General features: G+C 70.3%; 93 protein-coding genes, 2 tRNA genes and 1 pseudogene (1 of these 96 running past the window's edge). 69 read left to right on the forward strand and 27 right to left on the reverse strand.

Going from position 1 to position 115343, the window contains the following annotated elements:
• Positions 1–301 precede the first annotated feature (301 nt).
• Entirely contained in the window at positions 302–1465 is a 1164-nt protein-coding gene (locus tag LR393_RS26085; RefSeq protein ID WP_231487359.1) for a sensor histidine kinase, read from the forward strand.
• Positions 1466–1481: 16 nt separating this feature from the next.
• Here LR393_RS26085 and LR393_RS26090 read toward each other — a convergent pair whose 3' ends face one another.
• Positions 1482–2261: a VOC family protein gene (locus LR393_RS26090; RefSeq protein ID WP_231487360.1), complete on the reverse strand. Its 780-nt coding sequence runs from the start codon at positions 2259–2261 to the stop codon at positions 1482–1484.
• A gap of 291 nt (positions 2262–2552) precedes the next feature.
• Here LR393_RS26090 and LR393_RS26095 point away from each other — a divergent pair, with 291 nt between their 5' ends.
• The gene (locus tag LR393_RS26095; RefSeq protein ID WP_345718586.1) at positions 2553–3494 is read left to right on the forward strand and encodes a uroporphyrinogen decarboxylase/cobalamine-independent methonine synthase family protein; all 942 of its coding nucleotides are present in this window, start codon (positions 2553–2555) and stop codon (positions 3492–3494) included.
• Positions 3495–3623: 129 nt separating this feature from the next.
• Positions 3624–5879, forward strand: coding sequence for an NAD-dependent DNA ligase LigA (gene ligA / locus LR393_RS26100; RefSeq protein ID WP_269327921.1), 2256 nt, complete (start codon positions 3624–3626; stop codon positions 5877–5879).
• A 206-nt stretch (positions 5880–6085) separates the two neighbouring features.
• On the opposite strand, the gene LR393_RS26105 is transcribed toward ligA, so the two are convergent.
• Complete coding sequence (locus tag LR393_RS26105; protein WP_231487363.1) at positions 6086–6841, reverse strand: hypothetical protein; 756 nt, start codon at positions 6839–6841, stop codon at positions 6086–6088.
• A gap of 137 nt (positions 6842–6978) precedes the next feature.
• Between LR393_RS26105 and LR393_RS26110 the strand changes: the two genes are divergently transcribed.
• The 7 genes from LR393_RS26110 (at position 6979) to LR393_RS35760 (ending at position 19999) form a co-directional block, all read left to right on the forward strand.
• Positions 6979–8631 carry an FAD-binding dehydrogenase gene (locus tag LR393_RS26110; protein ID WP_231487364.1) on the forward strand — a complete coding sequence of 551 codons (1653 nt, stop codon included), beginning with the start codon at positions 6979–6981 and terminating at the stop codon, positions 8629–8631.
• 93 nt (positions 8632–8724) lie between these two features.
• Positions 8725–9063, forward strand: coding sequence for a Na+/H+ antiporter NhaA (locus LR393_RS26115; protein ID WP_231487365.1), 339 nt, complete (start codon positions 8725–8727; stop codon positions 9061–9063).
• A gap of 542 nt (positions 9064–9605) precedes the next feature.
• The gene (gene gatC, locus LR393_RS26120) at positions 9606–9902 is read left to right on the forward strand and encodes an Asp-tRNA(Asn)/Glu-tRNA(Gln) amidotransferase subunit GatC (protein WP_231487366.1); all 297 of its coding nucleotides are present in this window, start codon (positions 9606–9608) and stop codon (positions 9900–9902) included.
• Positions 9902–11443, forward strand: a complete 1542-nt coding sequence (gene gatA / locus LR393_RS26125) for an Asp-tRNA(Asn)/Glu-tRNA(Gln) amidotransferase subunit GatA (protein WP_231487367.1) — start codon at positions 9902–9904, stop codon at positions 11441–11443. Before gatC ends, gatA begins: the two co-directional genes overlap by 1 nt.
• On the forward strand, positions 11440–12981 hold the full coding sequence (gene gatB, locus LR393_RS26130) for an Asp-tRNA(Asn)/Glu-tRNA(Gln) amidotransferase subunit GatB (protein ID WP_231487368.1): 1542 nt from the start codon (positions 11440–11442) through the stop codon (positions 12979–12981). Before gatA ends, gatB begins: the two co-directional genes overlap by 4 nt.
• A gap of 24 nt (positions 12982–13005) precedes the next feature.
• Positions 13006–15390 (forward strand): putative bifunctional diguanylate cyclase/phosphodiesterase, encoded by a 2385-nt coding sequence (locus tag LR393_RS36680; RefSeq protein WP_231487369.1) that lies wholly within the window; start codon positions 13006–13008, stop codon positions 15388–15390.
• Positions 15391–17395: 2005 nt separating this feature from the next.
• On the forward strand, positions 17396–19999 hold the full coding sequence (locus tag LR393_RS35760) for an acyltransferase family protein (RefSeq protein WP_331282988.1): 2604 nt from the start codon (positions 17396–17398) through the stop codon (positions 19997–19999).
• 3 nt (positions 20000–20002) lie between these two features.
• On the opposite strand, the gene LR393_RS26145 is transcribed toward LR393_RS35760, so the two are convergent.
• A complete protein-coding gene (locus LR393_RS26145; RefSeq protein ID WP_231487370.1) occupies positions 20003–21178 on the reverse strand; it encodes a PQQ-dependent sugar dehydrogenase in 1176 nt (391 codons plus the stop codon).
• Positions 21179–21218: 40 nt separating this feature from the next.
• Positions 21219–21926, reverse strand: coding sequence for a sirohydrochlorin chelatase (locus tag LR393_RS26150; protein ID WP_231487371.1), 708 nt, complete (start codon positions 21924–21926; stop codon positions 21219–21221).
• A gap of 281 nt (positions 21927–22207) precedes the next feature.
• Here LR393_RS26150 and ilvD point away from each other — a divergent pair, with 281 nt between their 5' ends.
• The 6 genes from ilvD to ilvC all read left to right on the forward strand — a co-directional run bounded on the left by ilvD (position 22208) and on the right by ilvC (position 33261).
• Positions 22208–23920, forward strand: coding sequence for a dihydroxy-acid dehydratase (gene ilvD / locus LR393_RS26155; RefSeq protein ID WP_231487372.1), 1713 nt, complete (start codon positions 22208–22210; stop codon positions 23918–23920).
• Positions 23921–24023: 103 nt separating this feature from the next.
• Positions 24024–26600 (forward strand): putative bifunctional diguanylate cyclase/phosphodiesterase, encoded by a 2577-nt coding sequence (locus tag LR393_RS26160; RefSeq protein ID WP_231487373.1) that lies wholly within the window; start codon positions 24024–24026, stop codon positions 26598–26600.
• Positions 26601–26879: 279 nt separating this feature from the next.
• Positions 26880–29603, forward strand: coding sequence for a putative bifunctional diguanylate cyclase/phosphodiesterase (locus tag LR393_RS26165; protein WP_231487374.1), 2724 nt, complete (start codon positions 26880–26882; stop codon positions 29601–29603).
• Between the two features lie 238 nt (positions 29604–29841).
• A complete protein-coding gene (locus tag LR393_RS26170; protein WP_231487375.1) occupies positions 29842–31653 on the forward strand; it encodes an acetolactate synthase large subunit in 1812 nt (603 codons plus the stop codon).
• 11 nt (positions 31654–31664) lie between these two features.
• On the forward strand, positions 31665–32180 hold the full coding sequence (gene ilvN / locus LR393_RS26175; protein WP_231487376.1) for an acetolactate synthase small subunit: 516 nt from the start codon (positions 31665–31667) through the stop codon (positions 32178–32180).
• Between the two features lie 49 nt (positions 32181–32229).
• Complete coding sequence (gene ilvC / locus LR393_RS26180; protein ID WP_231487377.1) at positions 32230–33261, forward strand: ketol-acid reductoisomerase; 1032 nt, start codon at positions 32230–32232, stop codon at positions 33259–33261.
• Between the two features lie 127 nt (positions 33262–33388).
• Here ilvC and LR393_RS26185 read toward each other — a convergent pair whose 3' ends face one another.
• A complete protein-coding gene (locus LR393_RS26185) occupies positions 33389–33772 on the reverse strand; it encodes a VOC family protein (RefSeq protein ID WP_231487378.1) in 384 nt (127 codons plus the stop codon).
• A 147-nt stretch (positions 33773–33919) separates the two neighbouring features.
• Between LR393_RS26185 and LR393_RS26190 the strand changes: the two genes are divergently transcribed.
• The 3 genes from LR393_RS26190 (at position 33920) to cimA (ending at position 38114) form a co-directional block, all read left to right on the forward strand.
• A complete protein-coding gene (locus LR393_RS26190; protein ID WP_231487379.1) occupies positions 33920–34984 on the forward strand; it encodes a 3-isopropylmalate dehydrogenase in 1065 nt (354 codons plus the stop codon).
• A 187-nt stretch (positions 34985–35171) separates the two neighbouring features.
• Positions 35172–36266 (forward strand): branched-chain amino acid aminotransferase, encoded by a 1095-nt coding sequence (locus LR393_RS26195; RefSeq protein WP_231487380.1) that lies wholly within the window; start codon positions 35172–35174, stop codon positions 36264–36266.
• 258 nt (positions 36267–36524) lie between these two features.
• Positions 36525–38114 (forward strand): citramalate synthase, encoded by a 1590-nt coding sequence (cimA, locus tag LR393_RS26200; RefSeq protein WP_231487381.1) that lies wholly within the window; start codon positions 36525–36527, stop codon positions 38112–38114.
• A 63-nt stretch (positions 38115–38177) separates the two neighbouring features.
• Here cimA and LR393_RS26205 read toward each other — a convergent pair whose 3' ends face one another.
• Positions 38178–39218: an NHL repeat-containing protein gene (locus tag LR393_RS26205; protein ID WP_231487382.1), complete on the reverse strand. Its 1041-nt coding sequence runs from the start codon at positions 39216–39218 to the stop codon at positions 38178–38180.
• Positions 39219–39330: 112 nt separating this feature from the next.
• Positions 39331–40218: a 3-methyladenine DNA glycosylase gene (locus LR393_RS26210; RefSeq protein ID WP_231487383.1), complete on the reverse strand. Its 888-nt coding sequence runs from the start codon at positions 40216–40218 to the stop codon at positions 39331–39333.
• 44 nt (positions 40219–40262) lie between these two features.
• On the opposite strand from LR393_RS26210, the gene LR393_RS26215 reads away from it, so the two are divergent.
• Positions 40263–41057, forward strand: coding sequence for a fumarylacetoacetate hydrolase family protein (locus tag LR393_RS26215; RefSeq protein WP_231487384.1), 795 nt, complete (start codon positions 40263–40265; stop codon positions 41055–41057).
• 86 nt (positions 41058–41143) lie between these two features.
• Here LR393_RS26215 and LR393_RS26220 read toward each other — a convergent pair whose 3' ends face one another.
• Positions 41144–43750: a putative bifunctional diguanylate cyclase/phosphodiesterase gene (locus tag LR393_RS26220; RefSeq protein ID WP_231487385.1), complete on the reverse strand. Its 2607-nt coding sequence runs from the start codon at positions 43748–43750 to the stop codon at positions 41144–41146.
• Positions 43751–45061: 1311 nt separating this feature from the next.
• Between LR393_RS26220 and LR393_RS26225 the strand changes: the two genes are divergently transcribed.
• The 3 genes from LR393_RS26225 (at position 45062) to LR393_RS26235 (ending at position 45909) form a co-directional block, all read left to right on the forward strand.
• A tRNA-Gln gene (locus LR393_RS26225) sits at positions 45062–45133 on the forward strand.
• Between the two features lie 112 nt (positions 45134–45245).
• A tRNA-Glu gene (locus LR393_RS26230) sits at positions 45246–45318 on the forward strand.
• Positions 45319–45459: 141 nt separating this feature from the next.
• Positions 45460–45909: a hypothetical protein gene (locus LR393_RS26235; protein WP_231487386.1), complete on the forward strand. Its 450-nt coding sequence runs from the start codon at positions 45460–45462 to the stop codon at positions 45907–45909.
• Between the two features lie 84 nt (positions 45910–45993).
• Here LR393_RS26235 and LR393_RS26240 read toward each other — a convergent pair whose 3' ends face one another.
• Positions 45994–46719 (reverse strand): IclR family transcriptional regulator, encoded by a 726-nt coding sequence (locus LR393_RS26240; RefSeq protein ID WP_231487387.1) that lies wholly within the window; start codon positions 46717–46719, stop codon positions 45994–45996.
• 151 nt (positions 46720–46870) lie between these two features.
• Between LR393_RS26240 and leuC the strand changes: the two genes are divergently transcribed.
• The 4 genes from leuC (at position 46871) to murA (ending at position 51562) form a co-directional block, all read left to right on the forward strand.
• Positions 46871–48340, forward strand: coding sequence for a 3-isopropylmalate dehydratase large subunit (gene leuC / locus LR393_RS26245; RefSeq protein ID WP_231487388.1), 1470 nt, complete (start codon positions 46871–46873; stop codon positions 48338–48340).
• 62 nt (positions 48341–48402) lie between these two features.
• Positions 48403–48999, forward strand: coding sequence for a 3-isopropylmalate dehydratase small subunit (leuD, locus tag LR393_RS26250; RefSeq protein ID WP_231487389.1), 597 nt, complete (start codon positions 48403–48405; stop codon positions 48997–48999).
• 257 nt (positions 49000–49256) lie between these two features.
• Positions 49257–50012 carry an HU family DNA-binding protein gene (locus LR393_RS26255; protein WP_231487390.1) on the forward strand — a complete coding sequence of 252 codons (756 nt, stop codon included), beginning with the start codon at positions 49257–49259 and terminating at the stop codon, positions 50010–50012.
• A gap of 233 nt (positions 50013–50245) precedes the next feature.
• Positions 50246–51562, forward strand: coding sequence for a UDP-N-acetylglucosamine 1-carboxyvinyltransferase (murA, locus tag LR393_RS26260; protein ID WP_231487391.1), 1317 nt, complete (start codon positions 50246–50248; stop codon positions 51560–51562).
• Positions 51563–51639: 77 nt separating this feature from the next.
• On the opposite strand, the gene LR393_RS26265 is transcribed toward murA, so the two are convergent.
• Positions 51640–51858: a hypothetical protein gene (locus tag LR393_RS26265; RefSeq protein WP_231487392.1), complete on the reverse strand. Its 219-nt coding sequence runs from the start codon at positions 51856–51858 to the stop codon at positions 51640–51642.
• A gap of 46 nt (positions 51859–51904) precedes the next feature.
• A complete protein-coding gene (gene cofC, locus LR393_RS26270; protein ID WP_231487393.1) occupies positions 51905–52582 on the reverse strand; it encodes a 2-phospho-L-lactate guanylyltransferase in 678 nt (225 codons plus the stop codon).
• A 126-nt stretch (positions 52583–52708) separates the two neighbouring features.
• On the opposite strand from cofC, the gene LR393_RS26275 reads away from it, so the two are divergent.
• Positions 52709–53482: a lysophospholipid acyltransferase family protein gene (locus LR393_RS26275; RefSeq protein WP_231487394.1), complete on the forward strand. Its 774-nt coding sequence runs from the start codon at positions 52709–52711 to the stop codon at positions 53480–53482.
• On the forward strand, positions 53479–54480 hold the full coding sequence (locus LR393_RS26280) for an NAD(P)H-dependent glycerol-3-phosphate dehydrogenase (RefSeq protein WP_231487395.1): 1002 nt from the start codon (positions 53479–53481) through the stop codon (positions 54478–54480). Before LR393_RS26275 ends, LR393_RS26280 begins: the two co-directional genes overlap by 4 nt.
• Before the next feature lie 3 nt (positions 54481–54483).
• Here LR393_RS26280 and LR393_RS26285 read toward each other — a convergent pair whose 3' ends face one another.
• Positions 54484–55632, reverse strand: a complete 1149-nt coding sequence (locus LR393_RS26285; RefSeq protein ID WP_231487396.1) for a trans-sulfuration enzyme family protein — start codon at positions 55630–55632, stop codon at positions 54484–54486.
• Between the two features lie 100 nt (positions 55633–55732).
• On the opposite strand from LR393_RS26285, the gene LR393_RS26290 reads away from it, so the two are divergent.
• Positions 55733–56884 (forward strand): D-alanine--D-alanine ligase family protein, encoded by a 1152-nt coding sequence (locus LR393_RS26290; RefSeq protein ID WP_231487397.1) that lies wholly within the window; start codon positions 55733–55735, stop codon positions 56882–56884.
• A gap of 50 nt (positions 56885–56934) precedes the next feature.
• Here the strand turns inward: LR393_RS26290 and LR393_RS26295 are convergent, their stop codons facing one another.
• Both LR393_RS26295 and LR393_RS26300 read right to left on the reverse strand, forming a co-directional pair.
• Positions 56935–57501, reverse strand: coding sequence for a DUF3515 family protein (locus tag LR393_RS26295; protein WP_231487398.1), 567 nt, complete (start codon positions 57499–57501; stop codon positions 56935–56937).
• A gap of 4 nt (positions 57502–57505) precedes the next feature.
• Positions 57506–57739, reverse strand: a complete 234-nt coding sequence (locus tag LR393_RS26300) for an Lrp/AsnC family transcriptional regulator (protein ID WP_231487456.1) — start codon at positions 57737–57739, stop codon at positions 57506–57508.
• A 148-nt stretch (positions 57740–57887) separates the two neighbouring features.
• Between LR393_RS26300 and LR393_RS26305 the strand changes: the two genes are divergently transcribed.
• Both LR393_RS26305 and LR393_RS26310 read left to right on the forward strand, forming a co-directional pair.
• Positions 57888–58907 (forward strand): thiamine-phosphate kinase, encoded by a 1020-nt coding sequence (locus LR393_RS26305; RefSeq protein ID WP_231487399.1) that lies wholly within the window; start codon positions 57888–57890, stop codon positions 58905–58907.
• A 167-nt stretch (positions 58908–59074) separates the two neighbouring features.
• Complete coding sequence (locus LR393_RS26310) at positions 59075–59695, forward strand: MepB family protein (RefSeq protein WP_231487400.1); 621 nt, start codon at positions 59075–59077, stop codon at positions 59693–59695.
• A 150-nt stretch (positions 59696–59845) separates the two neighbouring features.
• Here the strand turns inward: LR393_RS26310 and rpmB are convergent, their stop codons facing one another.
• The gene (gene rpmB, locus LR393_RS26315) at positions 59846–60031 is read right to left on the reverse strand and encodes a 50S ribosomal protein L28 (RefSeq protein WP_231487458.1); all 186 of its coding nucleotides are present in this window, start codon (positions 60029–60031) and stop codon (positions 59846–59848) included.
• Positions 60032–60340: 309 nt separating this feature from the next.
• On the opposite strand from rpmB, the gene LR393_RS26320 reads away from it, so the two are divergent.
• The 9 genes from LR393_RS26320 (at position 60341) to LR393_RS26360 (ending at position 69787) form a co-directional block, all read left to right on the forward strand.
• Positions 60341–62296 carry a DAK2 domain-containing protein gene (locus LR393_RS26320; RefSeq protein ID WP_231487401.1) on the forward strand — a complete coding sequence of 652 codons (1956 nt, stop codon included), beginning with the start codon at positions 60341–60343 and terminating at the stop codon, positions 62294–62296.
• A 56-nt stretch (positions 62297–62352) separates the two neighbouring features.
• Positions 62353–64602, forward strand: a complete 2250-nt coding sequence (recG, locus tag LR393_RS26325) for an ATP-dependent DNA helicase RecG (RefSeq protein ID WP_231487402.1) — start codon at positions 62353–62355, stop codon at positions 64600–64602.
• Between the two features lie 7 nt (positions 64603–64609).
• Positions 64610–65188 carry a 16S rRNA (guanine(966)-N(2))-methyltransferase RsmD gene (gene rsmD, locus LR393_RS26330; RefSeq protein WP_231487403.1) on the forward strand — a complete coding sequence of 193 codons (579 nt, stop codon included), beginning with the start codon at positions 64610–64612 and terminating at the stop codon, positions 65186–65188.
• A gap of 416 nt (positions 65189–65604) precedes the next feature.
• Complete coding sequence (gene coaD, locus LR393_RS26335) at positions 65605–66123, forward strand: pantetheine-phosphate adenylyltransferase (RefSeq protein WP_345718587.1); 519 nt, start codon at positions 65605–65607, stop codon at positions 66121–66123.
• A 109-nt stretch (positions 66124–66232) separates the two neighbouring features.
• Entirely contained in the window at positions 66233–67033 is an 801-nt protein-coding gene (locus LR393_RS26340; RefSeq protein ID WP_231487405.1) for a hypothetical protein, read from the forward strand.
• Positions 67034–67210: 177 nt separating this feature from the next.
• The gene (locus tag LR393_RS26345) at positions 67211–67741 is read left to right on the forward strand and encodes a YceD family protein (protein ID WP_345718560.1); all 531 of its coding nucleotides are present in this window, start codon (positions 67211–67213) and stop codon (positions 67739–67741) included.
• A 4-nt stretch (positions 67742–67745) separates the two neighbouring features.
• The gene (gene rpmF, locus LR393_RS26350) at positions 67746–67949 is read left to right on the forward strand and encodes a 50S ribosomal protein L32 (RefSeq protein WP_231445300.1); all 204 of its coding nucleotides are present in this window, start codon (positions 67746–67748) and stop codon (positions 67947–67949) included.
• 8 nt (positions 67950–67957) lie between these two features.
• Positions 67958–68800 carry a ribonuclease III gene (gene rnc, locus LR393_RS26355; protein WP_407937356.1) on the forward strand — a complete coding sequence of 281 codons (843 nt, stop codon included), beginning with the start codon at positions 67958–67960 and terminating at the stop codon, positions 68798–68800.
• 3 nt (positions 68801–68803) lie between these two features.
• On the forward strand, positions 68804–69787 hold the full coding sequence (locus LR393_RS26360) for an Fpg/Nei family DNA glycosylase (protein ID WP_231487408.1): 984 nt from the start codon (positions 68804–68806) through the stop codon (positions 69785–69787).
• Between the two features lie 7 nt (positions 69788–69794).
• Here LR393_RS26360 and LR393_RS26365 read toward each other — a convergent pair whose 3' ends face one another.
• Positions 69795–70520: a winged helix-turn-helix domain-containing protein gene (locus tag LR393_RS26365; protein ID WP_231487409.1), complete on the reverse strand. Its 726-nt coding sequence runs from the start codon at positions 70518–70520 to the stop codon at positions 69795–69797.
• 207 nt (positions 70521–70727) lie between these two features.
• Here LR393_RS26365 and LR393_RS26370 point away from each other — a divergent pair, with 207 nt between their 5' ends.
• Complete coding sequence (locus LR393_RS26370) at positions 70728–71687, forward strand: sulfotransferase family protein (RefSeq protein ID WP_231487410.1); 960 nt, start codon at positions 70728–70730, stop codon at positions 71685–71687.
• 43 nt (positions 71688–71730) lie between these two features.
• Here LR393_RS26370 and LR393_RS26375 read toward each other — a convergent pair whose 3' ends face one another.
• Positions 71731–72780 carry an FUSC family protein gene (locus LR393_RS26375; protein ID WP_231487411.1) on the reverse strand — a complete coding sequence of 350 codons (1050 nt, stop codon included), beginning with the start codon at positions 72778–72780 and terminating at the stop codon, positions 71731–71733.
• Between the two features lie 51 nt (positions 72781–72831).
• Positions 72832–73749 carry a hypothetical protein gene (locus LR393_RS26380; protein ID WP_231487412.1) on the reverse strand — a complete coding sequence of 306 codons (918 nt, stop codon included), beginning with the start codon at positions 73747–73749 and terminating at the stop codon, positions 72832–72834.
• Between the two features lie 169 nt (positions 73750–73918).
• Here LR393_RS26380 and smc point away from each other — a divergent pair, with 169 nt between their 5' ends.
• The 6 genes from smc (at position 73919) to LR393_RS26410 (ending at position 87221) form a co-directional block, all read left to right on the forward strand.
• The gene (gene smc, locus LR393_RS26385; RefSeq protein ID WP_231487413.1) at positions 73919–77824 is read left to right on the forward strand and encodes a chromosome segregation protein SMC; all 3906 of its coding nucleotides are present in this window, start codon (positions 73919–73921) and stop codon (positions 77822–77824) included.
• A gap of 414 nt (positions 77825–78238) precedes the next feature.
• Positions 78239–80971 (forward strand): hypothetical protein, encoded by a 2733-nt coding sequence (locus tag LR393_RS26390; RefSeq protein ID WP_231487414.1) that lies wholly within the window; start codon positions 78239–78241, stop codon positions 80969–80971.
• Between the two features lie 278 nt (positions 80972–81249).
• Positions 81250–82449: a signal recognition particle-docking protein FtsY gene (gene ftsY / locus LR393_RS26395; protein ID WP_231487415.1), complete on the forward strand. Its 1200-nt coding sequence runs from the start codon at positions 81250–81252 to the stop codon at positions 82447–82449.
• A 471-nt stretch (positions 82450–82920) separates the two neighbouring features.
• Positions 82921–84240 (forward strand): ammonium transporter, encoded by a 1320-nt coding sequence (locus LR393_RS26400; protein ID WP_231487416.1) that lies wholly within the window; start codon positions 82921–82923, stop codon positions 84238–84240.
• Entirely contained in the window at positions 84237–84575 is a 339-nt protein-coding gene (locus LR393_RS26405) for a P-II family nitrogen regulator (RefSeq protein WP_231487417.1), read from the forward strand. The genes LR393_RS26400 and LR393_RS26405 overlap by 4 nt, the downstream gene beginning before the upstream one ends.
• A 123-nt stretch (positions 84576–84698) precedes the next feature.
• Complete coding sequence (locus LR393_RS26410; protein WP_231487418.1) at positions 84699–87221, forward strand: [protein-PII] uridylyltransferase; 2523 nt, start codon at positions 84699–84701, stop codon at positions 87219–87221.
• Positions 87222–87564: 343 nt separating this feature from the next.
• On the opposite strand, the gene LR393_RS37190 is transcribed toward LR393_RS26410, so the two are convergent.
• Positions 87565–87795 (reverse strand): nucleotidyl transferase AbiEii/AbiGii toxin family protein, encoded by a 231-nt coding sequence (locus LR393_RS37190; protein WP_407937357.1) that lies wholly within the window; start codon positions 87793–87795, stop codon positions 87565–87567.
• A gap of 27 nt (positions 87796–87822) precedes the next feature.
• Positions 87823–88539: a hypothetical protein gene (locus LR393_RS26415; RefSeq protein ID WP_231487419.1), complete on the reverse strand. Its 717-nt coding sequence runs from the start codon at positions 88537–88539 to the stop codon at positions 87823–87825.
• Between the two features lie 215 nt (positions 88540–88754).
• Between LR393_RS26415 and ffh the strand changes: the two genes are divergently transcribed.
• The 14 genes and pseudogenes from ffh (at position 88755) to LR393_RS26480 (ending at position 101089) form a co-directional block, all read left to right on the forward strand.
• Positions 88755–90347 (forward strand): signal recognition particle protein, encoded by a 1593-nt coding sequence (gene ffh, locus LR393_RS26420; RefSeq protein ID WP_231487420.1) that lies wholly within the window; start codon positions 88755–88757, stop codon positions 90345–90347.
• A gap of 141 nt (positions 90348–90488) precedes the next feature.
• Entirely contained in the window at positions 90489–91541 is a 1053-nt protein-coding gene (locus LR393_RS26425; protein WP_269327941.1) for an amidohydrolase family protein, read from the forward strand.
• Positions 91542–91664: 123 nt separating this feature from the next.
• On the forward strand, positions 91665–92162 hold the full coding sequence (gene rpsP, locus LR393_RS26430) for a 30S ribosomal protein S16 (protein ID WP_231487422.1): 498 nt from the start codon (positions 91665–91667) through the stop codon (positions 92160–92162).
• 1 nt (position 92163) lies between these two features.
• A complete protein-coding gene (locus LR393_RS26435) occupies positions 92164–92406 on the forward strand; it encodes an RNA-binding protein (RefSeq protein ID WP_231487423.1) in 243 nt (80 codons plus the stop codon).
• 32 nt (positions 92407–92438) lie between these two features.
• Complete coding sequence (gene rimM, locus LR393_RS26440; protein ID WP_345718561.1) at positions 92439–92981, forward strand: ribosome maturation factor RimM; 543 nt, start codon at positions 92439–92441, stop codon at positions 92979–92981.
• On the forward strand, positions 92982–93773 hold the full coding sequence (trmD, locus tag LR393_RS26445; RefSeq protein WP_231487425.1) for a tRNA (guanosine(37)-N1)-methyltransferase TrmD: 792 nt from the start codon (positions 92982–92984) through the stop codon (positions 93771–93773).
• Positions 93774–93913: 140 nt separating this feature from the next.
• Complete coding sequence (gene rplS, locus LR393_RS26450) at positions 93914–94273, forward strand: 50S ribosomal protein L19 (protein ID WP_231487426.1); 360 nt, start codon at positions 93914–93916, stop codon at positions 94271–94273.
• 302 nt (positions 94274–94575) lie between these two features.
• Positions 94576–95265 (forward strand): signal peptidase I, encoded by a 690-nt coding sequence (gene lepB, locus LR393_RS26455; protein WP_231487427.1) that lies wholly within the window; start codon positions 94576–94578, stop codon positions 95263–95265.
• 35 nt (positions 95266–95300) lie between these two features.
• Positions 95301–96059 carry a signal peptidase I gene (gene lepB, locus LR393_RS26460; RefSeq protein WP_231487428.1) on the forward strand — a complete coding sequence of 253 codons (759 nt, stop codon included), beginning with the start codon at positions 95301–95303 and terminating at the stop codon, positions 96057–96059.
• Positions 96060–96067: 8 nt separating this feature from the next.
• A complete protein-coding gene (gene lepB / locus LR393_RS26465) occupies positions 96068–96967 on the forward strand; it encodes a signal peptidase I (RefSeq protein ID WP_231487429.1) in 900 nt (299 codons plus the stop codon).
• Between the two features lie 159 nt (positions 96968–97126).
• Positions 97127–97939, forward strand: a pseudogene (locus tag LR393_RS26470) (ribonuclease HII); the annotation flags it as partial.
• Between the two features lie 332 nt (positions 97940–98271).
• Positions 98272–99225, forward strand: coding sequence for a CrcB family protein (locus LR393_RS37195; RefSeq protein ID WP_407937358.1), 954 nt, complete (start codon positions 98272–98274; stop codon positions 99223–99225).
• Positions 99222–99593, forward strand: a complete 372-nt coding sequence (crcB, locus tag LR393_RS26475) for a fluoride efflux transporter CrcB (RefSeq protein WP_231487431.1) — start codon at positions 99222–99224, stop codon at positions 99591–99593. The genes LR393_RS37195 and crcB overlap by 4 nt, the downstream gene beginning before the upstream one ends.
• Before the next feature lie 1166 nt (positions 99594–100759).
• Positions 100760–101089, forward strand: coding sequence for a DUF2469 domain-containing protein (locus LR393_RS26480; RefSeq protein WP_231487432.1), 330 nt, complete (start codon positions 100760–100762; stop codon positions 101087–101089).
• A gap of 59 nt (positions 101090–101148) precedes the next feature.
• Here the strand turns inward: LR393_RS26480 and LR393_RS26485 are convergent, their stop codons facing one another.
• From LR393_RS26485 to LR393_RS26500, 4 genes are read right to left on the reverse strand one after another with little or no spacing between them, the layout of a single operon-like run.
• Positions 101149–101877, reverse strand: a complete 729-nt coding sequence (locus LR393_RS26485; protein ID WP_231487433.1) for an ABC transporter permease subunit — start codon at positions 101875–101877, stop codon at positions 101149–101151.
• Positions 101874–102839 carry an ABC transporter ATP-binding protein gene (locus LR393_RS26490; protein ID WP_231487434.1) on the reverse strand — a complete coding sequence of 322 codons (966 nt, stop codon included), beginning with the start codon at positions 102837–102839 and terminating at the stop codon, positions 101874–101876. The genes LR393_RS26485 and LR393_RS26490 overlap by 4 nt, the downstream gene beginning before the upstream one ends.
• A complete protein-coding gene (locus tag LR393_RS26495; protein ID WP_231487435.1) occupies positions 102836–103717 on the reverse strand; it encodes an ABC transporter permease in 882 nt (293 codons plus the stop codon). The genes LR393_RS26490 and LR393_RS26495 overlap by 4 nt, the downstream gene beginning before the upstream one ends.
• A complete protein-coding gene (locus LR393_RS26500; RefSeq protein WP_345718588.1) occupies positions 103714–104772 on the reverse strand; it encodes an ABC transporter ATP-binding protein in 1059 nt (352 codons plus the stop codon). Before LR393_RS26500 ends, LR393_RS26495 begins: the two co-directional genes overlap by 4 nt.
• Positions 104773–105003: 231 nt before the next feature.
• Between LR393_RS26500 and LR393_RS26505 the strand changes: the two genes are divergently transcribed.
• The 4 genes from LR393_RS26505 (at position 105004) to dprA (ending at position 109169) form a co-directional block, all read left to right on the forward strand.
• Positions 105004–105645, forward strand: a complete 642-nt coding sequence (locus tag LR393_RS26505) for a zinc ribbon domain-containing protein (RefSeq protein ID WP_231487437.1) — start codon at positions 105004–105006, stop codon at positions 105643–105645.
• A 112-nt stretch (positions 105646–105757) separates the two neighbouring features.
• Entirely contained in the window at positions 105758–106117 is a 360-nt protein-coding gene (locus LR393_RS26510; RefSeq protein WP_231487438.1) for a YraN family protein, read from the forward strand.
• Positions 106117–107754 carry a YifB family Mg chelatase-like AAA ATPase gene (locus tag LR393_RS26515; protein ID WP_231487439.1) on the forward strand — a complete coding sequence of 546 codons (1638 nt, stop codon included), beginning with the start codon at positions 106117–106119 and terminating at the stop codon, positions 107752–107754. The genes LR393_RS26510 and LR393_RS26515 overlap by 1 nt, the downstream gene beginning before the upstream one ends.
• On the forward strand, positions 107751–109169 hold the full coding sequence (gene dprA, locus LR393_RS26520; RefSeq protein ID WP_231487440.1) for a DNA-processing protein DprA: 1419 nt from the start codon (positions 107751–107753) through the stop codon (positions 109167–109169). Before LR393_RS26515 ends, dprA begins: the two co-directional genes overlap by 4 nt.
• 83 nt (positions 109170–109252) lie before the next feature.
• Here the strand turns inward: dprA and hemC are convergent, their stop codons facing one another.
• Positions 109253–110212 (reverse strand): hydroxymethylbilane synthase, encoded by a 960-nt coding sequence (hemC, locus tag LR393_RS26525; protein WP_231487441.1) that lies wholly within the window; start codon positions 110210–110212, stop codon positions 109253–109255.
• Between the two features lie 50 nt (positions 110213–110262).
• Between hemC and LR393_RS26530 the strand changes: the two genes are divergently transcribed.
• The 3 genes from LR393_RS26530 to LR393_RS37200 all read left to right on the forward strand — a co-directional run bounded on the left by LR393_RS26530 (position 110263) and on the right by LR393_RS37200 (position 112927).
• Entirely contained in the window at positions 110263–111327 is a 1065-nt protein-coding gene (locus LR393_RS26530; protein ID WP_331282989.1) for a tyrosine recombinase XerC, read from the forward strand.
• Positions 111328–111411: 84 nt separating this feature from the next.
• Positions 111412–112200 (forward strand): RNA polymerase sigma factor WhiG, encoded by a 789-nt coding sequence (gene whiG / locus LR393_RS26535; protein ID WP_331282992.1) that lies wholly within the window; start codon positions 111412–111414, stop codon positions 112198–112200.
• A gap of 121 nt (positions 112201–112321) precedes the next feature.
• Positions 112322–112927: a M23 family metallopeptidase gene (locus tag LR393_RS37200; RefSeq protein WP_407937359.1), complete on the forward strand. Its 606-nt coding sequence runs from the start codon at positions 112322–112324 to the stop codon at positions 112925–112927.
• Here the strand turns inward: LR393_RS37200 and LR393_RS26540 are convergent.
• Positions 112824–113891, reverse strand: coding sequence for an acyltransferase family protein (locus tag LR393_RS26540; RefSeq protein WP_231487443.1), 1068 nt, complete (start codon positions 113889–113891; stop codon positions 112824–112826). The two genes, LR393_RS37200 and LR393_RS26540, sit on opposite strands and share 104 nt — an antisense overlap.
• Positions 113892–114557: 666 nt before the next feature.
• Positions 114558–115343, reverse strand: the 3' portion of a protein-coding gene (locus LR393_RS26545) for an aminotransferase class I/II-fold pyridoxal phosphate-dependent enzyme (protein ID WP_231487444.1). It continues 405 nt past the right edge of the window; 786 of the gene's 1191 nt are visible here — the last part of the coding sequence; its start codon lies off the right edge, out of view — the gene reads right to left on this strand; its stop codon occupies positions 114558–114560.

Genomic DNA, 115343 nt, shown 5'->3' on the forward strand with positions numbered 1-115343 from the left:
TTGTGGCCTTGCGCGCATGACCCGACGGCTTTGTGGCCTTGCGCGCATGACCCGACGGCTTTGCGGCCTTGCGCGCAGGGGTCGCCGGATCTTCGGGAGAACCACTACCGGGCCGCCATCAAGGGGGGCTGTCAGGGCCGGGGCTGTCCTCGCTCCGCTGCCGGTCGTCCTGGTTGTCCTCACCACTCCGGTTGCGTGAGGCAGCTCGCACCGCCGTGGTGCGCGTCCTTCATCGGGTTCGTGGGGGCCGGCGTCACCGGCCGTGAAAAACGCCTGGTTCGAGCGTCTATGCTCGCTGGTCGTGCGTAACCTCCCTGAGGGCCTTGAGCGGGTGCGGGCGTTCCGTGACGTGCTCCTGGCGTTGCTGCTGGTCTTTTTCGCGTTCACGACCGGTGACACGTTCGCAGTGGTGCTGGGAACGCTGGAGCGGGACCGGCCGGCTGATGTGCTGTCGGTCATTCTGGTTCTGGCGCAGTGTCTTCCGATGATCGTGCGGCGTACCCACCCGGGTCTGGCACTGGTGGTGATCAGTGTTGCGTGGGGGCTGCACCAGGTCGTGGGGTATCAGGGGAGCTCGGCCGGGCTGGCGCTCTACATCGCCCTGTACAGCGCCGGAGCGCACCTGACCCGGCGTCGGGGGTTGGCCGTGGCGGGGCTGGTCGCCGGGTATCTGGCGCTGGCCGTGGCCATGAATCGCACCAATCACGGTGAGAAGCCGATCGACTACCTGACCTTCGTGCCCGTGCTGGTGCTGTTCTGGCTGATCGGCGAGGGCGTGCGCGCGCGGACCCGGGCCGAGGCGGCACGTCGCGCGGCGCAGAAGCGCGAGGCGGTGGCGCAGGAACGGGCCCACATCGCGCGGGAACTGCACGACGTGGTCACGCATCACGTCACGGCGATGGTGGTGCAGGCCGAGGCCCTGCCCTACCTGCTGCCGGGCAACCCCGACAAGGTCCGCGACGGTCTGGGAACCATCAGCACCACCGGACGTTCGGCCATGACCGACCTGCGTGAGCTGCTCGACGTGCTGCACGACCCGGGCACCCCCACCGACCAGGAGCGCTCCCCGGCCCATGAGCCCCTCGAGGTCCTGGTGGAGCGCGCCCGCGCCGCCGGGCAGGACGTCACGTTCGCCGAGCACGGCGCCGCTGCCCCGCTCCCCACCGGCCTGAGCCTGGCCCTGCAGCGCGTGGTGCAGGAATCCCTGACGAACGCCCTGAAACACGCCCCGGACCGCACCACCACGGTGACCCTGACCCACAGCGAGGACGAACTCGACGTCGCCGTGGTCACGTCCGGCGGCTCCACCACCCCGAGCCCCCGCCGCCCCTGGGCTCGATCCGGCCGCGGCATCAACGGTATGCGCGACCGGGTAGCCGCTTTCGGCGGCGAACTGACGGCGGGACAGGAGCCCGACGGCAGTTTCGCCGTGCGGGCGAAGCTGCCGCGCCGCCCGGCCGCCTGAGCCACCGGGAACCTGGTCACGGCGCGGCCGGGGGCTCCATCAGCCAGAGGCGGTTGCCGTCGGGGTCCTTGATCGCGGCCATCCGGCCGAACGGGCTCCCGAAGTCGCGGCGGGTGATCGCGCCGCCGGTGCTCTCGACGAACTCCAGGGCCGCGGTGATGCTGCGGACCTGGAAGTACGTGAGCCAGTAGGGAGATGCGTCGTCCTCGCCCATCATCGGGCCGATGCCGCCCAGGGGCCATTCCTCGTCCGGGTGTGAGTAGGTCTGGTAAGTGTCGCCCGCACCCATCTCCGGCGGCAGCGGGGCGTTGTCGAAACCGAAGAGCCGGCGGTAGAACTCGCGGGCGGTGGTCGGGTCGGACGAGCGCAGGTCGTCCCAGGCGAAGGCGCCGGCGTCGCGCACGTGGGCGCTGCCGATCGCGTCGCCCGCCTGCCAGAGCCCGAACGGGGCCCCGGCCGGGTCGCACGCCACCGCCCGCTGCCCCCGGGTGCCCGCGCTGCGGGGCGGCAGCAGGATCTGCCCGTCGTGCCTCACCACGGCCTCGGCCGTCGCCCCCAGGTCGTCCGTGGCGAAGTGCACCAGCCAGCCGGTGGGCGCGTTCTCGTGGATCTGCGTGATCCCGGCCGCCGCGACACCGTCCACCGTCGCGATCACCAGGGAGTGCTCCGAGGGCGACCGCTCGAACGACCACCCCAGCAACGGGCCGTAGAACGCCCGGGCGTCGTCGACGTCCACCGCCGAGAGCTCGGTCCAGCAGGGTGTTCCCGCGCGCCAGCGGTCGGTCCGGATTGCCACGTGCGTCCCCAGTTCCGTCGTGTGCGGCGCTCGGGTGAGGAGCGCCGGCCGTCTACAGGATCTCGCGGACAGTAGCCGCTCGCTCACCGTACTGCGCGGCGCCCCGGATCCGGGGCTGACGGGGTGGGCCGTTCGGCGCCGTAGGCTCGCAGGGTGTCGACCCCCACTGACAACCTTCATCTTCCCGACCCGGCCGATGCCTCCGGCTCCTCCGGTGAGGACGCGGTCGTGATCGGCCCCGGCGCGGCCACCGGTATCGGTTCGTGGCCGGGGACGGACGTCCTGGACACCATGCGGGTGGTCTTCGGTGAGCTCGGCGATCCGCCGGCGATCCCGCACCTGCCCGAACTACCCGGGCGGGGGCCGGGCGCGGACATGATCGGGCGGGGCGCCGGGCTGCTCGTCGACATGCCCGTCGACCTTCAGCCGTCCGGTTGGCGGCTGGTCGACCACCCCGGGCGCGACCACAGCCGCACCCGGTCGTGGCTGCGGCAGGACCTGGACGTGCTGGCCGAGGTCGCCGACGGGTATGAGGGTCTGCTGAAGGTGCAGGTCACCGGCCCGTGGACACTCGCGGCGAACCTTTGGCTGCCGCGCCTGGAGCGAGTGGTGGTGGACAAGGGGGCCTGCCGCGACGTGATCGCGTCCCTGGCCGAGGGCGTCACGCAGCATCTCCAGGAGGTGCAGCGGCTGGTGCCCAAGGCCCGGCTGGTGCTCCAGGTGGACGAGCCCTCGGTGCAGTCCGTGCTGGACGGTTCACTGCCCACGGCCAGCGGGTTCGGGCGGTTGCGGGCGGTCGACGGGCCGGTCGTGATCGAGGGGCTGCGGGCGGTGCTGGAGGCGGCGACCGCGGCCGGCGCGGTGCGGACCGTCCTGCACTGCTGTGCCTCGAAACCGCCGGTGGACGTGCTGATCCGGTCGGGCGCGTCGGCGCTCTCGCTGGATCTGTCGCAGCTGGGCACGCAGCGCTGGGAGCAGGTGGCCGAGGCTACCGAGAATGGTCTGGGGCTATGGGCGGGAGCGGTGCCGACGGCCTCCGGCCTGAAGCCGGCGGCCGTCGCCGACGCGGTCTGGAACCCGTGGCGACGGCTCGGGCTGGATCCGAGATCAATTGCGGACGTCGTGGTCACCCCCTCCTGTGGGCTCGCCGGATCGTCTCCCCAGCAGGCCCGCTCGGCGCTGAAGGTGGCGCGTGAGGCGGCCCGCATCCTGAGTGAGAAGGCGTACGAGTAGGTGAGCTCTTGATGCCTGCCGAGCGCCGGGATCATGCCGGCCGGGCGTCGGCCGGGTGTCGGGTGGGCGTCGCGCCGACGCGAAACTGTCGGTGGGTCGCGGTTGAATGTGGATGTGGCTGAAGCAGAGATGGGTGCGGCGGACGACCTGCCCGGCGGCGAGGTGGCCGGTCCGGGGGAGATTCCTGAAGAGGCGCGTCACCGGTGGGCCGATCTGGCCGACCAGATCCGTGAGCACCGCTTTGCCTACTACGTGCGGGATGCGCCGACGGTCTCCGACGGTGATTTCGACGCGCTGATGAAGCGGCTCGAGGCGCTGGAGGAGGAATACCCAGGCCTGCGCACGCCCGACTCGCCGACCCAGCAGGTCGGGGGCACATGGTCGACCGACTTCGAACCGGTCGATCATCTCGAGCGCATGCTCAGCCTCGACAACGCGTTCAGCGTCCAGGAGCTGCGCGAGTGGGCGGCCCGGGTCGAGCGCGACGCCGGCGCGGTGCGGTACCTGTGCGAGCTGAAGATCGACGGCCTGGCCATCAACCTGCTGTACGAGGGCGGCCGGCTGGTGCGGGGCGCGACCCGGGGCGACGGCCGCACGGGCGAAGACGTTACGCTCAATGTCCGCACCATCCAGGGCATCCCGCACTCGCTCACCGAGGTCGAGGGGGTGCCCTTCCCCCAGCGCGTCGAGGTGCGGGGTGAGGTGTTCTTCCCGATCGAGGCGTTCGCCGAGCTCAACGCCAAGCTGGTCGAGCAGGGCAAGTCGCCGTTCGCGAATCCCCGCAACGCCGCGGCCGGGTCGCTGCGCATGAAAGACCCGCGGGTCACCGCCACCCGGCCGCTGCACATGCTGGTGCACGGCCTGGGCGCCCGTACCGGGTTCGACATCGTCTCGCAGTCGCAGAGTTACGACCTGCTGAAGGCGTGGGGCCTGCCGACCTCCGGCACCTGTCGGGTGGTGGCCAGCGTGGACGAGGTGGTGGAGTTCATCGAGTTCTTCGGTGAGCACCGGCACGACCAGATCCACGAGATCGACGGTGTCGTGGTCAAGGTCGACGAGGTGGCGCAGCAGCGCCGGCTCGGGGCCACCAGCCGGGCGCCGCGCTGGGCCATTGCCTTCAAGTACCCGCCCGAAGAGGTAAACACCCAGCTGCTCGACATCCGGGTCAACGTCGGGCGCACCGGCCGGGTCACACCCTACGGCGTGATGGAGCCGGTGCTCGTGGCCGGGTCCACGGTCGCGATGGCCACGCTGCACAACGCTTTCGAGGTGAAGCGCAAGGGTGTGCTGATCGGCGACACGGTGGTGCTGCGCAAGGCCGGTGACGTGATCCCGGAGATCGTCGGCCCGGTGGCCGAGGCCCGCGACGGCAGCGAGCGTGAGTTCGTCATGCCGACGCACTGCCCGGAGTGCGCGACGGAGCTGCGGTACGAGAAGGAGGGCGAGAAAGACATTCGCTGCCCGAACTCCCGTACCTGCCCCGCGCAGCTGCGGGAGCGGCTGTTCCACGTGGCCGGGCGCGGGGCCTTCGACATCGAGGCGCTGGGGTGGGAGGGCGCGATCGGCCTGCTGCAGGCCGGGGCGGTGAAGGACGAGGGCGACCTGTTCGGCCTGACCCCCGAGATCGTGAGCACCGTGCCGCAGTACACGCGGAAAGACGGTGAGCTGTCGGCCAATGGTCAGAAGCTGCTCGACAACCTCCAGAAGGCCAAGAACCAGCCGTTGTGGCGGGTTCTCGTGGCCCTGTCGATCCGGCACGTGGGCCCGACCGCGGCCCGGGCCCTGGCCCAGTCGCATCGCTCGATGGACCGGATCCGGGAGGCCACGGAAGAAGAGCTGGCCGCCGTCGACGGCTGCGGCCCGGTGATCGCCGTGGCGGTGCGGGAGTGGTTCGAGGTCGACTGGCACACCGAGGTGGTGCGGCGCTGGGCCGCCGCCGGCGTGCGGATGGCCGACGCGGTGGACGAGTCGGTGCCCCGCACGCTGGAGGGCATCACGGTGGTCGTCACCGGCTCGCTCGAGGGTTTCAGCCGCGACGAGGCCAAGGAAGCCATTCTGAGCCGCGGCGGCAAGGCCTCGGGCAGCGTGTCGAAGAAGACGAACTTCCTGGTCGCGGGCGAGAGTGCGGGCAGCAAGCACGACAAGGCCGTGCAGCTGGGCGTGCCGGTGCTCGACGAGGCGGGCTTCCGGCTCCTGCTGGAACGGGGGCCGGACGCGGTGACACCGGCCGGCGAAGCGGTGCCTGGTGAAGCAGCGCCTGCTGAGGCGGTGCCGGGTGAGGCGGTGCCGGGTGAGGCGGTGCCTGGTGAAGCAGCGCCTGGTGAAGCAGCGCCTGGTGAAGCAGCGCCTGCTGAGGCTGCTGACGGCCAGGCCGCCGGAGACTGAGGCGAAGCGGTCTGGCGCTCAGGGACTGAGGCGAAGCGGTCTGGCGCTCAGGGACTGAGACGACACGGTGCGGTTCAGCGCGCCCTGGTGAGGGGTTGGTGCGGTGTCGGTGGTGTCGGTGCGGCCCGACGCGCTGCGTCCCGGTCCGCCTCCGCACATCGTGTGCATTCTTTGCGCTCCGGCCGCAACGACTGCGCACAATGATTTCAGACCCAGCTGGTGACCGCCGACAAGACCTGGCGCACGGTGGTGGTGACCGGCCGGATCAGGGTCTCGTTGATCTGGCGGGCTTCTGCGGCGATTCCCCGGCCGATCGAGCGGGCCAGGCCGGCGATCGCCCGGCCGACGGGGGCAGCGATGTTCTGCCAGATCCAGCGGGCCGCCAGGCCGAGGGGGCGCAGCGTGTAGCGGTAGGTGAGGTGCAGCAGCCATCCGGCGCCACGCCAGCCGGGACCCAGGAAGTAGACGTAAACACCTCTTAGCATCCAGGTTACGGGTTGCACTACGAGCAGGTGAAGGACCCGGCCGATCGCGACGAGGATGGGGGTCAGGACCTCGGCCAGCCGGGCCAGTATCCGCCGGAGCCAGAGCGCCGGCGGCACGATCAGATAGTTCCAGGCGAAGCTCAACACCGGGACGACGATCACGTGCCAGAGGAAGCGGCCCGGCACGACGACCAGGTACCGGATGAGGAAGAGCACCGGGACGACCAGGAGGTAGCGCCCGAGGAAGCGCCCCGGGACGACCACGACATAGCGCCAGAGGAAGAGCAGCGGCACCAGGACCACCTTGTCGAACAGCCAGGCGGCGGGCCGGAGCACGTAGTCGGCGAACAGCCGGCCCACGACCCGGAGCAGTTCCCAGGCCAGGCGGAACGGCAGCACGACGATGACGGCCAGCACCCGCACTGGCCGCGGCACGATGGGGTCGGGGGAGGGGGCGCGGTATACAGGCTCGCTCACGGCCCAGGGACGAAGCCGGTGCCCAGCTTGTTGCACCGGCCCCCACCCCCATGGAGGAAGAGAGCTACCCGAGGGACTGGGGGTCAGTGCGGTGAATGGCACTGGGCGGATCGGGCTCGGCGTGGTGGGATTCACGGATGGACGCTGACGTCATCGTGGTGGGTGCTGGTCTGGCCGGGCTGGTTGCGACGGCCGAGCTGGTGGACGCGGGGCGGCGGGTGATCCTCGTCGACCAGGAGAGCGACCAGAACGTGGGGGGTCAGGCGCACTGGTCGTTCGGCGGGCTGTTCCTCGTGGACTCGCCGGAGCAGCGCCGCATGAAGATCAGGGACTCGCACGAGCTGGCCTGGCAGGACTGGCAGGACACCGCCGGGTTCGACCGCGACGAGGACCACTGGCCGCGGCGCTGGGCGGAGGCCTACGTCGACTTCGCCGCGGGGGAGAAACGGTCGTGGCTGAGTCAGCGGGGCCTGACGTGGTTCCCGCTGGTGGGCTGGCCCGAGCGCGGTGAGGGCCGGCCCGGCGGCATCGGTAACACGGTGCCGCGGTTCCACATCACCTGGGGCACGGGCCCGGGCGTGGTGGAGCCGTTCGAGCGCCGCGTGCGGGAGGCCGTGGCCCTGGGCCAGGTGACGCTGGCGTTGCGGCACCGGGTGGACGATCTGGTCGTCCGCGACGGTGCGGTCACCGGGGTCACGGGGCAGCGGCTGGAGGCGGACCGGCGTCCCCGGGGTGTGAGTGGGAACCACCGGGAGGCGGGGGAATTCAGCTTCAGTGCGGAGGCGGTGATCGTGACCTCCGGTGGTATCGGCGGCAGCCACGACCGGGTGCGGGAGGTGTGGCCGCAGCGACTGGGGACCGCCCCGTCCACCATGGTCGCCGGTGTTCCCGCGCATGTGGACGGCCGGATGATCCCGATCACGCAGCGCGCGGGCGGCTCCGTGATCAACCCGGACCGGATGTGGCACTACACCGAGGGCCTGCACAACTGGGACGAGATCTGGCCGGGCCACGGTATCCGCATCCTGCCCGGCCCGTCGTCGTTGTGGCTGGACGCGACCGGCCACCGGCTGCCGGCCCACCTGTACCCGGGCGCCGACACTCTGGGCACGCTGGAGTACCTGCGCACCACGGGCCACGACCACAGCTGGTTCGTGCTGAACCAGAAGATCGTGGAGAAGGAGTTCACGCTCAGCGGTTCCGAGCAGAACCCCGATCTCACCGGGAAGTCGCTGCGTCAGCTGCTGGGACGGGTGAAGCCGGGCCCGACCCGGCCGGTGCAGGACTTCCTCGACAACGGCAAGGACTTCGTCATCGCCGACAACCTGCCCGACCTGGTGCGGGCGATGAACGAGACCACCGCGCAGCCGCTGCTCGACCTGGCCGACGTGGAGGCCGCGGTGCTGGAGCGCGACCGGCAGATCGTCGACCCCTCGTCCACCGACGACCAGATCCTCGCCATCCGTGACCTGCGCAGTTACTTCGGCTACCGGCTGATCCGGACAGCGGGGGAGCGGCGTCTGCTCGATCCGAAGGCGGGCCCGCTGATCGCGGTGCGCTTGAGTGTGCTGACCCGCAAGACCCTGGGCGGCCTGCAGACCGACCTCGACTCCCGGGTGCTGACCGAGGCCGGTGACCCGGTGCCCGGCCTGTACGCGGCGGGCGAGTGCGCCGGTTTCGGCGGCGGCGGGATGCATGGATACCGCGCCCTGGAAGGAACTTTCCTGGGCGGCTGCATCTTCAGTGGACGTACGGCGGGCCGGTCGGCAGCCGAGGCCACCCGCGCCTGATCAGGCAAAGTCCCATCCGGGGAAGGTTTGCACGATCACGGAGGGGGTTGAGGGGTTGACCGCGTCGTATCGCGGTTGATGCAGGATGTGGGCATGGCCGTCAGCCTGCTCGTCGGCAACGGGGTCGGCATCACCCGGTTCGCGATCGCCGCTCTGCGCAGCGGCGTGGGCGTGCTGCCCGGCGGGGTGCGTTACAGCCACCTGTTCCGCGCCGCGCCGCCGGCCGGGATCGGGTTCACCATCTCGCTGTTCATCACCGACCTGGCCTTCACCGACCAGCTCCTGCGCGACGAGGCGAAGATCGGCATCCTGGTCGGCTCGCTGGTCTCCGCCGTGGCCGGGGCCTGGGTGCTGCGGGTCATGGGCGAGCGCATGCCGCTGTGCTCACCCGCCGGCGACACCGCACCGCCGCAACTGCCGCCGCTGCCCTGAACCGCCCCCGGCCTCGCGGCGCCCTCCCCGAGGTGACCACAGACCACCATGGTGGACGCCCGCCCGCGCGGGTGGGCGTCCACCATGGTGATCGCCCCAGACCGAACCGGCGCCGCCGCGCCGGACCGGCGCCACCATCCAGCGCCGCGCGCCGCAGCGACGGCACGTCGACCACCCCCTGACAAGGCGCACCGTCGATGAACAGCAACGACCCCGCTCGCGATGCCCGCCGCGTAGTCGGCCCGCACCAGCGGGGCGAACTCCTGGGCCTTCTCGTCCGCCGCCCGGTCCGGATCGCGATCCACGTCCTGGGACACGGGACGACCCCCGGACACAGGGCGGGTGGGAACTGGCTGACCTGGCCGGTCCCGGGGCTACCAGATTACGTAGATGAAACAGGCGCCGCAGGCGAGCGGCGCATGGCCTGGGTGATCGTGACCGTAGGATGTTCACCGGTGTAGGGGACCAGGAGAACCCTGGTCATCTGCACCCGAATTCTTGAAGTAGTCGCACTGTCACCAACCGCAAGGGAGATGCTCCTCATGCCCGCCATCTCGCGCGATGAGGTGGCCCACCTCGCCGGACTGGCCCGGATCGAGATGAGTCCCGACGAGCTGGACCGGATGGCCGGTCAGCTCGACGTGATCCTCGGTGCTGTCGCCCAGGTCCGTGAGGTGGCCGGGGACGACGTGCCCGCCACGTCGCACCCCATGCCACTCGTCAACGTGACCCGCCCGGACGTGCCGCGCCCCGGCCTGTCCGCGGAGCAGGCACTCGCGGGAGCCCCGGCACAGCAGGAGCAGCGCTTCCGTGTGCCCCGCATTCTTGAGGAGGACTGATGAGCGAGCTCACCCGCCGCACCGCCGCCGACCTGGCGCAGCTGCTGTCCTCCGGTGAGGTCTCCGCCGTCGAGGTGACCCAGGCGCACCTCGACCGGATCACCGAGGTGGACGCCGGCGTCCACTCGTTCCTGCACGTCGCCACCGAGTCGGCGCTCGCCGATGCGGCCGCCGTCGATGCCGCCCGCGCCGCCGGTGAAGACCTCGGCCCGCTGGCCGGTGTGCCCATCGCGGTCAAAGACGTGATGACCACGCAGGGTCTGCCCACCACGGCCGGCTCGAAGATGCTCGAGGGCTGGGTGCCGCCGTACGACGCGACCGTCGTGCGCAAGCTGCGCGAGGGCCGTCTGGTCATGCTCGGCAAGACCAACATGGACGAGTTCGCGATGGGCTCCTCCACCGAGCACTCGGCCTACGGCCCGACTCGTAACCCGTGGGACCTGAACCGGATCCCGGGTGGTTCCGGGGGTGGCTCGGCCGCCGCGCTGGCCGCCTTCGAGGCGCCGCTGGCGACCGGTACCGACACCGGCGGCTCCATCCGCCAGCCCGCCAGCGTCACCGGTACGGTCGGTGTGAAGCCGACCTACGGCGCGGTCTCGCGTTACGGCCTGATCGCCATGGCCTCCAGCCTCGACCAGGGTGGCCCGTGCGCCCGCACCGTGCTCGACGCGGCGCTGCTGCACGAGGTGATGGCCGGGCCCGACCCGCTCGACTCGACCAGCCTCACCGGCGGTTACCCGGATGTCGTGGCCGCCGCCCGGGCCGGTGCGAAAGACGGCATCGCCGGGCTGAAGATCGGCGTCATCCGCGAACTGCACGGCGGCGAGGGCGGTTACCAGGCCGGTGTGCTGGCCCGCTTCGACGAGTCGCTGGCGCTGCTGACCAAGGCCGGCGCGGAGATCGTCGAGGTCTCCTGCCCGAGCTTCACCGCCGCGCTGCCCGCGTACTACCTGATCATGCCGAGCGAGGCCAGCAGCAACCTGGCCAAGTTCGACGCCATGCGGTACGGCCTGCGGGTCGGGCCGCAGGGGGTGGAGGGGCCGAGCGCCGAGCAGGTGATGGCCGCCACCCGCGCCGCCGGGTTCGGTGACGAGGTGAAGCGCCGCATCATCCTCGGTACCTACGCGCTCTCGTCCGGCTACTACGACGCCTACTACGGCTCGGCGCAGAAGGTGCGCACACTGATCCAGCGTGACTTCGCCGCCGCGTTCGCCCAGGCCGACGTGCTGGTCAGCCCGACCGCGCCGACCACGGCGTTCCCGCTAGGCGCCAAGCTCGACGACCCGCTGTCGATGTACCTGCAAGACGTGGCCACCATCCCGGCCAACCTGGCCGGTATCCCCGGCATGTCGCTGCCCTCCGGCCTGGCCGACGAGGACGGTCTGCCCGCCGGTATCCAGCTCCTGGCCCCGGCCCAGGCCGACGACCGGCTCTACCGGGTCGGCGCGGCGCTGGAGTCCCTGCTGGTCGAGAGCTGGGGCGGTCAGATCCTGGACAAGGCCCCCGTGCTCGACGCCAAGACCCTGGAGGCGATCCGATGACCTCGCTCAGCCAGTTCGCCGAGGTGCTCGACTACGACGAGGCCCTGGCGAAGTTCGACCCGGTGCTCGGTCTCGAGGTGCACGTCGAGCTGAACACGAACACGAAGATGTTCTGCGGTTGCCCGACCGAGTTCGGTGCCGAGCCGAACACCCAGGTGTGCCCGGTCTGTCTGGGCCTGCCCGGCGCGCTGCCGGTGCTCAACCAGATCGGCCTGGAGTCGGCGATCCGGATCGGCCTGGCGCTGAACTGCTCGATCGCGCAGTGGTGCCGCTTCGCCCGGAAGAACTACTTCTACCCGGACATGCCGAAGAACTTCCAGACCTCGCAGTACGACGAGCCGATCGCGTTCGAGGGCTACCTCGACGTCGAGCTGGAAGACGGTGAGACCTTCCGGGTGCAGATCGAGCGCGCCCACATGGAGGAGGACACCGGTAAGTCGCTGCACATCGGTGGTGCCACCGGCCGGATCCAGGGCGCGGAGTACTCGCTGGTCGACTACAACCGGGCCGGTATCCCGCTGATCGAGATCGTCACCAAGCCGATCACCGGTGCCGGTGAGCGTGCGCCCGAGGTGGCGAAGGCCTACGTCAGCGCACTGCGGGAGCTGCTGCGGGCGCTCGGGGTGAGCGACGTGAAGATGGAGCAGGGCTCGATGCGCTGCGACGTCAACGCCTCGCTGCGTCCCCGCGCCGAAGACCAGGACTCCGTGCCGCTGGGCACCCGCACCGAGACCAAGAACGTCAACTCGCTGCGCAGCGTCGAGCGCGCGGTGAAGTACGAGATCTCCCGGCACGCGGCCGTTCTCACCGGTGGTGGGAAGATCCTGCAGGAGACCCGGCACTGGCACGAAGACACCGGCATCACCACCTCCGGCCGGGAGAAGTCCGACGCCGAGGACTACCGCTACTTCCCCGAGCCCGACCTGGTGCCGATCGCACCGGACGCGGCCTGGGTGGAAGAGCTGCGCGGCACCCTGCCCGAGCCCCCGGCCCGGCGCCGGCGCCGGTTGCAGGGGGAGTGGAACTTCTCCGACAAGGAGATGCGCGACCTCTACAACTCCGGTGCGGTCGAGCTGGTCGAGGCCACGGTCGCGGCCGGGGCCTCGCCCCTGGCGGCGCGTAAGTGGTGGACGGGTGAGCTGTCCCGGCTGGCCAATCTCGAGGAGAAGCAGCTCTCCGAGATGCCGGTGACGCCGGCGCAGATCGCGCAGCTGCAGGCGCTGGTCGAGTCGGGCAAGCTGACCGACACCCTGGCCCGGCAGGCGCTCGAGGGCGTGCTGGCCGGCGAGGGCGACCCGGAGCAGGTCGTCGAGAAGCGCGGTCTGGTCCTGGTCTCCGACGACGGCGCGCTGGGCGAGGCCGTCGACCGGGCGATCGCGGCCAACCCGGGTGTCGCCGACAAGATCCGTGCGGGCAAGGTGCAGGCCGCGGGCGCGCTGATCGGTTCGGTCATGAAAGAGATGCGGGGGAAGGCTGACGCGGCCCGGGTGCGCGAGCTCGTTCTGGAGCGGCTGCCCGTGGACGCCCCGGATGCCTGATCCATATCGGTGCTGTGGGGCGCGGTGACAACCAACCCCTCCACCACGGTCAGGGACGTCGCGTTCGGGGCGGTGGCCTTCGTGGCCGTCGCCTGTGCGGCGGCCCTGACCGTGGCCGGCATCACCCAGGGCATCGGCGCCCGGCCGCTGGCGACCGGGCTGACCGGCATGGTCGCGTTGCTCTGCGGTTCGCTGCTGGCCTGGAACGGAACGAGGCCGGGCCCACCGGACGGTGAACCCGTCCGGTACCGGCAGATCCTCGGTGCCGCCCTGATGCTCTGGGGCACCGGTCAGATCGTGAATGCCCTGTCCGGCCAGGGTTTCCCGACCATCGGCGACTCCGTGGCGTTCGTCGCCGCGCCGCTGGGCGTGTGGGGACTGCTGTCGGTGCCCCGGGCCGTGCCCGGCCGGCACCCGGCCTGGCGCCTGGGCCTGGACTCAGTGCTGCTCGGCGTCACGGTGGCGCTGCCCGCCTGGCACTTCGCCTTCGCGCAGGTGTTCACCGGCCGGCCGTTCGACGCCGATGCCGTGATGGCGGCGCTGGTGCTGATCGCGGATCTCACCGTGATCTGCTTCGCCACCCTCGCCTACGTGCGGGACCTCGACCGCAACCTGCTCGTCGCCGCGATCGGCGCCGGGCTCTACACGGTCGGTGACCTGGTGACGATGCGCGCCGGTCTGGCCGGAACCGATCCCTGGCCCTGGTGGGCGTCGCTGCTCTGGTGCCTGGCCTGGCCCGTGATCGTCTACGGGCTGCTGCGGTACGAGCCCCGCCCGCCCGACGAACTGCGCGCCCCGGTCGATCCCGACGCCCGCGGGGTCATCATCACGACCACCGTCAGCCTGGTGCTGCTGGTCGTCTCGCTGGCCGCGCTGCTGGTGGACGACCACACCGACCGGATCGCCCTGGTCCTGGTGATGATCGCGGTGGTCGTGTTCGGTGGCCGCGAGATGCTGAACACCCGCATCCGCTCGGCCCTGCTGCGCCGGCTGAACGAGGAGGCCACGGCCGACCCGCTGACCGGCCTGGCGAACCGCCGCGTGCTCCAGGCCCAGATGGCGCGCCTGCAGCAGGGCGAGCCGTGGTGCCTGCTGACCGTCGACCTGGACGGCTTCAAAGACGTCAACGACCTACTCGGTCACGCCACCGGCGACAAGCTGCTGGTCGCCGTGGCCCATCGCCTGGCCGCCGCGGTACCACCCAAAGCCCTGGTCAGCCGCATCGGTGGCGACGAGTTCGCTGTGCTCCTGCCCGGCAGCATCCAGGTCGGTACCCAGGTCGGCCAGACCATCGTCACGGCCGTGCGGCAGTCGGCCGCCGACGTCGAGGGTGTCACCCGGGTCGAGGTCTCGGCCAGCATCGGGGTCGCGGCCGTCGACGCGAAGGCCCTGATCGAGGGTGCGGTGCCTCTCGGGGATCACCAGGACCAGGCCCTGAGCCCGGCCGACCCTGATGAATCCGACGGTCCTGACGACTCCGAGGACGCCGGTGAGCAGACCGATCCGTCGGTGCAGACCGTCGTCGACCCGCTCGGCGCGCTCTCGGCCTCGGGGGCGGCGCTGCGCGTGGCCAAGGCCACGGGCCGCAACCGGGTCGAGGTCTACAACTCCACGGTCGCCCGCATCCGGCAGCGTCGTCTGCGGGTGGAGGAACGGCTGCGCACCGCCGTCGAGACCCGCGCGATCACGGTGCAGTTCCAGCCCATCGTCGACCTGCGCCGCGGGGTGGTCACCAGCGCCGAGGCCCTGGCCCGCTGGACCGACCCGCAGCTCGGCCGGGTCGGGCCGGACGAGTTCATCACCGTGGCCGAGCAGACCGGGCTGGTCGTCGACATCGGCGAGCAGATCATGGAGGCCACGCTCAGCAGCGCCGTGAAGGAAGGCCTGTTCGACCGCGGCCTGCGCATCAACTGCAACGTCTCGCCGGTGCAGCTGCGGGTGCCCGGTTTCCACCAGGTGGTGCAGGAGGCCCTCACCGCCCACGGCGCGCCCCGCGAGCAGTTCGTCATCGAGGTCACCGAGCAGGTGCTCGTGGAGGAGGGCCAGGCCGCGCAGACCCTGCATCGCCTCGCCGCCCTCGGTTTCACCATCGCGATCGACGATTTCGGCACCGGCTACTCGGCCCTGGGCTACCTGCAGCGTCTGCCCGCCGACATCCTGAAGATCGACCGGGCCCTGACCAGCAGCCTGGTCTCCGAACCGCGGTCGCGCGCCATCACCCGCGCCGTGCTCGACCTGAGTCGCACCGTCGGTGTGAGCGTCGTGGTCGAGGGGGTCGAGACCAGCCAGGTCGACGACCTGGTGCGCCGCATGGGGGTCGGCTTCGGCCAGGGACTTCACTACGGACACGCCATGAGCGCCAGCGATCTGGCTGCCATGACCGATCGTCTGGGCCGCTCCGGGCCCTAAACCTGCCGATCTTCTCGATTCGGTAAAGATGCCCCCTTGATGGCCGGGAGCAACGGATACACCGATACCGTCGGCGAGGCCTTGCCGGGACGGCTGGGAAGGCCGTACTCGACGGAAGGCGAGGAGCCATCGGATGGCCGACCTGCACGAGCCGCGGCCTGCCCTCTCCCGCCGCGGTGCCGGACGGCACTCGTCCCCGCAGGCCGCTTCGCCGCAAGACCCGCAGGAGCCTGAACAACCGGTGGAGTTCGGTGCCTCCGAGCCCCTTCCCGAACGTCCGGGCCGTCCCCGCCCGGCCGGCCGCCGGGCCGCGGCGATCACCACGCCCAACGGTATGCCGGTGCTCGACGTGCTGCTCTCGAACTGGGAGCGCAGCGGTGAGATCTACCTCCAGGACAAGGTTTCCCCCGACGCGGTCGGCCACCGCCCGCTGAGCACCTACCTGCCCGAGTTCAATCAGGACGACACCCAGCCACCGCAGCCCGGAATCCGTTCTGAGCGGCCCGCATCCGCACCGGTGGCCCCGCCCGCGCCGCAACCTCGCCCGGAAACCGGGCCCGGACCGGCGGCCCAGCCGTACATGTCCCGCGCCGAGCGCCGCCGGGCCGAGGCCCGCCACGGTGCCCAGGACACCCCGCCCGCCGATGCCTGGTGGCAGGGCGCGGAGCCAGAAGGACGACGTCCGTCCCGGTCACCGGCCCGCGAGGTGGATCCGGGGGGCGAGGGCTTCGGCGCCCGGTCGCCGAACGCGGATGTCGGGTCACCACTGGTGGCAAGCGGTTACAGCGATCAAGCAACGGACGAGGTTGCCGGCGCCCCAGGGTCCCTCACCTCAGGAGCCCCCGGGGACAACCAGCTGGGATCCGGCCACCGAGGACACGCGGAACTCGACGTCAGGTCGCTGGGCGGCCCGACCCCGGAGCGCTCACACAGTGGACGAAGGGGGTCACGCTCCGGCGCGGAACCCTTCGGTGCGCCGGTCGCCGACGACCCCGGTTCACCGGGGCGGCGTCCGGGGGCCGCTGGGTCCGACCAGTGGACGCCCGGCGCGGGCTTCGGGGAACCCCGGGAAAACGGTTCACACAGGCGGGGTTCCGGACCAGGTGCCAGTGAGTTCTGGCCGGGTGCCGGTGAATCGGGTGTGCGGGCGCGTGATGCGGGCGGGGGTGAGCCGGGCGTCGCCGGGAGTGGTCTGGAGCGGCGGGATCCAGGGTTTGACCGGCCGGGTGCCGGTGAATCCGGTCCGCGGACGAGGGACGCACGGTCTGGTCGCTCGGGTCTGAGTGGTTCCGAGGTGCGGGTGCTGGGTGCGGACGTCGCGGATCCGGGTGCCGGTGGACGACGCGGGGCGCCGGCTCCGGGGTTAGCGGCCACGGGCGCCCTGGGGTTCGTGTCCCGCATGCCCGACGCCGATTTCGGTCTGCCGAACGCCGGTGACCTGGGCTCACGGATGCTGGGGGCAGGTCCGCGAGCGCTCGGCGCGGGCCCCGGCTCCCGGACGCCGGGCGAGAGTCCGGACGAGCCGGAGACCTGGTCCGGTCCCGGACCTTCCGATGCAGGACAACAGTTCTCGGGAAGATCCCGATCGCTCGTGGATACCCCCGCCGGCGAGCCGGGGGACCAGGAGGAATTCTGGTCGCCGGACGACGCCCGCGGGAATGGCCCGGACCTGTCCTCGGGTCGGCGGTCACGGCCTGAGGACGACCGGGGCGCCGGTCGTGGTCGGCGGCGGTCACGGGCGTCCGGCGCCAGCTCAGGCGCCAGCTCAGGCTCCAGCTCAGGCTCCAGCTCAGGCTCCGGCTCAGGCTCCGGCTCTGGCTCCAGCTCCAGCTCCGGGTCCGGCTCCGGGTCCGGCTCCGGGTCCGGCTCCAGCTCCGGGTCCGGCTCCAGCTCCGGCTCCAGCTCCGGGTCCGGCTCCAGCTCCGGGTCCGGCGAGGATGTTGGATACGGGGGTTCGTCTGGTCACGAGGGTTCAGCCGGTTTCAGGGGCTCAGCCGGTTTAGAGGTGCCTGACGGTCCCGAGGCGCTCGTCGGCGCCGACGATGCCGCGGCCGGTCCGGAGCAGGGGGCGCTCCAGGCGTTCTGGACCGAAGACGCGCCGATTTCGCAGCGAGGTCACGCGGGTTCGCGTGGCGGCGACCGTCAGGGGCAGGCTCCCGGGTCTCCCGCGACCCCGCCCGGTTTCCAGAACGTTCAGGGAAGCGTCGGTACGGGGGATCCCCAGGCGTTCTGGACCCAGGACCTGCCGATCTCCGGCCGCCGCAACAGTTCTCCCGAACGGGGCGACAACAAGAGCCAGAGCGATAACAGGCTCTTTGCCGACCACGGGGACGAGGACGGCTTCGGGAACCGGGCCGACCATGCGTACCACCCCAATCACGAGAGCCCGGCTGGCTACGGAGGCCAGGCGGGTTACGGCTACGACGCCGATGACGAGAACCCAGCCGATGAGGATGACCGGGCCGGTGACCGAGACCGGGCCGGCTACGACGACCGGGCCGGCTACGACGACCGGGCTGGTTACGACGACCGGGCTGGTTACGACGACCGGGCTGGTTACGACGACCGGGCTGGTTACGACGACCGGGCTGGTTACGACGACCGGGCCGGCTACAACGACCAGGCCGGCTACAACGACCAGGCCGACTACAACGACCAGGCCGACTACGACGACTACGAGCCTTCCGACGAGGACGGGCAGGGGCGCGTAGCCAATGACGGCCCCGGTCGGCGCGATGCCCGGGACAGTCAGCAGTACGACGATCCCGGTCAACCCGGCCGCGGGGCGGCTCGTTCGCGGCCGGCGGCCCTTGGCGCGGGAGGTCCGTCCGGCGGCGACCATGACGCAGCCGCTGACCTGTCACCGGATCGGCACGGCCAGATGCCTGGCGAGTTCCAGGATGCGTCGCGGTCATCCGGGGGACAGAACCGCTCCCGCCGGCCGGGGCCCGGTCGCGGTCAGAAGGGCCACGGCCGTCAGCAGCGTGACGAGCGGGCCCACGACGAAGAGGTCCGCGACGCATCCGACGCCATCTGGCTGAAAGACCTGGCGCGCCCGGCCACCCCGGCAAACCTCTTCCAGCCCCGGCAGCCCGGCCCGCCCCGGTCCCCGAACGCCTACTCCCCGAACACCTATGCCCCGAACCAGGGCTCCCCGAACCAGGGCTCCCCGAACCAGGGCTCCCCGAACCAGGGCTCGCCGAACCGGGGTGCGCTCAACCAGGGCCCGTCGAACCGGGGTGCGCTCAACCAGGGCTCGCCGAACCGGGGCGCGCTCAACCAAGGCTCGCCGAACCCGCGCTCACTCAACCAGGGCTTCCCGAATCAAGGCCCTCCGAATCAAGGCCCTCCGAATCAAGGCCCTCCGAACCCGGGCTCGCCGAATCAAGGTTCACTGAACCGGAGCGCACCGTACGGCAACCGGGCGGGGCAACCAGGACGTCCACCATTGGCCGGATCCCGACCCGGGCCGTACGCACCGGGCGGGAACAACCAGCCGGGAGGACAGCCGGGTCTGGCCTGGGTCGACTCGGGGCGCGGCCTGGCCATCGTGCTGGTCGTGTTCCTGCACGCGGCCGGGTGGGTGCAGCAGTCGGCGAGCACGATGCCGCTGCTCAATGACCTCAACCAGATCGTCAGCACCGTGTGGACACCGCTGTTCTTCATGAGCGCGGGGCTCCTCGCGACCCGTTGGCTGTACGCGTCCTGGTCGGAACTGTTGTCGCAGAAAGTCTTGTCGCTGGTCTGGGTGTATCTGCTGTGGCAGGTCGTGAGCACCGCGCAGTCGGTGGTCGCCTCGACGTTCACGGGTGCCTCGCTGGGCCCGGCGAGCCTGCTGACGTCGCTGGCCCTGTCCCCGGCCCGACCGGCGTTCGAGCTCTGGTTCGTCTGGGCGCTGGCCATCTTCTTCGTGGTGGCCCGCCTGTGCTCTCGCTTCCCGCTGGCACCGCAGCTGGCGGTGGGCGCGCTGATGGGGGCGCTGACGTTCTCCGACCTTATCCCCGCGATCAACCTGGGCTGGAGCGGTACGCCGAGCTACTACCTGTTCTTCCTGATCGGCTGCTACTACCGCCAGTTGCTGCAGATGCTGGCGGATCGCTTCACCCCGAAGATCGCCCTGGGCGCGGTCGGGGGCTGGCTGCTGATCTCCACGCTGGTCCACGTCACCGGTCTGGACACACTGCCGGTGGTCGGGGTGATCGTGCGCCTGCTCGGACTGGTGGCGGGTGTCGGCGCGGCCGTGCTGCTGCAGAACGTGCAGCTGCTCAGCTATCTCGGCGCCCGCACGATCCCGATCTATCTGGCCCACACCCCGGTGATCGTGCTGCTGGTGGCGGTGCTCCACCCGATCGTGGGCTCGGTGCCGGCCCTGTCCTGGATCCTGCCGTTCGCCCTGACGGTGCCGGCGATCTGGCTGGCGCTGAAACTGTACGACACGGTGATGCGGACCCCGCTGCGGTTCATCTACGAACCGCCCGAGAACCTCACCGACCTGATCCGCAGCACCGTGGGACAGCGTCGCGGCGGGGCCGAGAGGCTGCCTCCCGCGCTGGTTCCGGGGCTGGTGCGCCAGCCGTTCGACCGTCAGATCGAGAGCGTTCTGATGTAGGGCTCAGCCCAGGTCGATCCGCAGTACCCGGTCGTCGGTCTTCCCCGGCTCGCCGCGCCCGTCGGTGTTCGACGTGGTGATCCACAGGTGGTCTCCGTCGGGGGTCGCGGCGACGTTGCGGATCCGGCCGAAACGCTGGTGGAAGAGGCTCTTCGGCGTGCCCGCGGTCTTGTTCCGCAGGGGCACCGCCCACAGCCGCTCACCTCGCAGCGCCCCCAGGTAAGCCACGTCGTCTACAATCGCGAGCCCACTGGGAGAGGCATTCTCGGTGTGCCACTGCACCTTGGGTGCGACGTAGCCCTCGCGCTTCTTCTTGCCCTCGACCACCGGCCAGCCGTAGTTCTTGCCGGGCAGGATGCGGTTCAGCTCGTCCCAGGTGTCCTGCCCGAACTCGGCGGCCCAGGGGCGCTTCTTCGAGTCGAAGGCGATGCCCTGCACGTTGCGGTGGCCCAGCGAGTAGACCGGGGAATTCTTGAACGGATTGTCTTTCGGCACCGAGCCGTCGCTGTTGATGCGGAGAATCTTGCCGCCCAGGCTCTTCTTGTTCTGCGCGTTGCTGGTCTTCGCACCGTCGCCGGTACCGATCCAGAGCTCTCCGTCCGGCCCGAAGGTGATCTCACCACCGTTGTGGATACTGGACGCGGGAATCCCGGTGAGCACGGCCTTCGGCTTACCCAGCGAGCTGCCGTCGTAGCTCATCCGCACCACCCGGTTGTCGCCCTCGGTGCTGTGCACGTAGGCCCAGAGGTTCACCGGCTTGGCCTTCGTCGGCTTCCCACCCGGCTTCAGGGCCAGCCCGAGCAGCCCACCCTCACCGTCGTCGCTCACCCCGGGCACCGTGCCGACCGCTGACTTCTTGCCCTTCGGGGTGATCCGCACGATGTCGCCGCCGGGTCGTTCCGACACCAGCGCCGAGCCGTCGGCCAGAAAGGTCACGCCCCAGGGCACGTCGAGCCTGGTCGCGAGCGTCTTGCCCAGGGTCACCTTGGGTACCTTGCTGGTGGACGTCGTTGCGCCTGCGTCGCTCGGCTCACCACCCGGGGTGGCCGGGGTGGTCTGCTCGTCGCTCGCCTCGACGCTCACCGGACCCGAGCCCTCCGGGTCGTCGGAGGCCGACGAGCAACCGGACAGAGTCATGACGACGAGTGATCCGGCGGCGATCGCGTGTGACGTCTTCACCCGTCCGATACTGCTGGAAAAACCGGGGGAGTGCGAGCCGTCACACCCCGCGCAGCCCGGCAGCCGCCGCGTCGTACCTGCTCAGAGCCAGTTCGGCCAGTACCGGATGGGGTGCCATCGGGGCGGTGACCCGGTCGGCGCCGGCGGTTTCGATCTTGCTGACGAACTGCCCGGGAGCCAGCAGGTACCCGGCGATCGTGACGGGCGTTCCGGGATGCTCCTCGCGCAGCCGGGCGACCGCGTCGGCCACGGTGGGGGAGCCGGCGGCGGCGTAGGCCGGCACGACCAGGGCGCCCTCCCGCGAGCGCGACAGCGCGGCGGCCGTCTCCTCCACGGCCCTCAGGGCGGCCGGGTCGCTGGAACCGGCCGCGGCCAGCACGATCGCATCGCCGGGGGCGGCCCCGGCCTCGGCCAGCCGGTCGTGCAGCACCTCCAGCAGCCGGGGATCGGGCCCGAGCGGAGCCGCGGCCCGGGCCAGGCCCGGCGCGGAGGCCACGGCGTTGCCGATGTCCGTCTTCACGTGAAAACCGGTGGAGAGCAGCAACGGCACTACGACCAGGGGCACATCCTCGGCCTTCAGCCGGTCCACGACATCGGCGACGAACGGTTCCTGCACGTCCACGTGCGCCGCCTCGACGCGCAGCCCGGGACGGGCCCGGGCCAGGTCGGCGCGGAACTGCTCGATCACCTCCCGCCCGGCCGGGGAGCGGGTGCCGTGGGAGCAGGCGACGAGCACGGGCGCGGACATGACCGGGAAGTCTGGCACGACCGGGCGGAACCCGGAGGTGTTCCCCGTCACTCGTCCCGAAGAGAAAACCGGCCGAAGCGGGAGACCTGCGGGCTGGCTACCGGCGTCCTGGTTGCTGTCCGCGTCGTTCGTCCGGTGGGGGGAGTCCACGTGATCGCCTTGCTACCGGCTCTGCGCTTCTGGCGCCTGCCGGCCGCTTTCGGGCAGCGATTTCGCGGACACGAGTGCGGGTGGGCTCCGGAGGGGGGAGCCCACCCGCACGGCGCGTAGAGTCACCCGACGTGACCCAGGACACGCAGGCCGATGAGCACGACATCAAGCCGCGCAGCCGGCAGGTGACCGACGGGATCGAGGCCACGGCCTCACGCGGGATGCTCCGCGCGGTCGGCCTGGGCGACGGCGACTTCGCGAAACCGCAGATCGGGGTGGCGAGTTCGTGGAACGAGATCACGCCGTGCAACCTCAGCCTGGACCGGCTGGCGAAAGCGGTGAAAGACGGTGTGCACGCCGGCGGGGGGTACCCGCTGGAGTTCGGCACCATCAGCGTCAGTGACGGCATCTCGATGGGGCACGAGGGGATGCACTTCTCGCTGGTCTCGCGGGAGGTGATCGCCGACAGCGTCGAGACCGTCATGCAGGCCGAGCGTCTCGACGCCAGCGTGCTGCTGGCGGGTTGCGACAAGTCGCTGCCGGGCATGCTGATGGCCGCGGCCCGGCTCGACCTGGCGTCGGTGTTCCTCTACGCCGGGTCGATCCTGCCGGGCAGGGCGACGTTCACCGACGGCACCGAGAAGGACGTCACGCTGATCGACGCCTTCGAGGGGGTCGGCGCCTGTGCGCGGGGCCTGATGAGCCGCGAGGACCTGGACATCCTGGAACGCGCCATCTGCCCGGGTGAGGGTGCCTGCGGCGGCATGTACACGGCCAACACGATGGCGAGCGCGGCCGAGGCGCTGGGCATGTCCCTGCCCGGCTCGGCCGCGCCCCCGGCCACCGACCGGCGCCGCGACGGGTTCGCCCGGCGCTCCGGCGAGGCCGTGATCAACCTGCTGCGCCGCGGCATCACGGCGCGCGACATCCTGACCAAGGAGGCGTTCGAGAACGCGATCGCCGTGGTGATGGCGTTCGGCGGCTCGACGAACGCCGTACTGCACCTGCTCGCGATCGCGCACGAGGCCGAGGTGGAGCTCACGCTGGACGATTTCGCCCGGGTCGGGGCGCGGGTGCCGCACCTGGCCGATGTGAAGCCCTTCGGGCGGTACGTGATGTTCGACGTCGACCGGGTGGGCGGTGTGCCGGTCGTGATGAAGGCCCTGCTCGACGCCGGGCTGATGCACGGCGACGTGATGACCGTGACCGGCGCGACGATGGCCGAGAACCTGGCCGGCATCGATCCGCCCGATCTGGACGGGAAGGTGGTGCGGGCGCTGTCCGAGCCGATCCACCGCACCGGAGGCATCACCGTGCTGCACGGCTCCCTGGCGCCCGAGGGCGCGGTGGTGAAGAGCGCGGGGTTCGACAGCGACGTGTTCGAGGGCGCCGCACGGGTGTTCGAGCGGGAGCGGGCGGCCCTGGACGCGCTGGAGAACGGGACGATCACGGCGGGCGACGTGGTGGTGATCCGTTTCGAGGGGCCCAAGGGCGGGCCCGGGATGCGCGAGATGCTGGCCGTCACCGGTGCGATCAAGGGCGCCGGTCTGGGTAAAGACGTGCTGCTCCTGACCGACGGCCGGTTCTCGGGCGGCACCACCGGGCTGTGCGTCGGGCACGTGACCCCGGAGGCCGTGGACCGTGGGCCGATCGCGGCGGTGCGGGACGGCGACCGGATCCGGCTGAACGTCGCCGAGAGCACCCTCGACCTGCTCGTGTCGCCCGGGGAGATCGCCTCCCGGATGCAGGATTTCGTCCCGGTGGCGCACCATTTCACCCGGGGGGTCCTGGCGAAGTACGTCAAGCTGGTCGGTTCCGCCTCGCAGGGTGCCGTGCTGGGCTGAGGGCAGCGGCGGTCCTGACCGCTCAACCGTCACCCTCCTGCCGCCGATGGGGTGAGAGCGACCTGACCAGGGTCGACGGTGAAAGCGGTTCACAGGTGGACTCATGCTGATTGCCCTAATCGCGACGGGAGCTACGGCCGTGGCGGCCGCGGGTGTGGCCTTCGCGGCCGCTGCGCGCGAGCCGGCCTACCGGCGGGGCACCGTGCTGTCGGGAGTGGGTTTCCTGGTCTGGGGCGGCGCCTCGATCGCCGTTCTCCAGGGCCTGCCGGACGTCTGGTTCTGGTGCCTACTGCGGCCGCTGGTCCTGGTCCTGTTCCTGTTCGGCACGGTCAACAACCCGGCCTCCCACCTGACCGGGCGTGACTACGCCGCGATGCTGGCCGACGGCTGGCTGGTGATCGCCAACCTGGTCGGGGTGGTCTGGATCGCCGCCCGCTACCAGAACGTCATCGGGGTGCGTGAGCACGTCGTCCCCACTTTGTTCTGGATCTTCCCGCTGATGCTGCTGGTGGGCCTGGCCACCGGCGTGGCCATGCGCACCCTGCCCACCGACCGCCGCGGATCGCTGGTGGCCATCGGCTCGGGAGCCGTGTCCCTGACGGGCGACCTGGTCGGCCTGGCCACCCGGACCGAGCTGGCCGTGCCGTTCTGGGGAGCGGCCTGGGTGCTGCTGGCCCTCACCACCCGGATGGATGACGGCCGCGTCTACAGCCGTCTCGCCCTCGACCCGCGCCCGCGCACGCTGCGCCTGTGGCAGCTGCCGGTCCCGCTGGCCGTGATCCTGATCTTCGTCCCGGTCGGCACCGACCCGGTCGTCGGGGTGGTGCTGGCCGGTACCTCGGTGGCCGCCTGCGCCGCCCTGGTCAACCAGTCCCGGCGCACCGAGGAGCTCTGGCAGGACCTGACCGCGCGCAGCCAGCTCTACGAGGAACTGCTGGAGAACACCCAGGACGTGATTCTCCAGGTCGACGACTTCGGCGTGATCGAGTTCGCCAACCCCGCCTCCGACCGGGTGCTGGGCATGCGCCCGGAGCTGCTCGTCGGCACCACACTGCTGGACTACCTGCACCAGGACGACCAGAAGATGTCCCGCGTCGTGGCCGGCGCCCCGCAGTGGCGCCGGGGCGAGCAGCGCGTGGAGACCCGTTTCCTGCCGGTCGTTCCGGGGATGCCGCCGGAGCCCGCGACCCGGACCGAGCCCCGCACGGCGGGCCTGGTCGGCAACATGTGGGCGGCGGACGAGTCGCGGTGGCGGGTGATCGAATGGGCCATCACGCCCCGCGAGGACGGTGGCGCGGTGCTGGTCGGGCGGGATGTCTCCGATCGGGTACGGATGCAGACCGAACTGGTGGACGCCGCGCAGACCGACGCTCTCACCGGCCTTCTCAACCGCACGGCTTTCCTCGAGGCGGTCAACGCCCGGCTCGCCTCGGGTCAGCACGCCGCCGTCATGTTCATCGACCTCGACAACTTCAAGGAGGTCAACGACACCATGGGCCACGCCGAGGGCGACCGGCTGCTGCACCGCGCGGCCGAGTGCCTGCGGCAGGCGGCCGGCCCGGGTGACTCGGTGGCCCGGCTGGGCGGTGACGAGTTCGCGGTGATGCCCGCCTCCGTCGACCCGGACGAGGCCAAGGCCGCCGCCGACGCGGTGATCACGGCCTTCAACGGGTTCGACGAGACGGCGCACGGGCGGCCCTCGGTGTCGGCGAGTCTCGGCCTGGTGGTGGCCGACCCGGTGGTGACGCACACCGCGCGCGAGGTACTGCGAGACGCCGACCTGGCGATGTACCGGGCCAAGCAGCGCGGGGGCGCCGGCGTGGTGGATTTCGAGCCGTGGATGTCCGAGCGCGTGATGGAGCACCACCGGCTGCGCGGCGACCTGGAGACGGCCGTGCGCGACGAGAGCCTGGCGATCTACCTGCAACCGGTCGTCGATCTGCACACCCGCCAGTGGGAGGGCTTCGAGGCCCTGGTGCGCTGGCCGGTCGGTGCCGAGACCTGGTCGCCCGCGCAGTTCCTGCCGGTCGCCGAGGAGAGCGGCCTGATTGTGCCGATGGGGGCCTGGGTGCTGCGGGAGTCGCTGCGCCAGCTGTCCGGCTGGCGCGACCCGAAGCTCGGCATGGCGGTGAACGTCGCGGCCGCCCAGCTGGTCGGCACCGACTTCTACGACGTCACCATGCAGGCGCTCGCCGACAGCGGTGTCGCCCCCGGCCGGCTGACCCTGGAGATCACCGAGCAGGCCGCGATCCAGGACCTGGGCCGCACCGCCTCGCGCCTGGACATGCTGCGCTCCGAGGGCGTGCACGTGGCGATCGACGACTTCGGCACCGGCTTCTCGTCGTTGCAGTACCTTTCCCGGCTGCCCGTCGACATCCTCAAGATCGACCGCAAGTTCGTCTGGGGCCTGGGCCAGCAGGCCGAGGACGACGTGCTGGTGCGTTCCATGCTCGGCCTGGCCGCGGAACTCGGCCTCGAGGTGATCGCCGAGGGCGTCGAGACCCGGCGTCAGGCCGAGCTCCTGCTGGAGTACGGATGCCGTCTGGCCCAGGGCTTCCTGTTCTCCCCGCCCCGCCCGATCGAGGAGCTGCGGGCCAGCGACCCCTTCGTCAGCCCCGCCCCGCCCATGCTCTCGGTCCCGCAACCCCGCCGGGCCAGCACCGAGCGAGTCACGGGCTGAAGCCCGCCTCTCCCGGAGCGACCCTGCCCAAAACCTTCCGTGATCATGCAAAACCTCCCCGGCGTTCTAGAACTCCAAGCGAGAGAGTTCTAGAACTCTGGGGAGGTTTTGCATGATCACGGAAAGGGGGTTCTGGCGGATGCTCGCGGGCGCTGTCCGGCCGCCCCTCATCCGTCCCTGATCACCCGGAAAAACCGCGTGATCACTGACAGTTGAGACTCCCCGCGTTCGTGGCATTTCGGCGCTTACGGTGCCGGGCGCCCGGATACTGTCGTCACCGTGGTGCCGGCGATGCTGATGGCGGCCGCGGCCGTGGTGGCCGGGGCCGCCTGGACGTATGCCTTCGTGCGGACGCTGCGTCGTCGTCCCGGCCTGCTCACCCCCACGATCGCGATCGGGGGCCTGTGCTGGGCGCTCGCTTCCGGGGCCGCGCGGCTGCTCGACCCCTCGGACTCCCTGGCGGCCGGGCAGACCACCGATTTCCTCATGGTCATCGCGGCCGGCGGGCTGCTCACCGCGACCGCCGGCACCGCCGACCGGATCGTGCCGGTGCGCCGGCCCGGTATCGGTGTCGCCGAGGCCGCGGTGCTGGCGTTCAGCACCGCGACGCTGGTCTGGCTGGCCGTCGACGCACCGCTGTGGCTCCCGTCCAGCACCGCGTTCGCCCTGCTGCCCGCCGTGCTCGACCTGATGGCGCTGCTGGCGATCCTGCGGCTGCCGACCCGCACCTCCTCGCGCACGTCGCGGGCCGGGCTGATCGGCTACGTCGGGCCGGAGGGCAACCGCACCCCCGGCCGGTCGTGGGGCCTGCTGGTCACCGCCCTGACCGGGGTGCTCGCCGCCGACCTGCTGCGCGGCACCCGCATCACCGGAGCCGGCATCCCGCAGTGGCCGCACGTGTCCGACGCCGGGCTGGTGCCGGTCGTGCTGACCTCGTGCGGGCTGCTGGTGCTCTACAGCGTGCGGCTGGCCCGGTTCCGCGGCCCGGCCACCCCGGCCCGGCACGAGAAGTCCGCCGACGACGTCCATTTCCTGCCCCGCCGCCGCGGCCGGGTGGTGCCGTACAGCGTCGCCCTGGCCGCCACGTCGGGGGTCGTGATCCAGGCCGCCACCAGCGGCACCGGTCCGATCCCGCTGTTCGGCCTGGGCTGCCTGGGCGTGGCCTTCGCGGTCTGGCAGACGTTCCTGCTGCTGGAGCAGGACGATCTGCTGAGGGGTCAGGTGGAGGCCCGCCGGCAGCTGGGCGCCCTGGTCGAGAACACCAGCGACCTGCTGCTGCGGCTGGACACCCACGGCCGCATCGTCGCCGTGAACGCCGCCGCCACCCGCCTGCTGCACCGGCCACCCGCGTCCATTGCGCATCGCCCCTTCGAGGAACTCGCCCGCACCGAGGACCAGCGCCGGGTGCGCGAGGCGGTGCTGGAGGTGACGCGGGGACACCGCGACTCCGCGCAGATCGAGGTGCGCCTGGCCGCGCCCGCCACCGGCACCGCTCAGCTGCGGCTGCGGGCCGTGGACGGCGGCGCGGTGGCGAACCTCAATGACGTCACCGACTCGGTGGAGCTGCGGCAGCGGCTGGAACGCCTGGCCCGGTTCGACCAGATGACCGGCCTGGCCAACCGCAGTCATCTGCTGGACGAGGTGAGCACCTGGCTGGACGCCTCCGACGAGGGCGAGATCGCCGTGCTCTACGCCGATCTGGACGGGTTCAAGGCGGTGAACGACCGGTTCGGTCACGCCGCCGGCGACCGGGTGCTCGTCGACGTCGCCGCCCGGCTGGACGCGGTCGCCGGGGGAGTGGACGCCCGGCGGCGGATCATCTCCCGGGTCGGGGGCGACGAGTTCATCCTGGCGCTGGAGGGCCTCGGGCCGGACACGGCCGCCACCGCCGCACAACGTCTGGTCGAGGCCGTGGCCCCGCCGTTCCGGGTGGTCGGCCGCACCGTGCAGCTCGGGCTCAGCGTGGGCGTGGCGCACTGCGACGGCCGTCACGACGTCTCCGCCTCGACCCTGGTGCACCGGGCCGACCTGGCGATGTACGCGGCCAAGTCGGACGGCCGGGCCCGCTACGAACTCTGGCAGCCCGAGCTGGACGCCCGGGTGCGCCGCCGGGTCGACCTGGCGCTCGGTCTGCGCGAGGCCCTGGAACGGGGCCGTCTCGCCGTGGCCTACCAGCCGATCGTGCGGCTGTCGGACGGCCGGGTGCAGGGGGTCGAGGCCCTGCTGCGTCTACCCACCGGCGTGGAGCACAGCCTGGCCGGCCTGGTCAGCCCGGCCGAGCTGGTCGAGGTGGCCGAGGACACCGGCGCCATCACCGAGCTCGGCGAGTGGGTGCTGCGACAGGCGGTCACCCAGGCCGCGGGCTGGGCCCGGCGCGGCTACGGGATCTCGGTCAGCGTCAACATGTCCGTGGCCCAGCTGGTCTCGCCGGCCTTCGTGGAACTGGTCACCGGGATGCTCGAGGCCACCGGGCTGCCCCCGTCCCAGCTAGTGCTCGAGATCACCGAGAGCCAGCTGGTCGAGCACTCCGGCCCGGCGCCCCAGGCCCTGCAGGCGCTGCGCGACGCCGGTATCCGCCTGGCCATCGACGACTTCGGCACCGGCTACTCCTCACTGTCGTACCTGCGCCGGATGCCGGTCAGCACGGTCAAGATCGACCGTTCGCTGCTGGCCGGGCTGGGCACCGACCCGCGCGCGGCCGCCCTGCTGGGGGCCGTCGTCGCGATGGCCCGCGGGCTCGACCTGGCCGTGGTGGCCGAGGGCATGGAAGACCTGGCCACGGCCCGGGCCCTGCGTGATCTCGGGGTGCAGGCCGGGCAGGGGTTCGCCCTGTCCAAGGCCCTGCCGGCCTCGGAACTGCGCCGCCTGCTGCAGTCCGGGCCGATCGACCTGGAAGACCCGCCCGCACCGGAAAACGGACCCAGGTCAGGAACGATGGATCTGCCCGTTTCCGCCGCACCCGTGCCGTTGCCCGAGGGGCGGGCAGACCGTCTCAGCCAGTGAGACCAATCGCGTCCCGATTGACATCCCCGTCATCCGGAGGCAACGTGTGAATGTGCGTAAGACTCTCGTACTTGGACGGCGCGCCCGCTGAGGTCATGAAGACCCGCGAGCGCGCGACCCCTTGTGCCCATTGGGCCGAGGGGTCTTTTCGTCCCTGCCGACAGTTGCACGCAGTTCACCTGCCGGCATCGACCAGTCCGATGCACGACAGTGATCCGACGAGCGAAGGAACCCCCTGATGCCCGGCCAGTCCCGCACCGAGCCCTCCGGCGCACCCCGCGCCACCGCCACCCCGGTCGTCGCCGAGCCGATGACCGGGGCCCAGAGCCTCGTCCGCTCGCTGGAGTCGGTCGGCGTAGAGACGGTTTTCGGGCTTCCGGGCGGGGCGATCCTTCCGCTCTACGACCCCTTGATGGACTCCACCAAGATCCGCCACATCCTGGTGCGCCACGAGCAGGGAGCCGGGCACGCGGCGGAGGGCTACGCGCAGGCCACCGGCAAGGTCGGGGTCTGCATGGCCACCTCCGGGCCGGGTGCGACCAACCTGGTCACGGCGATCGCGGACGCCTACATGGACTCGGTCCCGATGGTGGCCATCACCGGTCAGGTCAACAGCAAGCTGATCGGGACCGACGGGTTCCAGGAGGCGGACATCGTCGGCATCACCATGCCGATCACGAAGCACAACATGCTGATCGCCGACGCCGCGGACATCCCGCGCGCGATCGCCGAGGCGTTCCACATCGCGGGCACCGGCCGGCCCGGCCCGGTGCTGGTGGACGTGCCGAAAGACATCCTCCAGGCGCAGACCACCTTCTCCTGGCCGCCGAAGCTCGACCTGCCCGGCTACCGGGCCGTCACCCGGCCCCACAACAAGCAGATCCGGGAAGCCGCCCGGCTGCTCACCTCCTCGACCCGCCCGGTGCTCTACGTCGGTGGCGGTGTGCTCAAGGCGCACGCCAGCGAGGAACTGCGCCGGCTGACCGAGGAGACCGGCGCCCCCGTCGTCACCACCCTGATGGCGCTGGGCGCGCTGCCCGACTCGCACCAGCAGAACCTGGGCATGCCGGGCATGCACGGCACCGTCGCCGCCGTCACCGCGTTGCAGAAGGCCGACCTGATCGTCAGCCTGGGCGCGCGGTTCGACGACCGGGTCACCGGCAACCTGGACTCGTTCGCGCCGCACGCCAAGGTCGTGCACGCGGACATCGACCCGGCCGAGATCGGTAAGAACCGGCTGGCCGACGTGCCCATCGTGGGTGACGCCAGGGAGGTCATCGCCGAGCTGACCGTGGCCGTCGCGGCGGAGCACCAGGCCGGCCGCCGCGCCGACCTGACCACCTGGTGGGCGCAGCTGGACGGCTGGCGCGAGGCCTTCCCGCTGGGCCACGCCCCGGCGCCGGAGGGTGAGGTCTCACCCCAGCACGTGATCGCCCGGATCGGCGAGATCTCCGGCCCGGAATCGATCTACGTGGCCGGTGTCGGCCAGCACCAGATGTGGGCCTCGCAGTTCATCAAGTACGAGAACCCGCACACCTGGATCAACTCCGGCGGTGCGGGCACGATGGGCTTCGCCGTGCCCGCGGCGATGGGGGCCAAGGCCGGCCTCCCGGACACCGTGGTCTGGGCCATCGACGGCGACGGCTGCTTCCAGATGACCAATCAGGAACTGGCCACCTGCGTGATCAACCAGATCCCGATCAAGGTCGCCGTCATCAACAACTCCAGCCTGGGCATGGTCCGGCAGTGGCAGAACCTGTTCTACGACGGGCGCTACTCCAACACCGACCTGCACACCTCGGTCGGCAGCCGGATCCCCGACTTCGTCAAGCTGGCGGAGGCCTACGGCTGCGTCGGCCTGCGCTGCGAGACGCCGGAAGACGTCGACGCGACGATCGAGAAGGCGATGGAGATCAACGACGTCCCGGTCATCATCGACTTCGTCGTGCACCGGGACGCGATGGTCTGGCCGATGGTCCCGTCCGGGGTCAGCAACGACCTGATCCAGATCGCCCGGGACACCCGCCCGGAATTCGACAGCGAAGCCTGAGGACGACAACAGTGACGCAGAAGCACACTCTCTCCGTGCTGGTCGAGGACCGGCCGGGCGTGCTCACCCGGGTCGCGGGCCTGTTCGCCCGGCGTGGGTTCAACATCCACTCCCTGGCGGTCGGCCCGACCGAGCACTCCGGCATCAGCCGGATGACCGTCGTGGTGGACGTCGACGAGCTGCCCCTGGAGCAGGTCACCAAGCAGCTCAACAAGCTGATCAACGTGATCAAGATCGTCGAGCTGGAGCCGGGTGCCTCGGTCCAGCGCGAAATGCTCCTGGTCAAGGTCCGCGCCGATTCCGCGACCCGTAGCCACGTGCTCGAGACCGTCGAGCTGTTCCGGGGCCACGTCGTCGACGTCGCTCCCGACGCGGTGACGATCGAGGCCACCGGCAGCCCGGACAAGCTCGCCGCCTTCCTCAAGGTGCTCGAGCCGTTCGGCATCCGCGAGCTGTCGCAGTCGGGCCTGATCGGCATCGGCCGCGGCAACCGGTCCATCACCGACCGGGCTCTGCGCAGCGCCTAACCTCGACCCTGTTATTCGTTTACCACCCTCAATAAGGAGAACTAGCACCGTGGCAGCAAAGATGTACTACGACGACGACGCCGACCTGTCCGTGATCGCCGGCAAGGCCGTCGCCGTGATCGGTTACGGCAGCCAGGGTCACGCCCACGCGCTCAGCCTGCGCGACTCCGGTGTCGACGTCCGCGTCGGCCTGGCCGAGGGCAGCAAGAGCCGGGCGAAGGCCGAGGCCGAGGGCCTGCGCGTGCTCAGCGTCGCCGAGGCCGTGCAGGAGGCCAACGTGGTCATGCTGCTCACGCCCGACCACATTCAGCGTCACGTGTACACCGAGTCCATCGAGCCGCACCTGGCCGAGGGCGACGCGCTGTTCTTCGGCCACGGCTTCAACATCCGCTTCGGCTACATCACCCCGCCGGCCGGCGTGGACGTCTGCATGGTCGCCCCGAAGGGCCCCGGCCACCTGGTGCGCCGCGAGTACGTCGACGGCCGGGGCGTCCCGGTGATCGTGGCGGTCGAGACCGACGCCACGGGCAAGGCCTGGGACCTGGCGCTCTCCTACGCGAAGGCGATCGGCGGCCTGCGCGCCGGCGGTATCAAGACCACCTTCACCGAGGAGACCGAGACCGACCTGTTCGGTGAGCAGGCCGTGCTCTGCGGCGGCATGTCGCAGCTGGTCCAGTACGGCTTCGAGACGCTGACCGAGGCGGGCTACCAGCCCGAGGTCGCGTACTTCGAGTGCCTGCACGAGCTCAAGCTGATCGTCGACCTGATGTACGAGGGCGGCATCGCCAAGCAGCGCTGGAGCGTCTCCGACACGGCCGAGTACGGCGACTACGTGTCCGGCCCGCGCGTCATCGACGAGAAGGTCAAGGAGAACATGCAGGCCGTTCTCGCCGACATCACGTCCGGCGCGTTCGCCCAGCGGTTCATCGACGACCAGGACGCCGGCGCCCCGGAGTTCAAGGCCCTGCGCGCCAAGGGTGAGCAGCACCCGATCGAGGCCACCGGCCGCGACCTGCGCAAGCTGATGAGCTGGGTCAAGAGCACCGACTCGGACTACGTCGAGGGCAGCGCCGGCCGCTGACTCCGGTAGCACCCCCGAAAGCCCCCGGCCGCTGAGAAGCACCGGGGGCTTTCGGGTGCCCGGAGGCCGCCCCGGCCTTCCGGACCCGGAAATGGGGGACGCTCGTCCTCACCGGACGCTCACCGGCTCAGGTCAGGGGGGCGTAGAGGTCGATGTGGGTTCCGTCCGGGTCCTGCACCGTGGCCACCCGCCGGCCCCAGGGGGCGTCGAGGGGTTCGCGGAAGCCGAAACCGTCCTCGTCCAGCCAGGTGTAGAGCTCGTCCAGGTCGGTGGTGGAGTCGCAGCCCACGGCCAGGGTGACGCCGGTGCGCGGGGCGTCCGGGTCGATGTCCCAGTTCAGCTCGCGGAACAGGGCCTCGGTGTAGAGCAGCAGCTTGAAGCCGCCGAGGTCGGCGAGCACGGTCCCCTCGTGGCCGCCGGGCCCGAAAGAGGCGCCCAGGCGCTGGTAGAAGGCGGTCGACTTCTGGATGTCGGCGACGACCACACCGACGGCGTCCATCCTGAATCCCATGGTGATCACCTTATTGAGGTGGGCTCCGCGGGCCAGGCGAAACTCGCCCGGAGCCAGCCACCTCGTCCTCTGCGCGGCCCGAGAAATTCTGTCCACATACCGAGACTCAATGACCGCCATCCGGACTCAAGGAGTACGATCGGCCGCATGAGCACCTCGACCGCACCCACATCCGTCCGGCTGGCCGTCATCCCTGGTGACGGAATCGGCCCGGAGGTGGTGAGCGAGGGACTGAAGGTCCTGAACGCCGCGGTCGGTTCCGAGGTGTCCTTCGAGACCACCGAGTACGACCTCGGTGCTCGCCGTTGGCACAAGAACGGCGAGACACTGCCCGACTCCGTGCTGGCCGAGATCCGGCAGCACGATGTCATCCTGCTCGGCGCGATCGGCGACCCCGCCGTGCCGAGCGGTGTTCTGGAGCGGGGCCTCCTGCTGCGCCTGCGGTTCGCGCTCGACCACTACGTGAACCTGCGGCCGGCGCGGCTGTACCCGGGCGTCACCTCGCCCCTGGCCCCCCACGTCCTCGAGAACGGGCTCGACTTCGTCGTGGTCCGCGAGGGCACCGAGGGTCCGTACGTCGGTAACGGCGGCGCGGTGCGCACGGGTACGCCGCACGAGATCGCCACCGAGGTCAGCATCAACACCGCGTTCGGCATCGAGCGGGTGGTACGTGACGCGTTCACCCGCGCCGCCGCCCGTCCGCGGGGGCACCTCACCCTGGTGCACAAGCACAACGTGCTCACCCACGCCGGTCACCTCTGGCGTCGCACGGTGGAAGCGGTCAACGCCGAGTTCCCCGAGGTCACCACCGACTACCTGCACGTCGACGCCGCCACCATCTTCATGGTGCAGAACCCGGGCCGCTTCGACGTGATCGTCACCGACAACCTCTTCGGCGACATCATCACCGACATCGCGGGCGCCATCGCCGGAGGCATCGGCCTGGCCGCGTCGGGCAACATCAACCCCGACCGCAGCGCGGCGCCCAGCATGTTCGAGCCCGTCCACGGCTCCGCCCCCGACATCGCCGGTCAGCAGAAGGCCGACCCCACCGCCACCGTGCTGTCCGTGGCGATGCTGCTGGAGCACCTCGGTCTGGACAAGGCCGCCCAGAAGGTCGAGTCGGCCGTGGCCGAAGACCTCGTCGAGCGCGGCGACCGAGTACGCACCACGTCGGAGATCGGCGAGGCCATCGCCTCGCGTCTCGCCTGACCCATCACGCCACACGGCCGGTCGGGTGAATCCCCGACCGGCCGTCCGCGTTCTCACGTCCGGACGGTTGCCGCAAGAAAGCCGGCACCTCCGACGGGCACCCCGTCCCGTGCTTTCTCCGCTGCTACCGTCGTCAACAGATTCTTTCCGGCCCATTCGCCGGGCCGGTCTGCGAGGGAGCATCGCGATGAACGACACCACCGACCTCAAGTTCAGCACCACGCTGAACCCCACGCCCGCCACCCCCGAACGGCGCGCGCAGATCCACGCTCAGCCGGGCTTCGGTAAGTTCTTCACCGACCACATGGTGTCCATCGACTGGACGCACGGCGAGGGCTGGCACGACGCCGGCCTGATCCCCTACGGCCCGATCCAGATGGACCCGGCCGCGGCTGTTTTGCACTACGCGCAGGAGATCTTCGAAGGGCTCAAGGCCTACCGTCACGCCGACGGCTCGGTCTGGTCGTTCCGCCCGGAGGCCAACGCGGCCCGGCTGGCGAGGTCGGCCCGCCGGCTGGCTCTGCCCGAGTTGCCGGAAGAAGACTTCCTGGCGAGCATCGACCTGCTGGTCAAGACCGACCAGGCCTGGGTGCCCGACCACGCCAGCGGTGAGAGCAGCCTGTACCTGCGGCCGTTCATGTACGCGTCGGAGAGCTTCCTGGGCGTGCGGCCGAGCAAGACGGTGCGCTACCTGCTCATCGCCTCGCCGGTCGGCCCGTACTTCTCCGGCGGGGTCAAGCCGGTGAGCATCTGGCTCTCGAGCACCTACACCCGCGCCGCGCTCGGTGGCACGGGTGCGGCCAAGTGCGGCGGCAACTACGCGGCCGGTCTGGCGGCGCAGCTCGAGGCCGAGGCCCACGGCTGCGAGCAGGTCTGCTTCCTCGACGCGGCCGAGCACCGGTGGGTCGAGGAACTCGGCGGCATGAACATCTACTTCGTGACGAAAGACGGAACGCTGGTCACGCCGACCGTCTCCGGCACGATCCTCGAGGGCATCACCCGCTCGTCCATCCTCACCCTGGCCGGCGAGCTCGGCCTCAAGGTCGAGGAGCGCCCGATCAGCATCGACGAGTGGCGTGCGGGTGTGGCCTCGGGCGAGATCACCGAGGTCTTCGCCTGTGGCACCGCCGCGGTCATCACCCCGCTGGGCGCTCTGGCCTGGGAGGGTGGCGAACTCGAGATCCCGACCGGCGAGGTCGCGATGAAGATCCGCCAGTCCCTGCTCGACATCCAGTACGGCCGGGCCGAGGACACCCACGGCTGGATGCGGCAGCTGGCCTGACTTTTCGGGAATTGAAGACGAGGCGGGCACCCGAGGTGCCCACCTCGTCCTCAATTTTGAGAGGTTCCCGGACCGTTCACCGCCGGGTGTGGCAGAATCGGCGTCACCATGTACAGCACCAGCGTGATTATTCGCAGGCGCGTCGACATCGCCTAGGGCCCAGGGCACCGTCGACGCGCAGACCTCTCGCATCCGCGAGGGGTCTTTTTTCATGCGGCTTTCATGAAATCCAGCACCCACGACCAGAGGCGATCAACGATGGACACCACGTTCCAGGTGTACGACACCACTCTGCGCGACGGCGCCCAGCAGGAGGGGCTCAGCCTCTCGGTGCAGGACAAGCTGGCGATCGCCGGGCATCTGGACGAACTGGGTGTCGGATTCATCGAAGGTGGCTGGCCGGGGGCGATTCCGAAGGACACCGAGTTCTTCCGCCGGGCCGCGACCGAGCTGAACCTCAAGCAGGCGGTTCTCACGGCCTTCGGCGCCACCCGTAAGGCGGGCGTGGCCGTGCACGACGACCCGCAGGTGCAGGCCCTGATCGACTCGCTCGCCCCGGCGATCACGCTGGTGGCCAAGAGCGACATCCGGCACGTGGAGCGGGCTCTGCGCACCACCGCCGAGGAGAACCTGGCCATGGTCACCGAGACCGTGCACCACCTGCGCGAACAGGGGCGCCGCGTGTTCCTCGATGCCGAGCACTTCTTCGACGGGTACGCCTTCGACCGGGGTTACGCGCTGGAGGTCGTGCGGGCCGCGGCGCAGGCCGGCGCCGAGGCGATCGTGCTGTGCGACACCAACGGCGGCATGCTGCCGCCCCAGATCGCCGACATCGTGCACGACGTGCGCACGGAATCGGGTGCCGCACTGGGCATCCACTGCCACAACGACACCGGTTGTGCGGTCGCGAACTCGCTGGCCGCCGTCGACGCCGGGGTGATCCAGGTGCAGGGCACGCTGAACGGGTACGGCGAGCGCACCGGGAACGCCGACCTCGTCACCGTTCTCGCCGACCTGGAGCTGAAACTCGGCCGCCGGGTGCTGCCCGAGGGCCGCATCCAGGACATCACTCGGATCGCGCACGCGGTCAACGAGATCGCCAACGTGTCGCCGTACCAGCGCCAGCCCTACGTGGGGGCCTCGGCGTTCGCGCACAAGGCGGGTCTGCACGCCAGCGCGATCAAGGTCGACCCCGACCTCTACCAGCACATCGACCCCGCGGCCGTGGGCAACGACATGCGCATGCTGGTCTCGGACATGGCCGGGCGGGCGTCGATCGAGCTGAAGGGCAAGGAGCTGGGTTTCGACCTGTCCAGCGACCGGGAACTGCTGGGCGAGGTGACCGGGCGGGTGAAGCACCTGGAGGCCCGGGGTTACACGTTCGAGGCCGCCGACGCGTCGTTCTCGCTGCTGCTGACCGAGGCGGTGCACGGGGCCCGGCCGGTGTTCTGCGAGGTCGAGAGCTGGCGCGTGATCACCGAATTCCGCGGTGCCACCGGTGAGGCGGTGTGTGAGGCGACGGTGAAACTGACCGCGGGCGGGAACCGCGTGGTCGCCACGGCGGAGGGGAACGGCCCGGTCAGCGCCCTCGACCGGGTGCTGCGCCAGGCGCTGCTGCCGGTCTATCCGGAGCTGGACCGGATGAAGCTGACCGACTTCAAGGTCCGCATCCTCGACGGGCAATCGGCCACGGACGCGGTCACCCGGGTGCTGGTGGAGACCACCGGCGCCGGGTCGGTCTGGCAGACCGTGGGGGTCGGGCCGAACATGATCGAGGCCAGCTGGCAGGCCCTGCTGGAGAGTTTCGTGTACGGGCTGTCGTCGATGGGTGTGGCGTCGCGGGTGTAGAGCGAAAATTGAGGACGTGGTTGCCAGGTGGGCAACCACGTCCTCAATTTTGGTTTCAGTGGTCTACAGCGGCGCGATACCGCTCATCACCTTCTTGCCCAGCGGCACGACCTGATAGCTCGCCGTCGCCGGATCGGCCACGCCGAAGCGGGCGTTCACGGCCCATAGGGTGTGGTTGACGAAGGTCGCCGTGCTCGGCACGTCGAGCTGCGGCGAGGTCAGCGTCTTGCGCCAGGTGGCGCGCCAGCCGTTGCGGTTGTGGTGCAGCTTCAGGGCCTCGACCGCGTTGCTGCTGTTGCCGCGGACCACGAACAGGGTGTGGCCCTTACGCTCCAGGCCGTCGCCACCGGTGATCCCCGGACCGCGCTTGACCAGGATGTTCTTCGTCTCGCCGGTGTGCGGGTCGACGGTGTAGATGCCGCCGTGCGTGCTGTTGTTCAGCAGCAGCGTGCCGTCCCACAGGGTGTCGATGCCGTTCGCGCCGTTACCCGTGGTGGTCGCCGGCCAGGCACCCTTCAGCGTGATGAAGTTCGTCTGGCCGGTGGGGTGCCCGGTTGCGGGCCGCAGATCGATGCGGGTCAGCCGGTCCACGCGGGAATCGGTGACCCACACCGCGTTCGGCTCGATCACCAGGTCGTTCAGGAACACCGACCCGGGCACCTCGATCCGGTGCTCCACCGCCCCGGAGGTGGCGTCGACAGCCAGCACGATGCCCTGGGAGCCGTCCTGCCCCGCGGCCCAGAGCAGGTGGGAGCGCTGGTCCCACTGCAGACCCCGCAGCGACCGCCCGGACACCCCGGCCGTGAGCTGCTGCCCGGCCCCGGTCTTCAGGCTGCCGGTCCAGATGCGGCCGTCGGCCACGGATCCGGCGAAGAAGGTGCGTCGGGGGCCGGACGTGATGCCCTCGGGCCGGAAGCCGGTGGGCAGGCCGACGGTCGACAGCGCCTTCCTGGCCGAGGCCGCCTTCACCGGCGCGGGGGTCGACGTCGTCGCGGCGGAGAGTCCCCCGGCGAGTGCGGGGGAAGCGAGCAGGGCCGTGCCGATCACCGCAGCGCCGGCGGCAGTGCGGACGCGACCGAGATACGTGAGCCTTCTCGTATTCATACGTCCCAGGGTCGAGGACGCAGGCCCGTCGCCGTCCGCGGAACACACGGCACGTTCGGCGTACTCGCTGGTCAACCGGTTGGTTAACTAGGTGACTCCAACCCCACCGGCCTCAGGCGAAGCTGATCAGGCCGTCCAGGACGACGATCAGCCGGGCCCGGAGCGCCTGGGAACGTTCGGCGAATTCGCGTTGCCGGGCGACGTACTCGGCCTTCCCCTCGGGGGTCTCGATCTTCACTGCGGACTCTCCGTACGGGGTGAGGTCGTAGGGGGAGGCCTTCATGTCGAGCAGCCGGATGTCGAGTGCCAGCTGGAAGCAGTCCAGGGCCAGGCCTCCGGGCACGGCCGGGCCGAGCTTCATGGCCCACTTGTGCCCGTCCATCGAGGCGTGCAGGCAGCCCGGCTGATCCAGCTCGACCTGGGTCTCACGGGTGGGCTGGAGCCGGTTCAGGCCCACGGCCTCGGGGGTGAAGAAGCGGAACGCGTCGAAGTGGGAGCAGCGGATCGGGTGCGCCTCGACCACTTCGTCGGTGCCGGCCTGGCCCAGCCGCAGGGGGAGCGGATGCCGATGTTCGCCCTGCCGGTAGACCATCGCCCACTCGTGCAGGCCGAAACAGCCGGTGAAGGTGGGCCGGCCGCTGATGTTCGTGAGCAGCCGGTGGATGAACCGCACCGAGTCGCCGCGCTCGTCCATGAACCGGGCCGCATCGAATCCGACCGTGCCCGCCTCGGCCTTCGTGTACCAGCGCCACTTCTCGTGCGGGGTCTCGCCCTGGAGACGGATTCCGACGCCCGGGTGCCAGCGCCGCAAGGTCGAGGGACGCGTGGAGTAGTACTCGTAGAGGAAGTCCTCGATGGCGTGCTTGGTGTGCGTGGCCCGGCGCTCGCGGCGGCCCTGGGTGAGGGCGTCGGCACGCTCCTCGTGCTGCTGCGCCAGAGGCTGCCACTCGGCCTCGGCCAGAACCTGGCTGCTGATCGTCGTCCCACCCGCCCTCGTCACGCCGTCCAGTATCTCCCCTTCGGTAATGACATAAGGTCAGGGGCGTGCTCATCGCGAGATTCACCACCGGCGAAGACCCCAGGTACGCGATCGTGGAGGGCGGGCAGGGCAACGGCTTCCTGCACGTCATCAGTGGCGATCCGCTCTACCAGACGGTCCAGATGACCGGGGAGAAGGTCAGGTTCGACGACGCGGTGCGGTTGCTCGCACCGGTCATCCCGCGCAGCAAGGTGGTCGCGGTCGGCAAGAACTACGCCGACCACGTGGCCGAGATGGCCGCCACCCCGGGCGAGGCCCCGCCGGAAGAGCCGCTGCTGTTCTTCAAGCCGAACACCTCGGTGATCGGCCCGGGCGACCCGATCGTGCTGCCGCGTCAGTCGACGAACGTGCACTACGAAGGCGAGCTGGCCATCGTCATCGGCAAGCTCTGCAAGGAGGTGCCGGTCGAGCGCGTCAACGAGGTCATCCTCGGCTACACGATCGCGAACGACGTCACCGCCCGCGACCTGCAGAAGTCCGACAAGCAGTGGGCGCGCGCCAAGGGCTTCGACACGTTCTGCCCGATCGGCCCCTACCTGGTGCTCGACACCGACGCCACCGACCTGAGGCTCACCACCCGGGTGAACGGTGAGGTCAAGCAGGACGGCAGCACCTCGCAGCTGATCCACAAGATCCCTGAGATCGTCGCCTACGTCTCGGCCGCGTTCACGCTGCTGCCCGGCGACATCATCCTCACCGGCACCCCGGCCGGGGTCGGCCCGATCGTGGCCGGTGACCGGGTCGAAATCGAGATCGAGGGCATGGGTGTGCTGAGCAATCCCGTGGTCTCGCGCGACTGAGGTTCTTTCGTTCGGTTCACCATTGAAGACGCGTACGGGCACCCAAGGGGGCCCGTACGCGTCTTCAATTCTGTTGGCCGGTCAGGTCAGCGTGCCTCGGCGAGATGCCCTTCGCGCGCCGCGAGCCAGTCCATGAAGCCGGCCAGGGGCATCGGGGCGGCCAGGTAGAAGCCCTGCATGTTCGTGCAGCCCATGCGCTGTAGCTCGGCCCGGGTGGCGGCGTCTTCCACGCCCTCGGCCACCACCGCCAGGTCGAGGTTGGTACCGAGATCGACGATGGAGCGCACGATCGCGGCGTCATTCGGCTCGGCCAGCATGTTCATCACGAAGCTCTTGTCGATCTTCACCTCCTGCACCGGGAGCTGGCGCAGGTAGGACAGCGACGAGTAGCCGGTGCCGAAATCGTCGATGGACAGACCCACTCCGAGCGCGTGCAGCTGATCGAGCACGATCCGGGTGCGGGCCGGGTCACGGATCACCGAGCTCTCGGTGATCTCCAGCGTCAGCGCTTTCGCCGGGACCCCGTGCCGGTTCAGCAGTTGCTGCACGTTCTCGATCAGCTTCTCGTTGAGATTGCTGCGGGCGGAGAGGTTCACGCTCACGGTGAGCCGGTGACCCGCTCGCCGCCAGCGCCCGCACGCGGCCACGGCCTGCTCCAGCACAGCGTCGGTGAGTTGCGGGATCAGGCCGTTGCGTTCGGCCAGGGGGATGAAGGTGTCGGGGAAGAGCAGCCCGTGCCGGGGGTGACGCCAGCGCACCAGGGCCTCCACCCCGAGCACCATCCCGGTGCGCAGGCTGGCCTGCGGCTGCACGTAGACCTCGAGCTGCCCGGCCGAGATGCCCTGCCGGAGCTCGGCGGTCAGGGCCAGGCGCTCGGGGGTCTCGTTGGCGTCGAGCCCTTTGTCGTACACGTGCAGACCCGAGCCGGAGTTCTTGGCGTAGTACATCGCCGCGTCGGCCCGTTTCAGTAGCGTGTGCCCGTCGGCCCCGTGCAGCGGCGCGACGGCGATCCCGATCGAGACACCGACCTCGACGTCCACCCCCTGGATACTGACCGGTTTCTCCAGCCCGCAGCGCAACTGGGCGGCGATCTCGAGGGACGCGGCCACCGAGTCGACCGCCGGCAGCAGCACGGTGAACTCGTCGCCGCCGGTGCGGGCCAGCACACCGCGCCCGGCCAGCCGGTCGTGCAGCCGCCGGCCCACCTGCTGGAGCAGCAGATCGCCGAGGGCCAGCCCGAAGGTGTCGTTGACCTGCTTGAAGTTGACCAGGTCGAGGTTGAGCACGGCCAGGCCGGGGGAGCGGTCCTCGCGCATCTCCTGGATGGCCTGCAGCATCTCTTCCTGCAGCAGGTTGCGGTTCGGCAGGCCGGTGAGCTTGTCGTGCAGGGCGTCGTGCTTGAGCCGGTCGACCAGCTGGCCGTTCTGCAGAGCCATGCTGGCGTGGTTGGCCACGGTCATCAGCAACTGCACGTCGTCGGTGTCGAACGAGCGCACATCGCTGATCCGGTCGCCGACCAGGATCGTGCCGACGATGCCCGCCTCACCCCGCAGCGGCACCAGCACGGCGTCGCGCAGGTCGCGGTCGGCGAGCAGGTTGCGGTGGCTGCGGTCGCCGCGGGGGATGAGCAGGGGGCCGCCGCTGCCGAAGACCCCGGCCCAGCTCGGGTCGTTCGCGGCCTCGTCGCTCAGCCGCACGCGGCGCAGCTTGCCGTTGGAGCCCCGGCTGTCGATGCGCAGCGGCTGGTGCCCGGCCTCGGAGGAGACGAAGACGATCTCGGCGTAGTCGGCCCGCAGCACCTCGCGGGCGTGCTGGAGCACCCCGGTGAGGATCTCGTTCACCTCGGGAGTGCTGCTCACCGCGTGGCTGAACCGGTAGAGCCGCTCCAGGCTCAGGTGCCGCTCGGACAGGCTGCAGTAGCTGCGGTAGGCGATGAGCAGCAGCACCATCGAGACCGCCAGGGGCACGGCGGCCCGGCTGTCGGCGTCGAGCGCGTGCACCGCGACCAGGGCGATGCAGGTGACCCAGGCCGAGGTGGTGGCGCCCCGGCCGGCCTCGAGCAGGAAGTCACGGCGTTTGGTCTCGCCGTCGACCACCGCGATCACCACGGTCACCGCGACCGCCGAGAGCAGCCCGCCGCAGATGGTCGCGACCAGCGCGGCGGCCCAGGCCCGGGGGTCGATGTGGACGTCCGAGCCACGGATCAGGTTGAACAGCAGCAGCGCCAGCATCGACTCGGCGAACAGCATCGAGCCGTTGAAGAACACCTTGACCGGGCCCTGCCGGCGCCACAGCACCAGAGCCACGAGCACCCCGAGGAGCCGGCCGGTGACGAAGCCGCCCGGGGTGGCGAAGAACAGGCCCAGCACGGTGGCGATCTCGTTCATCGAGATGGCGCGGACCTGCCGATGACCATTGACCTGCACCATCTGCACCACGATCTCGCAGGCGGCGGCCAGGGCGGCCACCGTCCACCAGTCCAGACGCAGCAGGCGCCCCCGGGCGCCCATCTCCTGGGTGACGGGGCACAGCCACAGCAGCGCGCCGAAGGCCACCAGCAGCAGACTGACGGCGATGATCCGCAGCGACGTGGCCCGGGGGGCCTTCGGTCGGGTACGCGTGTCGGTGTGCCCGGGGCTCGGAAGGAGAGCCAGCGGGGACAGTTCGAAGAGCCGGATGCCCGAGACCGCCATTCGTCACCCCCTGCAACCGGGGTCGTGCGGGCACGCGCGACCACGAGCCGGCGTGAGGACTGCCCCGACGGCATCGCGTGAGGTCATGGGCGCGCGCGTCATCAGGTCGTCTCCAGCTTTCCGCCACACCTGAAATGCAGTGCTTGAACTGTGAACATCCCCGTCCCCCGGTGATCACGCCCCCTGAACTGGAGCGTAGCTGAATCGCCGATACGCCAAGAGCGGAAGTCCGGACGAAATCTGTAGTCGACACCTTACCCATAGTCATTTCGCCGTCTGGAGATGTCGGACACATTCCGTCGCCCCGGCGATGCACGAAGGCCTTGGTCCGTGCGGCGCGGAGTTCCAAGGGATGACCCAAAGTAGTGGAAAGTTCTGTGGCTGGGGGTGACCTACGTCCCGTTCGGGTAGGTGTCCGCGTGCTCAGGAGTGCTTCGGCTCCTGACGGTTCGACCGCTCGCCGACCCGGAAGTGTGACGTGCGACCGATGCGTCACGGATTCATCTCGAATCCGGACGCCCGCCCGGCCTTCCGGAGGGTGATGGCGGGTTTGGCCAGTGTGGCGCTGGTCGCATTTGGGACGGTGGGGAGTGGGTTGGCGGGGTGGCCCTAGGGGCCGGGGCGGGTGCTCGTGGGCTTTTGGATGTGGCGCTGGTCGCATCACGAAGGGGGAGGCGGCAGGGGACGACGGGGAGGGGACGACGGGGATCGCAGGGTCGCGGACGAGGTGGCGGCATCGAGGTGGCGGGTACGACACGGCGACCGATCAGGGGGACGGCGGAGACAGGGGGCCGGGCGGAATGTGGCAAGCGGGGACGAGGGCAAGGCTCGTTGCGGTGGGCCGCCGGCTTCGTCACTGGCGGAGGCCGGGCTTTGGAGATGCTGACGATCTGCTCTGGTCGCCGGTCCCACCACGCTCTGGTCCGCTCCGGTCCTCGGTCCCACCGCAGGGCGCCGACCACGCGAGCCGTCAGGACGTCGTCCGCCAGGGCGCGCAGCTTCTGGTTCTCCGGCGGCGCCTGCCGGGGTGGGGCGGTGCTTCCGGAGCGTTCGACCGCTCCGGAAGGGGGCGGGTGTCACCCTGCTGGGTGCATCGCCGGGGCGATTCCGAAGGCCGGGAAATCAAGATTCGGTTTCTGGGCGCGTGTTTTCGGGAGGGGGTGAGGGTCTGGGGGTCGGGTCGCGCGCGACGTTCGGGAATCCGGATTTGGGCCATCGCCCGCGGACCGCTAATGTTCTCGGTGGGTGCTCGACCACCGGAAAGATCTGAAGCGCAAGACGATGATCTTCCCGTCGGGTGAATACCTACCATGGGGTATGGTGTAATTGGCAGCACGACTGTTTCTGGTACAGTTAGTCTAGGTTCGAGTCCTGGTACCCCAGCGCGGTGAGATCGCCGAAAAGTCGGACTAAAAACCACTTTTAGGGCTGGTCAGACCGATTCGGTGAACAGCCAAGCAGTCGGCTAGAATCGAATAGCTGACCTGGTCAGCATGGCCCCGTTGTGTAGTGGCCTAGCACGTCGCCCTCTCAAGGCGGTAGCGCGGGTTCGAATCCCGTCGGGGCTACATGAGAGATGGCCCTCGACCTCTTCTGGTCGAGGGCCAGTCTTCATGTCCGGTAATCTCTCGCCGACCTGCGAGAACCCAAGGATGCTCGGGGGTGGAGCGTCGCCGCGGCGGCGCCACCGATCGATGGAGGTAAAGCTCATGACGGCCCAGATCGGCCAAACGGTTCGGGAGCTGCTGGTGGGCGATCTGAACGCCTACTTCGAGCAGACCAAGTCCCTGGACGAGCACGGCTGGAACGCTTTCGGCGAGGTTGTCGGCGCGGCCTTCTACAACGCTGTCGAACGCAGCCTGTCCGGCCCGCAGGCCGACGTGCCGGCTTTCGTCGCGGCCGCCGCCGTGCCCTACGCCCAGACCCCCGTCGCGATCGACGAGAACGCCGCGCAGGCCCTGGTGCGCTCGGTGCTCGGCGACGACGCGTCGGTCGCCGAGGTGCTCGAGCAGCTCGACGAGCCCGACCTGGCTCGCATCGAGCTGGTGCTGCTGCGTCGCCTGATCGACGACAGCAACGGCGACATCACGGTCGACGCGCTGATCACGTCCGCGCAGGACGAGGCGGCCGAGTTCAGCGGCGAGGCCGGGGCTTCCTGACCCACGCCCCACCCGAACGCCGACGAGCCCGTCACCCCGATCCGGGGTGACGGGCTCGTTCCGTTTGCTTCAAAGGCTTTTCGGCTAGGCCTGGATCTGCCCGCGGCGCAGCACCTCGGTCAGCCGCCCGGCCGCGGCCACCACGGCGGTGGCGTGCTGCCGCCCCGGCTGACGGGTGAAACGCTCGATGGGGCCCGAGATCGAGACCGCGGCCACCACCCGGCCGGACGGGCCCCGCACCGGTGCGGAGACCGACGCGACCCCCGGCTCCCGCTCGGCGATGCTCTGGGCCCACCCGCGACGGCGCACGGCCGACAGGGTGCTGGCGGTGAACTTGGCGCCGTTCAGCCCACGGTGCAGGCGATCCGGCTCCTCCCAGGCGAGCAGTGTCTGCGCGGCCGATCCGGCGTGCATCGAGAGTGCCGATCCGACCGGGATGGAATCACGCAGACCGACCGGCCTTTCGGCGGCGGCCACACAGATGCGCTGATCCCCCTGCCGGCGGAACAGCTGGGCGCTCTCGCCGGTGTGGTCGCGCAGCGCCGAGAGAACCGGCCCGGCGGCGGCCAGCAGCCTGTCTTCCCCGGCCGCGGCGGCGAGTTCACCCAGACGTGGCCCGAGCACGAAACGCCCCTGCAGGTCACGGCCAACGAGCCGGTGATGCTCCAGTGCGACGGCCAGGCGGTGCGCGGTCGGCCGGGCGAGCCCGGTCGCGGTCACCAGCTGGGCCAGTGTCGCCGGCCCCGCCTCCAGGGCGTCGAGCAGCACGGCTGCCTTGTCCAGGACGCCGACTCCGCTACTCTTGTCCATGGAGCGATACTGGCGTCTCACGAAGCGAGACGCAAGTCCGGTGTCCGCGCGGGGGCCGCGGAGACCGGGAATCGCTGGGAACCGCCGGGTGCCGACAACGGTGCCCGTGAAACAGCCGAACGGGTTCTGTCCCGGATGGAGGATGATCAGCGTGGGCCGCACTCTGGCGGAGAAGGTCTGGGAAGCGCACGTGGTGCGCGCCGGCGAGAACGGCGAACCCGACCTGCTCTACATCGATCTCCACCTGCTGCACGAGGTCACCAGCCCGCAGGCGTTCGACGGTCTGCGTCTGGCGGGCCGGCCGATCCGCCGCCTCGATCTCACCATCGCCACCGAGGATCACAACACCCCGACCCTCAACATCGACCAGCCGATCGCCGACCCGGTCAGCCGCACCCAGATCGAGACGCTGCGCAAGAACTGCGCCGAGTTCGGTGTCCGGCTGCACCCGCTGGGGGATATCGACCAGGGCATCGTGCACGTGGTCGGCCCGCAGCTGGGGCTCACCCAGCCGGGTATGACCGTGGTCTGCGGAGATTCGCACACCTCCACCCACGGCGCCTTCGGGGCTCTGGCTTTCGGTATCGGCACCAGCGAGGTGGAGCACGTCATGGCCACCCAGACGCTGCCGCTGAAGCCGTTCAGGACGATGGCGATCAACGTGGACGGCGATCTGCCGTCCGGAACCAGTGCCAAGGACATCATTCTCGCGGTGATCGCGAAGATCGGTACCGGCGGTGGCCAGGGCTACGTGCTGGAGTACCGGGGTTCGGCCATCCGGGCGCTGTCGATGGAAGCCCGGATGACGATCTGCAACATGTCGATCGAGGCGGGCGCCCGGGCGGGCATGATCGCCCCCGACGACATCACGTTCGACTATGTGAAGGGCCGCCGGCACGCGGCCGAGGGCGAGGACTGGGACGCCGCGGTCGAGTACTGGCGCACCCTGCGCACCGACGACGACGCCACCTTCGACACCGAGGTTCACCTCTCCGCCCCCGACCTGGAACCGTTCGTCACCTGGGGTACGAATCCCGGTCAGGGCTCTCCGCTCTCGGCCTCGGTCCCGGACCCGGCGGCCATCGCCGACCCGGACGCCCGCCAGGCCGCCGAGCGCGCGCTCACCTACATGGACCTCACCGCGGGCACCCCGCTGCGTGAGATCGCGGTCGACACGGTGTTCATCGGCTCCTGCACCAACGGCCGCATCGAGGACCTGCGCACCGCCGCCGCGGTCGTGAACGGTCGGCAGAAGGCGGACTCGGTGCGGGTTCTGGTCGTGCCCGGTTCGGCGCGGGTGCGGTTGCAGGCCGAGTCCGAGGGGCTGGACCAGGTGTTCACGGCGTTCGGCGCGGAATGGCGTCAGGCCGGCTGCTCGATGTGCCTGGGCATGAATCCCGACCAGCTGGCGCCCGGTGAGCGCAGCGCCTCCACCTCCAACCGGAACTTCGAGGGACGGCAGGGAAAGGGCGGCCGCACGCACCTGGTCTCGCCGGCCGTGGCCGCGGCCACCGCGGTGCGCGGAACCCTCTCCTCACCGTCCGACCTGGAGCCCGCCACCGGCCCGGGCGGACCCGGCCTCGAGGTCTCGTCGCAGCAGGGCGCTTCCACCGGCCGCTGAAAGTAGTTTCGGCGGTTCACGCGGTCCACTCAAGACTTCACATCGAAGGAACAGCGAAAACCATGGAGAAATTCAGCACCCACACCGGGGTCGGCGTCCCGCTGCGCCGCTCGAACGTCGACACCGACCAGATCATCCCGGCGGTGTACCTCAAGCGGGTGACGCGCACGGGTTTCGAGGACGGGCTGTTCGCCGCCTGGCGCCAGGACCCCGCGTTCGTCCTGAACCAGGAGGCCTACAAGGCCGGTTCGGTGCTCGTCGCGGGCCCCGACTTCGGCACCGGATCCTCCCGGGAACACGCCGTCTGGGCTCTCAACGACTACGGCTTCCGGGTAGTTCTCTCCTCCCGCTTCGCCGACATCTTCCGGGGGAACTCGGGAAAGGCGGGACTGCTCGCGGGGATCGTCGAGCAGGCCGACATCGAGAAGCTCTGGACGGCGCTGGAAAGCCGCCCGGGCACTGAGGTGACGGTCGATCTGACCGCCCGCACCGCCGTCTGCGGTGACCTGACGGTGGGGTTCGAGGTCGACGACTACACCCGCTGGCGGCTCCTGGAGGGGCTCGACGACATCGGGCTGACCCTCCGGCACGTCGATGCGGTGACTGCTTTCGAGTCGAATCGGCCACACTTTCTGCCGACCACTCTTCCGGCCCGCTGAGCCCCCTCCGGCAGTCAAGCGGAATCACAATTCATTACTGGAAAACCTTCTGAGGTAATGAATTTCGTTAAACTCGGCGGTTCTTGCACGGTTCCGGAAGGGGCCGTACGGGGGCCGCCGAGGGCCGTTTGCGGGCCGGTTTTGCCTTGAGACACAACGACAAAACCTCACTCTGTATTGGATTTATAGGCCGGAGTGCGTTTACCTTCATCTTCCATCGGGCTGTCCGCTCGATCCCAAGTACCGGAGGATTGAAAGTGAACAAGGCAGATATCGTTGAGATTCTCCAGGAGCGCCTCGGTGGCCGTCAGTCCGCCGCCGACGCCCTGGACGCCGTGATCGACACCATCACCCGCGCCGTCGTCCGTGGCGAGAAGGTGACCATCAGCGGTTTCGGCTCCTTCGAGAAGGCCGTCCGCAACGCTCGTACCGGCCGTAACCCGCGTACCGGCGAGAAGGTCCGCATCAAGAAGACCTCGGTCCCGCGTTTCCGCGCCGGCACCTCGTTCAAGGCGTACGTCGCCGAGCCGCGCACCCTGCCGAAGCCGGTTGCCGGTTCGACCCGCGCCGCCACCACGCGTGGCGTGGCCGCTGCCGCCAAGGCCGCCACCCCCACCCGCGCCACGAAGACCACGGCCGCGAAGAAGACCACGGCCACCAAGGCTGCTCCGGCGAAGACCACGGCCGCGAAGACCACCGCCGCCAAGACGACGGCCGCGAAGACCACGGCCGCCAAGAAGACCACGGCCACCAAGGCCGCTCCGGCGAAGACCACCGTGGCCGCGAAGAAGACCGCGACCAAGGCTCCCGTCGCCAAGAAGGCCCCGGCCACGAAGGCTGCCCCGGCCAAGACCACGGCGGCGAAGACCACCGCGGCCAAGACCACCACGGCCCGCAAGACCGCCGCGAAGAAGACCGCCACCACGGCTTCCCGCAGCACCGCGGCCGCCAAGACCCCGGCCCCGACCGCCGCGAAGCGCACCACCACGCGTCGTCGCAGCACCACCGCCTGAGCTCGCTCGCGCGGTACCCGCACCGAACAGCACCACAGCAGCACCACCCCTCCACACGTGGCGGGTGCTCCGGCTGAACGCCGGGACGCCCGCCACGTGGCTGTTTTGACGGCTGGGACGACTCGGTGGGTCTCCGGACTTCAGTCCCGGCCGGCCTGGGCCGACGCTACGCACATGAGGTCTTGTCGGGGCTGGAATTGGTACCTGGCCCGACGTGGTCCACGATGTCCTTCATGAACGACGTACTCACCGTGCACGGCGGCACCCCGCTGGTCGGCAGCATCCAGGTCAGGGGCGCCAAGAACCTGGTTTCCAAGGCCATGGTGGCCGCACTCCTCGGTGACGAGCCGAGCGTGCTGCGTAACGTTCCGCAGATCCGCGACGTCGGGGTCGTCAGCGGGCTTCTGGAACTCCACGGAGTTCATGTCGAGGAGATTCCCGGCCCCGAGGGCGAACTCCGTCTCGACCCGAGCAATGTCATTCAGGCGCACGTCGCCGACATCGACGCGCACGCGGGTTCCAGCCGTATCCCCATTCTTTTCTGCGGTCCTCTGCTTCACCGGCTGGGAGAGGCATTCATTCCCGATCTCGGTGGGTGCCGGATCGGTGACCGTCCGATCAATTACCACATGGATGTGCTGCGGCAATTCGGTGCGGTGGTCGAGAAGGAGCCGAACGGAATCGCCATCCGCGCCCCGCGGCGGCTCCAGGGCACGAAACTCAAGCTGGAGTACCCGAGCGTCGGCACCACCGAGCAGGTGCTGCTGACGAGCGTGCTCGCCGAGGGCGTCACCGAGCTCACCAACGCGGCCATCGAGCCCGAGATCATGGACCTGATCGCGGTGCTGCAGAAGATGGGCGCCATCATCAGCGTCGACACCGACCGGGCGATCCGGATCGAAGGCGTCGACCGGCTCGGCGGTTTCACCCACCGGGCGATGCCCGACCGGATCGAGGCCGCGTCCTGGGCCAGCGCCGCGCTGGCGACCAAGGGCGACATCACCGTGCTGGGCGCCCGCCAGCAGGAGATGATGACGTTCCTGAACGTGTTCCGGAAGGTCGGTGGCCTGCTCGACATCGGCGACGACGGCATCCGGTTCAGCCACCCCGGCGGTGAGCTGAACTCGCTGGTGCTCGAGACCGACGTGCACCCGGGCTTCGCGACCGACTGGCAGCAGCCCCTGGTCGTGGCCCTGACCCAGGCCAGCGGCCTGAGCATCGTGCACGAGACGGTCTACGAGAACCGGCTGGGCTTCACCCACGCGCTCAGCCAGATGGGCGCCCAGATCCAGCTCTACCGGGAGTGCCTGGGTGGCCGGCCGTGCCGCTTCGGCCGCCGGAACTTCATGCACTCAGCGGTCATCTCGGGTCCGGCCAAGCTGCACGGCGCCGACATCACGGTCCCTGACCTGCGCGGCGGGTTCAGCCACCTGATCGCGGCCCTGGCCGCCGAGGGCACCTCGCGGGTCCGCGGGATCGGCCTGATCGACCGTGGTTACGAGCACTTCGAGCAGAAGCTGCAGATGCTCGGCGCGAACTACGAGCGCTAATATCTCCAGATCCGAACGTCCCCGCCGGGCCGGTCGGCCCGGCGGGGATGTTTTGTTCACGGGCTTGAGGACGCGGCTCAGCTCGCGTCCGGGTGGTCGGCCGAACCGATCGTGCCCAGCCTCAGGCTGACGATCTCGTCGCCCTCGCGGACGGCGGAAAGCCGCTGACCAGGGCGCAGATGCCGCAGCCCGCTGGGCTCCAGCGCCCGGGCGGTGAAGGGCAGCACGTCGCCGGAGTCAGTGAGGACGGATCCGGAGCCGGTCTCGGCGTCGTAGCGGTACACGGTGGCCTGCACCGGATCAGCGTAGTCAATGCGGGACGAGCAAAGAGTTCGCCGAGTTTCAGTTCGGGTCGAGCGCTGCCCTCGTCCGCCGGCCGAGGCCGAGCTGCCGGGCCACCGCCAGGTCGGCCTGGGTGTCCACGTCGCGACGCAGGGCCGGGAGGTCCAGATCCAGCCGCCGGGCGCCGGACTCGGCGTGCCGGCGGGCCGACTCCGGACCGAACGAGGGACGCAGCGCCGAGGGGTCGGTGGCGGCCAGGAGGACCGTGCCGATGTCGTCCGCGTCCGGGACGAAGACCATGCCGGAACGATCGCTTGTCGTTGCCAGCGCCTCCCAGGCCCCCTGGAGCGCCTGGTCGAGGTCCGCTGGCTTCAGGGCCGGGAGGTCGCCCAGCAGGACCGCACAGGGCCCCTGGAGCCCGTCCAGGCCGTCGGTGATGGCCGCGAGCAGCCCCGCCCCGGGCCGGGACTCGTTCCGCACGGTCGCGCCGGCGGCCGAGGCAGACTGTGCCAGAGAGGAATCCGCGGTGACCACGACGACCTGCGCGACCCGCTGCGCGGCCAGTACCGCGTCCAGGCAGTCCAGGGCGATCGCGCCGGCCAGACCGGGGGGCGCGGCCAGCCGCGACTTGGCGTTCGGGCCGCCCTTGAACGGCAGCACCAGGGTCCAGGCCCGCCCGGGCCGCCCCGAAACCCCGGTGACCTCAGGACGGGTGGTGCGGGCGTCGTCCTCAATCATGATGTCCGCGCTCCCCGGCGGTCGGCGGGAGGGCGTGGGGACGGCAAGATGGTCTGATGGCGTCGCGTCGATGCATGCGCTGATGTCCCGGATGCAGAGGTCTCGGAATCGGAAGGTGGCACTCTGGTGAGTCGGCGGAGGATCGGCGGCTGGTACCGGCTGGCCGTGATCGTGCTGAAACCGGCCCTCCTGCTGACGACGAAGAGGAACTGGCAGGGGGCCGGGAATCTTCCGGTCACCGGCGGGGTGATCACGGTGACCAACCACATCTCCTACGTCGATCCGTTCACCTTCGGGCACTTCGTCTACGAGCGCGGCCGGCTGCCGCGCTTCCTGGCGAAGGAGAGCGTGTTCCGGCTGCCGCTGCTCGGGCGGCTCGTGCGCGGCGCCGGGCAGATCCCGGTCTACCGCGAGACGAACGACGCCGGCGCAGCCTACTCGGCGGCGGTGGTCGCGGTCCGGGCCGGCGAGTGCGTCTCGTTCTACCCGGAGGGCACGCTGACGCGGGACCCGGGCCAGTGGCCGATGCGCGGCCGGACCGGCGCGGTCCGGGTGGCCCTGGAGACGGGCGCGCCCCTGGTCCCGATCGCGCAATGGGGTGCCCAGGAGATCCTCCCGGCCTACTCCAAGCGCTTTCACCTGGTGCCCCGGCACACCGTGTGGGTGAGTGCCGGGCCTCCCGTGGACCTCAGCCGGTTCGCCGGGCAGCCGGTCACCGTGGCCGTGCTGGACGAGGCGACCGGGCAGATGATGAACGAGCTGACGGCGCTGCTGGAGGAGATCCGGGGCGAGACGGCGCCCCCACAGCGGTACGACCCGCGTGCCGGCGGGACCACCTGGTACGGCAATCCCAACCCGAAACAACCGAAACAGCAGAAGCGGAAGAGGTCAGGACGATGAGTCGCGTCGCGGTGATGGGCACCGGATCCTGGGGGACCACGTTCGCCGTGGTGCTCGCGGATGCCGGCTCCAAGGTGACGATGTGGGGCCGCCGCCCACAGGTGTGCGAGGCGATCGCCGGACGGCACGAGAACCCCGACTACCTGCCGGGGCTGGAGTTGCCGCACACGGTCACGGCCGACCCCGACCCGGCGGTCGCGCTGGACGGTGCCGACATCGTGGTGCTGGCGGTGCCGGCGCAGACCCTGCGCACCAACCTGGCCGTCTGGAAGCCCCTGATCGGGCCCTCGGCCGTCACGGTCAGCCTGATGAAGGGCGTCGAAAAAGGCACCCTGAAGCGGATGAGCGAGGTCATCGGCGAGGTCCTGGAGATCGGCCCGGAACGAAATGCCGTGGTGTCCGGCCCGAACCTGGCCGCCGAGATCGCCGCCCGCCAGCCCACCGCCACCGTGGTCGCCTGCACCGACCACGACACCGCCGAGCAGGTCGCGGCGGCCTGCTCCGCCCCCTACTTCCGGCCTTACACCAACCACGACGTGATCGGCGTGGAACTGTCCGGCGCCGTGAAGAACGTGATCGCGCTGGCCGTGGGCATGGTCGAGGGCATGGGCCTGGGCGACAACTCGAAGGCCTCGATCATCACCCGGGGCCTGGCCGAGATCACCCGCCTGGGGGTCGCTCTCGGTGCCGAGCCGGCCACGTTCGCGGGTCTGGCCGGGATGGGCGACCTGGTCGCGACCTGCGCCTCGCCGCTGTCCCGCAACCGCACCTTCGGCGTGCACCTGGGGCAGGGCATGACCGTCGACGAGGTCGTGGCCATCACCAACCGCACCGCCGAGGGGGTGAAGAGCACCGGCGCGATCCTGGGTCTGGCCCGCGAACACGGTGTCGACATGCCGATCGCCGAGGCGGTGACCGGTGTGGTGAACGGCGAGGTCCCGCTGTCCGAGCTGGCCGGGAGCCTGCTCTCCCGGGCCCGGAAGTCGGAACTGGCCTAAGGGCTAGACCGCGGCGTCGAGGGCCTGTGACAGGTCGGCCCAGAGGTCCTCGACGTCCTCGATCCCCGCCGACAGGCGGATCAGCGATTCGGGCACCAGCTTTGATTCGCCCCCGTGCCGGCGCCGGCGCTCCAGGCTGGACTCCACCCCGCCGAGGCTGGTCGTGTGGATCCACAGTCGCGTGGCGGCACAGACCTTCTCGGCCTGCTCCGCGGAGCCGTTCAGCTCGATCGAGAGCATCGCCCCGAAACCCCGCATCTGGGTGCGCGCCAGCTCGTGCCCCGGGTGGCCGGGCCGGCCTGGGTACCGCACCGTCGCGACGGCCGGGTGATCGCCCAGCCGGCGGGCCAGTTCGGCGGCGTTCGCGCTCGCCCGCTCCACCCGCAGGGCCAGGGTGCGCAGGCCGCGCAGGGCCAGCCACGCCTCCATCGGGCCGGGGACGGCTCCGTTGATCGTGCGGTGGCCGTGCAGCCGCTGCTCGAGCTCGGGTGACTCCTGCGCCGTGACAACGATTCCCAGGAGCACATCGCTGTGCCCGCTGAGGTACTTCGTGGCGGAGTGCACCACCATGTGTGCACCGAGTGACAGCGGTTGCTGCAGGAGGGGCGTGGCGAACGTGTTGTCCACCGCCGTCAGGACGTTGCGGGCGCGGGCGGCGGCGATGATCGTGGCCAGGTCGGCGACGTCCATCAGGGGGTTCGTCGGGCTCTCCAGGATCACCAGGTCGGCCCCGTCCAGGGCGCTCACCACGACATCGGTGTCAGCCATCGGTACCGGGCGCACGGTGAGCCGGCCGGCGGCGGCGAGTTCACCGGCGAGCTGGGCGGTTCCGGAATAGGGCGCGTCGGGTACCACCACCGTGCCGCCGAGGGGCACCAGGTTGAGCACCGCCGAGACGGCCGCCATGCCGGAGCCGAAAGCCAGTGCCGGGCCGCCCTCCAGCGCCCCGACCGCGTCCTCCAGGGCGGTCCAGGTCGGGTTGCCCCACCGCCCGTACCCCAGATCACCCGGCTGAGGCGAGAAGTCGGAGGCGGTGTAGGTGGACGTGAGCACCACCGGCACGTTCATCGGCTGGTTCGGCGTGCCCGCGGGCCGGCCGGCCGTGACCACGACGGTGGCGGAAGCCAGCTTGGCCTGGGAGGAGTCACTCATGCGCACAGAGTAGAAGGTGGCTGGTGTCACCCGTGCAGGCCCCACGGTGCGGGGGTGCGCCCGGGATACGCACCGCCAATCCCCGGTACTCTCCCCGGTCATGGACGCTATCCAGCCCGTGAGTTCCACGGATCCGGGAACCACGGCCCCCCGCAAGCCCCGGGTGGCCGTGCTCTTCGGCGGGCGCTCGAGCGAGCACGCGGTCAGTTGTGCCACCGCCTCGTCGGTGCTGCGCGCGATCGATCACGACGCGTACGACGTGATCCCGATCGGTGTGACCAGCACCGGCCGCTGGGTGCTCGCGGCCGACGACCCCGACCGCTGGGCGATCTCGGCCGGGGTGCTGCCCCAGGTGAAGGACGGCGACGGCCCGGGCGTCATCGCCCCGCTGCAGACCACCGACAGCAACCTCCAGGTGCTCGAGCCCGGCCAGGTGCCCCGCGAGCTCGGCCAGGTCGATGTCGTGTTTCCGCTGCTGCACGGTCCGTTCGGTGAGGACGGCACGTTGCAGGGCCTGCTCGAGCTGACCGACATCCGCTACGTCGGGGCCGGGGTGCTGGCCTCCGCGGCCAGCATGGACAAGGCCGTGATGAAGGTCATGCTGAAGGGCGCGGGCCTGCCGATCGGCGAGTACGTCGTGGTGCGGCCGGGCGCCTGGGATCGCGACCCGGACGCCGTGCGCGACGACGTCGAGGAGCTCGGCTGGCCGGTGTTCGTGAAGCCGGCCCGGGCCGGTTCCAGCGTCGGCATCAGCAAGGTGGACGGTCCCGAAGGGCTCGACGCCGCGATCGTCGAGGCGCTGAAGCACGACCGCAAGCTGGTGATCGAGGCGGCCGTGGTCGGGCGCGAGATCGAGTGCGCGGTGCTCCAGGCGGCCGACGGCAGCGTCGCGACCAGCCTGCCCGGAGAGATCGAGTTCGTCGGCGAGCACACCTTCTACGACTTCGAGGCCAAGTACCTCGACAACGCCACGAAGCTGAGCTGCCCGGCCGACCTCCCGCAGGACGTGCTCGCCCGGGTGCGTGACCTGTCGGTGCGCACGTTCGAGGCGATGAACTGCGAGGGCCTGGCCCGGGTCGACTTCTTCGTGCAGGCCGACGGCAGCGTGGTGGTCAACGAGATCAACACGATGCCCGGCTTCACCAGCTCGTCGATGTACCCGCGGATGTGGGCGGCGACCGGCCTGGAGTACCCGGAGCTGATCGACCGGCTGATCCGCACGGCCCTGGCCCGCCCGACCGGCCTGCGCTGAAACGCTCGATGCCGGGTCCCTCCACGAGGGGCCCGGCATCTGTGTTCTGCTCAGCCCGGGCTGGTGCTCGGGGCTGAGTCCGCCAGGTCGGAACACTGGCGCTCGGTCGTCCTCAGCGGCTTCACGGCCTTCTCGAGATCCACGAGGGCGCTGGTGGCCGAGCTGCGTTCTACGGAGGCCGGGACCCACACCTGCACGGCCGGATCGCGGCCGTAGGTGAGGAACGTGTAGCCGGCGGAACTCTCGCTGAACACCCAGTTCACATCGTTGATGTCGATGCATTCGTCGGTGGAGGGGCCGGTCGGTGTGGCCCCGCAGGTCAGCGAGATCGCGGGATTGCCCCAGGTGGCGATGCCGGTGGGCTCCTGGGCAGAGTTACGGGCCAGGGAGAGCACTGTCCCCGGCAGGCGGTCCATCAGTTCGGTGCAGGCCGCGACGGCGGCGTCCGGACCCGGTGTCAGCGCGGGAACGTCGGCGTTCCCCGATGACGACCCGGAACCACAGGCAGTCATTGCCATCAGTGTCGCGGTCGCCCCGAGAGCCACCGGAACAGCGATCAGGGCCCGGCGCCGAGGCCGGACCCTGTTCTGGCCGATGTCACGCAGGACCTGGCGCATCAGCTCACATCTTCACAACAGTGCAGGTGAGCGTGCGGGTGATTCCCTTCACGTCCTGAATCTTCGCGATCACGCCGGAGCCGAGCTCGTCGACGGAGGGGGCCTCGATCCGGGCGATCACGTCATAGGGGCCCGTGACGTCCTCGGCCAAGGTCACGCCCGGGATCTGAGCGATCTCGGTGACGATCGACGTCGAGCGCCCGACCTCGGTCTGGATCAAGATGTAAGCCTGCACCACCACGTGTTTCTCCTGTCCGAACTGCCTGAGGGTCTGCAGAGGCTCCACGGTGCGGGCCGGTCTCAGACATTGGGCGGTCACGCTACCGTGTCGATCCGCAGCCGCAGCAGAGGGTTGACCACATCGAGGCCGAAGGTTGGGGATCAGTTTGGGTACGGCCCGGGACGAACCAGACCGGAACGACCCTTCCATCGGTACTCTGGGTGAGGATTCCCTGGTTGCCGGTGTACTCGATCGTTATCCCTCAGCGCCCTGGCTGACCGTGGGCCCGGGGGACGACGCAGCAGTTCTCGACCTGACCGGTCCGCTCGCCGGGCCGGTCGTGGCGTGCACCGACACCCTGGTCGAGGGCCAGGACTTCCGCCGCGACTGGTCGACAGCCCGTGACATCGGGATCAAGGTCGCGGCACAGAATTTCGCCGACGTCGCCGCGATGGGTGGCAGGCCTCACACACTTCTCGTGAGTCTGACCACTCCCGCAGATGTCCCGGCGTCGTGGGCCAACGAGATGGCGGACGGTCTGGTCGCCGAGTGCGCCCGCGCCGGTGCGGTGGTGGCCGGGGGAGATGTCTCGGCCGGGTCCGAGATCGTGGTGACCGGTACCGCACTCGGCACTCTGGCGGGTCCGCGGGCGGTGCTGCGGTCACAGGCCCGGGCCGGCGACGTGGTGGCCGTCACCGAGGGTAGTGGGCGTTCGGCGGCGGGCTGGGCCCTGTTGCGGGCCTTCGGTGGTGTCGCGGTCGGCGACCTGGAGCCGGCGCTGTCGGCCCTGGTGCGTGAGCATCGCGCCCCGGTGCCGCCCTACGAGGCCGGTGTGGAGGCTGCGCTGGCCGGGGCGAACGCGATGATCGACACCAGCGACGGGCTGGTGCGCGACGCGGCCCGGATCGCCCACGCGTCCGGTGTCGTGCTCGATCTCGACCCCACCGCCCTGGCGCCCACCCCCGATCTGCTGAGCGCCGCGTCGGCGCTGGGGATTTCCGCGCAGGAGGCACAGGACTGGGTGCTCACCGGCGGTGAGGATCACGCCCTGCTGGCCTGCTTCCCGCCCTCGGCCCCGGTGCCGCCCTCCTTCCGGGCCATCGGTGTGGTGCGTGACGGCGAGCCGGGTGTGTGGGTGGACGGCAGGCCCTTCAGTGGCGAGGGCGGCTGGCGGCACTGGAGCTGAGTTCTTCTCCGACGACGGTGGCCGGACCGGATCCCGGTCCCGCCCCTCGTGCGATGTGTACACATGGCACACCTGGTACCAGGCGTACAGGTTCCGAGCGCTCCCGTGCTCCGGCCCGGTCGCGGTCGGGCCGGGAATTTCAGATCTTCGAGGACGGAACCCCAGCCATGAGCGCGCAGGATCAGACCGAGCACGACACCGAACCGGCGCAGGCCGTCAGGCCGGGCGCCGTATCCGCGGAGTGGTCCGCGCCGACGCCGCCGGATCTGATAGCGCTGAAGGAGCAGGTCTTCGACCCGCTGGGCATCGTCTGCACCGGCCTCACACCCGAGGCTGCCGCCGAGAGCGCTGAGTACGCCGCGCACAAGGTCCGCCTCGACGGGGCCCCGGTGCGACTGCGGTCGGCCCGTAAGACCCCGGAGAAGAACGGCCTGTTCGTCACCCTCTGGCTGCGCCGTCCGACCGGGACGATCCGGCCGTTCGCGGTCGGGGACAAGGTGCGCCTCTTCGTCGTCACCGCCCGCGAGGACGATCACTTCGGGCACTTCGTCTTCCCGGCGCAGACCCTGGCCCGCCAGCGGATCCTCTCTTCCCCGGAGGCGGAGGGGAAGCGGGCGTTCCGGGTCTATCCGCCGTGGTCGGCGCCGCACAATGCGCAGGCCGCCCGCACCCGCAGCTGGCAGCGGGAGTTCTTCCTGCCCCTGGACTCGGCCACCGGGGTGGACCTGGACCGGGCCCGGCAGCTCTACGCCCCCGCCGGCCCGCCAGCAACCCCCAACCTTCCGTGATCATGCAAAACCTCCCCGGCGTTCTAGAACTCACACGGCAAGAGTTCTAGAAGTCCGGGGAGGTTTTGCATGATCACGGGGAATGGTGGGGGCACAAACGAGAACCGCCGGGCTCCCCAGAGGGTGCCCGGCGGTTCCTGGAGCTGGGTATCAGCGGCTGACCTTGCCGGCCTTCAGGCAGGAGGTGCAGACGTTGACGCGCTGCGGCGTGCCACCGATGGTGGTGCGGACGCGCTGGATGTTCGGGTTCCAGCGACGCTTCGTCCGGCGGTGCGAGTGAGAGACGCTGAAGCCGAAGCCCGGCCCCTTCTTGCAAACGTCGCAGTTGGCGGCCACGTTCATCTCCTGAGGTATCGAACTGATGCTTGGTGCGGGCGGTCATGTCGCTATTGCCCGGCGGCACTTGGGCCGCCGCGGGCAGGGCAGACCTACCACGCTCCCGAGCAGAGTAGCCGAAGCGCAGGCCCGGGCCCAAACCGGCGTCAGCGACGGCACCGGGGCCGAGATCGGCCTCCAGGTGACAGGTCCGGGCAATCGGTGTCCAATTCCGATGAACGGTGCATGAATGGCAGGTGAGCCCGGCGGGCGGATACATTCCGGCTGAAGCGGAATCTCGATCGGTGCCGACCAGTGGGAGGAGTGCGGGTGCTGGACGTTCTCGACCCTCCGGCCGCGCGCCGCTGGGCGCTCACTGCGCTGGGTGCGCTCGCCGACGCGCGTGAGGAGATCGACGCCCTCAACGTCTTCCCGGTGCCGGACGGCGACACCGGCACCAACATGTACCTGACCCTCGAGGCCGCCGTCGCCGCCGTGCAGGCGCTGCCGCCGCACGCCTCGGTCGCCACCGTGGCCGACGCCTTCGCCCGCGGCGCGCTGCTGGGGGCCCGGGGCAACTCCGGCGTGATCGGTGCGCAGCTGCTGCGGGGCTGGGCCCAGGTCCTGGCCGAGCACAGCGAGCTCACCGCGCAGACCGCCGTCGAGTGCTTCCGCCGGGCCGACGAGCAGGCCTGGAAGGCCGTGCACCATCCGCTCGAGGGCACGATCCTCTCGGTCAGCCGGGCCGCCGCCGAGGCCGCGCGCATCGCGGCCGGGTCCGACCTCGGTGCCGACCTGGAGACCGTGGTGAGTGCCGCCGCCGAGGCCGCCCAGCTGGCCCTGGCCCGCACCCCCGGGCAGCTGCCCGCACTGGCTGCCGCCGGGGTGGTCGACGCCGGGGGCCGCGGCCTGGTCGTCCTGCTCGACGCCCTGGCCGAAGTCGTGATGGCCGACCACACCCACCGTCAGAAGCACCGTCAGTACCGCCGCCGGCGTCGTCCGGCCAACCTGCCCGCTCTCGACTTCAGCACCTGTCACGGGCGGACGCCGGTCGCCCCGGCGACCCCGGCGATCGGAATCCCGGCCCGGGTCGGCCCCGGGGCGGTCGCCCACGAGCACGGCCGCGCCCGGGGTCACGGTCCCTCCGGCGACGGCACCCGGCGGCTGGTCGACATCCGGAACGTGCACGACCACGAGCCCGAGTGGGGTGACGGGGCCGAACTGCACGAGCTGCACGAGGTGGTCCGGCAGGGGATCGGCCCGCGGGGGACGGTCCGGTGCGCGACGGTTCCGGACGCCGCGAGCGAGTGGGGCACCGACGTCCCGGGGCCGGGCCGTAGGGCGGGCGGTGAGCTGTACGAGGTGATGTTCCTGCTCGACACCGATCCCGAGCACGGTGACGAGCGGGTGGACGACCTGCGCGGCGACCTGGGCCGGCTCGGTGACTCCCTGGTGATCGTGGGAGGCCCGGACCTCTGGCAGGTGCACGTGCACACAGCGGACGCGGGCGCGGCGGTGGAACGCGCGATCGTCGCCGGGCACCCGCACCAGATCCGGATCAGTCATCTCGGGGCGCCGGGGCGGGCGGAACAGCCTGCCCCACCTGGTCCGGAACGGCGTTCCCGCACCACCGGCCTGGTCGCCTGCGCCGCCGGTCCGGGCCTGGCCGAGCTCTTCGCGAGCACCGGGGCGGTCGTGGTGGCGGGCGGGCCGGGGCGGCGTCCGTCGACGGCCGCGATCCTGGCCGCCATTCACCGCACGCACAGCACCGAGGTGGCCGTGCTGCCCAACGACGCGGACACCCTCAGCGTCGCCCGCATCGCCGCGGCCTCGGCCCGGGCCGAGGGCGTGCGGGTGACGGTCGTGCCGACCCGGGCCCAGGTGCAGGGGCTGGCCGCGGCCGCCGTGCACGACGGGCACCGGCGGTTCGACGACGACGTGGTGGCGATGTCCGCGTCGGCCGGCGGGGCCCGCGACGGTGCGGTGACCGTGGCCGTGCGGAATGGACTCACCAGCGCGGGGGAGTGCAGGATCGGGGACGCGCTCGGGGTGGTCGACGGGGACTTCTCGGTGGTCGGCGCGGACCTTCCCACGGTCGCGACCGAGGTCCTGGACCGGCTGCTGGCCTCCGGCGGGGAACTGGTCACCATCGTTGTCGGTGCCGGAGGGCATGATGCCCTTGCCCGCTCGGTGGCGGCGCACGCCCGCGGTCTCGGCCGGGGCCTGGAGGTGAACGTCGTCAACGGCGGTCAGCCCAGGTACCCGCTCCTGATCGGGGTGGAGTAGACACAGCTTCGGACAGGGGTGAGCGCTCGGTGGCGACAGCGGGGCCGACGGAATCGATGCCGGAACGTCTCCGGGAACCCCTGACCAAGGTCCTCGGCAGCCGCACGGCGAACATGCTGAAGCGTGAGCTGGGCCTGGACACGGTGGGCGACCTGCTGCGGCACTACCCGCGCCGCTACATGGAGCTGGGCGAGCTCACCCCGATGGACTCGCTGCCCGAGGACGAGCCGATCAGCCTGGTCGCCGAGGTGCGCAAGGTCAGCGTGCGGGAGATGAAGACCCGCCGCAGCCGGATCATGAACGTCGAGGTCACCGACGGCCACGCCTCGCTCGACCTGACGTTCTTCAACAACGTGCACAAGCCGCAGAAAGAGCTGACCGTCGGGCGGCGGGCGCTGTTCAGCGGCAAGGTCTCGCGCTACAACAACCGCAAGCAGCTGGCCCAGCCGATGTACGAGCTGCTCGACGACGACGAGGACGGCGCGAGCGAGGAGAAGCTCCAGGAGCGGCTGAACATGCCGCTGCCGATCTACCCGGCCACCGGCAAGGCCGGTTCCAACCTGATCCGGAACTCGATCCGCCCGGTGCTCGACACCCTGCCGCCCGACCTGCCCGACGCGGTGCCGGCGAAGATCCGGATCAAGCTCGGCCTGATCGACCTGAGCTCGGCGCTGCGGCAGATCCACCGGCCCGGCGACCGCGCCCAGCTGGCGGCGGCGCAGCGGCGGCTGAAGTTCGAGGAGGCCTTCATCCTGCAGACGCTGCTGGTCTGGCGGAAGGCGACCGACCGGCAGCAGCAGGCCACCCCGCGTCCGTATGTCCCCGGTGGTTTTCTCGATGCCCTCGACGAGCGGCTCCCGTTCCGGCTCACCGAGGGCCAGACCCAGGTCGGCGAGGAGATCGCGGCCGACCTGGCCCAGGAACACCCGATGCACCGGCTGCTCCAGGGGGAGGTGGGCTCGGGCAAGACCCTGGTGGCGCTGCGGGCGATGGCCCGGGTCGTCGACTCCGGCGGGCAGGCCGCACTGCTGGCCCCCACCGAGGTCCTGGCCACGCAGCACCACCGCTCGATCTCGGCGATGCTCGGCGACCTGGCCGCGGGCGGCATGCTCGGCGGCGACGAACGGGGCACGAAGGTCGCGCTGCTGACCGGTTCGATGAACACCGCCACCCGGCGCAAGGCGCTGCTGGAGGCGGCCTCGGGCGACGCGGGCATCGTGATCGGTACGCACGCCCTGATCCAGGACACGGTCCAGTTCGCCGACCTCGGCCTGGTGGTGGTGGACGAGCAGCACCGGTTCGGGGTGGAGCAGCGCGACGCGCTCCGGCAGAAGGGCGAGAACACGCCCCACCTGCTGGTCATGACCGCCACGCCGATCCCGCGCACGGTCGCGATGACGGTGTTCGGCGACCTCGAGACCTCGGTGCTCGACCAGCTCCCGGCCGGGCGCAGCGAGATCGTCACGCATGTGGTGCCGGCCCGCGACCCGCGCTGGATGAGCCGCACCTGGCAGCGGGTGGCGGAGGAGTGCCGGGCCGGGCACCAGGCCTACGTGGTCTGCGCGCGCATCGGTTCCGACGAGCCGACGCAAGACCTGCACGACCTGGAAGACCTGATCGACGAGGGCCAGCTGCACCTGGTCACCGACGCCGAGGCGGCGAAGTTCGACCAGAAGCTCAGCGAGGACAAGCGCCCGGCCGCCGCCGCGATCGACGTGCTGGCCACCCTGCGCGAGCAGCCCGAGCTGGAGGGCCTGGTGATCGAGCTGCTGCACGGCCGGATGCCCGCCGACGAACGGGAGGAGGTGATGCGCCGCTTCGCCGCCAACGAGGTGCACGTGCTGGTGGCCACCACGGTGATCGAGGTCGGCGTGGACGTGCCGAACGCCACCGCGATGGTGATCACCGACGCCGACCGGTTCGGCGTCTCCCAGCTGCACCAGCTGCGGGGGCGTGTGGGCCGGGGCCAGGCGGCGGGCATCTGCCTGCTGCTGACCGAGGCCGGCCAGGGCCCCTCGCTCGACCGGTTGCGCGCGGTGGAGAGCACCCGCGACGGCTTCGAGCTGGCCCGCGTCGACCTGGAGACCCGTCGTGAGGGCGACGTCCTCGGGGCCCGGCAGTCCGGCCTCAGCTCGTCACTGAAACTGTTGCGGGTGCTGCGCGACGAGAAGGTGATCGTGCAGGCGCGCGAGGTGGCCACCGAGCTTTTGGACGAGGATGTGCGGCTGCGCGCGTACCCGCACCTGGTCGACGCGTTGCGTCCGTGGGTCGGTTCCGACCGCGCGGCCTTCCTGGACAGAGGTTGAGAACTCCGTGACACGCATCATCGCCGGTAGTGCAGGCGGCCGTACGCTCGTGGTGCCCAGGGGCGATGCCACCCGTCCCACCAGCGACCGCACCCGGGAGGCGCTGTTCGGGTCGCTGGACGCGCGGGGCCTGATCGACGGCCTGCGGGTGCTCGACCTGTTCTGCGGCTCCGGGGCCCTGGGGCTGGAGGCGATGAGCCGGGGCGCCACCGAGGTGATCCTGGTCGACTCCGGCCGCCCGGCGGTCGACGCCGCCCGGCAGAACGTGTCCACCCTGAAGTTTCCCGGCGCCTCGGTGGTGATGTCGCCGGTCCAGAAGTTCCTGGACGGCCGGGCCTCCGCACCCGTCGGCCTGGTCTTCGCCGACCCGCCCTACCCCCTGACCGAAGACGAGCTGGAGACTCTCCTGGCCTCGCTGGCCACGAACGGCTGGCTGGCGGAGGAAGCCACGGTCGTGGTGGAGCGCAGCCGCCGCTCACCCGAGCCCCGCTGGCCCACCGGCCTGCACCGCGAGGCCCACCGCCGCTACGGCGACACCTCGGTGTGGCAGGCGGTCTGGGACCCGGACCCCGCCGCCTCCGCCTAGCCAGGGCAGCCAAGAACGTCCTCCGGCCCGCCCCTCCGTTCGTGATCATGCGAACCTTCCCCGGGGAAGGTTCGCATGATCACGAACGGGAAGGTGCTGCCCTTCGCGGGGGGAGGCCTGTTCCCGGGCGCCTTCGCTGCGCGCACCTGGGTGGGCTTCCGTCTGACGCCGGATCCCCGGAGCCGGCGACCCTTCTTTTGTTCGTGATCATGCAAAACCTCCCCAGCGTTCTAGATCTCCCGCCCTCACAGTTCTAGAACTCCGGGGAGGTTTTGCATGATCACGGAAAGGGTCTTGGTGGTTTTTGGCTGCCGACCGCTACCCGAGACCGCGAGCGCTGGGTGACAACAACGTCCTCCATCAGTGATCTACGCCCCACCCGTGGTGCGCCGCCCCCGGGTAGCGTCGTCCCTGTGATCCGTCGTTGCGTGTGCCCCGGTAGTTTCGACCCGGTGACCAACGGTCACCTCGACGTGATCCGGCGGGCGGCGCTGCTGTTCGACGAGGTGGTCGTGGCGGTGGCGGGTAATCCGGCCAAGAAGTCGATGTTCCGGCTGGCCGAGCGGGTGGAGCTGATCGAGCAGAGCCTCACCGATGTGCCGAGTGTGACGGTCGAGACGGTGGAGGGCGGGCTGCTCGTCGATTTCTGCCGCCGGGTGGGGGCCGTGGCCGTGGTGAAGGGGCTGCGGGGTGGAACGGATTTTGCCTACGAACTGCCGATGGCCCTGATGAATCGCCATCTGAGCGGGGTAGAAACCGTGTTTTTGCCAGGAGAGCCACGGTTCGAGCACGTTTCGAGTAGTTTGATCAAAGAGGTTGCGGCACATGGTGGTGACGTGTCCGGACTTGTCCCGGACCATGTCCTGGCGCGCCTCCTGGAACGAGTCGGGCGGGTTGGTCAGACTGAAAACGGTCAGCCCGATGCGGCCGGTTAAGAGCTCTCCGTAACGTATTAGTTACTCTGGGTTGTTTTCCACTTCCCCTCGCATCGGACCGAAGCGTGGAGGGAGGTCCCCGGTGAGTCTTCGCCGAACCTTGGATGCAATGGGCGCGATGGTGGAGCGGGCGTCGTCGGTACCGCTCTCGGCGTCCTGCATGGTGAACCGCGCAGAGATGCTGGCTCTGGTGGAACGCGCCCGGGCCGAGCTGCCGGTCGAACTGGACCAGGCGGCCGAGCTGCTGGTGGCGCACCAGGAGGTCATCTCGCGCGCCGAGACCGAGGCCGAGGAACTGCTGGCGCAGGCCCAGGCCGACGCCGAGCGGATGATCATGGAGAGTGCGCTGGTCGCGAGCGCCCGCGCGCGTTCGGAACAAATTCTCGACGCCGCTCGCGACGAGGCGGCGCGGCTGCTGCGTGAGTGCGACATGTACACGGACAACCGGCTCGCGGCCCTGGAGGCCGACCTGCAGCGCACGATGGGTCAGGTGCGGCGCGGTCGTGACCGTCTGCGTGACCGCAGTGAGCTGGAGTACCTCGAGCCGCTGGCGGACGACGCCGATCCCGAGGGTCGTGACGTGCAGGCCGAGCACGAGGCGGCCGGGGAACGCCGGCGTGAGCAGGGTGCCCAGGAGGAACGGACACGGGCGCGGGCGCAGGCCTACGACCACCAGGCCGACACCGAGGACGCTTACGACCAGGAGCAGGAAGGCGCGCCCAGGCCCGATGACGGGCTCGACGCGATGCCGGCGGATCCGGAAACGGCGGGTGCCGACCTGACGTCGCCGGCCGAGGAGCCCGAGCTCGTCCCGGTGGGGGTGGGAGCGGGGCCGGAGAGACGCGTGATAGATCTGACCGCTGTCGAGCGAGCCGCAGATCGCTCCGGTTTGGTTGACCGGGCGACCTGAAGTAACCTTGCGAGCTGGTCTTAGTGTGTCAGTCCGATCCCTGCGTGTGACCCGCCCCTGGTGGCGGCCAGCCCGCTCCGGACCGGAACTGTTTCGTGTAGGGAGAACACCATTCGTCTGAACGCCCGATCGCCCTACGTTCTCGACACCCGGGAACTCGGCCGGCGCCCGGGCAGCATGCGGAAGGTGCAGCGAACAGTCCCGGCCCCGGCCGAGCTGGGCACCGAGGTGATCGGCATCCCCGAGGGCACCGACGTCAAGCTGGATCTCCGGCTCGAAGCGGTGATGGAGGGCGTGCTGGTCAGCGGCACGGTCTCGGCCGAGGCGGTGGGTGAGTGCATCCGCTGTCTGGAAGAGGTCCGGCTGGGTCTGAACGTTCAGATCGCCGAGCTGTTCAGCTACCCGGAGAACCGGGTCGCCGAAGACCAGGACGACGACCGGCAGGAAGTCGAGGAAGACATGATCAACCTCGAGCCCGCCCTGCGCGACGCGGTGGTTTCCGAACTGCCGTTCCAGCCGGTCTGCCGGGAAGACTGCCCGGGCCTGTGCTCCGAATGCGGAGTACGGCTCGCAGACGACCCGGACCACAGTCACGAGGTGGCCGACCCCCGGTGGGCGGCACTTCAGGGCATCCTGACCGACGGGGTGTCATCGAAAGATTCCGGATCGCCCACAGTGGGCGACACGGACGAACCGAAGGAGAGCTGAAGGCGTGGCCGTTCCGAAGCGGAAGATGTCCCGCAGCAACACGCGGTCTCGCCGGGCGCAGTGGAAGGCGACGCCGACGGCGCTCACCGCCACGACGTCGGGTGGCACCACCACCTACTCCCGGCCGCACCAGGCGCAGGTCGTCACCGACTCCGCCGGCACCCCGCTGTACCTCGAGTACAAGGGTCGCAAGGTCAAGGACCTCTGAGTCTGAGCATGACTGCCGGGCATGCGTCGGACGGGGGATCCGTCTCCCTCTCGGGTCAGGAAACCGAAGCTGTGACTGACCCGACTGACGCATCACCCGCGGTCCTGGATGCCGAGGCGCTCGCCAAGCACGACAAGCTTGTCGAGGTCCTCGGTGTCCAGGTCAGTCACGGGCTGCTCTTCAAGGCGCTGACCCATCGCTCGTACGCGTACGAGAACGGTGGCCTGCCGACGAACGAGCGGCTCGAGTTCCTGGGCGATTCCGTCCTGGGTCTGGTCGTCACCTCGGCGCTGTACCGCAGCCATCCCACGCTGCCCGAGGGTCAGCTGGCCAAGCTGCGTGCCGCTGTGGTCAACATGCGCGCGCTGGCCGGAGTCGGCCGCCGTCTCGGTCTCGGCGAGTACCTGATGCTCGGCCGGGGTGAAGAGGCCAGTGGCGGTCGCGACAAGTCGTCGATCCTCGCCGACACGGTCGAGGCGCTGATCGGCGCCGTCTACCTGGAGTCCGGCACGGAGATCGCCACCGAGCTGGTGCACCGCCTGGTCGACCCGCTGCTCGAGACGAGCGCGGAACTCGGCGCCGGTCTCGACTGGAAGACCAGCCTCCAGGAGCTCACCGCGATGGAGGGACTCGGGGTGCCGGAGTACGCGGTCACCGAAGAAGGCCCCGACCACGCGAAGCTCTTCCACGCCGCGGCCCTGGTGCAGAACACACCCCGGGGCGAAGGCAGTGGCCGGAGCAAGAAAGAGGCCGAGCAGGAGGCCGCCGCGGCTGCGTTCGGCCGGATCACCGCCGACCGCGCCGCCCAGGCTGCCGAAGAGACGGCCGAGAACCCGCCCACCGGAGGCTGAACCGTGCCGGAGCTGCCCGAGGTCGAGGTGGTGCGGCGTGGTCTGGCCCGCTGGGTCATCGGCACCACGATCGACGAGGTCGAGGTGCTGCACCCGCGCCCGGTGCGTCGTCACGAGGCCGGGATCGACGATTTCGTCTCCCGTCTGAACGGCGCCACCGTGCTCGACGTGGTGCGGCGGGGCAAGTTTCTCTGGCTGAGCCTGGACTCCGGTGAGGCCCTGCTCGCGCATCTCGGCATGAGCGGTCAGCTGCTGCTGGAAGCTCCCGACGCCCCCGACGAGAAACACCTGCGGGTGCGGCTCGGGCTGCGCGGCGGAACCGGGCGTGAGCTGCGGTTCGTGGACCAGCGCATGTTCGGCGGCCTGGCCGTGGTCGACCTGGTGAAGACTCCCGACGGCGGTCCCGGTGGGCTGGGTGGCGTGCCGGCAGAAGACGCGCCGGTGCCGGTCGGGTTGCCCGGGGAACCGGCGGGGGACGGGCCGGTGGAGGGCGAGTACACGGCCGGCGAGGCCCTGATCCCCGTGCCCGTGGCGCACATCGCCCGCGATGCGCTCGATCCGCTGCTCGATGTCGACCTGCTCGCCGCCCGGCTGCGCCGTCGCGAGACCGGCCTGAAACGCGCCCTTCTCGACCAGACGCTGATCTCGGGCATCGGCAACATCTACGCCGACGAGGCGCTGTGGCGGGCGAAACTGCACTACGCCCGGGCCACCGAGACGCTGAACCGACCCACCCTGAACCGGGTTCTGGCCGCCGCGCAGGACGTGATGCGCGAGGCCCTGGCCCAGGGTGGTACCAGCTTCGACAGTCTTTACGTCGACGTGAACGGTCAGAGCGGTTATTTCGAGCGGGGTCTGGACGCGTACGGGCGTGAGGGCGAGGCCTGTCACCGCTGCGGAAGCCAGATGCGGCGCGAGACCTTCATGAACCGGTCGTCGTTCTTCTGCCCGAAGTGCCAGCCGAAACCCCGTAGCGGCCGCTTCTAGTCCAGCTCTAATCGAGCCGGTAGCCGTAGCCCCGCAGTGTCACCAGGCGGTCGGCGTGACGGCCCAGCTTCACCCGCAGACGGCGCACGTGCACGTCGATGGTGCGGTCGCCCGAGATGTAACCGGTGTGCCAGACGGCGCGCATCAGCTCGTCGCGACCCAGGGCCTGACCGCGGTGGCGTTCAAGGAACGCCAGCAGGTCGAACTCGCGGCGGGTCAGCTCGACCGGCGAACCGTCGAGCTCAAGGGTGCGGCGCGTGGTGTCGACGTCGAACGGCTCGCCGGGCTCGCGGGGTTCGGTGCTTGAGGACGAGGTGCTCGCCGGCACCGGGGCCAGCGCGGGGGTGCGGTTGGTGGCGGGCGAGAGCCCGTCGGTGTCGTCGGCCGCGGGGGCGGCCCAGCGGCGGGTGCCGTTCAGCGCGGTGCCGTTCAGCGCGGTGCCGTTCGTGGACGGGGACGCGCCCCGGCCGGTCCGGGCCGGCTCGCGCAGCTCGATCTCCACGCTGGTCACCACGTCGGGTGCGACCGCGTGCACCAGGTCTTCCACGGCGCGGGCGATTCCGCGCAGATCGGGTCCGGTGCGCTGCTGCGAGCGCTGATTCTGATCCTCCGCGCCCACCTCACGCGCGCCGCGACGACCTTCGGCCGCCGCGCCGGGCACGCTGAGGCGTACGACCAGGCCGGCCTGCGCGTGGTCGCCTCGGTTGGCATCTGGTCCGGGTGAGGTCAACATTGAAAAGCTCCGGTCGCGTAGATCAGCAAGAACAGCCCACTGCGTGAGGGCCACGACGGCTGCCGTCGTGACAGGGCGCCATATGCCCAGATCAGCTACGAAAAACAACTACCCATGAGATCGAGTGAAGCACTCGTTCGGCCGCACTACAAGTAACTCTATCGGATTGGTCTAGAATTTCTGTCCTTACTGATCCCGGAGGCATCGATGGCCCTGCCCGACTTCTTCCTGCTCGGTGCCCCGAAGGCGGGGACCACTGCTCTGCACGCCGCGCTGGCCCAGCATCCGCAGCTGTACCTGTCCGCGGTGAAGGAGCCGAAGTTCTACCTGTGTGACGGGCGGCCGCCGCCCCGGTCGGGGCAGCGCGGGCCGGGTGACGCACACAGCGCGCAGGAGTGGGTGTGGCGCCGCGGGGAGTACGAGGCGCTGTTCGACGTCGCCCCGCCGGGCACCCTCAAGGGCGAGAGCACGCCCTTCTACCTGTACGACCGCACTGCCCAGCGCCGCATCCACGCCGATGTCCCGCACGCGAAAATGCTGGTGGTGCTGCGGGACCCGATCGACCGGGCGTACTCGAACTGGATGCACCTGTGGTCGGACGGGCTGGAGCCGATCGGTGATTTCGCGCAGGCCTGGGCCGCGGAGGACGCCCGGGTGGAGGCCGGCTGGGCCCCGTTCTGGCACTACCGGCGGCTCGGGCTCTACGGCGAGCAGCTGCGTGACCTGATCGATCTGTTCGGCCGGGAGCAGGTGCACGTGCTGCGCTACCGCGACCTGGTCGAGACTCCCGACCTGGCGCTGGACAAGGTCTGCGCCTTTCTCGGGGTGGACCCCGGGCGGGTGGAGCAGCCGGCCCGGGAGAACTCCCGGTCGTACGTCGAGCCCGGCGCTCGCAGCGCGGTGCTGTCGCGGGTGGTGCGGGCCGGGGCGGCCGCGGGTGCCTGTGCGCCGCCGCAGATCTGGAGACGGGCGAGCGAACCGTTGCTGCGCCTGCTCCAGCAGGGTGGGGCCCGGCGCCCGGTGCTCGACCAGGAGGTGCGTATGCGTCTGGTCGAGGCCTACCGCGAGGACAACGCGCTGCTCAACGAGCTGGCCGGGCAGTCGTTCGGCGACTGGATGGGCACGACCTCACGCGGTCAGTTCGCGCCGACGGCGGGGGAGAACTGAACCACGGGCGCAAGCCGTGGTGACCCGCGTCCTCAAGCCATGATCACGAACGAAGTCTTGGGCGGCTGGTCGCCACGATCAGGGCCACGCCGATCGCCGCGCCCAGAGCGGTCTCGACCAGGCGGTCGGTGCCGGTGACCAGGGGGTCGCTCTCCACGGCCAGATGCTGCATGAGCAGGGCCAGCGGGGTGATGCCGATGACGGCCAGACCGTAGTTGCGCATCACGAAGAGCTCCGCCCAGGCCTGCGCGAGCAGGGCGATCACGAGCGTGGTGACGACATTCGGGTCGAACGCGAGGACCGCCAGGCTCAGCAGGACACCGGCGGCCGTGCCCCAGACGCGGTGCAGGGCCCGGGCGACGCGATGGGTGCTGCTGGGGCCGGTGAGCGGGGCGACCGCCGACACCATGGCCCAGTACGGATGGGCGCCACCGGCCGCCGCCGCGACGGTGCCCGCAATCACCGGACCGGCCGCGTAGGCCAGCAGGTCGCCGCGCACGCCCTGCGCGCCGAACAGCTGCGCCCGGGTGAGACGCACCTTGCCCGGCCGCTTCTCGCGGTTACGGCCCGCCGGGAACAGCCACCCGGACTGACCCACGAGCACCGACCAGAGCGCAGCGCCGGCGCTCACGGCCAGGGCGATCGGCACCGTTCCCCACTCCTGGGGACGGGACGAACAGGCGCCGACGGCGAAGACCGCGAACAGCGCCCCGGGCGGGGTCCACTGCGCCCAGCGGGAGACCAGGTAGGTGGTGACACTGACCGCGGCCGTGGCGGTGATCGCCAGCCAGGTGCCGCCAATCGCCGCGATCACCACGCCGAGCGTGACCACGCCGACCATGAAGGCACCGGTCTCGGTCTGCATGCGCAGGCGCGAGGAGTACCTCGAGTGCCGGCCGTACAGGCTGTTGAAGGCGCCGAAGCTGGCGAACAGGGTGAGATCGGAACGGCCCAGGGCCAGGACCACGGCGATCGGCGCCCCGACCGAGAGCACGGCGCGCAGCGCGGCCCAGTGGGCGTGCTCATGGGGCCGGAGCTCGGTCAGTCCCCAGCTACGGACCAGGGCGCGCGGGGTGGAGAGCTCGGTCGGCACCTGTTCATTGTCTCCCCGCACCGCCAATTCGGCACGGGGTGACAAAAGGGATCAGGTGAGCTGAGTGCGCAGATCGTGCGAGCCGTCGGGCAGGGCCGCCTCGTAGTACAGCCGCCGCGTGCCGTCGGGCAGGTCGACCACATCGAGGTAGCGCAGGGCGTGGTCGCCGTGCGGGGAACGGGCGATCGGCTGCTCCCCGACGGCGGTGAACGACGCTCCCGAGGCCGGCCCCTCGGCCACCCCGGTGCGTTCGAACCAGTTCTCCGCGGAGGTCGCGCGCCCGTCGTAGTAGGCGACGAGACCCTCACCCTTCGGGACCACCGCCGTGACCCGCGCGCCGCGGGCGTCCCACTGCCCCGCGCGTCCTTCGACCGCCACCGGCCCGAGGTCCCAGACCAGGCCGTCGTCGCTGGTGGCCAGGCGGGAGTTCATCCGGTCGGTGGCGTCCGGGTCGTCCAGCGGGTGGCAGCACACCCACATCCGCCAGCCGTTCGCGTCGCGGTGCACGACCGGGTCCTTGACACCCCATGATTCGTCACCCGGGAGCACGACCGTGCGCTTGCCGGTGGGCAGGTCGACCACGTCCTGCGCGTCCAGCGCCTCGATCCACCAGTGCTTGGAGTTCGGCGTGGAGCAGCTCAGGTAGAGCCGCCAGCCGCCCTCACCGGTGGGCAGCAGGGCGGGTCGCTCCAGCGAGGCCGCCCCGAAGATGTCCCGGCCCACGGAGGCCACGGTCTCGAAGTGCACGCCGTCGTCGCTGCGGGCGAGCGTGACCGCCACCCCGCGACCGGCGTCCAGCGGCCGGCGGACCCGGTAGGCCAGCCAGAACACACCGTCCTGGAAACAGACGCTGGGGGCACCCGTCCAGAAACCCGGGCCGGAACCCGGTGCGTCGACGCAGACCTGCGACGCGGAGTGGTCCGGGACCGTGATGCCGGACAGTGCCTCGGATGTGGGGGCCATCGTCATGTGGGGCTCTTCCTCCAGGCGGTTCGCCCTGATCGTGGGGGCCGGCCTTCCAGTGGGGGCCAAGTGTGCCAGCACTCCGGGGGAGGACCCGACGACCCGCGGGACGGGTCCGGGTGCTGAACGCCTATACCCTGGGCCTGTCCGCATCAGCTCAAGGAGCCAGACGCCCGTGCACCTGAAGACACTCACCCTGCGCGGGTTCAAGTCGTTCGCCTCCGCCACCACGCTACGCCTGGAGCCGGGCATCACCTGCGTGGTCGGGCCCAACGGCTCGGGCAAGTCGAACGTCGTGGACGCGCTCAGCTGGGTGATGGGTGAGCAGGGCGCCAAGAGCCTGCGCGGCGGCAAGATGGAAGACGTCATCTTCGCGGGCACCTCCGGCCGCCCCCCGCTGGGCCGGGCCGAGGTCGCGCTGACGATCGACAACACCGACGGTGCGCTGCCGATCGACTACACCGAGGTGACGATCTCGCGCACCATGTTCCGCTCCGGCGGCAGCGAGTACGCGATCAACGGCTCCCCGTGCCGGCTCCTCGACATCCAGGAACTGCTCTCCGACTCCGGCATCGGCCGCGAGATGCACGTCATCGTCGGCCAGGGCCAGCTCGACCAGGTGCTGCACGCCACCCCCGAGGAACGCCGCGCCTTCATCGAGGAGGCGGCCGGTGTGCTCAAGCACCGCCGCCGCAAGGAGAAGGCGATCCGCAAGCTGGACGCGATGCAGGGCAACCTGCAGCGCCTGGCCGACCTCACCACCGAGATCCGGCGCCAGCTCAAGCCTCTGGGCCGGCAGGCGGAGGTGGCCCGCAAGGCCCAGGTGGTGCAGGCCGACCTGCGCGACGCCCGCGCCCGGCTGCTCGCCGACGACCTGGTCACGCTGACCGGGACAATCGCGGCGGAGATGGCCGACGAGGCCGCGGTGCAGGAACGGCGCGCGGCCGTGGAGGGGGAGCTGGTCGCGGCCCGGGCCCGCCTGTCGTCGCTGGAACTGGCCGCCAGTGCCGCCTCCCCGCAGCTCACGCACGCGCAGAACACCTGGTACCAGCTCTCCTCGCTGCGCGAGCGCACGCGGGGCACGAACAGCCTGGCCGCCGACCGGGTGCGGCTGCTGTCGGAGTCCGAGCCGGACGACCGGCAGACCGGCCGCGACCCCGACGACCTGGAGGCCCAGGCCGCGCTGGTGCGCGAGCAGGAGGAGCAGCTCCAGGCCGAGGTCGAGGGCGCCAGCGAGCTGATGCTGATGGCGGAAGACCGGCGCCGCGAGGCCGAGCAGGCCGCCCGGGCCGAGGAGCAGCGGCTCGTCGAGCTGGCCCGGCGCGCGGCCGACCGGCGCGAGCAGCTGGCCCGGCTGGCGGGCAAGGTCGGGGCCCAGCGCAGCACGGTGGACGCGTCGGCGGGCGCGGTCGAGCGGCTCGCGGGAACGATTGCGGACGCGGAACAGCGGGTTCTCGAGGCGGCCGCGGCGGTCGCGGAGCTGGACGGGGCGGCGGAGACCTCACAAGACTCCACCGAGGTCGCCGAGCAGACGGAGGCGCTGCAGGTCGAGGCCGAGCAGGTCTCCGGGCGGATCGCCGCGGACGAGGCCACCCTGGACGACGCGCAGGCCCAGCTCACGGCGCTGAACCGGGAGCTGGAGGCGCTGCGGCACACCGAGCGCGAGGCGCACGGTGAGCGCAAGGAATGGGCGGCCCGGCGCGACACCCTGGCCCTGGGCCTGCGGCGTAAGGACGGTGCCGGCGCGGTGCTCGCCGCCGGGGACCGGGTGCCCGGGCTGATCGGGTCGCTCGCCGCGGTGCTCGCGGTGGAGCCCGGTTTCGAGACGGCGGTCGCCGCGGCACTGGGCCCGGCGGCCGAGGCCGTGGCCGTCGGGGATCTCTCCGGCGCGCTGGCGGCTCTGTCCTTCCTGGCCGAGCAGGACGGGGGTCAGGCGGTGCTGGTGCCGGCGGCCGTCGCCGCGGTTCCGGACGCCGACCCGGCCGGCTGGCCCGCGCTGAGCGCCGGTGGGCGCTGGGTGCGCGCACTCGTGCGGGAGCCCTCTTCCCTGACGTCCACCATCGACCGGCTGCTGTACAAGGTGGCCGTCGTCCCCGATCTTTCCTCCGCGTCCGACCTGGTGCGCCTGTGGCCCGACGTCGCCGCGGTCACCACCTCCGGCGAGCTGGTGTCGGCCGCTCTGGTGCGGGGTGGCTCGGCCTCGGCGCCCTCGGTGATCGAGACTCAGGCCGCCGTCGAGCAGGCCACCGAGCGGGTCGCCGCGGCCGCGGAGAAGGCCGAGACCGCGGGCGCGGCGCTGACCGAGGGCCGCGACCGGCAGCAGGCCGGGCAGCAGCAGGTGCGTGACCTGCAGGGCACGATCAAGCAGACCCAGGCCGACCTGCGCCGGGTGGAGAACCGGATCTCCGAGCTGGACGGGCGGCGCGCGGCCGCGGCCGCGAAACTCGCCCAGCAGCGAGGGCAGCTGGCCGGTACCGCCCGGGCCGCCGAGGCCGAGGTGGAACGCCTGCGCCAGCAGCACGACCGGGCCCGGCAGGCGCAGGAGAACGCCCGTGAGGCCCTCTTCGAGCTGGAGGCCCAGCTCGAGGCGGCGCAGGAGGCCGCCGAGGTCTCGGACGACGACGAGCCCGACACCTCCGAGCGGGACCGGCTGACCGAGACCGCCGCGCGGCTGCGCGCGGAGGAGACCGACACCCGCCTGGCCCTGCGCACGGCCGAGGAGCGGGCCCGCGCCGTGGCCGGCCGGTCCGAGCAGCTGATGCGCCGGGCCGCCGAGGAACGCGCCGCCCGGGCCCGCGCGGTGGCCCGGGAGGAACGCCGGCAGCGGCAGATCCAGATCGCCCGGGCCGTGCTGGCCGGTGGCGAGTACATGCTGGTGCTGCTGGAGCAGTCGCTGGCCACGGCCGACCAGGAGCGGACGCGCCTGGAGGCCGAGCGGGACGCCCGCAACACCGAGTTGCAGCAGGTCCGCGAGAACGAGCAGCGACTGGCGTCCGAGCAGGCCAGACTGATCGACTCGGCCCACCGCGACGAGGTGGTGCGCACCGAGCAACGGCTGCGGATCGACGCGTTCCGCCAGCGCAGCGTCGACGAGCTGGGCATGGACCCGGACGTGCTGATCGACGAGTACGGCCCGCACCAGCTGGTGCCGCCGAGCCCGCCGGCCCCGGGAGACCCGGAGCCGGTCAAGCCGCCGGAACCCGTGCCGTTCGACCGGGCGACCCAGGAGAAACGCCTGCGTAAGGCCGAGCGCGGCCTGAACCTGCTGGGCACGGTCAACCCGCTGGCCCTGGAGGAGTTCGCGGCGCTGGAGGAGCGGCACACGTTCCTCAACAAGCAGCTCGACGACCTCAAGGTCTCGCGCCGCGACCTGCTGCAGATCATCGAGGACGTGGACAAGCGGGTGGAGGAGGTCTTCACCCAGGCCTTCAACGACACCGCGCGCGAGTTCGTCGGCGTCTTCCAGCGGCTCTTCCCCGGGGGTGAGGGTCGGCTGATCCTCACCGACCCCTCGAACATGCTGACCACGGGCCTGGACGTGGAGGCGAGGCCGCCGGGCAAGAAGGTCAAGCGGCTGTCGCTGCTGTCCGGTGGCGAGCGCTCCCTCACCGCCGTGGCCCTGCTGGTGTCGATCTTCAAGGCCCGGCCCAGCCCGTTCTACGTCATGGACGAGGTCGAGGCGGCGCTGGACGACACCAACCTGGGCCGGCTGATCGGCATCTTCTCCGAGCTGCGGGAGTCGTCTCAGCTCATCGTGATCACGCACCAGAAGCGCACCATGGAGGTCGCGGACGCGCTCTACGGCGTGACCATGCGGGGCGACGGGGTGACGACGGTGATCAGCCAGCGGCTCTCGGACGACGAGCCGGACTCGGGTTCGCGTCGGCGGGCGAAGGCTTCCGTTGCGTCTGGGCCGGACGGGATTGAGGACGAGGCGAAGCGTCCGGAGGAAACGTCGCCTTCGGTTCCGGTTCCGGCGGACAGGGTGATCGATCTGGATGCGGCCGCGGCCGCCGAGTCGGCCGATCCGGCTGGGCCGACGGGGTCAGCTGGTGCGACAGCGACGGATTCGGCGGGTTGAGGTGACGATCACCTCCCGCTGAGGTGGGAGGGCATCGCGAAGGCCTTCGGGTGCGCCTCGGGGGCCTTTTCGATTCTGCCTCGATTGCCCCGGCGGACAGCCAGGTTTCGCGGGATGGTCACAACGTGCGTCCGGCGGTGACAGTTCCCCTTATCGGCTGGGACTTTTCCGGTAATCACCGGTGTCGTTCCTGTGACTGCTCCGGTCGGGGGATCTTCGGCCGCCCTCCGGGGGCGCAGTCGCCTGACCTGGGTGGTCTTCTGAAAGCTACTGTCGGGCAGTGGCTTCCAAGGTGCGGGAATGGGCATGAATTCACCCAGGTGTCCAGGGTGGAAGGGTAAGAGTGACGCGATCGCAACAATTGGCATGCCCGTTCCCATTGGGTCGAAGCGAAATACCTCGTAACGTAGGCATGTGCTTGCCGCAATCGTGGGACTCTTGCTCATCCTGACCATTGCGATCGGATTTCTCTACCTGATCGCCGCACCTCAATTGCGCTCCGGTTCAAGGATTCTCACACCTGAGGGTCAACGGGCCGTGAGTGCGGCCGCGGCTGCCCCCACTGCGGCGGGGCGCGGGACCGCCCGCGGCGCCATCGCTTCGTGGCGTGCATCGATCGCGACAGCCCACTGGTTCCAGCGCATCTGGCATCCGCTGAGCGAGGCGATGCACGCGGGGTTCGACCGGCTGGAAGATCGCCAGGAGTCGACCGGGGGTAATGGACAGCCCACCGTCGGTGCGGCCAACCTGACGTCCGCGCTGGGTCACAAGCAGCCCCGGGGGCACGCGCGTTCTGCCGGCGACAGCGGCCACTCCGCGCCGGCCTGGCTCGGCAGGACCGGGGAGATCCCGGTGCGCGACATCGCGGTGCCCCACGACCCCGCGATGCTCGACGACGGTGACCGTCCGCCGGCCGACGCCGAGATGACCATGCCCCTGGCTCCGGTCCCCGCGGAGGGTGCTGCTCGAAGTCCCCTCACCCCGGCCTCGGTGAAGCAGGGCACGAAGAGCGCCCGTCGGCCCGAGCCGCAGCCGGTCGCCCGCAGTGGCTCGGCTGGTGGCAACGATGCTGGTCAGGGCGATGCGGCCGAGAGCGGTGCCGACCCGGCGGAGTCCGGTGTGCGGCACGCGAGCGCCCCGGCCCGGCCCGCGGCCAAGCCCAAGGGCCCCCGGCGGGACCGGTTCGACGTGGCGGCGATCGTCGGTAGCCGGGGTCGTGGCAAGGCGAAGAAGGAGCCGGCCGTGGCGGCGGTCGACCCGTCCGACGAGACGGTGATGATCGAGCCGGTGAAGGCCCGGGTGCCGCAGAAGAAGGTCGCGGCGACGGCCGAGGTCAAGGCCATGCCCAAGGCTGAGGCCAGGGTGCCCGAGGTCAAGCCCGCCGGTGCTGGGGCCAGGACCGCCGAGCCGGTAGACCCGTCCGATGAGACGGTGATGATTCAGCCGGTCCGCGAACCCGTCGCCAAATCCCAGCCCGAGAAGTCCCAGCCCGAGAAGTCCCAGTCCCAGAAGTCCAAGTCCCAGAAGGCCGAGCCGCAGAAGGCTGAGGGCCTGAAGGCCGAGCCGAGCCAGGCCGAGCCGAGCCAGGCCGAGCCGAAGCGGGCCGTCGAGGCGCCGGTGCTGTCCGACGAGACGGTCATGATGGTGCCGATCAAGGACGAGGTGGCCGGGTCGGCCACGCCGGTAGCCCAGGCGACGGACGAGGTCCCGGTGCTGTCCGACGAGACCGTCATGATGGCGCCGATCAAGGACGAGGTGGCTGGGGCGCCCCTGTCCTCACCGGTCAAGGCGTCCACTCCCGCAGCCGGGAAGGTCGCTCCGGCCAAGGCAGAGGTGCCCGAAGCCGTACCGGCCGGTTCGGCGGCCACAACGTCCGCCTCGCCCGCGACGAAGGCCCCGGCCAAGGCTGCGCCGGTCGAGCCTACGAAGGCTGCGCCGGTCGAGCCTACGAAGGTCGCTCCGGTCAGTAAGGACGTGCCGGCTGACAAGGCTGTCCCGGTTGAGACGGCGGCGTCGGCTCAGAAGCCTGCTCCGGCCGACAAGCTGGTTCCGGCTGGCAAGGCTGATCTGTCCGACAAGCTGGTTCCGGCTGGCAAGGCTGATCTGTCCGACAAGCTGGTTCCGGCTGGCAAGGCTGATCTGTCCGACAAGCTGGTTCCGGCCGGCCAGGCCGCTCCGTCCGACAAGCGTGTTCCGGCGGAGAAAGCTGCGTCGGTGTCGGTCACGAAGGCTGCCCGCCCGGAGGCGACTGCGTCAGCGGAGCCCGTGCCGTCCGACAAGACTGCGGTGATGGCGCCCATCGAGGACGCGCCGTCCCCGACCGCCGAGCAGGAGACGTCCGCGCAGAAGGTCGCCGGCAAGGCGGCGGCCGCCCGGGTCGCGGCGACGGCCGGCGCCGACGAGACCGCTGTCTTCGCCCCGGTGCGTGAGCCGGTTCTGCGGGCCGATGAGAAGTCGGCGGCACCGGCCAAGGCTCCGGCCGCCCCGGCGGGCAAGTCCTCGGCCGAGGCTGCGGCAGCTGACCAGACCGCGGTGATCGGCGCGGTGCCGTCTTCCGCGAGTGGCGCCGCCGGGAACAAGGCGGCCGGTGACCCGAGGAACCAGCAGTCGAGGAACGCGTCGTCCCCGAATCGGGCGCCCGGGAACCAGGCCGGCCGGGGACAAGCATCCTCCAAGCCGATGGCCGGGAAGAGGGCGCCCGCTCAGCCGGCTCCTTCGGCGGCGGAGACCGAGGTGATGAAGCCGGTCGGCAAGGCGCCCGCGGCAGCAACTGAGGTCATGCGTCCGGTTCGCGAGAAGCCGGTGGCGGCGGGGGCTGAGGTCGTGCGCCCGGCTCCCGAGAAGCCGGTGGCCGCCGGGACCGAGGTCATGAGTCCGGTCCGGGAGGTGGCCGCGGCTGACGCCACTGAGGTCGTGCGGCCCGTTGCCGCGGCTGGTCAGGCCGGGGAGACGCCCGTCGCCGAGCAGCAGACTGCGGTGATGGAACCGGTCCGTGGGGATGGCGAGGCCGCGGCCGACGAGACCGCGGTGATGGACCCGATCGACGCGGCGATGACCGGGCCGCAGAGCACCGGCAACGCGCGCAACAGCAACCGCTCGCGGGGCAAGAAGGCGCGGGGTGGGGGCAAGGTTCGTCACGGCCGCTGAGGCCGTGGTCAACGGCCGGTAGGCCGGTGTACGTCGTCCCCAAAAATTATTCGTGATCAGGTGAAGTGTCCTCAGGCCGAATGGTAGGTCTGGGGACACTTCGCATGATCACGCAGGGAACGCCGGGCTGTCCCGCCCGTGGTGCCGGGGGACTCGCCGGGGTGGGGGACACCCGGCACGGGCGGGAGGGCGGACGGGCTGGCATGCTCGGGTACGGCCGAAACGTCATCGGCGCCGGGGATCCGGCGCCGTCCTGTGCCTGAGGAGGCTCGTCCGGAGTGGACACCGTCCAGTGGATCATTCTCGTCGCGATCGTTGCGCTCGCCGGACTCGGCGGCACGATCGGGCTTGTCGCGGGTCGTGGGCGCCGGCAGCCCCCGCTGCCGCCGGGCGGTGGGGGCACCACGACTCTGGAACGTCCCGCACCGGAGGAAGGGGACGGTGACCGCTCCGGTGACGTCGACGTCCTCGATTCCCCGACCGGGACGCCCGGAGCGACCGCCGAACCCGAACTGCTCGAGCCCGAGGCCCCCGAGGTCGAGCGGCCGGATGCCTCGCGGGGCCGCCTGACGCGGCTGCGTGCCCGTCTCGCCCGCTCGAACAATGCTCTCGGCCGGGGCCTGCTCGAACTGCTCAGCCGCGACAAGCTCGACGCCGACACCTGGGACGAGATCGAGGAGACGCTGCTCCTGGCCGACCTCGGTGTCGACCCGACGACCGAGCTGATCGACCGGCTGCGCGAGCGTGTCACCGTGCTCGGTGTGCGTGACACCGAGCACGTGCGTGAGCTGCTGCGTGAGGAACTGAAGGCACTCGTCGACCCGGGCGAGGGGCTGGACCGCTCGCTCGCGATCGATCACGCACCCGGCCGTCCGGCCGTCGTCATGGTCGTCGGTGTCAACGGCACCGGTAAGACCACCACGGTCGGCAAGCTGGCCCGGGTGCTCGTGGCCGACGACAAGGACGTGGTGCTCGGCGCGGCCGACACCTTCCGTGCCGCGGCCGCCGACCAGCTGGCCACCTGGGGCGACCGGGTCGGCGTGCCGACGATCCGCAGCGACCGGGACGGCGCCGACCCGGCCTCGGTGGCCTTCGACGCGGTCAAGGCCGGTATCGAGTCCGAGGCCGACGTCGTGCTCATCGACACCGCGGGCCGCCTGCAGAACAAGGTCGGCCTGATGGACGAGTTGGGCAAGGTCAAGCGGGTCGTGGAGAAGCACGGCCCGGTGGACGAGATCCTGCTGGTGCTCGACGCCACCACCGGCCAGAACGGCATGCAGCAGGCCAAGGTCTTCAGCGAGGTGGTCAACGTCACCGGCATCGTCCTGACCAAGCTCGACGGCACGGCCAAGGGCGGCATCGTGGTGGCCGTGCAGCGGGCCCTGGGGGTGCCGGTCAAGCTGATCGGCCTGGGCGAGGGGCCCGACGACCTGGCCCCGTTCGAGCCCGACGCCTTCGTGGACGCGTTGCTCGCATAACGGCGCCGTCACCATCGGAGCGGGTCCGTCCCCGGAAGGGGCGGGCCCGCTCCGCCGTTTGCCGGGATCGCCGGTACATGACCGCAGACGGACCGGCCCGCAGCCCGGAGTGGTTGAGCCAACACAGATTTGATCTCTCCGTGACGCGTGCCTCGGTAGAGCATCGTTCTGGTCACCGTTCCGTCACAGCTGCCTAGGCTGGCCGCGTCGGCCCTCGCGCACGGACGCCCGAACGGGCTAACTCCCAGGACGGGTAACTGAGCGGAAACAACGCCGCGGCAAACGTTACGGCGGGGAAACCCACCAGGTGTCGGTCGGAAACCGACTCACAGCAATTTTTTCCTTGAGCGAGCGACCCCGTCGTGGGTCGCAGTCAGTCGTCGTCACCCTGCGCTGCCGACGGCAACTGCTCGATGGTCCCGACGACGGCCCCTTCACTGGGGGCAGTTATCTCACTTTGAAGGGGTGCGGATGGATACCGGCGACACCGCGTGGGTGATGACGAGCGCTGCGCTCGTGCTGCTCATGACTCCCGGCCTGGCGTTCTTCTACGGCGGCATGGTCCGCACGAAGAGCGTTCTCAACATGATGATGATGAGCTTCAGCTCGCTGGGCATCGTCACCGTTCTATGGGTTATCTACGGCTACTCGATGGCCTTCGGCGACGACGTGGGCGGCGGTCTGGTCGGTGACCCGACGCAGTTCCTCGGCCTGACCGGGCTGATGAGCGAGAACAGCCTCGTCGCCACGATCCCGTCGCTCGCCTTCGTCGGCTTCCAGGCCGTCTTCGCGATCATCACGGTCGCGCTGATCTCTGGTGCCATCGCTGACCGGGCCAAGTTCGGCGCCTGGTGCGTGTTCACCGTCGTGTGGGCCACGATCGTCTACTTCCCGGTCGCGCACTGGGTGTTCGCGTTCGACGGCGTCACCGCGGGTGAGGACAGCACGGGTGGCTGGATCGCCAACCAGCTCGCGGCTCTCGACTTCGCCGGTGGTACCGCGGTTCACATCAACGCCGGTGCTGCGGGCCTGGCCCTGGCCCTGGTGCTCGGCAAGCGCGTAGGCTGGCCGAAGGAGCCCTTCCGCCCCCACAACCTGCCGTTCGTGATGCTCGGCGCCGGTCTGCTGTGGTTCGGCTGGTTCGGCTTCAACGCCGGTTCCGCCCTCGGCGCCAACACGCTCGCGGCGGTTGCCTGGGTCAACACGATTGCTGCCACCGCTGCCGCGCTGATCGGCTGGCTGCTCGTGGAGCGCTTCCGCGACGGTCACCCGACCTCGCTGGGCGCCGCCTCCGGTGTCGTCGCCGGTCTGGTCGCCATCACCCCGGCCGCCAACTCGGTGAGCCCGATCGGTTCCCTGATCATCGGCGTCCTCGCCGGCGTCCTCTGCGCCCTGGCCGTCGGCCTGAAGTACCGCTTCGGGTATGACGACTCGCTCGACGTCGTCGGCGTCCACCTCATCGGTGGTCTCTGGGGCACGATCTCCATCGGCCTCTTCGCTACTTCCACCTCGCCGGCCGGTGTCGACGGCCTGCTCTTCGGCGGTGGCGTCGACCAGCTGTGGCGGCAGGCCGTGGGCGCGTTCGCCGTGCTCGCGTACTCTTTCATCCTCACGCTGATCATCGGCTTCGCGATCCAGAAGAGCATCGGCTTCCGTCTGGACGAGGAGTCCGAGGTCGAGGGCATCGACGGTCACGAGCACGCCGAGTCCGCGTACGACAACTCCACCGGTGGGAGCTCTGCCCGGCCGGTGGCCGCCGCGAAGAAGGCTGAGAGCGAGGTTCCGGCATGAAGCTGATCACCGCAGTGATCAAGCCGCACAAGCTCGACGAGGTGAAGGCGGCACTGGAGACCTTCGGGGTCCAGGGCATGACCGTCAGTGAGGCCAGCGGCTACGGCCGTCAGAAGGGCCACACCGAGGTCTACCGCGGTGCTGAGTACACCGTGGACCTCGTCCCGAAGTCCCGTCTCGAGGTGCTCGTCGACGACACCGACGTGGCTGACGTCGTCGACGTCATCACGAAGGCCGCTGCCACCGGTCGTATCGGTGACGGCAAGGTCTGGACGACGCCGGTCGACGACGTCGTGCGGGTCCGCACCGGCGAGCGCGGCGCGGACGCCCTGTAACACCCTGGTTCACCGGGCTCCCGGCATCCCCCGAAAGACGAGGGGGTGCCGGGAGTTTCCCGATACCAGCGGATCCCCACCGACGTACCGCCCTGGCGCGGGCGTTGGGACGAAAGGTGAACGGTGACGGCTGGCCAGTTCGAGGGCCTGGACGACGGTCCGAGCGAGAACATCCCGCACGACGACGATGAGACCGCGGAAGATCTGGCCCGCGCGGCCGCCCACGCCGCCCGTGACCTCCGCAAGGAGCGGCTCACGCTGGCGCTGCGGGGCGGAACGGCCGGCCCGGAACGGCGCCGCGCCATGACCACCATGGTCGAGAAGGCCCTCCAGCTGGACTGGGCCGCCGCCGTCGCTCCCCTGAACGACCGGCCGAAACGCCGTCGGCAGAGCGGTCTCGACGGCCTGGCGCTCGCCGCCGTCGGCAGCGTCGCCCGCGGCCAGACCGGCCCGGCCAGCGACCTGGACCTGGTGCTCCTGCACGACGGCCGCCGGCTCCCCGCCGACGAGGTGGGTGAGCTCGCCCAGCGACTTTGGTACCCGTTGTGGGACGGGGGACTTCGACTCGACCACTCCGTCCGTACGCCCAATCAGTGCCGTGAGGTCGCGTCCGCCGACCTGTCCGCGGCCATCGGCCTGCTCGACCTGCGCGTCATCGCGGGTGACGCGGCCCTCGTGGTGAAGACCCGCACGTCGCTGCTCAGTGACTGGCGCGGGGGAATCCGCCGCCGCCTGCCGCAGCTGCTGGAGAGCCTGGACGAGCGCGCCCAGCGGTACGGCGAGGCCGCCCACCTGCTCGAACCCGATCTCAAGGAGGCCCGCGGCGGGCTGCGCGACGTCACCGTGCTGCGGGCCCTGGCCGCGAGCTGGGTCACCGACCGGCCGCACGGATCGGTGGACGAGGTCCACGAACTCCTCCTCGACGTGCGGGACTCCCTCCAGGCCGTCACCGGCAAGAACAACGACCGGCTCCTGCTGCCCGAACAGGACGCCGTCGCCGTGCTGTGCGGTCTGACCGACGCCGACGAACTGCTGGCCCGGGTCGCCGACTGCACCCGGTCGATCGCGTACGCCGTCGACGTCACGGCCCGCCGGGCCCGTCAGTCCCTGCCCACGCGCCGTCTGCGCCCGGGCCCGCGCCGTCCCCGTCTGCGTCCTCTGGGCCACGGCCTGGTCGAGCACGACGGTGAGGTGGTGCTCGGCGTCGGTGTCGAGGCCGCCCAGGACCCGGTGCTCCCGATCCGCGCGGCCGCCACCGCGGTCCGCGCCGGGCTGCCGCTGAGCCCGGTCACCGTCGAGCACCTGGCGCAGGACTGCCCGCCCCTGCCGGACCCGTGGCCCACCGCCGCCCGTGACGAGTTCGTCGGGATGCTGGCCGGTGGCCCGAGCCTGGCCCAGGTCTGGGAGTCGCTCGACCGCGCCGGAGTGATCTCCCGCTGGATCCCCGAGTGGACGGCGGTGCGGAACCGTCCGCAGCGCAACGCCATTCACCGTCACACAGTCGACCGGCACCTGATCGAGACGGTCATCCAGATCCAGGGGGCGCTGCGCGACACCTCGCGCCCTGATCTGCTGGTGCTCGCCGCCCTCCTGCACGACATCGGCAAAATCGCCGGAGCACAAGACCATTCGATCGCCGGTGCACCTATTGCCGGGAAGGTCGCACGCCGGATGGGGCTCAGCGAGGAGGACAGCGAGCTGATCGAGCGGCTGGTGCGCGAGCACCTGACGCTGATCGAGCTCGCCACCCGCCGCGACCCGGACGACCCGCGCACCGTCGAGGCCCTCGTCGGCGCGGTCGGGGAGCGCCAGGAAACCCTGCACCTGCTGCGGGCCCTCACCGAGGCCGATGCCACGGCCGTGGGCTCGGTGGCGTGGACCGCGTGGCGGGCCCGGCTCGTCGACGACCTGATGGCCCGCGCCGCGACCGCCCTGAGCGGTGAGGAGCCGCCCGGCCCGGCGCCGATCGCGCAGGCCGAGGTGGAACTGGTGCGTACCGTGCTGGCCGACGGGCGCCCCCGGGTCGCCGTCACCCCGATGGACGAGCTGTTCACCGTCACCGTGGTCGCTCCCGACCGCTCCGGTCTGCTCGCCGACATCGCCGGGGTGCTGGCCAGTTTCCGGCTCACCGTGAAGTCGGCCCTGGTGCGCACCGTGGGCTCCGACCATCTCGGCGAACAGGTCGAGGGCGATCATGACATCGATATCGCGGTCGACACCTGGTGGGTCGAGAGCCGCGGCGACATGCCCCCGCCCGAGCTCCTGGAGCAGCACCTGCGCCGCCTCAGCGAAGGTGACCAGAGTGTGCTCGAACCCCTGATCCGCCGCGACGCGGGCTTCCGCAGCCGCGCCGGTGCCCCGGCCCGACCCCGCGTCGTGCTCCTGCCCGGCGCCTCGGAAGACGCCACGGTGCTGGAGGTCCGCGCCGCCGACCGCCCGGGCCTGATGCACGCCATCGGCTCGGCGCTGGCCGGCGTCGGCGTGGATCTGCGCTCGGCTCATGTCGCCACCCACGCGGGACAGGCCGTGGACGTGCTCTACGTCTGCGAGCACGGCGGTGGCCCGCTGGCGCCCCCGCGCGTGGCGGAGACGGTGTCGGTGCTGGTGGACGCGGGGTCGGTGCCGTCGGCGGGCCGGCCGGTCTGATCAGCGCCGGAGCCTTGGGTAGCCGTCGGTCGGTAGAGTCCTGCGTTCGTCAGTCGTCCTCCGGGGAGAGCAGCCAGAGCGATGTGACGATCTTGCTCGCGAGCCTGCGCGAGAACGCGCTCCTGCGCGTCGAGATCGGCAAGGAACCGGAAATGAGTGCGTAGGGCCTCGGAGAGTTCGAGGGCAGTCGGCGGAGGCACGGCAAGGGCGCCGATGTCCTCCTCGTCGAACTCCCCGGAGCTGCGGTCGCGCAGCCAATTCTCCGGATCGAAGGCGGGGCCTTCGTGCCCTGGTTTCCAGTAACTGTCGCCCGCGTGGACACCATGGGCATCGACCCAGATCTTCAGCACCGCGAGCGGCGTACGAGCTTGAGGTCGAGCGCGCCTGTGATCGGGGAGTTGGTTGCGACCCATCGAAGGTCATACAGGTCACGAGCAGGCGTGACGCGGTTGAGACGGGCGATTTTCCCGGCGAGATTCTCTTCGAGTCGGATCACCTGTATCTCGGGAAGCGCGGGCAAGCCATAGACCCGATGGACCGGCAGCGGTTGCCAACCGCGGCGTACAGGTGGCAGCCGTAATGGCGGGTTGGCCGGGGGCGATCATGCTTTCGTGGCGGAGTCCGGGTCCAGGCAGATCCGGTAGCCGTCCAGGGCCAGGCCGTCGGTGGTGTCGTCGAAGTCGACGTCACCACTGACCGCTCCGTCCAGGCAGACCGAGTCGCCGTACGTGGTTCCCCGCCAGCCGAGAGCCCCGGCACCGCTGAAGCTCGAGGTGAACCGGCTGGCACTGACCGCGCTCCGCCTGCCACCGATACCGGCCACCAGGTCCTGGTCGCAGTCACCCAGGCGCATCGACTTGCGCCATTCGCCCCGGTCGGGCTCGTCGCAGGTCTGCGTGGCCCAGAACTGGGTCAGCACGACGCCGTCGACCAGGGCGTCGCGCTTCCCGTCCCCGCAGGTGTCGGTCGTGTGGACATCGATGCTGGTGGACGCGAGCGCCGTGTCGGTCCAGCCCGGGCCGCCCAGGCTCCAGGCGGGGGAGTGGTAGGTCGCCGACATGGTGCCGGTGAGCGTGACGCTCACGCAGCGCTCCAGGTCTTCGGACCGCACCTGCCGGGTGACGGAGTAGTCACGCGTATAGGTGCCCGCCGTGATTCCGCCACCGGCGTTCCACGGGTGGGTGAAACCGGCCAGCACGACCAGGACCAGCACCACGGGCAGGAGAACGGCGAACGCCACCAGCGCCCGGCGGTCTCCTCGTGCACCGGGTGCACCGGTCCCGGTCTCGTCGGGATGCTGATCGACGCTCACGGTCATGCTGGGTCCTGCCTCTCGTCATCGGGCGGTCAAGGCGCCCCTCGTCCGGCTCGTGGACTGCGAGCCCATGGTGGACGTTGCCGGCGTCCGTCGGGAGGAGCATCACGTACCGGCGGGGCCGGGGTACGGGCCCGCCGGCCGGCTCCGTCCGGAGCCGAACCGGCCCTCTCCGGCGGTGCGGACGTCCTTCGCTCCGCAGCCATTAAGCTAAGAGGGTGTTCGCCACCCTTTCCGATCGCCTGACCGCCACCTTCAAGTCGCTGCGTGGCAAGGGCCGGCTGTCCGAGGCCGACGTCGATGCGACGATCCGTGAGATCCGCCGCGCCCTGCTGGACGCCGACGTCGCCCTGCCGGTGGTGCGCCAGTTCACCTCGCGCATCCGGGAGCGTGCGGTCGGGATCGAGGTCTCGCAGGCCCTGAACCCCGCCCAGCAGGTCGTCAAGATCGTCAACGAGGAGCTCGTCGGCATCCTCGGTGGCGAGACGCGCCGACTGCGGTTCGCCAAGAACCCGCCCACGGTGATCATGCTCGCCGGTCTCCAGGGTGCGGGTAAGACGACGCTGGCCGGGAAGCTCGGTCGCTGGCTGCGCGAGCAGGGGCACACGCCGCTGCTCGTGGCCTCCGACCTGCAGCGCCCCAACGCCGTCACCCAGCTCGAGGTGGTCGGGCAGCGCGCCGGGGTCCCGGTGTTCGCGCCCGAGCGCGGTGTCTCCGAGGGCCAGGGCGTGTCCGGCACCAGCCAGGGCGACCCGGTCCAGGTGGCCCGTGACGGTGTCGCCTTCGCCCGCGACAAGCACCACGACGTGGTCATCATCGACACCGCCGGTCGTCTCGGTGTCGACGGTGAGCTGATGCAGCAGGCCGCCGACATCAAGGCCGCGACCAGCCCCGACGAGGTGCTGTTCGTCGTCGACGCGATGATCGGGCAGGACGCGGTCACCACGGCCATGGCCTTTATGGAGGGCGTCGGCTTCACCGGCGTCGTGCTCTCCAAGCTCGACGGTGACGCGCGCGGTGGTGCGGCGCTGTCGGTGGTGGGAGTGACCGGTCAGCCGGTGATGTTCGCCTCCACCGGCGAGAAGCTGGAAGAGTTCGAGCTCTTCCACCCCGACCGGATGGCGTCCCGCATCCTCGACATGGGTGACATCCTCACCCTGATCGAGCAGGCCGAGAAGGCGTTCGACGCCGAGCAGGCCGAGAAGATGGCGGCCAAGCTGGCCGCCGACGAAGACTTCACGCTGGAAGACTTCCTCGCCCAGATGGCGGCCCTGAAGAACATGGGCTCGCTGAAGAAGATGCTCGGCATGCTGCCGGGCATGGGCGAGCTGCGCGAGCAGCTCGACAACTTCGACGAGCGCGAAATGGACCGCGTCGAGGCGATCATCAAGTCGATGACGCCGCTGGAGCGCCGGCAGCCCCGGGTGCTCAACGGCTCCCGCCGGCTGCGCGTGGCCAAGGGTTCCGGCACACAGGTCAGTGAGGTCAACACGCTGATCGAGCGCTTCGGTGAGGCCCAGAAGATGATGCGCGCCATGCGCCGCGGCGGGGGGATGCCCGGCATGCCGGGAATGCCCGGGATGCCGCCGGGCATCGGTGGTGGCAAGAAGGGCAAGGGCAAGAACACCGCCCCGCGCAAGGGCAAGGCCAAGTCGGGTAACCCGGCCAAGCGCGCCCAGCAGCTCGCCGACGGCGGCAAGAAGAACCCCACGGGTCAGCCCGGTGGAGCCTTCGGCGTCGGTCAGCCGCCGGCGATCGACCCGGCGAACCTCGAACTGCCGCCCGGTTTCGAGAAGTTCCTGGGCCGCTGAGGTCATAGATCGAAAATGATGGACGTCGTGGTCGCCCGGCGCTGATGAGCCGGGCGACGCGGTGGTCGGGTCGAGGGGAGAGCCGGTGATCTCGTGCAGGTGATCCGGCTGTCCGGCCCCGTGCTCACCGGGCCCGACCAGATGCACGACGGCGCCTGGATTCTCGGCGGCCGGATCACGTTCGAGCGGCCCACCGGTCCCGGGCTCGACGAGACGGTCGTCGACGGCTGGGCCATTCCCGGCCTGGTCGACGCACACAGCCATGTCGGCCTCGACACCCACGGCGCGGTCGACGCGGCGACCAGCGAACAGCAGGCGCTCGCCGACCGGGACGCCGGGGCCCTGCTGCTGCGTGACGCCGGGTCGCCGGCCGACACCCGCTGGATCGACGATCGCGACGACCTGCCGGTGATCGTGCGGGCCGGGCGGCACATCGCCCGCACCCGCCGCTACCTGCGCAACTACGCCCACGAGATCGAGCCCGGTCAGTTGCCCGCGATGATGGCGGCGCAGGCCCGGCTCGGCGACGGCTGGGTCAAGATCGTCGGCGACTGGATCGACCGCGACACCGGCGATCTCGCACCCTGCTGGCCTCTCGACGCGCTCACCGCGGGGATGGCCGCCGCCCACGCCGAGGGCGCCCGGGTGACCGCGCACTGCTTCGGTGAGGAGTGTCTGCCGGATCTTCTCGCCGCCGGTGTCGACTGCGTCGAGCACGCCACCGGCCTGGGTGACCACACGCGCACGCAAGCCGCGAGAAGCGGTGTGCCGATCGTCCCCACTTTGATCAACATCGCCACCTTCCCGCAGATCGCGGCGAAGGCGCAGGAGAAGTTCCCGCTCTACGCGGCCCACCTGCTGGCCCTGCACCGGCGCCGGTACGAGACGGTGCGCGCGGCCTACGAGGAGGGCGTGCCGGTCTACTGCGGAACGGACGCGGGTGGCTCGCTGCCGCACGGACTCGTCGCCTCCGAGGTGACGCAGTTGCACGCGGCCGGGCTGCCGCGCACCGCCGCACTCGACGCCGCCTGCTGGTCGGCGCGGTCCTGGCTGGGCAAGCCCTCCCTGGCCGAGGGCGCACCCGCCGATCTGGTGGTCTACGAGGCCGATCCCCGCCTGGATCTGCGGCTCCTGAGCGCGCCGAGTGCGGTCGTGCTTCGTGGAGCTGTGACATCTGGCAGAATGGTCGGCTGAACCCGGCCGGTGCGGACCCTCTCACCGCAGGCGTTGCCGAGTCCAAGGCTCATCCGATCCACCGGAAACCCCACTCCGGAGGAAAGGTGCGGCCGCATCCATGCATATGAGGAGTCCACTTCAGTGGCAGTCAAGATCCGTCTCAAGCGGATGGGCAAGATCCGCGCGCCGTACTACCGCATCGTTGTCGCCGACTCGCGCACCAAGCGTGACGGTCGCGCGATCGAGGAGATCGGTAAGTACCACCCGACCCACGACCCGTCGGTCATCGAGGTCAACAGTGAGCGCGCCCAGTACTGGCTCGGTGTCGGCGCGCAGCCGACCGAGCAGGTCACGGCCATCCTCAAGGTGACCGGTGACTGGCAGAAGTTCAAGGGCCTGCCGGGCGCCGAGGGCACCCTGCGCGTTGCCGAGCCCAAGGTCGAAGACCGTTCGGGCTTCGCCGAGGCGAAGGGCCTGAACGAGAACGAGGCCAAGACCCTGCGCGCCAAGCGCAAGGACGACGACGCCAAGGCGAAGGCTGAGAAGGCGGAGAAGGCCGAAGCGAAGACCGAGGCGAAGGCCGAGGCCAAGGCCGAGGAGAAGCCGGCTGCGGCCGAGGCTCCGGCCGAGCAGGCCTGACGTGCTCACCGACGCGCTGGAGCACCTGGTTCGCGGCATCGTCGCCCATCCGGACGACGTGGTCGTGCGCAGTCGCTCGCTGCGGCGGGGTTCCCTGCTCGAGGTCCGGGTCCACCCCGAAGACCTCGGCCGGGTGATCGGTCGTTCCGGTCGTACGGCCACGGCGCTGCGCACCGTGGTCAAGGCCATCTCCAACGGTGAGCCGGTCCGTGTCGACGTCGTCGACGTCGACCGCGGCCGCTGACCCGACCCACCTAGCAGGAGAACCAACTCACCGTGCGTCTCGTGGTTGCAAGGATTGGTCGTGCCCACGGTCTGCGCGGCGAGGTGAGTATCGAGGTCCGCACTGATGCTCCGGACCAGCGGTTCGTGACGGGAGTCGTCCTCCACGTGGAGGACGGCTCCCTTCGCCGTTCCCTGGCGGCGGCGAACATCGCCACCTCGCTCACCCTCGGCCGCGTCCGTGACAACAACGGCACGCTGCTACTGACTTTCGAAGAGATCACCGACCGCACCACGGCCGAGGCACTGCGCAACGCGGTGCTCGAGGTCGAGCTGCCGGAGGCCTCCGACGAACCTGACGCCTGGTACGACCACGAACTGGTCGGGCTGGCAGCGGTCGACCCGGCGGGGGAGAAGCTCGGCGAGATCGTCGCCGTGCAGCACCCGGGCGCCCAGGATCTCCTGGTCGTGCGCACCGTCAAGGGCGAGAACCGGCTCGTGCCGTTCGTCGGGGCAATCGTGCCCGAGGTGGACGTGCCCGGCGGCCGGATCGTCATCGACGCCCCGGCCGGTCTTCTGGAAGACATCGACGACTAGATGCGCATCGACGTCTTCTCGATCTTCCCGGACTACCTGACGCCGCTCGACCTCTCGCTCATCGGCAAGGCCCGGCGCACCGGTCTGCTCGATCTGACCGTGCACGACCTGCGGGACTTCACCCACGACCGGCACCGCACCGTCGACGACGCCCCGGCCGGGGGCGGCGCCGGCATGGTGATGAAGCCGGAGCCGTGGGCGGAGGCGCTGGAGACCCTCGCCCAGGGCGAGGCCCGGCCCACGCTGCTGGTGCCCAGTCCCTCCGGGAAGCCGTTCACCCAGGCGATGGCCCGCGAGCTCGCCCGGCAGGACTGGCTGGCCTTCGCCTGCGGCCGCTACGAGGGCATCGACGAGCGGGTCTACGAGCACGCCGCCACGCTGATGCCGGTGCAGCCGTTCAGCCTCGGCGACTACGTGCTCAACGGCGGCGAGGTGGCCGTGCTGGCCGTGGTCGAGGCCGTCGCCCGGCTGATCCCCGGGGTCATCGGCAACGCCGAGAGCCTCGTCGAGGAAAGCCACGAGGACGGCCTGCTGGAGTACCCGGTGTACACCAAGCCGGCGGTGTGGCAGGACCGCGAGGTGCCGCCCGTGCTGATGTCGGGGCACCACGCCCAGATCGATCGCTGGCGCCGGGACGAGCGCCTCCGCCGGACCGCACGTCGCCGCCCCGACCTCATCGGCGTCCTCGATCCCGAAGGCACCGACAAGAACGACCGCGCCGTGCTGCTGGACGAGGGGTGGGAGCCGGCGGGCTCCCGATTTCAGCCCGTGACCGACCCTGTGGCAGACTGAATTCTCGTGCCGCCTGTCGGCTGCGCCCCTGCCACAGGGGGAGAGCGCGGAACCGACGTCAGAGCCGGGCACGACCGTGAACCGTAGAACCTTCTACCTTCGCTGGTGACCTGTGGCATCTGCGAGAGAGCGACTTTCTCATGCACGCACTCGACAGTCTCGACGCAGCATCGCTGCGCACCGACGTCCCCGCCTTCCGCGCCGGTGACACCCTGAAGGTTCACGTCCGCGTCATCGAGGGCACGCGCTCCCGTGTGCAGCTCTTCCAGGGCGTCGTGATCCGCCGCTCGGGTGGTGGCGTCCGCGAGACCTTCACCGTCCGCAAGGTCAGCTTCGGCGTCGGCGTCGAGCGCACCTTCCCGGTGCACTCCCCGATCATCGAGAAGATCGAGGTCGCGACCCGCGGTGACGTGCGTCGCGCCAAGCTGTACTACCTGCGCTCGCTGCGCGGTAAGGCCGCGAAGATCAAGGAGAAGCGCGACGCGATCCCCGCGCGCTGACTTCACCCCTGATCGACACTGATCAACCCGTTCCACCGCATTCGGCCCTGGCTCCCGACGGGAGCCGGGGCCGGATCGCTTTGCCCCGTCCGGCACCCTCTGCGTTCGGCTGGCACAGCTTGGGATGAGAAGCTGTGAATCGTTGCCCGCCGTTGCCGGGCGCGTGGTTCGGCGCCGTTCGTGCCGTCCGCGTGCGAGGATCGGCGCCAGCAGACACTGTGGTGCAGAAGTTCATTGGAATCACCCCGGCAGGGTCACTGTGACCGCCCCTGCCGCCGAGTCTGAAGAAGGGGTGGGATCGGGTGCTGACCGGCCGGACCGCGCCGACGTCGCCCCGCCCGGCGATGCCTGATCGTTCCCCGGCGAGCCCGCTACGGCGGGCCGTCGTCGTCCTGATCGCCGTCGCGGTGACGATCGCCCTGGTGAGGGCCCTCATCGTGCAGTCGTTCGTGGTGCCCACCGGCTCGATGGAGCCGACGGTGCAGATCGGCGACCGGGTGCTGGTCTCCCGCCTCTCCTACACGTTCGGCGACATCCACCGGGGCGACGTGATCGTCTTCAACGGCTCCGGGGTGTTCGACGCGGAAGACGATGGCCCCGACACCCTGCTCGGCAGTGTCGGCCGCGGCCTCGCCTCCGTCTTCAGCATGCCCGTCGGATCTCACGACTACGTCAAGCGAGTGATAGGCCTGCCCGGTGACCACGTTGCCTGCTGTGATTCCCAGGGACGTCTGACGGTGAACGGCACGGCGATCGACGAGGCCTACGTGGCCGAGGGCAATCTCCCCAGCGAGGTCGCCTTCGACATCGAGGTACCGCAGGACCGGCTCTGGGTGATGGGTGACCACCGTTCCGAATCCGCCGACTCGCGCGCTCATCTCGGCTCCCCCGGAGGAGGCACCGTGCCCGTCGACCGGGTGATCGGGAAGGTCGCCGGCATCTACTGGCCGGTGTCACGTATCGGCGGTCTCGACGACGGGTCCGGCCGATGAGGGCCGACGGTGACCAGTACGCATCGGAGGAACCGGTGACCCCCTCAGACCCGTGGAACGCGTCCGGATCGGCAGCCGCCGAGACCCCGGCGGACGTCCCCGAGGACACCAAGGTGGACAAGCCCGCCCCTGGGCCGGTCGCGGCCTTCTTCGCCCTGGTGCGGGAGCTCGCGCTGGTGCTCGTCATCGCGCTCGGTCTGTCCCTGCTGATCAAGACCTTCCTGGTGCAGGCGTTCTTCATCCCCTCCCCGTCGATGGAGAACACGCTCCTGACCGGTGACCGGGTGCTGGTGAGCAAGCTGACGCCCGGCCCGTTCGACCTGCACCGCGGCGACATCGTGGTCTTCCAGGACCCGGGCGGCTGGCTCGGTGACAGCACGGCGGTCCCCGCGGGCCGCGTCCACCAGGCCCTGAGTTTCGTCGGGCTGGTGCCCAGCAACTCGGACGACCACCTGATCAAGCGCGTCATCGGCCTGCCGGGCGACACCGTCGCCTGCTGCGACGACCAGGGGCGGGTGACCGTCAACGGTGTGCCGATCGACGAGCCGTACCTCTACCCGGGCGACGAGCCGAGCGAGAAGACGTTCTCCGTGACGGTTCCCGCCGGGCACATCTGGGTGCTGGGCGACCATCGTTCGGTGTCCCAGGACTCCCGCTACCACCCCGACATCAACAACGGGATGGTGCCGGAGGACAACATCGTCGGCCGTGCCTTCGTGAACGTCTGGCCGCTGGACCGCTTCAGCCTGCTGCGTAACCCGTCCTCGACGTTCGTGAACGTCCCGGCTCCGTGACCTCAGGCGTGAGCTCGCATCGCGCCCCGGGGCGACCCGACCCGGACGAGGGCGAGGAGGCCTGGCGGCGCGCCCGCCGCACCCCGGCGAGCCGCCCGCGGGGGATGAGCCGTCGCGACGCCCTTGACGCCGAGCGGGTGCGCGCCGGGAAGCCCCCGCGCCCGAAGAAGTCCGGACCGGGCAAGTTCCGCCCCCTGGCCCACCGGCCGAAGCCGGAAGACCCGCCGCTCACCCCGGTCCAGGCCGCCGGGTTCCTCGTCCGCGAGGTCTTCCTGGTGCTGCTCATCGCTCTGGGCCTGTCGTTGCTGATCAAGACTTACCTGATGCAGGCGTTCTTCATCCCCTCGTCGTCGATGGAGAACACCCTCCAGGTCGGCGACCGGGTGCTGGTGAGCAAGATGACGCCCGGCCCGTTCACCCTGAACCGCGGCGACATCGTGGTGTTCCAGGACCCGGGCGGCTGGCTGCCCGCGTCCGAGAAGACCCCCGCGAGCAGCCCGACCGTGGAACGTGTGCACAGTGCGCTGATGTTCGTCGGCCTGATGCCCAGTGACGCCGACAACCACCTGATCAAGCGCCTCATCGGCCTGCCCGGCGACAAGGTGGTCTGCTGCGACAAGCAGGGGCGGGTCACGGTCAACGGCACGCCGGTCGACGAACCGTACGTGAAGACCGGAAGTGCCCCCAGCGAGGACGAGTTCACGGTCACGGTGCCGGCCGACCACGTCTGGGTCATGGGTGACAACCGGGGCGACTCGGCCGACTCCCGCTACCACCGCGACAACGCCGACGGCACCGTGCCGATCGACAACGTGGTGGGTGTCGCGTTCGCCCGGGTGTGGCCGCTGAAACGGATGTCGCCGCTGACGAACCCGTCCGAGGTGTTCGACGCCGTGGACTCGTCGTAGAACACGCGCAACTTCTGCCCCATCGCGCCAAGTTCCCCCTCAAGTCAGGTAGCGTCGGGCAGTCCGAATGAATCCGGACTTTCGCTCTTCCGTCGACTACCAGGTGGTGACTGCACGATGACCCCGGCGTCCGCTCCCAGGCCGCCGACGAAGAAGGCCCTGGCCCAGCAGGCCGCCGCGCAGCGGGCAAAGGCCCGTAAGGCCGCGGCGAAGAAGGCGTTGCTGAAGAAGTTGTCGGCACAGCCGCCCACGCTGCGCGAGGAGCGCAAGCTGCTGCGCGAGGGTCATCGTTTCGTCGCGGGGATCGACGAGGTCGGTCGCGGTTCGCTGGCCGGCCCGGTCACCGTCGGGATCGTCGTGGTGGACCTGGAGACGCCCTCGGCGCCGACCGGTGTGCGCGACTCTAAGCTCCTGGCCCCCGCGGCCCGCGAGAAACTCGTGCCGAAGCTGCGTCGCTGGGCCCCGATGAGTGCGGTCGGGCACGCTGCGGCGGACGAGATCGACGAGATCGGCATCATCGCCGGTCTGCGTCTGGCGGCTGCCCGGGCGTTCGCCACGCTCGAGGTGAAGCCCGACTGCGCACTGCTGGACGGGTCGCACGACTGGCTGAGCATGCCGGTCGAGGCGGTCGAGGAGGCTCCGCAGGGCCCGGCGCTGTTCGACTTCGAGGAGACCCCGGTGGCTGTCGGGCATCCTCTGACCTTCGTCGACGGGGTGCCGATCGTGTCGATCGTGCCCGCGCGGGTGGTCACGCAGGTGAAGGCCGACCTCCGGTGCGCGGCCGTGGCTGCTGCCAGCGTGCTGGCCAAGGTCGAGCGGGATGGCCTGATGGTTGAGTTCGCCGACGAGTTCCCGGGGTACGGCTGGGAACTCAACAAGGGCTACTCCGCGCCCGATCACCTGGCCGCGCTCCGGCGTCTGGGTCCGAGCCGGTTGCACCGGCTCTCCTGGAACATCCCGGGCTCCGACGGGGTGTACGGCGAGACGCTGGATCTGGACGGGCTGGGGTCTCAGGAAGACGCCGTCGAACTGGCGGACGCCCTGGGCCCGGTTCCCGACGAGGTCACCGAGGACGTCGCGAACGGGTTGGTGGACGCGGAAGGCCTGGTGGGCGCTGACGGGTTGGTGGGCGCTGACGGGTTGGTGGACGCGCAGATTGAGGACGCGGGTGACGCCGGGGTTGCGGGGGTCGTCGTTGATGCCGGGTCGCCGGTGGCGGCCGGTGGCCGTCCGGCGGAGCTGGCACCTCCGAAGCACAGCCGGGCAGTGGGGTACGACCACGAAGAGCTGACGCTCTTCCCGTGATGGGTGGCGCCTCCCGGGCGGAGGAGATCGGCGGTGGGTCGGGGGCTCACCGGGCGAGTGCCGCGGTGCTCGGGTTGATCGCTCTGGGCGGGGTGATCGGCGCGGAGGCCCGCTACGGCCTGACGCTCCTGATACCTGCCGCGCCCGGCACCTTTCCCTGGGCGGTGGTGGCCATCAACATCGCGGGTGGGCTGTTCATGGGCGCACTGATGGCTCTGCTCGCTGGTTCTCCTCGGGAACATCCCCTGACCCGGCTGTTTTTCGGGGTCGGTGTTCTCGGGGGCTTCACCACCTTCTCCACCTACAGCACCGACACCTTTCACCTCATCGACGCGGGTCGTTCTCTGGCCGCCGGGGGATACGTGACGCTCACCCTGGCCGGGGCGTTACTGGCCGTTGTCGCCGGGCAGGCCTTGGTCACGGTGTTCGTGGGCACGGCCCCGCCCGGTTCGTCGCGGCGGGAGGCCCCTTCCACTCCGTCTACTCAGTCTGGCCCGTCCACCGGGTCTGGCCCGTCCACCGGGTCTGGCCCGTCCACCGGGTCTGGCCCGTCCACTTGGTCTGGCCCGTCCACCGGGTCTGGCCCGTCCACTTGGTCTGGCCCGTCCACCGGGTCTGGCCCGTCCACTTGGTCTGGCCCGTCCACTTGGTCTGGCCCGTCCACCGGGTCTGGCCCGTCCACTTGGTCTGGCCCGTCCACTTGGTCTGGCCCGTCCACCGGGTCTGGCCCGTCCACTCGGTCCGGTCCGTCCACCGGGTCTGGCCCGTCCACTCGGTCCGGTCCGTCCACCCGGTCTGGCCCGTCTACCTTGCCCGGCCGACTCGGGCCGTCCACGTCGTCGGGCTCGTCCACCTCGTCTAGCCCGCCCGGCCCTTCCACCTTGTCCGGCCACTCCACCCCGTCTGGCCCGTCCGGCTTTCCGGACGAGTCGGGGCCGGAGGATCTCCCGTGATCCCGCTGATGGTCGCCCTCGGCGCTGCGGTCGGGGCGCCGTGCCGGTATCTCCTGGATGGCTGGGTGAAGGACCGTCACCCCGGCGGGTTACCCCTGGGCACGCTGCTCATCAACCTGTCCGGATCGGCCGCGCTCGGGTTGCTCATGGGACTGGCCGCGGGCGGGGCGATCGGCAGCGAGGTGCTGGCGGCAGCCGGGACGGGGTGGTGCGGGGCGTTCACCACCTACAGCACGTTCAGCTTCGAGGTAGTGCAACTGGCCCGGCAGAATCGGTTCGGTGCGGCTACCGGGTACGTGCTCGTGTCGATCGGGGTCGGGCTGGCGCTGGCCTGGGGCGGGGTGGAGCTGGGGCTGGCGCTGAGCTGAGCCGATGCTGTCGGTTCGCTCGGCGGGGGTTCGCCCAGGCGAGTTCACCAAGCCGGGGTTCGCTCAGCCGGGGGTCACCAAGCCGGGGTTCGCTTGGCTGGGGTTCACGGGCGGGTTCGTTGGGCGGGGTTCGCTCACGCTAGTTCTGCTGGGCCGGATTCGCTCAGGATGGGCCGCCCCATCCGAGACCGCCCCGTTCGCCGGGCCATCCAAGAGGCCTTGCATCCATGATCGGGTAATTTCCGTGCGGTCAGGGCGCACGGAAATTACCCGATCATGGATGCGGGCTGAGGTGGGGAACCGAAGAGGTTCGTGGTCTTCGACCTTGGCTGGTTTTTTCTGGACTGGGTTCCTACGGGCCTGGTCTGTACGGGCTTGTTCTGCGCGGGCTTGGTTTGTACAGGTCTCGCGTCCGCATTGGCCCGGTCCGCATTGGCCCCGGGTTGGCGCGGGCCTGGTTCGTATGAGTCCCGGCTCGTACGGGCCTGGTTCGTACAGGTCCTGGTTCGCGCGGGCTTGGTTCGTACAGGTCCAGGGTCCGCATTGACCCGGTCCGCAATGGCCCCGGGTTGGTGCGGCCTGGTTCGTACAGGTCCTGGTTCGTACAGGTCCTGGTTCGTACTGGCCCCTGGTTCGCACTGGCCCCTGGTTCGCACTGGCCAGGTTCGCACTGGCCAGGTTCGCACTGGCCCCTGGTTCGCGGGCCTGGTTCGTCTGGCCCGTCTCCGCTGGTCCGGTTCGCTGGATCCGGACTTCCCGGATTTCCATTGACCCGATTCACAGCGCTCCCGTGGAAACTTGGTCGGTGCCCACCCGCGTCCTCTGCTCTGACCCCACCGGCCCCTTGGGGCTCTATTTTTCGTGGGGGTGCCGGACCGGTCGGGGTGTTGTTGCAGGCCGGGACGGGGCGATTCGGTGGAGGCCGGCGCGTCTGTGGCGAAGAGCCGCGCGGCATGAGTCACCGGACGCTGCGTTCTGCGCCATCATGGGACGAAAGCGGGGCCGCGAGCGCGCTGGTGCGGGCAGGTGGTAATCATGTCCTGTCAGTGAGTGACGGTCCCGACCAGCGGCACACAGGAGCAAGCGGCAGGTATGAACGAGCGACGGCAGGCCTGGCGAACCCGGACGGTCCTCACCCCGCTGACCGGAACCCGAGGGGAGGCCAGATGAGCGCCGAAGACCTGGAGAACTACGAGACCGAGATGGAGCTCCAGCTCTATCGCGAGTATCGCGACGTGGTCGGTCTCTTCAGTTACGTGGTCGAGACCGAACGTCGTTTCTACCTGGCCAACCAGGTAGATCTGCAGGTGCGTTCCGCAGACGGCGAGGTCTACTTCGAGGTCTCGATGAGTGATGCCTGGGTGTGGGACGTGTATCGCCCCGCCCGGTTCGTGAAGGCGGTGAAGGTGGTCACGTTCAAAGACGTGAACGTCGAGGAACTCACCCCGAACGACCTGCAACTGCCGAAGAACGGTGGCTTCGGTAACGCGAGCTGAACACGTAACAGCGAACTGCCCGCACCTTCGTGGTGGTGGGCAGTTCGCTGTTTGGCGCTCTACTCCTCGCCGTTGATCCGGATGCTGCGAAGGCGGAAGCCGGTGTAGACCAGCCCGCCGAGGCTCACCACGAACAGCAGCACCAGCCCTGTGGTCAGCCCGACAGCCGAGTCCACCCCGAGAGCCGGGGCGGAGTCACCGAGCATCTTCTCGGTGACAGCCAGGGCCCACTGCTGGATGCTGAGAGTCTGGGCGCCGGGTACGTACCCGCCGATCGCGGCTTCCCAGACCAGGGCGTAGAGCAGGCCGATCACGACCGCGTTGCGGGTGATCACGGCCAGCAGCAGGAAGACGGTGATGTAGGCGACGCCGGCCAGCAGCGCCCCGGTGGCGAAACCGGTGGCGACGCCGTCCTGGTTGCCCGCCAGGATGAAACCGGCGACCAGGGTGGGCAGTACACCGAACAGCACGATCACGCCGATGGCGACGATCCATTTGCTGATCGCGATCACGTACCGGTTCAGCGGTTTCGCCAGCAGGTAGACGATCGATCCGTCGTCGATCTCCGGTCCGATCGCGCCGGTGCCGGCGATCAGGCAGAGCAGCGGGATCAGGAAGCCGAGCGAGAACGAGCCCAGCAGATCGGTCGCGCTGCCGCTGGACTCGCCGCTGACCAGCCTCACCAGCACGGCGAGGGCAATCAGGACGACAGGGAGGACGAACAGCAGGAGGGCGCGGCGTCGGCCGACCAGACTGTGCCAGGTGAGCCCGGCGACGGTGGCGTTCATCGGTTCACCAGGTAGGAGAAGACCTTTTCCAGCGACTCGTCGGCCGGTGTGACCTCGTACAGGCGGATCCCTCGTTCCCGGGCGAAGACCGGCAGGCGGTGGGCGAACCGGTTGAAGTCGGTGGCCTGCACGTTGAGCAGGGGAGACCCGGTCTTGTGTCCCAGCTCCACCCCGGAGGTGGAACCGTCGGCGATCAGCGCTGCGGCCAGGGCGCGGTCGTCGCTGGAGCGGATCGTGTACTGGTGCGGGCGCTCGGTCATCAGGCGGCGGATCTCGCGGAAGTCGCCGGACGCCGCGTGCCGCCCAGCCACCATCACCTCGATCCCCGCCGCGATCTGCTCGACCTCCTCGAGGATGTGCGAGCTGAACAGCACCACCCGGCCGCTGCGGCCGAGTTCGGTCATCAGGTCCATCAGCTGCAGGCGCTGGCGTGGGTCCATGCCGTTGAAGGGCTCGTCCAGCAGCAGCACGTCCGGGTCGTGCACCAGGGCGGTCGCCATCTTGATGCGCTGCTTCATGCCCTTGGAGTAGGTGCCCACGTCACGCGAGGAGGCGGCCTGCATGTCCACGGTCTCGATGGCCCGCTGCGCCGCGGCCCGAGGGTCGGGCAGCCGGTGCAGTTTCGCGTTGGCCAGGACGAAGTTCCAGCCGGAGACGCCGTCGTACATCGCCTCCCGTTCCGGCACCAGGCCGATGCGGCGGTAGATGCTCTCGTTGTGCCAGGTCGGCTCGCCGTTCACGGTGACCGTGCCCGACGAGGGCGGCAGGAAACCGCTCATCAGGTGGATCAGGGTGGACTTGCCCGCGCCGTTGGGGCCCAGCAGCCCAGTCACGCCGGGCCGGACGGTCATCGAGACGTCGTTCACCGCGACGACGTTCCCGAACCAGCGGCTGACCTGCTCGAGCTTCATCTCGACCGGGGCCGCTTCGGCGCGTGGCGCGTAGGGGAGTGTTGCGGTCATGACGCCGACACCTTCCGATAGCGGGCGAGAAGGAGGGTGTAGCAGCCGGCGATCACGACGAACATCGCGGCGGTGAACACCAGGCCGCCCGTCGTGCCGGGCGGTGGCTGCGGGTAGGAGACGTCGGCGTCGACCAGCCAGTGCAACACACCCTGAACCAGGGAGACCGGGTTCAGCAGGGCGAAGTAGCCGGCCAGGTCGGGATGGCCGTTGATGTCCGCCAGGGACGCCAGGGCTCCGCTGACCAGGCTCAGGAGTAGCAACACGGTGATCACCGCGGCGACTCCGAAGCCCCGCCGCGGAGTGATCGAGGCGATCAGCAGGCCGATCCCGGCCAGCACCAGGGACAGGAGTAGTGCTCCGAGAAGCCCTGCGGCCCAGTCTTTCGCGTTCGGCCAGAACGACATCTTGGCCAGTAGGGCGCCGATGAACAGCACCGTCTGCGGCACCGCGATGAGGATGAAGAGCGCCGTGCTCATCGCACCGTACTTGGCGGCGACGTAGTCGTTGCGTGACAGCGGCCGCGACAGGTACAGCGGCATCACCCGGAACCGGAGGTCACGCGACACCGTGGCCGGCGCCTGCGCGGCCAGGAAGATCGCGATCGCCGACTCCAGGGCGAACATGTATCCCACGTAGTCGACCGGCAGCTTCTTCATGCTCGTCACGCCCGCCACCACCGCGATGATGACCGCCGGGGCGACCAGCACCGTGAGCAGCAGGAACGGCATGATCTTGGACTTGGCCGAGCGGCCGAGACCGTAGCAGCCCCGCAGGCTCTCGACGTACAGCGACCGGATCAGGTAACCCCGGCCCAGTCGGGGCCCGTCGTAGTGCCGGAACCCGATGTCGTGGATGACACCGCCGTTGCTGCTCATCGCTGTCTCCCCTCGTCCGGTCGCTGATCGTGGTGCGGTGTGCCCGGCGCTCCCGGGCCGGCGGTCGAGGCCCAGCGTTGCTGCAGTTCCGCGGCCGCGGACTGCGCGACGCCGTTCGGGGCGCCCTGGCTGTCCTGAAGGTTTTGGCCGTTCGGGTCGAGAGTGGGGTCGGCGCGGAAGATCTCGGCCATCCGGTGGCGGCGGCGCTCCAGCCGGTGCAGACCCACGCCGAGCTGCACCACGGTGTCGAGCACGATGTCGTAGGTGCTGTCGTCGACCAGTTCCACCTCGATCTGCCGCCCGGCGGGGTGTACCGAGAGGCCTGCGGCGTGCAGGGCCCGGCCCAGGTCGTCGACCCGCTCGTTCACCTCGATCGCCAGGATGCGGCTGGCGGAGGTGACGTCCGCGGTGGAGGTGGAGCGCAGCAGCCGGCCGCCGTCCACCACCACGATGTGGTCGCACACCTGCTCGAGTTCGCCCAGCAGGTGGGAGGTGACGAGCATCGGGATGCCGAACTCGGTGCCGATCCGGCGCAGCAGCGCGAGCATCTGGTCGCGCCCGGCCGGGTCGAGACCGTTCGTGGGCTCGTCGAGCAGCAGCATGCCCGGGTCGTGAACGAGGGCCTGCGCCAACTTGACCCGCTGTTTCATGCCGGTCGAGTAACCTCCCATGGAGCGGTACCGCTCCTCGTAGAGACCGACGTGGCGCAACGTGTCCGCGGTGCGCTCACGGGCCGCGGTCAGCGGGAGCCCGGACATGCGCGCCATATGCAGCACGAACTCGGTGGCCGACATGTCGGCCGGAAGGCAGTCGTGCTCGGGCATGTAGCCCACACGTTGCCGGATGGTGGGGCCGTCGGTGGCGACGTCGAGATCCAGCACCCGGGCACCGCCGGTGGTGGCGGGCAGCAGCCCGAGCAGGATCTTGATCATCGTGGACTTGCCGGCGCCGTTGGCGCCGACCAGACCGACAACACCTGGCTCGATGGCGAAGGTCAGCCCGTCGAGCGCGGTGACAGCGCCGTAGCGTTTGGTGAGGTTCTCGACCGAGATCATCATGACGCGGCCGACTCTAGTGGTGCCCCCCGACAGATCACGTCCGGTTCAACGCCCCGTTCGACGGATTCGTCCCCTTATTTTCGCTCAGGGTTCTACGGATGCGGGGGTGCACCCTCGCCCGACGCGTGCCATCGGCACCAAACGCCGGGACGGCCACGATTGAGCCGACGGCGCGAAAGCTGTCCGGAAAGCTGTATTCGCAGGCCATAGGCACCTAACATGTCCGTCGTGTCCCAGCACTATGCGTTCACCGACAACGTCCGTGACCTCTCGAACAACGACGGCTTCCAGTTCGAGTTCTACTGCGAGCGTTGCGGCAACGGTCACCGGTCCCCGTTCGTGCGGGACAAGGTGGAGATGGCGCAGAACGTTCTGCGCACCGTCGGCAACTTCCTCGGCGGGAACGCCGGCCGGATCGGCAACCTGGCCAATTACTGGGACCGCGGAACCAATTCCGCGGCCAAGGACAAGGCGATGAGCGAGGCGGTCGAGACCGTCCGCCACGAGTTCCGCCAGTGCCGGGGCTGCAGCGACTGGGTGTGTCACCAGGTCTGCTGGAACGACCAGGTCGGCCAGTGCGCCCGGTGCTCACCGTTCGTGCACGAGGAACTGTCCCGCGCCCAGTCCCAGGCCCAGGTGCAGCAGATGTACGACCAGGCCCGGTCCGTCGACTGGAACAAGGACCTCGACGTCTCCGCGCGCAGCGTGGTCACCTGCCCGCACTGCTCCGCGAAGGTGGACGGCGGCAAGTTCTGCTCCAGCTGCGGCCAGCAGTTCCAGCAGAAGCAGGCCTGCCCGGGCTGCGAGTCCACGAAGAACGTTCCGGGGGCGGCCTTCTGCTCGGAGTGCGGTTCCTCGATGCATCACTGAGGTCCGGTTCTCCACCGGCCGGTTTTTCCCCAGGTAGGCAAGACCCGGGGTTTGTCCACAGGTGGCCTTTCGCGGCTGACGGGGAACGGGCTCGCGTCGCAGGCTTTTGACCATGCAGATGGCGAAGGCCGAACTCGGCCGGTACGGAGAAGATCTGGCGGCCGCCCACCTGAGGGCGACGGGCTGTCAGATCATGGCACGCAACTGGCGGTGCCGGGTCGGGGAGATCGACCTGGTGGCGCTGGAAGGTCAGTGCCTGGTCGTGTGCGAGGTGAAGACCCGGCAGTCGCTCCGGGCGGGTGACCCGTTCGAGGCTGTCACCGCCGTGAAGGTGAGTCGGCTGCGCCGCCTGACCGGCTTCTGGCTGGCGTCGCAGGACCGGTTCTTCCGCGACGTGCGCGTCGACGTGGTCGGCATCGTGCGCCCGTCCAGCGGCACCACGCGCATGGTGCACCTGAAGGGGGTGCTCTGATGGCGATGGGCCGGGCGCTGTCCGTCGCCATCGTCGGCATGGCCGGGCACGTGATCGACGTGGAGGCCGACATTGCTCTGGGGCTACCGGCTTTCACCCTGGTCGGACTGCCCGACGCCTCGCTCACCGAGTCCCGTGACCGGGTGCGGGCCGCCTGTGCCAACTCCGGGCACCCCCTGCCGCAGCGTCGCATCACGGTGAATCTGTCCCCGGCGGCGCTCCCCAAGGCCGGTAGCGGGTTCGACCTGGCTATCGCGGTGGCCCTGCTCACCGCCCAGGCGGTGCTGGACACGTCCGTGGTGCAGAACTACGTCCACATCGGCGAACTCGGGCTCAACGGCCGGGCCCGCCCGGTGCGGGGAGTGCTGCCGGCGACGCTCGCGGCGGTGCGCAGCGGGCATCCCGACGTGGTCGTGCCCGCGGCCAATGCCGCCGAGGCCCGGCTGGTGCCCGGCGCCCGGGTGCACGCGATGAGTACCCTCGCCGATCTGATCCACCTGCACGGCGGCACCGCCGCAGGCGCGCCGGTCCAGGCGCATCAGCCTGCGCTGCTGCAGATCTCGCCGCGGAGCGTCCCCCTCGCCGAGTCCGTCGACGATTCGGTGGACCCGGGCGACGTGCTGGTTCGGCCCCGAGATCTGGCCCCGCTGCGGAACCCGGTCCGTTCCGGCCCGCAGCCCGACCTGTCCGACGTGATCGGCCAGACAGAGGCCCGCCAGGCCCTGGAACTCGCCGCCGCCGGAGGGCATCACCTGCTGCTGATGGGGCCGCCCGGCACCGGGAAGACGTTGCTCGCCTCCCGGTTGCCGGGGCTTCTGCCCGACCTGAACGACGACGAGGCAGTGGAGGTGACGGCGGTGCACTCGGTGGCCGGCACCCTCGATCCACAGACCGGCCTGATTCGCCGTCCGCCGTTCCAGAACCCGCATCACACCTGCACCGTCGTCTCGATGGTCGGCGGTGGCAGCGGGCTCCCGCATCCGGGAGCTGCCTCGCTGGCGCATCGGGGCATCCTGTTTCTGGACGAGGCGGGCGAGTTTCACAGTCAGGTGCTGGACTCGCTGCGGCAGCCTCTCGAGCACGGCGACCTGGTGATCCACCGGGCCAACGGCAGCGCCCGCTTCCCGGCGCGATTCCTGTTGGTCCTGGCCAGCAATCCGTGCCCGTGCGGTTTCGCCGTCGGTAAGGGGCTGGACTGTGTGTGCGCCCCGGTGGCGCGACGACGGTACCTGTCCAGGCTTTCGGGTCCGTTACTCGACCGGGTCGACCTACAGGTCGACGTGCTGCCGGTGTCCCGTGCCGACATGGCGGCGGGAGACCGGGCGGAGAGCTCCGCCACCGTGAGACGCCGGGTTCTGGCGGCCCGGGCGATCGCCCGGGACCGGCTGGTCGGCACCTCGTGGACCTGCAACGGTGAGATCTCCGGCAGCTACCTACGGGGGCCACTGAGACTCTCCCCGAAGGTGACCCAGGACGTCGACCGGGCGCTGGACAACGGCCGGCTCTCAATTCGCGGCCACGACAGGGTGTTGAGAGTTTCCTGGACTGTTGCCGACCTGGCGGGACGCTCCGAGCCCGACCGCGACGACGTGTCCCGGGCGCTGATGTTACGCCGGCGTGGCCAGGTGTCGGTGTGAGCGGGGGAGAGACGATCCGGGAGAACCCGGAGGGAGTGTGGACGGTCCGGAACCGGCCGCCCGGAATCGAGCTGGGTGATGTTCCGATGATCGGAGGCCTTTCACCCACGACGGAGATCGGTGAGACGGACGCGATCGAGCTGGATGACCTCCGGGTGGGCAGAGAGGGCACGTCGGAAACAGAGGACGACGCGGTCGGCGGGGCGGTGCGCGACGGCATGGATGGGGTCGGGGTAGCTGATCGTGACGGGTCTGGTCGTGGCGGGGGCGGCGGGCAGTGGAGTGCCGGCGACGATGCCGATCACGAGGAGCGTCTGGCCCGGGTGGCCTGGAGCAGGCTGGCGGAGCCGGGAGACGTCCGGGCCGGTGAGCTGGTGGCCCGCCGGGGTGCCGTGGCCGCGCTGGCCGAGGTGCGGGCCGGGCTCGGCGAGGAGCGTTATGTCAAGCGTCTTGTCGCGCTCGATCCGGCGCGTGACCTGCACAATCTCCAGATGCTCGGCGGCCGGTTGCTGATCCCGTCCGACCCGGAATGGCCCGACAGCCTGAACCGGCTGGAGGCCGGGATGCCGTTCTGCCTGTACGTCCGGGGTCCGATGCGCCTGAACGAGGCGTGCGTCGTCTCGGTCTCGATCGTCGGGGCGCGTGCGGCCACCAGCTACGGCGAGCATGTGGCCGCCGATCTGGGCACGGGGTGTGCGGACCGGGGTATCACCGTCGTCTCCGGGGCCGCGCTGGGTATCGACGCGGCTGCGCACCGAGGGGCGCTCGCCGTGAGCGGTCCCACCCTGGCGGTGCTGGCCGGTGGGCTCGACCGGGCCTACCCGCCGACGAACGAGCTGCTGATCGGTGAGATCGGGAGGTACGGAGCACTGGTCAGCGAGGTGCCGCCCGGTCAGGTGCCGACGAAATGGCGCTTCATCTTCCGCAACCGCATCATCGCGGCCCTCGGCCGGGCCACCTGCGTGGTCGAGGCCGGCAACCGCTCGGGCACGATGGGCACCGCCAACTGGGCCGACCGCCTGAGCATCCCGGTCGGGGCGGTGCCCGGCCCGATCACGTCACCCTCGTCGTACGGCGCCCACCGGTTGCTCCGCAACGGCGCGGTCTGTGTCACCTCAGCCGATGAACTCTGCGAACTGGTCGGCCCGATCGGGACTTTCATGGCCGAGGACGAGACCGTCCCGGCGGCGGAGTACGACGGCCTCGAGCCCCGCGACCTGCACGTGCTCGACGCGCTGCCGTCACGCAAGGGAGTGCTGGTGTCGGTGCTGTGCACGACGACCGGGGCCCAGGAGAGGTCCGTGATCGCGTCGCTGGCCCGGCTGGAACTGCGCCGGCTGGCCGAGCGGGAGGGTGACGGCTGGCGCCGGGCCCCTGCCCGTTCGCGCCGGAAACCACTGGGATCCGGCCGATGACGTACCAGCTGCCGTCAGTCGTCGGTTGGCCCTGTCCGGTCCTGGCTTCAGCCCCGGCGGCCGGCGGCTCGGTCGTTCGATCGTCAGTGCTGGTCTGCGGACTCGTCGATCAGTTCCCGGGCGCCTTGCCGCAGCAGGGTGATGGCGACGGAGGTGCCGAGCAGGACCGGGTCCGAGGTGCTGCCGGTCTCCTCGGCCTCCAGGGAGGTCTTGCCGTCCAGGGAGAAGACCATGGCGCGCAGGGTGAGGCGACCGTCGGGCAGGGACGACGCGAATCCGGCGATCGGGCTGTTGCAGTGACCCTGCAACACGTGCAGGAGCATCCGCTCGGCCGTGGTCTGCCGCCAGGTGTCGGTGCTGCCCAGACGGCCGACGAGTTCGATGGTGTCCGCGTCGTTCTCCCGGCACTGCAGACCGAGGACACCGGCACCGATCGGCGGGCACATCGTCCCCACATCGAGGATCTGGGTGGCGCGTGCCGTCTCGCCGATGCGCTCCAGGCCGGAGTAGGCGAGCAGGAGGGCGTCGGCGTGCCCGGCCTCCAGCTTGGCCAGCCGGTTGTTGGCGTTGCCGCGGATCGGCACGGTGGTCAGGTGCGGGTAGTGGCGGGACAGCTGGGCGATGCGACGGACGGCGGAGGTGCCGATGCGGGTGCCCGGGGGCAGCTGGTCGAGGGAGAGGCCGCCGGGGTGGATGAGGGCGTCCCGTACGTCGTCGCGTTCCAGGTAGCAGGCGAACGTGGTGCCGGCCGGCACCGGACGGTCGCCGGGAACGTCCTTCATGCAGTGCACGGCCAGGTCGACCTCGCCGGACAGGAGCAGCTGGTCGACCTCCTTGGTGAAGGCGCCCTTGCCACCGAGGTCGGACAGGGCGCCAGGCCAGCGGTCCCCGCTGGTGGTGACGGGGACGACCTCGACCGTCAGCCCGGGCACCAGGGCGGTGAGCTCGGTGCGCACACGCTCGACCTGGGCCAGCGCCATCGGGGACGACCGGGTACCGATCCGGACGAGACGTTTTCCCGGTGTGTCGGGGGGTCGATTCATCCCCCGGAGACTAGTCCTGCTCATGACACCTGCACGGCACACCGCCCCCTGTGCTTGAGCCGTACGCCCGAAAGGTGGACGGTGAGCAGATGCCCGACCAGTCCCCTGACCGATCGACCGAGCCCGCCGGCGTCCTCAATTCCCCGTACGTCAGGAATGCACACGACGAAATCCTGGTGGAGGAGTTCGCCCGTCATCTGGCGGTGGAGCGCAACCTCTCCGAGCACACCGTGCGGGCTTACTCGACCGACGCCACCGAGCTCCTGCGACACGCCCGGAGCGCGGTCGGCACCGATCGGGCGCTCGACGACCTGCTCACGCTCGCCGTGCTGCGTTCCTGGCTGGCGTCGATGTCCACGGCGGGCCAGGCCCGGGCCAGTCTGGCGCGGCGGGCGGCGAGTGCCCGGGCGCTGAGCCGCTGGCTGTTCCGCGGTGGACGGCTCGCCACCGATCCGGGAGCCCGGCTGCAAGCACCGAAGCGAGGGCAGCAGCTGCCGGGTGTCCTGCGCCAGGACCAGGCCCGGGGCGCTCTGGTCGAGGCTGCAGGCGCGGTCGAGAACGGCCTGACGGAAACCGGTTCGGCAGCTCTCAAGGTCCCGGCCGGCGACCCGATGCTCGTCCGTGACCTGGCTCTTCTGGAGCTGCTGTACGCGACTGGCGTCCGAGTGGGTGAACTTTGTTCGCTCGACGTCGACGACATCGACCGGGAACGTCGCACGATCCGGGTCCTGGGCAAGGGCGGTAAGGAACGCGTCGTTCCGTTCGGAGTACCGGCGGCCACTGCGGTGAATGCCTGGCTGGATCGCGGGAGACCGGCTCTGACCAGCGAAAACAGCGGAGCGGCGGCATTTTTGGGAAAACGGGGGGGTCGGGTCAACCAGCGTCAAGTCCGACAGGTGGTGCATCAGGCACTCGAACGGGTGAAAGGCGCGCCATCGCTTGGCCCGCACGGGTTACGTCACAGCGCCGCGACTCATCTTCTTGACGGCGGCGCGGACCTTCGTAGCGTACAGGAACTGCTCGGTCACGCTACGCTCACGACTACGCAGCTCTACACCCACGTTTCCGTGGAACGGCTGCGCGCGAGCTACCGTCAGGCCCACCCCAGGGCCTGAGCACTACGAAGCAGCCTGACCGGATGACTAGGCGCTGAGCAGGGAGGGACCCGGGTGACTGCCGACAGCGACGCTCTCGTCGACGTGACCGCGGAGGACGCCGTCGCGGCCAACGAAGCCGCTTTGCGGGCGCGCTGGGAGAAGTTCAAGCTCACCGGCGACCAGACGACCCGCGAACGCCTGATTCTGCATTACTCGCCGCTCGTGAAGTACGTGGCCGGCCGGGTCGGTGTGGGTCTGCCGCCGAACATCGAGCAGGCTGATCTGGTGTCCTACGGCATCTTCGGCCTGATCGACGCCATCGAGAAGTTCGACATCGACCGGGCGATCAAGTTCGAGACCTACGCGATCTCGCGGATCCGGGGCGCGATCATCGACGAGCTGCGGGCAATCGACTGGATCCCGCGATCGGTGCGCTACAAGGCCCGCGAGGTGGAGCGCGCCTACGCCTCCCTCGAGGGTGAGCTGCACCGTTCGCCCACCGAGCCCGAGGTGGCCGAGCGTCTGGGCATGACGCTGGAAGAGCTGCACGCCGTCTTCTCCCAGGTCTCGTACGTCAATGTGGTGGCGCTCGACGAGCTCCTCACGGTCGGCGGTGAGAAGGGCGACAAGCTCTCCCTGGTCGACACGCTCGAGGACACCAAGGCCGAGGACCCGGTCCAGGCGTTCGAGAGCGAGGAGACCAAGTTCATGCTCTCCCGCGCGATCAACCAGCTGCCGGAGCGGGAGAAGATCGTGGTGACCCTCTACTACTACGAGGGCCTCACCCTCGCCGAGATCGGCCGGGTGCTCGGTGTCACCGAGTCCCGGATCTGTCAGATGCACACCAAGGCCGTGATGCAGTTGCGGGGAAAGCTCTCCGAAGCGAGCTGAGAGCTGTCCAGCCGGGTGCTTTCCACAGGCCGGCACGACGGGCGGGTTGTCCACAACCCGCCCGTTCGCCGTTCCCGGCCTGCTTCCGGTCCGGCAGCCTGAAGTGGTGACGACGACACTGATGCTGATTCTCGGCGCTGTACTTGGTCTCTCGCCGGTGACCCCGCCCCGGGCGGTTGATCCGGTCTCGAGCTGGGAGTGGCCGCTGCGGCCTCGCCCGGCGATCGTGCGGGGTTTCGCGGTGGGTCCGCACCCGTGGTCGCCCGGCCACCGCGGCGTAGATCTTGCAGGATCGTCTCAGCAGGCGGTGACCGCACCGTTCGGGGGCACGGTCAGTTTCTCCGGCGTGGTGGCCGGAACTCCGGTGGTCAGCATCGACCACGGCGGCGGTCTGGTCAGCAGCTTCGAACCGGTGCGCACCCGGGTGCACCGCGGCGAGGCGGTCGGCGCGGGGGCAGTGCTGGGCGAGCTGCTCGGCACCGGCCCGGGAAGTCACTGCCTGCCGGGAGTCTGCCTGCACTGGGGCGTGCGAAGAGACGGGACCTACATGGATCCGCTGGAACTGCTGGGAATCTCCCGGGGGCCGGCGGTACTGCTCCCGCTGGATCCGGCTGTCGCCGTTCTCAGGCCGCGTGCCGCGCCTGTACCCGCGTCCAGGACGGCATCAGATCGGATGGCTCCCGCAACATCTCGGTCAGTGGCTTCTCCACGACCCGGTAAGCGATGAGCGACGAGACGAGCACGGCCACCAGCGAGAAGACCAGGGCCGCGCCATGAATCAGCGAACTCTCGGGAAGCCGCACGAGCACCACCCGGCCGAGGGCGGTCAGGACGAGCACGTGCCACAGATACATCGAGTACGAGGCGTCGCCCACGGTCTGCAACCACTGCGGGGCGACCAGGTCCGAGCGGCGCTCGAGGCCGACGATCCCGTAGACGGCGACGGCGATCGGCAGGCCGACCAGGGGGCGGTACCAGGGGCCCGGGAAGTCGCCCAGGGCCAGGACGGCGACAGCGCCGCTCACTCCGCCCAGGGTGAAGAGCCACGGCAGAACGAACGTCCCTCGCACGATCAGCCAGCCGACCACCGCGCCGAACAGGAACTCCAGCACGATGGGCGCGGCGGTGGTGGCCAGCCAGGGGTTGGACGACCCCTCGAACAGGTAGGCGAGCCCGACGGTCGCGGCGCCCCAGACGGTCAGCGCGGGCAGGCGCGCGGCCAGCGGCAGGAACAGCACCAACGCGAAGATCAGGTAGAAGTACAGCTCGAAAGTCAGCGTCCAGCCGACCATCAGCAGGGGCAGGCCGGGCTGGGGGAGCAGCAGCAGCGATTCCAGGATGCGCGGCGGGTCTTCCATCGAGGAGTTCACCATGTCCGGCTTCACCAGGAAGAGCGCCAGGATGGGCAGTGTGGCGATCCAGTAGGCCGGGTAGATCCGGATCGCGCGGCGCAGCAGGAACCGCCGCGCGGTCGCGTCGCCCGCGACCAGCCGTTTCGTGGTCACGACCATGATCAGGCCGCTGATCACGAAGAACAGGTCGACCCCGGCCTGGCCCGGATCGTGCATGAACCCGGTCCAGTACCAGTCGCCGGCGAGCCACTTGCGCTCGATGCCGGACGAGTCGCTGATATGTGCGATGACAACGGCCAGCGCGGCGATGCCGCGCAGGGCCTGGACGTTGCGAAGCATCGAACCGCCTGTCGTCGATCGGCCCCCGCCGGTCGCTGGTCGCCGCGACGACGGTAACCGGTGTTGCGTCTGATGCGCTCGATATTGCTGAAAAACTGTGGATCGAGAAAGTTGCCCGTCCTGTGGGTAGCCCATGGGAAAGCGGGTGAACCGTGCTCCTGAGGAGCTGGCCGCAGGGGTGGTGGGGTGTGTGACAAGCCCGACAACTGCGTGGGTCACGGGGTTGCCAGGCAGCTGCTGAACGAGCCACGGGCGATGCCGAGGCAGGATTCGGTGAACCTGGGATCCGATGGATGAACAGGGCTTCGGGGCCGGCGACGCGACACCATGACAGCGGTCACGTTCGGCCGATGTGAGCGGACCCGCCGGTCCTGACCAGGGCAGTCCGGGTCTTGCGCGGTTCCTGCTGCCTTCGTCCACGGCAAACTCGGGGCGGACCGTGGCGAATCCGGGGCGACGTTGCGAACGTGGGACGACGACGTGGCCGAACGGTGCCGGGTGCCGGGTGCCGGGACCTCGGACGCCGTGACCCACCCTCGAAAAACCCGTGCCGACACAGGCGAGAACCGCTCTGGTGCCCGGTGAAGGGCCGTGAGTGATCCATCCTGGCCGGATCGGTCATCGGGAATTCGGGAAGTGGCGACCGGGGGAGTGCGCGGAAGGAACTCAGGTGCGCATCCCGGCCAGCCGTCCGGCGGCCTCCGCGATCACCTCGGGCCGCTTGCAGCAGGCGAAACGCACCAGGGAGCTCGGGACGGACGGATTCTCCGAGAAGGCCTGGACCGGCACACCCACCACCCCGGCCAGACGGGGTAGGTCGTCGCACAGCGCGGCGCCGTCGGTGTAGCCCAGCGGCGCGGCGTCGGCAATGACGAAATAGGTGCCGTCGCTGGGCCGGACCCCGAACCCGGCCGCGGCCAGCCCTTCGGTGAGCAGCGTGCTGCGCCGGCCCAGATCCTCACCGATGGCCCGGATCTCGTCATCGGGCAGACCCAGCCCCAGCGCCACGGCGGGCTGGAACGGGCTGCCGTTCACATAGGTCAGGAACTGCTTCACGGCCGTGATCGCATCCACGATGTCCCGCTGGGCGTGCAGCCATCCGATCTTCCACCCGGTCACCGAGAAGGTCTTGCCCGCCGAGGAGATCGTGACCGTGCGCTCCGCCATGCCGGGCAGGGTCGCGATCGGCGTGTGCCGGTGGGGCGCGAAGGTCAGGTGCTCGTACACCTCGTCCGCCACGACGATCAGGCCGCGCTCGCGGGCGACGGCGGCGACGAGGTCCAGCTCGGCCCGGTCCAGGACCCGGCCGGTCGGGTTGTGCGGGGTGTTGAGCAGGATCAGCCGCGTCCGGCCGGAGACCGCCGCCGTCAGGGCCTCGGCGGTGAGGCGGTACTCGGGCCACTCCAGCCGCACGGTGCGCCGTACGGCGCCGGCCATCTCGATCGCGGCCGA

The sequence above is a fragment of the Kineosporia mesophila genome (genome assembly GCF_021129235.1).
In the GTDB taxonomy this organism is placed as follows: domain Bacteria; phylum Actinomycetota; class Actinomycetes; order Actinomycetales; family Kineosporiaceae; genus Kineosporia; species Kineosporia mesophila.

What these genes read in the sequence shown, in the direction of transcription:
- leuD (WP_231487389.1), top strand. Translation starts at nt 48,403, where the DNA reads ATGGAGAAATTCAGCACCCACACCGGGGTCGGCGTCCCGCTGCGCCGC.
- LR393_RS26370 (WP_231487410.1), top strand. Translation starts at nt 70,728, where the DNA reads ATGGCCCTGCCCGACTTCTTCCTGCTCGGTGCCCCGAAGGCGGGGACC.
- cimA (WP_231487381.1), top strand. Translation starts at nt 36,525, where the DNA reads ATGGACACCACGTTCCAGGTGTACGACACCACTCTGCGCGACGGCGCC.
- LR393_RS26500 (WP_345718588.1), bottom strand. Translation starts at nt 104,772, where the DNA reads ATGATCTCGGTCGAGAACCTCACCAAACGCTACGGCGCTGTCACCGCG.
- LR393_RS26405 (WP_231487417.1), top strand. Translation starts at nt 84,237, where the DNA reads ATGAAGCTGATCACCGCAGTGATCAAGCCGCACAAGCTCGACGAGGTG.
- LR393_RS26380 (WP_231487412.1), bottom strand. Translation starts at nt 73,749, where the DNA reads ATGACGATGGCCCCCACATCCGAGGCACTGTCCGGCATCACGGTCCCG.
- recG (WP_231487402.1), top strand. Translation starts at nt 62,353, where the DNA reads ATGCCGGAACGTCTCCGGGAACCCCTGACCAAGGTCCTCGGCAGCCGC.
- LR393_RS37195 (WP_407937358.1), top strand. Translation starts at nt 98,272, where the DNA reads ATGGGTGGCGCCTCCCGGGCGGAGGAGATCGGCGGTGGGTCGGGGGCT.
- LR393_RS26340 (WP_231487405.1), top strand. Translation starts at nt 66,233, where the DNA reads ATGGGCGCGATGGTGGAGCGGGCGTCGTCGGTACCGCTCTCGGCGTCC.
- LR393_RS26240 (WP_231487387.1), bottom strand. Translation starts at nt 46,719, where the DNA reads ATGGACAAGAGTAGCGGAGTCGGCGTCCTGGACAAGGCAGCCGTGCTG.
- gatB (WP_231487368.1), top strand. Translation starts at nt 11,440, where the DNA reads ATGACCTCGCTCAGCCAGTTCGCCGAGGTGCTCGACTACGACGAGGCC.
- gatA (WP_231487367.1), top strand. Translation starts at nt 9,902, where the DNA reads ATGAGCGAGCTCACCCGCCGCACCGCCGCCGACCTGGCGCAGCTGCTG.
- LR393_RS26365 (WP_231487409.1), bottom strand. Translation starts at nt 70,520, where the DNA reads ATGTTGACCTCACCCGGACCAGATGCCAACCGAGGCGACCACGCGCAG.
- LR393_RS26490 (WP_231487434.1), bottom strand. Translation starts at nt 102,839, where the DNA reads ATGACCGCAACACTCCCCTACGCGCCACGCGCCGAAGCGGCCCCGGTC.
- trmD (WP_231487425.1), top strand. Translation starts at nt 92,982, where the DNA reads ATGCGCATCGACGTCTTCTCGATCTTCCCGGACTACCTGACGCCGCTC.
- LR393_RS26290 (WP_231487397.1), top strand. Translation starts at nt 55,733, where the DNA reads ATGGACGCTATCCAGCCCGTGAGTTCCACGGATCCGGGAACCACGGCC.
- LR393_RS26205 (WP_231487382.1), bottom strand. Translation starts at nt 39,218, where the DNA reads ATGAATACGAGAAGGCTCACGTATCTCGGTCGCGTCCGCACTGCCGCC.
- LR393_RS37200 (WP_407937359.1), top strand. Translation starts at nt 112,322, where the DNA reads ATGCTGATTCTCGGCGCTGTACTTGGTCTCTCGCCGGTGACCCCGCCC.
- LR393_RS26540 (WP_231487443.1), bottom strand. Translation starts at nt 113,891, where the DNA reads ATGCTTCGCAACGTCCAGGCCCTGCGCGGCATCGCCGCGCTGGCCGTT.
- LR393_RS26400 (WP_231487416.1), top strand. Translation starts at nt 82,921, where the DNA reads ATGGATACCGGCGACACCGCGTGGGTGATGACGAGCGCTGCGCTCGTG.
- LR393_RS26190 (WP_231487379.1), top strand. Translation starts at nt 33,920, where the DNA reads ATGAGCACCTCGACCGCACCCACATCCGTCCGGCTGGCCGTCATCCCT.
- LR393_RS26345 (WP_345718560.1), top strand. Translation starts at nt 67,211, where the DNA reads ATGCGGAAGGTGCAGCGAACAGTCCCGGCCCCGGCCGAGCTGGGCACC.
- LR393_RS26220 (WP_231487385.1), bottom strand. Translation starts at nt 43,750, where the DNA reads ATGGCGGTCTCGGGCATCCGGCTCTTCGAACTGTCCCCGCTGGCTCTC.
- ligA (WP_269327921.1), top strand. Translation starts at nt 3,624, where the DNA reads ATGGGTGCGGCGGACGACCTGCCCGGCGGCGAGGTGGCCGGTCCGGGG.
- gatC (WP_231487366.1), top strand. Translation starts at nt 9,606, where the DNA reads ATGCCCGCCATCTCGCGCGATGAGGTGGCCCACCTCGCCGGACTGGCC.
- cofC (WP_231487393.1), bottom strand. Translation starts at nt 52,582, where the DNA reads ATGATTGAGGACGACGCCCGCACCACCCGTCCTGAGGTCACCGGGGTT.
- LR393_RS26295 (WP_231487398.1), bottom strand. Translation starts at nt 57,501, where the DNA reads ATGCGCCAGGTCCTGCGTGACATCGGCCAGAACAGGGTCCGGCCTCGG.
- LR393_RS26160 (WP_231487373.1), top strand. Translation starts at nt 24,024, where the DNA reads ATGCTGATTGCCCTAATCGCGACGGGAGCTACGGCCGTGGCGGCCGCG.
- LR393_RS26415 (WP_231487419.1), bottom strand. Translation starts at nt 88,539, where the DNA reads ATGACCGTGAGCGTCGATCAGCATCCCGACGAGACCGGGACCGGTGCA.
- murA (WP_231487391.1), top strand. Translation starts at nt 50,246, where the DNA reads ATGAACGACGTACTCACCGTGCACGGCGGCACCCCGCTGGTCGGCAGC.
- LR393_RS26485 (WP_231487433.1), bottom strand. Translation starts at nt 101,877, where the DNA reads ATGAACGCCACCGTCGCCGGGCTCACCTGGCACAGTCTGGTCGGCCGA.
- LR393_RS26185 (WP_231487378.1), bottom strand. Translation starts at nt 33,772, where the DNA reads ATGGGATTCAGGATGGACGCCGTCGGTGTGGTCGTCGCCGACATCCAG.
- LR393_RS26150 (WP_231487371.1), bottom strand. Translation starts at nt 21,926, where the DNA reads ATGTCCGCGCCCGTGCTCGTCGCCTGCTCCCACGGCACCCGCTCCCCG.
- LR393_RS26195 (WP_231487380.1), top strand. Translation starts at nt 35,172, where the DNA reads ATGAACGACACCACCGACCTCAAGTTCAGCACCACGCTGAACCCCACG.
- LR393_RS26310 (WP_231487400.1), top strand. Translation starts at nt 59,075, where the DNA reads ATGAGCGCGCAGGATCAGACCGAGCACGACACCGAACCGGCGCAGGCC.
- LR393_RS26480 (WP_231487432.1), top strand. Translation starts at nt 100,760, where the DNA reads ATGAGCGCCGAAGACCTGGAGAACTACGAGACCGAGATGGAGCTCCAG.
- rnc (WP_407937356.1), top strand. Translation starts at nt 67,958, where the DNA reads ATGACTGCCGGGCATGCGTCGGACGGGGGATCCGTCTCCCTCTCGGGT.
- LR393_RS26495 (WP_231487435.1), bottom strand. Translation starts at nt 103,717, where the DNA reads ATGAGCAGCAACGGCGGTGTCATCCACGACATCGGGTTCCGGCACTAC.
- LR393_RS26515 (WP_231487439.1), top strand. Translation starts at nt 106,117, where the DNA reads ATGGCGATGGGCCGGGCGCTGTCCGTCGCCATCGTCGGCATGGCCGGG.
- LR393_RS26280 (WP_231487395.1), top strand. Translation starts at nt 53,479, where the DNA reads ATGAGTCGCGTCGCGGTGATGGGCACCGGATCCTGGGGGACCACGTTC.
- LR393_RS26285 (WP_231487396.1), bottom strand. Translation starts at nt 55,632, where the DNA reads ATGAGTGACTCCTCCCAGGCCAAGCTGGCTTCCGCCACCGTCGTGGTC.
- LR393_RS26510 (WP_231487438.1), top strand. Translation starts at nt 105,758, where the DNA reads ATGCAGATGGCGAAGGCCGAACTCGGCCGGTACGGAGAAGATCTGGCG.
- LR393_RS26095 (WP_345718586.1), top strand. Translation starts at nt 2,553, where the DNA reads ATGCGGGTGGTCTTCGGTGAGCTCGGCGATCCGCCGGCGATCCCGCAC.
- hemC (WP_231487441.1), bottom strand. Translation starts at nt 110,212, where the DNA reads ATGAATCGACCCCCCGACACACCGGGAAAACGTCTCGTCCGGATCGGT.
- LR393_RS26110 (WP_231487364.1), top strand. Translation starts at nt 6,979, where the DNA reads ATGGACGCTGACGTCATCGTGGTGGGTGCTGGTCTGGCCGGGCTGGTT.
- LR393_RS26235 (WP_231487386.1), top strand. Translation starts at nt 45,460, where the DNA reads ATGACGGCCCAGATCGGCCAAACGGTTCGGGAGCTGCTGGTGGGCGAT.
- rplS (WP_231487426.1), top strand. Translation starts at nt 93,914, where the DNA reads ATGCACGCACTCGACAGTCTCGACGCAGCATCGCTGCGCACCGACGTC.
- LR393_RS26115 (WP_231487365.1), top strand. Translation starts at nt 8,725, where the DNA reads ATGGCCGTCAGCCTGCTCGTCGGCAACGGGGTCGGCATCACCCGGTTC.
- LR393_RS26425 (WP_269327941.1), top strand. Translation starts at nt 90,489, where the DNA reads ATGCACGACGGCGCCTGGATTCTCGGCGGCCGGATCACGTTCGAGCGG.
- LR393_RS26170 (WP_231487375.1), top strand. Translation starts at nt 29,842, where the DNA reads ATGCCCGGCCAGTCCCGCACCGAGCCCTCCGGCGCACCCCGCGCCACC.